The sequence below is a fragment of the Bacteriovorax sp. Seq25_V genome, assembly GCF_000447795.1.
Lineage (GTDB): Bacteria > Bdellovibrionota > Bacteriovoracia > Bacteriovoracales > Bacteriovoracaceae > Halobacteriovorax_A.
The window spans coordinates 115,344-230,686 of record NZ_AUNI01000014.1 but is presented as its reverse complement, the minus strand read 5'-3'; the positions used below and the strand labels follow the sequence as shown (position 1 = coordinate 230,686).

Below are 115,343 nucleotides of genomic sequence, written 5' to 3'. Positions count from 1 at the left end.
TCAGTTTGAGTGATTGTCATCGCTTTTATTCATCTGTACAATTAAGTCATGAAAAAGTTCAAGTTATATACCATTTGGGTACTATGCTTATCATTTGCTTGGTTTACAGCAACGGTATTTATTGATTTCTTCGCTGTGCCTGAAGTGTTTAAGCAAGTCTCTTCTCGAAATGAAGCCGCGGCCCTTGGGATCTCTATTTTTACAAAGTTTAATTATATTGAATTAGTCGTCGCCATGCTGATGATCCTCTCTTCATTCTTTTTAGCTTTTAAAGAAAAATTTAAAAAGACCCTTATGATTCTTTGTACAGTTCTAATTTTATTTCCTGGGGCATATGCTCTTAAGCTTTCACCAGAGATAAAAAAATATAATCGATTAAAGGTAGAGGATCCGTACAGCGAAGTTATACAGGCCGAACTAGATTTTTATCATCACATCTATGTGAAAGCTGATTCAGTAAAGTTAATTTTATTACTTGCAGTGATTATCTATTCAAATGTCATTTTAATTAGAAAGGAAGATATATGATTTTAGTAACAGGTGGAGCAGGCTTTATTGGAAGTGTGCTTGTTGGAGAATTGAATAAACTTGGTCATAAGAATATTGTTATTGTTGATCGTTTAAGAGACACAACAAAATGGCGTAATCTTAGAAATCTAAAGTACGCAGAGTATATTCACGCTGATGACCTTTTTCTCCCTGAGTATGCTGATATTCTCGATAACCTCTCTTGTATCTATCACATTGGTGCGTGTTCTGCGACGACACAAATGGATATGGATTATTTAATGAGAAATAATGTTCTCTATTCAAAAAATCTTTTTAATCTTGCAACTGAATTACAGATTCCATTTATCTATGCTTCTTCAGCCGCTACTTATGGGGCCGGAGAGTTTGGATACAATGATGATCATGAATCAATTCCAAAATACAAACCATTAAATCCTTATGGTTATTCAAAACAACTTTTTGATGAGTGGGTCCTTGACCAAGAAAACACACCTGCACACTGGTTTGGACTTAAGTTCTTTAACGTATATGGACCAAATGAATATCACAAAGAAGAAATGAGAAGTTTAGTTCACAAGGCCCATGGACAAATTCTTGAAACAGGAAAAGTGAAACTCTTTAAGTCCCATAAAGAAGGTTTTAAAGACGGAGAGCAGTTAAGAGACTTTATCTATGTGAAAGATGTTGTACGTGCGATTATCGAACTTGGTAAGCCAAGCTCAGCTAAGGGGAGTGGTATTTACAATCTTGGAGCAGGAAAAGCTCGCAGCTTCTATGATCTTATGGTCGCCACATTTAAGGCCATGGGGAAAGAGGTTAATGTTGAATTCATTGATATGCCAATGAGTATTCGCAATCAGTATCAGTATTTTACTGAAGCAAATATGGAAAAGTTTTTTAAGCTTTTACCTGACTTTAAATTTTCAACTCTCGAGGAGGGTGTGACTGATTATGTGACTTCGTACCTTCAAAAAGAAGACCCAAACTATAATGGCTAAGTTTCAGGGTGGCCTTGGCGAGATGATCAAGGCCCTATCTCTTCTTTCTAAAGATGAGAGAGACAAACTACTAAAGAATCTCGCTTTGAAAGATCAGGCCCTGGCCGACATTATTAAATCACAACTAAATTCCCTTGAAGATCTTCGCTATATTTCGCCAAAAATGTTGGTAGAGTTCTTAAGAGCGGTTGATCTTAAAAAGCTTGGTCACGCTCTCAAGCTTTACCCAGAGGATGTTCGCAATCACCTTTATATGCGTGTTTCCGACTCTATGGGCCAAGAGATGAAAGAGGCCTGTGAGCAAGAGAAAATCCCAAAGAGTCAGGCCCAGGAAGAGCATGGACTAATCATGGAGGTCTTTCGACGCATGATTGATGAGGGGAAAATCATTATCAGTAAGGATGATAAGCTCGTCTAAGTATCTATCTAATTATTAGATCAATCCTATGTCAATAATATTATTTCACAGTTGTCTCCTTGGGCGTATAACGTATTTAGGAGGTAAATATGAAAGCACTAATTAAAATCATCTTAATGTTAATTTTAGTTCAGCCTTTCGCATTTGCGTCATTTGATTGCTACGATTCATTTGTTCAAAGTAATAGCATTATTGATAACAAATCCTTCGAACTCAGTGACGTTGATATGAACGCTGACTTTGAAAACTCACCAGAACTTCTTATGAAAGAAGCAATTGTGAAAGTAATCTCAGGGGTAAACGCTTGCCAAGATCTTGCCGCAGATATTTCAATGGCGAAATCTGACGATGTTGTAAGTGTTAAATGCCAAGAGATCGTTCCAGGGAAATCACACTCTCGTGTATGTTTCGCGGAATCTCCAATTGGTTACTTCTTCTTGAAGTCTGACATGCTTGGTAATTTAGATTTAAATTACAATCGCTGGGACTAAGTGGGGGAGGACTGATATGAAAAAACTAATTCTTATTCTTTCGCTAATTTTTGGAATGAATTCATTTGGACTTAGTTTATTCTCTAATGATCAGGCCTATTATCTTGCCGAAATTCTATATTCGGCAAGATATGACTACGACCATGGAATGAAGATTAACCTTAAAGAGAAAGACTACGTTAGAGAATCTAAATCTTCTGCAGCTTGTGAAAGTCTTAATATTGTTAAAGGTATTGAAATCCTTGACCTCTTTGAGCAAGGCGTAGAAAATCATCTTGCTAACTATGGGGATGAAGAATTTAACTTTGATGCAGCCCTTGAATCTATTGCTTCTGAGCTACCACTACAAAGTAATGTTATGAAATGTATGGGCCCAGCTGGAGAAATGAAGTTCTACTCTCTTGATAACGAGTTCATCGTTTCCTTTAAAATCCTATAGTTTTTCTTTATTGACTTCAGTCAGTAGGTTATAGTTAGTGAATGAAGTTTATCATCCTGCTATTCCTATTCTCTGCCAATTTATTTGCAACTAAGCAAAATGATACTCCCATCATTATTAAACTCGCGGTTACAAATAGTATTTTATCTAGCTATAACAAAATTCTCGAGGGAAAGAGTTGGAGTGAGTTGAAAACGTATACTCATCCTTCTATGAATAGAGGTGTTGTCGAAATCTTACTTTTGCATAAGGCCTTTGAAGTTTCAGGATTGAATATAAAATTTGATTTTGTAATCGTCCCAAACCATACACGTTCGATAAAATACTCTAAACAGATTAATATACTAATGCCAACTGAAACAGTCTGGCTGTCTTCTGTCGAAGAGGAGGACTTTTATATCTCTACACCGATAATTTCTGATGGTGAGTATGAAAAAGGTGTTTATGTTTTGAAAGAGAAACTGAGTCTATATAAAATAGAAAATCTATCAGACCTAAAAAAATTGACAGCAATTTCATCTCTTGATTGGACTGTCGACTGGAGAACTCTTCAGTTAATGGATGTAAATAAACAATCCACTTCTCACTTTGAGTCAATGATGTATATGCTTAAACACGGAAGAGCAGACTTTCTTTTGTTGGAGTTTACATCGAATGACGATCTCTCACGAGAGGAGTATGGAGTTGCTATTGCACCTGTTTCTAATATTAAGATAGGGCTTAAGGGCTCAAGGCATTTCATCGTGAATAAGAAACATAAAGAGAGTGAATTTATCTATAATGCTTTAGAGCGTGGGCTCAAAGTTCTTCGAGATAAAGGTGAAATTGCTAAGGCTTTACGGGAGTCAGGTTTTCAAAATAAGAAAACTACTAATTGGATTAAGATAAATTAATGCTATATAAACTGCTCCACTTAAATGGGGAAAGATTTGGAACTTTATAAATCATTCTATACGGTTAGGAGCTGATATTTCTAGCTGCGTAAAAAATTGTTCATAAATACAGATTTTGAAAAGATTCAAAAGAAAGTTATCCCCATTTAACTGTAGCAGTTAAAAGTGACACCGGTAGGCGTTTCGCGTCTACCTTATGTGGTCATTTCTGCACCGCTTCCTATTAATTATATTTAATTTCTCCCTTTTTAGGTCCAAAAACTTGGCACGAGCATTGCTCTATACTCCAGCAAGAGGGAAGGGCAGGAAGCTTATCACTCGAGAACAGGATGTTCTATAGGATGCAAGAAGCAAAAACTTAACAATGCCCAGGAGGAAATATGAACCAATTAGATCTTAACCATTTTAAAATTCTTTTCGAAGCGCTTAAAGGTCAACTACTAACAAAGGTATCATCGGTGGCAGAGAATGGACTAGAGAATTTAAACTCTGGTGACCTCGTTGACCAGATCAACAATGAAAGAGATGCAAAATTAAACTTAAAATTACAAGGAAGGGATCAGTTATTCTTAAAGAAGATTGATCACGCTCTTGAGAAAATCGAGAATGGAACTTTCGGAGAGTGCGAGGATTGTGGCACTAATATTGGAACAAAGAGGTTAATGGCAAGACCTATTGCTACTCACTGTATTAACTGTAAAGAGGAAATGGAAAGGGCAGAAGGTCACTTATTATATTCTAAGAAATCGAAAACTAATGGTAGAGAGATTGTTAACTCGACTACTATTTCATTTGCAACAAATGATTCTGCAGATAATGACAATAGAGTTGTAAATATCACAAGTTTTGGTCGTGACTTTGAAGAAAAGAGTATGACTTCTTAATATTATGAAAACTTTAAAGCTATAAAGAGACTCTTTTTAAAGGAGTCTCTTTTTTAGTTTTAAGCAGCTTCTAGTGCTTTTGCCTCAATTGCTTTTTCTTTTACTCTCTGGAGCATACGCTTATAGAAATATGTTGAACTTATCAAGTTTTCAATAATCATTTCTTTGTCCGCAATTTTACTTATCGCTTCAAAGGCGCTGTCGAGATGCTCAGGGTCTTCATTTGTATGCACTTCAATAAATTTACATGCCCTTTTACCATGTGTTTCAATGATCTTTGCAATATGATTCTTATCAATTAAAGCAGCAAGACCCTCTAAAGCTAATATCCAGCCAAAGCATGCGTGTGACTTATTAATAGCGCAATAATAGTACTGGGCACGGTAAAGCATTGCTGTCTCTTCAAATTCTTGATAGTCAGAAATATTTCCATTCAATCTTTTCAAATCACCTAGGGCCAGGTTTTCATGCCCTTGCTCTTCGGTGGCATGATCACTCCACCTTTGACTCTCGTCATTATTTTGTGATTTTGAAGATATATACTTCAGAGTTTTTTCAGAATGAGATGTAAAAAAATAAGTTTGTGCAAGCCAGCTTAGGTAGACTTGTTTGTCTAGGAGATTAATCTCTTTGAACTCTTCAGATAGTTCATTGATACAATTTTTAAAAACTAATTCTAAGTCTTGATTTCTCACGAATGTCTCCCATGGCTAGTTAGAACAATTGAACTTTATCTTAAAGATTTTCCTAGAATAATATTGTGAACTAGTTTATGAATTTCCAAAAAACTCAATGTAATTTAGACTAGTTATAATTCTATTTAGTCTTTGTTGTTGCCAACTTTCAAAGGAAACGTCTATAGTTCGGCTAGGAAATAGCAATGGAAGTACTAAATATAAATTATGTATGCATGATTAACACTCTTAAGTCTCTCGGACTTAGTGTCGATCTCCTATTTGAAGGAACAACTATTACTTATGAGCAAGCAGCTAAAACAAATGCGCGCTCAAGTTGGAGTGACTATAATATTGCTCTACAAAATGTTTTTCGCATTATCGGTGATGATTATTCGCTAATTTCAAAGTTTGCCGTTAACTCAAGAGAGTATAGCACCCTTCAGGGACTTTTCTCAGGCATTGTTTCTTATCGCTTCTTATATTGGTGCCAAGCTAACTTTATTGGAAATTATCTTTTTAAAAATATTAAATATACCTATGCAAATGACTCTATAGGAAACGTTGTCCTCACGATGAAAGTTTGTGGGAATGCACCGACCTTAGGTTTTTTTGATGTATATGCTGAAGTATTTAAAATTTTTCCAACACAATTAGGAGGAGGGGACTCCTTAGTGCAAACAGAAATGTTATCAGAGAGCGAAGTCAGATACATAATCACTCCTCCAACTAGTTTGAAGTTAAGCTCTATCTTTAAATCATTTTTAAAGCTTCCTTTTGGATTCATAAGAGCAACTAAGTTACTTTCACATACCTATTCAGAACTTCTTCTTATCGAGGAACAAAAAGCAGAGCTTGAGAGACTATATGACATTCAAGCTAATTTAAATGAAGAAGTGAAGCTGAAGAACTCACAACTTGAAGAACAAAAAGAGAAGGTCACAGTTCTTTTAAAAGTTCTTTCTCATGATATTAGTAATCCTCTACTTGTTATCGATGGTCGCGTAAATCAAATTATGCGAAGAAAAAATCTAAATGTTGAACAAGTTTTATCTAGTCTAGAAAAGATTTCTAATTCATCAAAACGAATTTCTAATATGATTGAAGAAACACGTATTTTCATCTCTAGTGAAAATTCTGAAGTAAAATTAGAGAATGTTTCTCTGAATCAAGCGATTAAGTACTCTGTGGAGCAGATGAATTTAATTGCTGTAGAAAAAGGTGTAAATCTTAAATATGTAGAACAACCTGATTTTGATATTTTTGTTAAGGCCTCTAATGAGTTTCTATCCGCTTCTGTTTTAAATAACTTCATTTCAAATGCGATAAAGTTCACACCTGTCGGAGGAGAGGTTAGATTATCACTTAATACTCTCAATGATAATAAAGTTGCTGTTTTTGAGATTCAAGATACAGGTGTTGGGATGAGTGAGGAATGTCTTGCGGAAGTTAAAAAGTCTGGAAAACTTTCAACAACTCCTGGCACAGAAGGAGAGAAGGGGACTGGCTATGGTCTCTCTATTGCGAGTAACTTCTTGAGCCGCTTTAATGCTGAGTATGATGTCTTTTCTGAATTGAATAAAGGAACGACATTTAGACTGTCGTTCCCGATTGTCTCTACAAGAATTAAGCGACAAGCTTTTCTTTAGCATCTATATCTAATGTAAGGCCAGTATAGTCACTTCTATTTTTCCACAGTCTTTCGACCATGTGATTTACTATTTGATCTTGTTTTATCAGAATACAAGTCTTTGGATAGTAGAGAATGTCACATTCGTAGCCTTTGTAGTTGATTTGGGAAAATGCTACTTGAGCTCCCGCTTCCTGTCCTGTTTTTGATGCTCCATTTTTAATAATTGTAGGGCCAATTAAAGCATCTGAGTGAAAGTAAGGTGCAAGTGAAAAAGAAATTTGAAAAAGAACTCGAGATAAATTCGTTTTCCTAAAGTCTGGATGTACTGTTAAGCTTTCACATGTTGTATATTTTAAGTAATTCAATTCTCTCATCTTGTTGAAAAAATCTTTTGGGTAGTCTTTAAAATAACTATGATCTTGATTCGATTCGAAAGCAGAATTGAAATTTGTGTAAAGGTGTATGGCCGCAATTTTCTCATCGTCAGTGATTACAGAAATATACTCTTGTCTGAAAAAATCATCGCCACAAAATTTATCTCCTAAAACATCTGACCATTGGGATTTCCAAAATTCGTAGATCTGATTGTAGAGTTCAATTTCTTTGGGGTCAGTAGGTTTACTTTTTATAAGCGAGTAGTGCATCGTCATATTTCCTCCTATAGAGCTTGGGAATAAATATAAATGTAATTTTAAATAATGCTTAATCTCAAAGGATTACAGCTATGTAGTGTTCATATATTTATTGAAAATGGGCAAAGTTTATTGGCAGGGAATATGGGATAAAAAAACCCCTCTCTTACGAGAGGGGCTCCTAGAACATTTTATTAGCGTATTGAAAAAACCAGGAAGATGCCCTAGGAAAACCTATAAAGCAAGACTAGATAATTCAGCAATTAACTCTTGAGATCTCTTCACGAAAAGCTCTCTTTGTTCTGCCCCTAGACCCTCAGAAGAGATATTGGCAAGATCTTCTACGTGAAGACAGATTTTCTTTGCCAGTCCTTCATTCTTTGCGTCTCCAGATAGTTTTAAAGCGTTTTGAACCAGTGGGTTTTGTGGGTTAATAACAAGAGTTCTCTTAACTGGGAAGCTCATTCCTTGTCCCATCGACTTTGTCATTTGTCCAAATCTCTTCATCGATTCGTCTACTTTAATATAGGCGGCAGTTGTAGAATTTTTGATCTTTGCGATCTCAATTCCCTTTGGTGCCATACTATCTTGGTCATCAAGCTTAATATCAAGGAACTTCGAGAACATCTCTTTTACCTTGATATCGTCTTCAGTTGTATTATCACTTCCAAGAATATTTTCAATTTCTGAGTCAACACTTGTAAATTTTACGAGCTCTGAGTCACCGATTTTATGTGACTCTGCATGCTGGATAAAGTGTGGATCGATGTGATCATCAGTTTCTACGGCCTTAATTCCAGCTTCTTTTAAGTTATTTAAAAGAGTTACGTCCGCTTTGTCCTTTTCAAAGTAGAGAACTTTATTCTTCATTTTTTCTTTGTAGTCAGCTGGGATCGACTCTTCGTATTCTCCAAAAGTTACAAAGCTTCCTTCATTTGTCTTGAAAAGAACTCTCTCTCTCATTTGTTCGTCAAATTTATTATCGCTCACGCAACCATACTTAACGAATAGTCCGATATCGTTCCAGATTGATTCGTATTTTTCTCTATCTTTCTTTGCTAGTTTCTTAAGGGCCTCAGCAACTTTTTTCACAATATAGTTAGAGATCTTGCTGATATTTGGATCCCCTTGAAGAGATGACCTTGAAACGTTTAATGGAATATCAACTGAGTCGATAGCTCCTTTAAGAAGTCCTAAGAAGTCTGGGATGATATTTTTAACGTTATCAGAAACAAAAACTTGGCGACAGTAAAGTCTTATGTTCTTATCTGTAAACGGTTTTGTAGGATTGAATTTTGGGAAGAATAAAACACCATCTAGTGTGAATGGGTGATCTACTTTTAAGTGAATCCAAAATAATGGTTCACCTTCCATTGGGTATAGTTTTCGATAGAAGTTTTTGTAGTCTTCATCTGTTAGCTCAGACGGGTCACGTTTCCAAATTGGTTTTGTCTCATTAATTAGTTCTGGAGAAGCTGCGACTTCTGGTGCATCTGTATCAACTGTTCCATCTTCTTTCTTTGGCTTAACTTTTTCGTTTACATCAACAAGTGTGATTGCGTATGGCATGAAATCACAGTGGTTAGAAAGTGTTTCTTTTAATTTCCATTTATTTAAGAAATCAAGTGACTCTTCATTAATGTGAAGTGTAATTGTTGTACCTACTTCAGTTTGAGTACCGTCTTCAAAGCTATATTCTGTGTCACCTTCACAAGTCCACTTAACAGGCTTTGCACCTTCTGTCATCGATAGAGAATCAACTTCAACTTTGCTTGCAACCATGAAAGCAGAGTAGAAACCTAGACCAAATTTTCCGATGATCTCGTTATTTTTTTCTCCCCCAGCTTCTTCGAGTTTTTTTACGAACTCTGCAGCACCTGAGAAAGCAAGTTGAGCGATATACTTTTCAACCTCAGCTTCAGTCATCCCGATTCCGTTATCGATAACCTGTACAGTCTTAGCGTCTTTATTTACACGTACCTGAATTTGTCCATCTTGAAGCTCTGCGCCAGTCGTTCTGGCCATTGTTGCTCTCTTTGTGATTGCGTCACTCGCGTTAGCAATAAGTTCTCTTAGGAAAATATCGTGCTCTGAGTAAAGCCACTTCTTAATGATTGGAAAAATATCTTTCGTAGATACCGAAATTTCACCTTTTCTTGTTGTCATGATTACCTAACTCCTTGAAATTTTTTACTTAAATAAATCTACTATCAATATGGTATAGATTTTTCAAACGTCAAGGTTTGGACGCTTTTCATTTTTGCTTTTTTTATCTTTAGTGATATAAGGCCTTATAATCAGACATAGTGAAGGATAGTAATGAACAAGATCGAAAATCGTGAAGATATCATTTTGATTACAACTGGTGGGACAATTGATAAGTCTTATGATGAATCAGATGGATCACTTACAAATAAAGAATCAATTCTTAATAAAGAAATTCTAAGTTACCTTCGACTTCCTTATACTAAAGTTCACGTTTTCAATATCATTAATAAAGATTCTCTTCATTTTACGGATTATGATCGCAATATTCTTGTTAAGACACTAAGCGTCCAACTTGAAAAGAAGTGTCCAATTATCGTTCTTCATGGAACGGATACCATGGCAAAAAGTGCAGAGTACTGTCTTCGAACTTTAGGGGAAGTGGGATCGGCCATTGTTTTCACTGGGGCCATGAAGCCAATGGGATTCACTGATAGTGATGCTTTTCAAAATGTGACAGAAGCACTAATTGCCAGTAAGATACTTTCACCGGGAATTTATATTTCATTCCACAATAGGATTTTCTCTGTTCCTGGTGTACGTAAAAATCTTCAAAGAAGAACTTTCGAAGAATACTAGCAGGTAGGTTTGCCCATGGAAGGTAAGAAGTTTTCTGATTTTTTCTATCAGTCGGTAGAGTTGTTTAAAAATAACTTTAAAATGATTTTCCCAGTCATTCTCATTTTAGTTCTCATTGATCTCTACTCTATGATGACCGTAGGTTATCAGAGTGATGCCCATAATATTGTGAGCACTATTGCTGAAGCATTTATTGAAGTTATTCTTACTGTTTATCTGATTAATATATTTTTAAGTAAGTTAACAACGATTCCGTTCTCTTTAGCTAAGTGCTTCTGGGATATTCCTACATATTTATTTTACGAATTGGCATTCGGAATATGTGCGCTTTTAGGAGCTCTTCTTTTTATAGTCCCTGGTATTTTGGTTTACGTCTTTTATGCGATGGTGCCAGTTGTGGCCATCGCTTTTGATCATTATGAAAAGGATGATGAAGGTGTTTTTGCTTTGACGAAGCGTTCGGTGATGTCCAATAAGGGAGCATATATCGCAATTTTAGTTGTTGGTATTTTCCTTGGAGTCGTAGGACAGGCAACAGAGAAGATATTTTTGATCAGTGGAAACAATTACGCTGTCGCTGGAGCATTCTCACTGCTAACAGCTATTTTTATCTGTATTTACACAGGGATTATTATTTCTTTCCTTGCAGATTCGATTAAAGGAAACACTCAAATAGAAACTGATCTTGTTGAAGAGTAACTTTCGCTAGAGCGCAGTTTTCCAAAATAATATCCTGGTGATAATTTTCACAGTACTCAAGGAGTCGTGCCATTGAACCCCCATGAGTGGAGATGGCAATAGACTTATGTTCTGTTGAGGCTACAATTTCTTTTATCGTTTGAACGATGCGATCTCGATGTTCTTCCTTACTCTCTCCATTAGGAAACTTTAAATTTTCACCACGAGCAAGCCAGGCATCAAGGTTAAATGTTTGTGGGAGTTCATCCTTTGCAAGTCCCTCATAATCTCCAATATTAACTTCTCGAAGACCAGGATGGAGAGTCATAGGGATTAGTTCTCCAAGAGCAAGCTCTGCTGTACTTTTGGCCCTTATAAGGTCACTAGAAAATATATGATCAATTTTTATCTTTTCGAATTTCATGGCAAGCTTCTTTGCCTGCGATATACCTGTATCATTAAGCGCAATATCGCTGTGCCCTTGTAGCCTGCCGGCCTTGTTCCAATCTGTTTGACCATGTCTAAATACATATAATTCAATCATAAAAATCTCCGATACAGTGAATACTTTAACATAAAGAGGGGAGGTAATCATGTTTTATATGTTCTTTGGAAAAGAGATGCGCGAACATCACTTCGATTATCTTAACTACGACCCATCTAAGAAAAGATTGGATCCTACAATCAGAAAAGGGGAGACAAAGACTCAAGATAAACCTCTGCCTGCTGATGAAGTTTTTTGTATTGATATCTGCTCTCGTAAACTGGTGACATGCCAAAGTCGTGATAATTTATCGGATGTTTTTCGACGTATGCAAAAACACGAATTACGTCATTTACCTGTTCTTGAAGGGGATAGGTTCATTGGGATTATCTCTTTAAAAGATATTCTTCCACATATCGATAAGCCTTTTCTTGAAAAACTCGTCGTTGGCGATTACATCTCTAAAATTGTTATTTGCTGTGATGAGGAAACACCGGTGCGTTATATCGCACATGTTCTATGTGAAGAACATGTCAGTGCACTGCCCGTTGTTGACTCAGAATTAAAACTAACCGGAATTATTAGTTATGTTGATGTATTAAAATCATTGATTTGATGAAGAATATTGGCATCGGAAATTTGATATTCTTTTAGGGGTGCTCGATAAGTGTTTGATTTTATATCAATCCTCTTGTCGAAGAGGTAGGAAGTGCCGGTCCTCTGTTACAATGTAAATACTTGAAGCCATTGTCCCGAAGAGACAGGTGGAGAAGATTGAAATGGTAAAAAAGAATAAAATAATCACATTAATGATCGCTATCCTTCTTGGATTTTCAAGTTGTATGTCACCTCAAAATCCTCGTTCAACTCGTTCGACTGCATCGACTGGAGAGGCCAAGAATGGTGATAAAACAAATCCTGGAGATGGGGCCACGACCGATACTGATGGTGATATTTCCGACGGTGAATCTAGTGCTGTTTCAATTGTTGAACTAACTCAAATTGTAGATCCAAACTCTGGAACTTTTAGAAAGAAAGTATCAATTCCAAAAGACTTTGAAGGTTATCTCTATCTTTCAGGTCTTAATATTTCGTCGCTTAATAAAGACGATAAAATTATTTCTGTTAAATTTTCATTTGGAAGAGAGAAGAGTGAAATAATTGTTCCTGCTGTTATTGGACGAGTGCCAGGAGGTCTTCAAAATGGAACAAATATCGACGTAATTATTCTCGATATGGATAGTAAGCCTTTTAAGAATTTAAGACTTCTTTATGATCTATTTGATTATAACGACTATGGTGAAGAGAATCCTTTAACTGCTACAGATCCAACAACTGATCCAACTAATGCTGGTCTTTATTGTCGAGGATTAAATATCGAAGATGACCCAACATTTGAATGGTCTCAGGCCAATAGTTCTTGCGATGCTGCCGGTGAAACTTGTCTCTATGCTTATGCAAAAATTGCAGATTCGACATTAGGCCAATCTGTACTTCAAGACGGTACACCTGTTTTAGTTCAAAATATTCCTACTTATGAAATGTATGATGTACTTGGCGCCGGTTATACTGGTGATACAAGTGAGTATACTTTGAAAAAATGTATGCCTGATTCAGGATTAGAGTCTGATACTGAAGCAGCACTTGGCCGTCAGGTTGTTCCTTGGGGGATTTCAGGTCTTACTGATTTTGGTGGGACAAATTACTTATACATGGGGCCTTATCAAACTTTTGGAACTGAAAGCACATGGGAAATCTCAAGTGATGCGATATTCTCTCCAATAACAGTAGCCGATGATGTTCCAACTGGAATTTTCCAATACTCTTTTACTGGAGGGGCGACAACTGGGTTTAAATCATTCTTATTTCCACGTGCAGGGAAGATTAATTACTCTCAATCTGGGGTTCAGTATTACGGAGCTACTTATCCATTTAATTCAAAATCACTTTTAACTCTACCTACTGCTGGAGACACTAAGTGGATGGACGGTTGTAATATTAGAGCTAAAAACTTCGACTCCTATTCAAAAGAGACAATCTCTAGTTGTAATGTTACAGCTACGATTGAGATTGTTACTTATAATGACGGGATCGAAGAAGTTTTAGCAACTTCTAAAGATGTAAAGATTCAACTATTAAAAGCTGGGCTGGGAGTTTCTCAAGGGCTAGAGTTTAATGCAATGAAAACTTGTACAGATAATCGTTCTTGTGGAACAGGTGAGTGTTGCTTTAATAGTAGATGTTTTTCAAAAGATATCGTTGCTCAATGTAAGGACGATAGTCTCTCAACAGGAAATCTTGGTACAGGGCTAACTTGTTCTTCTGATTTTGAGTGTTCTTCGCTTTGCTGTAGATCTGGAGTTTGTGCGGATCACTTTCCAGATGATTTAAATGCTGTTCTTTGTTCAAAAGTTCCAAGTCAAACTTGCGTGAGTAAAGAATTCTGTCGTGTGGAAAATGTTCGTGAGTGTTATATCATTAAGACAAAAGATGCGAATGGAAATGACTCATGTGAAAAGCGTTGTTACTCAGTTCCAAAAAATGGTGATTGTGTAAATGGTTTCTGTGCGGCGCCAACATCTTCGAGTGATCCTGTATTTGATTTAACTGATCCAAATCGTTGTGATGATGCGTACGATTCGCCACCTGTGACTTTATAAGAAAATAAGTTATTATAGGTTCATGTTATCGTTATTAATTCTTACAAGTATGACTTATGCAGGGGAGATGTTATTCTCTCCTTCTGAGCTTAGGATCGTTTCAAAACTTAAGTCCGAAGAGTATTTAATCGAAAAAAGAAGTGAAGCATTGCGTATGCAGGCAACTGAGTTCTTTAAGATCATTATCAATAATGAGAGGATGCACGTGAAATTGAAGCATCAGTCCTCAGATCGAGATTTCTACGACGCTCTTGATAATCGCCAATTGGATAAAAGTGCGCTAGAGTTATTTTCAAAATAAATAAGGAGTATTCTATGTTTAATAAAGATTGTTTTCTTGATCATATTGCAGTTGCGGTTGAAAACTTGGATGTTGCAGAAAAGGTATATCAGGATCTAGGTCTAACTTTTGATAAGAGAGAGACTGTACTTGATCAACAAGTTGAAACATCATTTGCACATATTGATGAAAATGCACATATTGAATTATTAATGCCAATTGATAAAAAAGGTCCAATTCAAGCATTTCTTGAGAAGAAAGGTCCAGGTATTCATCATATGTGTTACCGTGTCCCGGACGTTGTAAAAAAATCAGAAGAATTAACAGCATTAGGCTACAAACTTCTTTATGAAACTCCGAGAAGTGGAGCAAATAATTGTCTTGTAAATTTCATTCATCCAAAATCAACGGGTGGAGTTTTAATCGAAATTTCACAGAAGATGTAATTTAGGAGTTTGTCGTGCAACAAATATATATGCCAAATTTATCTAAGGTTAATAAGATTCTTCTTATTATTCTTGGTGTTTCTTTTGTTCTAAATTCTATTGCTATCAATGTGCTTCACGTTCCACTTGTAAATTTTCTGGGACTAAGCTTTGCAAGCTTCTCATCTGGATTTATCTTTCAAATTATCACATATCCATTTGCGAATGTTGGTTTGATGGAAGTTGTCTTCTCTGGGCTATTGCTTTGGTTTCTTGGAAGTGAGCTTGAAGGAATTTGGGGAGAGAGAAAGTACTTGGCCTATTTGCTCATGACTGTTATTTTCTCAGGACTTGCTTATTTAGTTTTTAGTGTTGCTCTTGGTGGCGCAGTGACTGGATTTCCATTTCATGGAATGAATGTTTTAAGTTCCGCAATGTGTGTGTCTTACGCAGTTTTATTTCCAGATAGAGTTTTTCAATTCTTTATGCTTATCCCAATTAAGGCCAAGTACTTTTGTATGATCCTGGCCGGAATGAGCTTATATTCTGGGTTATTTACTCCGAGTGGAGCAATGGCCTTTGGTAATCTTTTCGCTATGGGCTTTGGCCTTGTCTTCTTCAAGATCGAGCACCTCGACCTTTTTAAGAAGATAATCTCTAAGGGGAGAGCAACGAAAGCACCAAAGGGGAAGGCTAACTTGAGAATTGTTGAGGATGAAGAAAAGAAGCCACCGAGGTATTTTCAATAGGTTAGGTTGCTTTTTTTGCTTTTTAGCGCCAGACTCTTTACACTATGAATTAACACGTGCTATAAATCTTTGTTAATTCAATATAAATTTTAGTTTTTTAATATATAAAGGATGTGCCATGAGATTAGCTAGAGCTTTAGAAGAAAAATTATTAGACCTAAGACTTAGAGATAAACTTATCGCTGAAGGTAAAGTAACTAAAGCACAAGTTGAAGAGTACCTAAACTCTCTAACTGACGATGAAGATAACTCAGAAATGACTGAGATCGCTCAAAGACAAAGAAACTAATTCTTTAAATACCAAGGCCACTTTCTGTGGCCTTATTTTTTTCCAAACCTTAATTTTAAACTCTCATTCAAGTCTCTTAAAAATGTCTGGCATGCCATCGACATGGTTTTACCTTTTACTGTTGAAAGATTGATTTCATTATAAAGAGGCTGAGATTTTCCATTGAAAATGATGAGGTCTTTTTCAAGTCCTTTCTCGCGGACAATGTGCATAGGCAGCACTCCAACTCCTAGCCCTTGAACAATAAAGCGAGAAACCCCTTGGACATCCATGAGTGAAACCCTTTTATTGGGTTCAATAGATTTTTCAAAATGAAAGTTAAACCATTGCTTCACGATCGTTGCATCTTCAAGATAGGTGATATAATCGAGATCTTTTAATTGTTTATATTTCGAACTTTCATTCAAGTTATTTTCTTTTGCATATTCTTTACTTGCACACAGAACTAAATTTTCGCGGGCGAGATTAATGGTCTCAATTTGATCAGGAAAGGCAAAGGAGTCGGTAATTGCAAAATCAAGTGAACCATCAAGGAGTCCTGCCAGCTGCCTTTGGGCGTGGTCGTAGTTGATGTGAAAATAAACATCGTGATTGGCCTTGGCCCAAGTGCTGAGTAGTGGAAGAATAATATTATTTCCAAATTCAATTGGCATCCCAAAAGATATTTTACCTTTGATACTTCTTTGTGAGCGATTGACTTCACTAAGTGAGTTTTCAAGCTGGTAAAGAATTGGGGAGATTTGAGAGTAGAGAGCCTTGGCCTCACTTGTGGGAATAAGCTTTTTTGCTAGCCTGTCAAAGAGTTTAGCATTGAGTGTGAGTTCGATCTGCTTAATGTGCTGACTAACCCCTGGTTGGGTCAAAAATAGCTCTTTCGCAGCTTCTGACATGCTTCCTAAGCGGTAAACGCTCTCAAATATTCGAAGCCCGGATAATGTGATTTGATCGATTAACATAATTTCAACACCTTATGTGTATTATATCACATCCATAAGTAATACTTATTAATATCTATTATATAATATAATTTTTACTGATGAAATAAATTATGTATAAACCACACATCAAATAATTAAACAGTGGGTTTTATATGAAGAATGCAGTTTTAACAATTTTAGCTCTTTTAGTACTAGCAAATGTAAAAGCAGATTTCGTGGTTGAAGGTCGTTTATCTGATGATTTAAATATCTCTGGTGAGATCACTAAAAAAATCCTTACTTCAAATAAAGAAGTTATTAAATTAGTAAATGAATATATTGAGGCAGAAAGCTGTAAGAATGGAAAATTCGAAGTAGTTGAAGTTGCTGAAGGAATTTTTGAACTTAAAGCAATTGTTGATTGTGACCAGTTCTATGATTCAACAAAAGAAGTAACTCATTGTCCAGAAAACTTCATGCCTGTATGTGGAGAAATCGCTACTGATGGTTTTGATGCTAAGTCTCTTCCACAACTAGTAACTTTTCCAAATGGTTGTGAACTTTACAGAGCAAAAGCTGCTTTCGTAAATCAAGGTATGTGTAAAATCTAATTCTTTATTCCCAAAATAAAGTGTTGTGTCTTTGAAATTGTGTGGAAAGGGCCTAGAGAAATCTAGGCCTTTTTTTTGCTATTGAGCGAATGATTGAACAGCACCAAAGCAGTTATCTTGTTTTTGAAATTTTGTAAAAAACTCACCACAGTCTTGACCTGACAGAGTTGTTTCAGCTCCTCCAAGACAGTTGGCGTGATCAAAGAATCTTTTCCAGTCATCACCTTCTGTTGGATATGCTTTAGATAAATAAGAGAATGCTCTTGCTCCTGCTATTGGTCTTTGTTGTAGTTTCGTTAAAGGAATTCCACTTATTTCAGAGAATTTCTTTTCATACTCTTTATAAAAAGTTTCACCATATCGTTTGTAGTCATTTAGAGTTAACCAACTAGGAGCACTGTTCCCGTGGAGAAGTCCCACGGCAGTTGGAAATTTTCCAGATACAATATTATCTTTCTCCCAAATATTAAGAATTGAAGCATGAGCAGTTTGTGAAACAAAATCCCTGTTTAGGTATGAGTCACCAAAATCTCTGAGGACAACTCTTCCTGTTGGTTTTTTATTTTCATCGAGTTCGATCATAAAGTTTTGTGAGTGAGGAGAGTCGTAATAAACTCCTGTAAGAGCTGAAAACTCTGCCATTGCCTTCGCTAACGGTCTTACGTAATTATCTTCCCAAAACTTTACAACATCTGTACTTCCATTAAGCTGTGCAAGTAACTTTCCTTCTGTTTCGTGAAGTGCAGAAAAGCCTGGAAGGTAGTAGTGCTTTCCAGTAGGGACATCATTTAAATTTCTAACGATTAAACCCTGATCGAGGGATTCAATTCCAAGCCCTAGAGGTTCATCTTGAATAACGAGACTTTTTGTATCCATCTTAGAAAGTGTATCCTTAACCCAATCTGAAATCTTTCTAATTTGGTTAGCATCATCCCAAGTTTGTTTCTTATCGTTCCAGTACCCACCAGTATTATTTGTTGATACTTTTACAGAAAAAGCTGAGCCATTTTCTGGGTTGAATGCAATCATTGATCTCGAGGCCGTTAGGTAACCTTTAAGATAGCTATGAACTGTTGAGTCCAATCCTGCTTCATCAAGCATCTTCTTTACTTCCAAGTGCCACTTGGTATCCTCAGGATTGATAAGCCATCTCACATATGCCTCACCATTTTTTTCGAATATAAGCGAGTCCTTAATATCTTGAGAAAGATCAGAGGCAAACTCAGAAGAGAGTAGGTCCAGTGGAATCTCATAGTGGTTTAGATCAAAAATTTGATTTGATCTAACGGCAACACCATTGGCCTTAGTTTCCCAAGTAACGAGTTGTTCAACTGCGTAAGGGGTTTGACCAGCTGAGGTTAGCTTTCTTATGATATTATTAGAACACGATGATAGAAGTAGTGTTGTAATTAAAAGTGGCGTAAGAAATTTCATTAGCTCTCCGAATAATAGATATTGAAAATCTTCTCGGAAAGATCAGCTGAAATTTTACAAATTATTGTACGACAAATTTAGTATAGAATAACTCTTTGATAATTACCTTGCTAAGGTAGCTATTAATACGAGACTTTACACGATTTTCAAAAATCAGTTTTCCTGAAATTGAGTTCAGCTCATCTGGCTCCATTGCGGAGGCAACTTCAATGATGATGTCGTTTATTTTTGCCTTGTTCTCTTCAAGTATCGCGGAGTCATTTTTATCGAAGATCACGAGGTGAATTTCAGCATCAAGGAAACGCAGTCTTGTCGTATTAGAGGGAAGGTTTACAATAATTTTATCGAGCTTGAAGGATTCAGGTAAGAAGTTATTCTTTGTTTCTTCCTTCAGTCTTGAAAGTTCTACCTCATCTTTTGGAAGAGGGCGTTTATAAATCATTTCCGTATAAACAAACACACCTGCTGTCGCTATTGAAGTGATCAGTGTTAAAAGAAGTATAATTTTATCAAGTGATTTGTTACCAGTCATATTAGTATTTTAGAGTGTGACTTAATTAGTTACAAGCGGGAAGAGGCTGCTCTTAAGCATTTTCTCAATTTTTTGTCTTTTGCCAATACATCTTTCATTTACAATACAGCTTGAAAAAGAGTCGAGTAGGATTTCTTTTTCATAAAATTCGATATGAAATGGCTTTTTAAAATACTTGTAGTGGATATAACCAGCAATTGATTCAACAAAATCTCTTAGAGGAGAGCTACTCGCGTAAAGATTAACAAAGTTAGTTCGCTCTAAAAGTTGATAGAATTCGTATACTTTGTCGAAGTTAATTGTCCTACTTGATTGTCCATAGAAAGAGATGAACTTAATTTCTGAAAGATACTTTTGCCACTTCGAAGAGATGATTCCATTATTAATTATCCAACTTTCACTGATAAAACTATCTTTTTGAAAACTCTCAATTGTTTCAAAGTTCTGAGGAAAGAATCTCTCGTCTGTTGAGATAATCAGTGCAATTGTTTGGGCCAAAACAAATTGAATTGTATCAGTTTTTAAATTTCCATGTCCAAGGTATGGCTCCATTGTGATATCAGATTTTGTTTTATTGAGAGCCGAGTATTCTCTATGCTTATACCAGTCATTTATGCCAAGAGAGTTAATTCTAGAGTCGATGAAGACCAAGAATTTCTTGTTTTTTAATTGGTGAACAAATTGAGATACTCCAAGTTTATCTACTATGATGAACTTTTCGACTTTCAACTCAAGAAAGCGTTTCAAATCGAGAGGAAGACCATTAAAAATTCTCTCGATCTCGTAAGCTTCAGTGCGTATTTGCCTGGAAGATAGAATATCTTCTTTTATTCCATTCTCTTGCCTCCACGAAGCGATGAAGCTTTCAACAGAGTTCTTCGCATCAATAATGAGCTTCTTCTCAGTAAAGTAATTTGCAGTTAATACTGGTGAGTTCTTATATGATTTATCTGTATAGAGTGCACAAGAAGAAAGAATGAAAAAAATAAGAAGTAAAAATTTCATTTCCTTAGTCTACATTGAATCGGAAGGAAGGTATAGCCCTCTCTTAAGTATTTAAGAGAGGGATCATTTAAATTAGATACTAAGTGGAGTGTATGGTAGGTCAAGATCTGTAGCAACTTGCTCGTAAACAAGTCCACCTTTATAGATGTTGATACCTTTTTTGAATGGCTCATCCATTTTTGCTGCTTCTTCAACACCAAACTTAGCGATCATTCTTGCATACTTTAAAGTAACGTTTGTAAGGGCATAAGTTGAAGTTCTTGCAACAGCACCTGGCATGTTAGCTACACAATAGTGAACAACACCATCAACTAGGAAAGTTGGATCTTCGTGAGTTGTTGGCTTACAAGTTTCAATACATCCACCTTGGTCAACAGCGATATCAACTACAACTGAACCATTTTCCATTTTAGAGATCATTTCTCTTGTTACTAGTTTTGGAGCTTTTGCACCTGGAACCAGTACGGCACCAACAACAAGGTCAGAAGTTACAACTGAGTTTTCAATATTTTCAATATTTGAGAATAGAGTCGTGATTCTGTTATCAAATAGGTCGTCTAGTTCTGCAAGTCTCTTTGTTGAAAGGTCGATCGCTGTTACATCAGCTCCCATTCCCATTGCCATTTTAATTGCATTTGTACCTGCAACACCACAACCGATAACAGTTACTTTTGCTCTTCTTGTACCAGGTACACCACCTAGAAGAACACCTTTTCCTCCGTGATCTAATTGTAGATAGCTTGCACCAATTTGAGTTGCCATTCTACCTGCTACCTCAGACATTGGAGTTAGAAGTGGAAGTGATCCATCTGGTAATTGAATTGTTTCATATGCAATACAAGTAGCACCTGATTCCATTAGACCTTTTGTTTGTGGAAGATCAGCTGCAAGGTGAAGATATGTGTAAAGAATATGGTGAGGTTTTAATTGAGCGATCTCTCTTGGTTGTGGCTCTTTAACCTTGATGATCATTGTTGCCGTTTCGAAAACAGCTTCAAGGCTTGGAAGAATTTTTGCTCCAGCTTGAATATATTGCTCATCTGAAATACCAATCCCAGATCCTGCGTTTGTTTCAACATATACTTCGTGACCATCGTGAACCAATTGTCTAACTCCACCTGGAACTAAACCAACACGATTTTCATTGTTCTTGATTTCCTTAGGAACACCAATTTTCATAACATTCTCCTGCAAATTTTGTGAAATTGAGGACAATATAATCATTTTAATTCTACTTTAAAAGCAAAAAGTTAAAAATATATGTGCATTGTGTCAAAAGCTGGTTGGCAGTTAGAAATCCCACTTTCCTTGCACAGTTTTTCAAGCTGAAAGTGCTCGAGACCATGGCCCATATGGATCAAATAGGAGCTCTTTGGCCCAATGGCCTTGATATACTCGAGACTTTTATCAAGTGTTAGGTGAGTCTTGTGCTCACCAATTTTTACGCAGTCAATGAAAAGGTGTTCGAGCTTTTTTGCTTTAAGGTATTTTATCACACTGTCGGGGATAGCATTACAGTCTATTAAGATGGCCAGTTTGTCATGATAAAGTCCAAGTGTTTGACCATGACCGTGAGGCAACAAGAAGAATGTATAGGAGTCATTTTCAATTGTAATTTCTTTTTCAAATACTTTTATTTCTTGAAGTTCTAGTCTTGGAACTCCACCACCTAAAACCGGTCTTTTTTCGTTGAAAAAATCTTTTTGAAAAATATAAGGAAATCTTCCCTCCATTTGAATCATACAATCACGATGAGTATATACTGGGATCGATTTCGGAGGAGGACCAAAGCAAAATGGACGAAGGTCATCAATACCATGAAGATGATCGGCGTGATCATGGGTAATGATACAATAATCAACATGATTGATATTTGCTCTTAATGCTTGAGTTCTAAGGTCGGGTGTCGTGTCAATCACAACTTTATTTCCGTTCTTTGTTTCGAGATAGAAACTCGTGCGAAGCCTCTTATTTTTTTCTTCCTTCGAAAGACAAACTTCGCAGTTACAACCAACCATCGGTATACCGGTGCTGGTACCTGATCCTAAAATTGTTAGCTTTGCATTTGTAGTAGTCATAAACTTATTATACTCCATTTTTATTTATAGAAGGATCAAATACGTAATCACTTGAATTTAAGCTCCCAGACAGTATAATTATTAGCAAACATGGGAGTTTTTAAATGTTAAAAAAATATAGTCTAGCGGCACTAGTTGGTGCTAATTTACTTTTCTCTGGCTGTTCTCTTCAGCAATCAGAAAATCATACACACCATACAAATAAGAACCTTGCAGATGTAGATCTTAATCTTAAAATTAATAAGAAGGTTTTATCTAATGGTTTAACTATTCTACACCTTGAGAATAAGAAACTACCAATTGTTTCTGTCTATACTTTCTTTGATGTTGGAGGAAAGTCTGAAACTCCAGGAGTTACTGGGTCAACACACTTTCTTGAGCACATGATGTTTAAGAAAACTAAGAATTTTCCAGCAGAACATTTCTCAAAAGTAATTGAAAATAATGGTGGAAACTCAAATGCCTATACTACTTTTGACAATACTGTTTACTACGAAAATATCCCGGTAGATTCTTTAGATGAGATTTTACATCTTGAGGCTGAGCGTTTGTCTAATTTAGAACTTGAAGAAGAACCATTTGAAAAAGAGCGTCAAGTAGTTCTTGAAGAGCGTAAGATGCGTTATGAAAATAAGGCCGGTGGACAACTCTTTTTAAGAATGATGAAAGAAATTTTCGTAGGGACTCCATATGGAGGTTCAGTTATTGGAGATGCCTCAGATGTAAAGAACCTATCCCGTGAAAAGATGCTTGAGTTCTATCATAAGTTCTATCGTCCAAATAATGCGGTTCTTGTTGTTGTTGGTGATGTTGAAGCTGATAAACTTTTTAAAATGGTAGAAGAAAAGTATGGTGCAATTCCTCGTGGTGAGGGCCTTGAAGAATTACAAAAAGAATTCTCAAGCCCTGAAAGATTTAAGCATCGTGCGAAACTACCTAAAACTGTAAGTCTTCATGGAGAGAGTGTAACTCCAATGTTTATGATGGCATTCCCATCTTTAAAGGCCGGGGAAGAAGATGGCTATGCTCTAGATATACTTTCCAAAATAATTGGTTCTGGAGACAGCTCATACCTATCTAAAGAATTTGTGATCAGTAAGAAGCCGAAGTTATCTTCTATTTCTGCTGCAAATTATAGTCTTAAAGAATCTGGTGTTTTTTATATCGGTGGAAGCCTACTTGATAAGGTTAGCCTAAATAGCTTTAAAAATAGCTTAATGAGAGAAGTAAGACATATCTGTGATAAAGCTGTTACTGAAAGATCTGTTCAAAAAACTAAGAATAATATTCTTATCGAACTATACAGTGGCCTTGAGACGAATGATGGGCTTGCGGGATTTATAGGGAATCAGCAATTTTATTACGGCGATTATAATGGTTATAAAAGAGAGCTTGAAATTTATAGCTCTCTAACAGCTGACAAGGTGAAAGAGACTTGTAAGAAATATATCGATGGGAATAAATCATTATTTATCTCAGTGTGGAAAAAACACAGAAAGTAACTAAAGGAATTTAAATGAAAAAAATATTTTTACTATTACTACTATCAAAATTTGCTTTCGCTTCTGATATTCAGGATCAAATTCACAAATATAAGTGGGATAATATTGATGTAACACTCTTAAAAGATGATCGTTTTCCAACTTATGACATTACTTTTTATTTTGCTGATGGTGCACTTTCTGACGGAACAAAGAAAGGTTTAACATCTTTAATGTTTAATCTTATGGATGCTGGAACAAATAGATTTTCTAAACAAGAGATCGTCGATAATCTCGAATACTATGGTGTCTCAACGTCTGCACGCGTTGTTCATGAGTATTCTACTTTTTCGATTTCTGGCTTAACGAAAGATCTCGTGCCTACGATTAAAAAAGTGTGTCATCTTTTTAATGACTCGACATTTCCTGAAGCTGAAATCAATAAGGCCAAGAAAAGTATTCTTACAGGTATGAAGAACGTAACTAATAATCACGGAGCCCTTGCTGGCCTGGCCTTTAGAGAAATTAGTCTTGCGGGAACACCGTTTGTTTATCCTGTAGAAGGAAAAATGAAGACGATATCTAAACTTCATCGAAATGATTTTAGAAACAAACTTACTTACTTTAATAAAGAAGTTAAAAAGAAAATTTATATTACTGGTCCAGAAACTACACTTAATATAAAAAATATTATTTTGAATGAGTGTGGATGGAATAATGAGGCGAAATTTGTACGTGAAGTTAATTATGAGTCACCAAAGAAAAAGGGAACAATTCATTTAGTAACTGTTCCAAAAGCAAATCAAGCTCAAGTGGTATTTGGTAAGTTTCTTGGACGTGGAGAGTTTGAAGAGTTTGAAAAATTAAGTGTCTCAAGTGACCTTCTTGGTGGTGGTTTTACATCTCTTTTGATGAATGAATTAAGAGTGAAGAGAGGCCTTACATATACTGTAAGTGCTTTTGCTGGTGGGCAAAAAGATTATGGACGTTCTCTCATTAGAACATTTACTAAGGAAGAGACTGCTACTGAACTGATTAAAGTGGTGAACGATTTACTAACTAATCTAGATATTACTGACGCTGAAGTTACGCGTGTAAAAAATAGTATGAAGGGAGCTTATCCCTTTCAATTTGAAAGCAGTTCACGTTTTCTGTCTGAAATCCTTTTTCTTGATCACTTAGGTAGTGGTTATAATCGCCTTTTTAATTTTAATAAGAATATTGACCCTATATCGGCACAAGATGTTAAGGACACAATTTCAAAAGTTTTCCCTGTTGGAGAGATGGATATCTTAGTTCTGGGTGAGAAGAAGCTCTTAAAGGACCTTAAAAAGCTTGGGACTGTTAAAGTTCATGATTATAAAGATTTTCTCTAAGTATTAAAATTTTAATGGAAATAACAAAGACATGCTAAATGCATGTCTTTTTTTTATTCTGTAATAACAGTGTGCCCCGTCATATTAACTACGGCACCTGGTCTAATAATCAACGCTTTTGCGGAGATTTTGCCCTCGACTTTTGCAGATGGAAAAATGCGAAGCGTCCCAGAAGCATTGATATCGCCTGTAACTGTTCCATAAATATCAATATTGATTCCTGTCACAGTCCCTATAACTTTTCCATGAGGCTCAATTGAGAGGGTGTGGTTTGTTTTGAGTGTGAGATCACCTTCAACTGTAGAGCTGAGGTGAACTTCTCCCGAGAGAATTAATTCTCCTCTGATAACTGAATCTTTACCGAGGAAGCAAAATGTTTGTTCATTGATATTCATTAGTTTGCAACCTCTTTGTATTGTTGTTGATGAATCAGGTCTCCAATTCTGTTGAAGATAACAATTTTAAAAATAAGAGTACTTCGATCCATTTTCTTAAAGATTGCTTCAACTGGTCTAAATCTTGAAGTTGCAAATGATTCACCCTCGTTATATTTGAGAGAAAAATTATCTAGCTCTTCCTGTGCTGTTGGGTATTTCTGATAAGTATTTCCATCTGTTGTAAATATGTGAATGTAACCAGAAAGCTTTGATCCATCTTGAGTTACGTTAACAATATTGAAGCGAAAGAAAACTTTATCATTATTCACTTCAACTTTAATATCTTGAATATTCACTTTCGCTGGACTCGTTAGGTCTTGTTGTCCTGCCACTGGAGAAATTAGAAACTGACCAGCTAGGGGAGTATCTGAAACCCCTTGAGCAAGTTTCTTTGTTAATTGTTTATTAAGAATAGTAAGCTCTTGTCCTTTTTCAGCAAGAAGACTATTTTCCGTTCTTAGGGATTTAATTATCTCAGGTTCTTTAGAGCGGATAAAATGTTCAACATTCTTTGTGTAAAAGAAAGATGCGATAACAACTGCTATCGCAAAGAAAGTTAAGATTGTCGGAGCGTAAACGAAGAACTTGTATACTTTTGGTGTTACTTGCTTGAAGTAAGGAATAGTATTTTCTTCGTAGACAATAAATGAAATCTTGTCGTCTTTAATGGCCTGGTCTTTTTGTGACATTATTTAACTCTTAGTTCTTAGTGTGGTTACTTTGATCTTGAGTCAAATTCAAGGCCTTTGTAAAAATTTGTTTTGGATCTTCAGATTCAAAGAATCTTTTTGAAGGTTCAAAAGCAACTTCATTAGGTGCGAAATCGTTAACTTTACTCCATCTCTCTGCAACAATTTTCCAGTTATAGTACTGGTCTTTTTTTAGGTAGAGAATTTTCTTTCCAATATCTTGAATTGTATTTGAAGTATAATCTTGGATGAAAGTCGCAATTGCATAGTCGTTTGTTTGAAGAATTGATAGCTCTTTCATTTTTATTGTTGGAGTTCCTGGATTTGCGAAAACAGCTCTCTTGTAGTTTTTGTAGTTACTATAAGTTCCCCTCGTCGGATCTTTGAACTGACTTGGCGAATAGTGTGAAATATAGCGATCAAAATCTTCTGTTGTCCATGCATCTAGCCAGTCAGAAACTGCTGTTTCAAGTTTTTGCTTTTCAGCTAGCCAAGTCTGCTTTGAAAGGTAGTGAAGATCGTGAACAACAACGATATTTGTCTTATCTAGTTCGATATAGTTTGAAATCTTAATTAAGTTTTGATTGTGAGCAACTATACAGCCACGCGAGTCTAGGCCCTTGTCGATTCTTGTTTCGTCATTTGTACTGTGTAACCAAATACCGCCACCAGTTTTTCCATCATAAACATCAATTGGGTTAGGGTAGTTCATAACGAAAGCACCTACTCCGTAGATCTCTCCTTGTGTTCCATTTCTTTGGAGAAGTTCTTGGTGAGTTAAAAACTCAGTGAAGTGGTAGATTCCTTCTGGAGTTCGGTGATCACCTTGAAAGCTTTTATCCCCAGCTTTCTTTCCTGTCGCCATTTGGTATTTTTGTAAAAGATGAGGTAGTCCATCTTTATTCTCATAAAGGTAGAGTGAATGTGTCGACTTTTCAGCAATTAGGACGTGGTGTGAAAAATGTGTCCCAAGTCGCAATAAAGGTTTTGGATAATATTCCTCGGCCCTTGAGCTAAGTGTTAGTAATGTCAGTGATATTGTTGTTAAAAGTTTCATATTAAATCCCTAATTATTAGTCCAATCCTATTTTAGACTATTTTCTCATAACTCTTCAAGGGAAGAAATTAATTATATAGACACGATTTCCCATACTTGGCTGTTTTTCTGAGTTAATGTATCATTATAGCTGACAGGAGAGGACATAATGAATGTTGTCATGGTTGACGCACAGCAAGTTTTGAAGGAGTACGAATTATCGTACGAGCTGACTTGCGTCGATAATATTGAGGCCTTGCTTGCCTTGAACCCCGATAATATTGATGTTTTAATTCTTACTGAAGGCCATGGAGATAATCTCGACGACCTTGAAGATTTTATTGCCCACAATATTTGGAAAGTATTTATTCACGAAGATCATTATAAAGACTTTCCAGTAGAAGCTTGGTCAAAAGATACATTTGTAAAGAGTTATTCTAAAGTAGAAGAACTCGTCAATATGAAGAGTGCTAGCGAGAGTACAGCTTTAATCAATCGAAATGTTTTATTAGGTGAAAAAGTAAATTTTAATACTGCTGAAAACAAGAGACTTCAAGAAGCAGTTGATAGAGTTTTTGGATCAGAGGAATTGGCCATGAGTGACGATGAAAATGATGGATTAAAAATCAACGTTCCATCTGGAGATGGAGATATTGATCTTGGCACTGAGCCTTCATTGAATATAAGTATAGAGCTTCAAGACGATGATACACCAAACGAAAGTCAACCAGCAGCGGCTGCAGACGATTCAGGTCTTGATTTCGGAGAGCTCGATGCAGCTTCACTGTCTTTAAGTTCAGACGGGGATACTATTGAAAATGCCGCAGCAGAGGCGTCAAGCGCAGGTGATCTCGATCTCGAAGATGTTTCCAACTCTGGATTTGATTTTGTAAAAGATGCTTCAGAAATTGAGAATATCTCAATTGAGGAAGACGTTACCACAGAGCCTGCACAAACTCAGTCCCAGGAAGAGGACTCTTTAGAAGCATCTTCTGATGACCTCGATAACCTTGATGATCTGGAGGAACTCGACGATCTCGATGGTGATTTAGGTGACCTCGGTGAGCTCGATGATCTGGATGATCTTGATGATCTTGATGATCTTGGAGATATGTCTCTTGATGCTGATAATGAATTAGATGATCTCGATGATGAGACAGGTGATGATATTGGGGAGTCGACAGAGAAGACAATTCTTCAGTCGCTGGATTCTCTAAATCTATCTGAAGATATTCCTGAAGAAGATATTATGGGAGAACTTGATGATGAAGACCTTGGGGAGGAATCATTAGGAAGAATTGGAACGGATACTTTTAATCATTCAATCAATACACTACTTGGAGTAAAGAGACCTGAGCCATTGGCCTCTGATGATAGCTCAACAGGTGAGTATGATGTCAGTGAGCTAATAGGAAGCTCAGACTCAGATAAAACAGTCATTACTGAGAAGCAATCGCCTGCACGTGTTCGCGTTGAAGATGAAAATGTGCAAGCATCTTTGTCATCGTTGAACTCTTCAGATCTTTTAGATTTAAGAGTGACGATTCATGAATTAAAAGATGATCGTAAAAACTTACTTGATGAAATCCATTCACTTGAGGAAGAGAAAGATAATTTAACTAGAACGAATCTTTCATTGAAATCCGATATTGATGAATTAAGAATTGAAGTTTCAATCCTTAAGAAAAGACATCTTGGAGAGCTTGAAGAACTTAAGCATCAAAACCAACTTCTTTTACAAAAACGTGAAGTATTAGAAGCAAAGAACAAGAGCCTTCAAAGAGAAATTGAAAGACTTGGAAATAAAGTTAGAATCGACTTTAATCAAATTAAACAGCGTGAAAAAGAGCTTGAAAGTCAACTTGAGTTGGCGACGATGGATGCTGATTCTAAAGTGAAGAGTAGGGATCTCAAGATTCTTGAGCTTAAGAGAAAAATTGATGCTTTAGAATTTAATATGGAGAATATCACGATTCGAGAGAGACAATCGATGAATGATAGAACAGCTTTGGAAGATAAACTTAACAAGGTTGTTGGAACACTTCGCAATTCACTAAATTTCTTAGAAGAAGAAATAGATATCGATGATCTGACAAAAGATATCGATGTATAATAGGTAGCCTGTGACAAATATTACAGTTCATTACGAGAAAGTACTTGAATTTATCTGCAAACTTGAAGATGTAGATGATCTCGCTCATTTGTTTGAGTACCTCGATAACTTTTGGCAAACTCAATTTGGAACGACTCCTGTTCTAATATATTCTCGTAATAAAAAGAAAAAATCACAGCTTAGAGACTACTGGAATAAAGGCAAGGAAGAGATCTTCTACGATAAAGGAGAACTTTCTCTTTTTTCTTCTCTTGTGCTGGCCGCAAAGGATGAAGAAGGATTTATCTTTCAAAAAGAAGGTGAAAACCTTTATTATGTTTTAAACTGTGGAGAGTTTAAAGGACAAGACTTCTTTGTCTGTTTTAAAATCTCTGAAGAGATTACCGCCCACATCATTAATTATCTAATTCAGTTTTTAAAGACGACACTAACAAAGATTAGCCGTTATAAAGAAGCAGATACCTTAAAGTCACTTGTCCACATTGATGATGTTACAGGTCTTTATAATCAGCGTAAATTTGTACTCGATATCGACTCTTCGATTGAAGAGTATGATAAATTTATGAAGCCATTCTCAGTGATTTTTATAGATATCGATCACTTTAAGCAAGTAAACGATGGCCATGGACACTTGGTAGGGACGCAACTGTTAAAAGATGTCTCTAGAATTATCAAAGACACGGTTCGTGATGAAGATCTTTGTTACCGCTATGGGGGAGATGAGTTTGTTCTTATTATTCCTCTTTCCACTTATAAAGAAGCTAAAATTGTTGGGGCCCGTGTTTTAAAAAATATCAAAGAAGAAACTTTCTTTGTTAACGATGGGATAAATGGCTCGTGCGAATTTAAGCTTAGTGTTTCTGTAGGTATTGCAAGTTTTCCTCACGATGCCAAGACTAAAACAGATATCGTTAATATGGCCGACAAGATGATGTACAAAGCCAAGCAATCTGGTCGTGGTAAAGTCTGTCACGCAGGTGAGTTATTTTCTGATGAAGAGCTTACTCAATGAAGTATCTGGTTATCTCTGATTTACATTTAGGTAAAGGAAAGTTTCTCCAAAACGGTCAATTCAATATTCTTGAAGATTTTTTTGAGGATGATCGTCTTTATGAGTTTTGTGATTACTTTTCCAGCGATAAGTATTTTTTAGAGCCAGTGACTCTTGTTTTAAATGGGGATATTTTAAACCTCATTCAAATTGATACCAAAGGTGTTTTCACTCATATTGTTACAGAAGATATGACCGTCGAACAAATTAATACTGTGGCCATTGGTCATCCTCGGTTCTTTAAGGGTCTTAAGAAATTTCTCAAGGCACCAAATAAAGAAGTAATCTTTGTTATTGGAAATCATGATTCAGGAATGGCATTTGAAGGCGCGCAAAAACGCTTTTCTGAGCTTGTTGATGGTGATGTTCACTTTTGTCATACATTTAAAAGACATGGAATTCACATCGAACATGGTCATCGTTTTGAGGCCATAAATACTGTTCCAATGAGTCACTTTTTTCTACGTGGACCACAAGGAAAGCAAATTCTAAATTTCCCCTGGGGATCATTATTTTGTATCAATGTTCTTCCAAAGCTAAAAAAAGAAAGACCATATATTGATAAAGTAAGACCTATGACCTCTTATATAAAGTGGTGTCTTTTTCACGATACAGCATTCTTCTGGAAAATTCTTACGACATGTGTGAATTATGTTTTAACGACTTATGGTGATTACTATACAAAACAAAATAAGAACTTTAAGACCTCATTAAAAATCTTAAAACAAATCACAATTTATCCTCGTTATGAAAAGATGGCCCGTCGTATATTGAAACGAGACTCTACAATTCATACTGTTGTCATGGGACATACCCACTTACAAGAATGGAGACGTTTTCCTGAAGGTAAGTATTACTTCAATACAGGTACTTGGAATACAATCCCTTCAATCGATGCGGGAATGCACCAGGATACAAAACATCTGACCTATTGTGCGATTGATGTACATCCAGATTCTAATGCCCTTGTCTATGCATCTGTGAATGAATGGAAGGGCCAGTGGAAGCCATTTGTTGAAGATATTGGGACTAATTAGACCGAAATATTTTTTATTCTTACACCGTTAAAATATTTTGTTATTAAGAAGTCTTGATTTTAAGTTGAGAAGCTATTTTTGTGATTCTATTGCGGAAATATGAGCTAAGTAGTTAAAAAAAAACGACGTCCTTGAAAAATCCTTTTCCCTGAACGCCGACTGTGTTCTCTGTGTCTCTGCTTAAATTAATCATAAGGTATGTTTCGAAAATATAAAAGAATAATTTTCTTACAGCTGCTATCAGTCCGTTGAGACAATTTGTCGGATACTCAAAAAAGTGAGTATTTAAAGGGTGTGCAAAAATCGCTCAACTATTAAAAAAAATTATTTTTTTTTCACAAAGTAAGAAAACTTACCGCTGAGAGCGTTCTCAATAAATGAAACGTATTTAAAAAGGAGGCTTCTGTCCTGCTTTTTCACTCTTGAGATCTCTTTACTTGTCGCCATAAGTGAACTTTTAACATCATCAACCATTTTAGACTCAACAAAATTGGCAAAAATTGACTTTGGCACAACTAGAGATCTGTATCTCATGATTGTTCCACCTTCAAAACTTTCAAAGGTAGCATCGCCTTCAACTTTCTCTGTATTGCTGGACTTTATCATCCACCAATTTACTTTGTATTGTGAGAGGTCTTTAGAGGCCTCTAGGTCGTGTCCGTGTCTATACTTGCTGTTGCTTAGTGGCCAAGGCAGCTTGAGCTCATAGTCCACAATTACGCGGGTAGGAGACTCTTCAGATATAACCTCTGACTTGATAAGGTTTGGAATATAATTGCGCTGATGATCTAGAGCGTAGAAGATGGCCACTGACTCGAGTGCTGTTGCAGGAATATAAGAATAGAATGTGATTTCTGGCCAAACAAGACCTTTTATTTCTTTCTTTTTAATAATCATTTCACCACTTTTGATTTGAGAAAGCTCTGATTGATTAAGTAATGAACTAATTTTAATGTTTTCTGCGGAGTGCGTTAAAAAGGAAAAAAGAAGAAGTGTGATAATATATTTTGGCATTTAGCAGTTCCTAATAATTTGAGTTTGGCATTTTTATATATTAATTTCACTCATTTTACTAACTGATTTTGATTCGTTTACAACGGGTGCTTTTTATATTAATTTCCTTCACATACAAGGTGAAATCGATGAAAAAATATGAATCAATTAGAATTTTTAAGAATCCTATTCTGGAGGCCATGACTCATGTGCATCCAATAGTTCCACTATTACTTTGGACTCCCGTAACAGGTTACTGGTTGTATATGTCTCACGTTAATTACGGTTTAACTGGACTTGAGTTTCTTTTAACTTTCGTTACTGGGATTGTAATTTGGACATTGACTGAATATGTTCTTCACCGCTTTGTTTTTCACATGCCAACAATTGGTCCTTTAACTGAAAGATTTGTTTTTCTTTTCCACGGTCTTCACCATGACGACCCAAATGATCCGACAAGACTTGTGATGCCACCTGTTCCAGCAATTTTAATTGTTGGTCTACTTTACTACTTCTTTGGAATGTTTACTCCTGAAAGATATCACCAAAGTTTCATGGCCTTCTTCATTGTTGGTTACCTTTGTTATGATTATATTCACTATGCCACTCATCATTTTAAAATGACTGGCAGGGTAGGGCGCTACTTAAAGAAGTATCACTTACAACATCATTTTAGACATGAGAAAGCTAAGTATGGTGTAAGTTCTCCTCTTTGGGATTATATTTTTAGAACAGTCTCTGGAGAAAAAGAGGCCGGTTACTAAATGAAGAAGTACTTGTTGCTAGTTCTTATTTCATCTCTCTGTTTTGCTAAGGGAGAGTATGAAGATCTTAAGGAAAGTATCAAATTACTTTATCAAGGCTCTTATATGCAGTTTGGAGAAGTGAATAATGCTTTTTATTTACTTCCAGCTGTGGCGACTACAGCTTATTCTTTTGAGCATGATCAGAGATTAAGTGATAATCAACGTGCAAAAAAATTAAGAAAAATTTATGATGTCACAGGAGATCTTGGTATTGCCTTTAACTTTCCAATTGTTCCAATTAGTATCTACTATATTGGAAAATCTCAAGAGAGTGTAAGTGGAACTAAGACAGTTCAATTTGCTAAAGAATACCTGGCCACAATGTACCTTACACTTCTTGAAACTGGACTAATTAGCTATATTCCAAGTCATGAAAGACCATATAAAGAAGAACAAAGCTTTTGGGAAACTGCTTTTCGAGGAAAGAACTCTTTTCCAAGTGGTCATATCGTCCCTTACAGTACATTATTTTTTAAAACACTTCAGTTTTACGGTCCATACTGGGCAACGATTCCTGCAGTACTAACGTACTTTGCTTCCATGCAAAGAGTTCGAGAAGGAAGACACTACATTTCTGATGTTGTTGGAGCATTTTGGCTGTCGGCCTTTGCCAGTGAAGGCGTAAGAGCAGCAGGCAAGCATAAGCACAATCACCCGTTCTATAAATTTATCTTCGAAAGGGAAGCAAAATTCTCGGTTATTAACTACCGTGGTGTAATTGGTCCTGCAATTTCTTTTAATTTCTAGTCATTTTATTTATGCCAAAGAATGATTCTCCGATACGTAGTTATTAAAAACTGCTAGGATTATCGTGAAATATAAGAAGGCTATATTCAATTATATATTACCACTTGTTTTAATTTCGTTGATTGTAAGTATCTCAACATCAACTATTAAGCTTGTTCATGAGAGTTCAACCTATCAGTTAAGAACGAGTACTATTTCGAAGCTCGAATCAACAATTGCGGCGTTAGATATCTGGGTAAAGAAGTCATACTTTCAAGCTCAATCCATTGCTAGTTCTGAGTATATTTACGAAATTGTTGCTAATCCTAAAGCATTGATTAAAAGCAAGATTTCTAGAGCTACGATAGGTGAGTATCTTCTTGATGTCATAGTGCTAAATGACAATGGAGAAATCATTTTCTCTTCGGATGAAAACGCACTTGGACAAGAATTATATGCATCTTCCATTGATTTTTGGAATAATGCTCGATCAACAAAAACACCATTCTTGCAAAAACCATTTATCAATACTATTGATGTTGGTGGTAGCTATAAACAGATGTTTATTGCAGCTCCGATTTATGATGAAACATCAACATTTAGTGGACTAGTTGTACTCGTTTACGATCCTACTCGTGTGTTACGAGAAATCTTTGATTATGCAAAAATGGGTGAGAGTGGAGAGGTTTATGCATTTGATGGAAGTGGCCTCATCTTAAATGATTCTCGATTTGATGATCACCTCAGAGATATTAAGTTAATTGGCATGAACGAATCATCTGGTTTGAAACTTCGTCTATTTGATCCTGGAAAAAATTTAATTGAAGAACAAAATCGTGAATTTAAAAAAACAGAATTTACACTTATGGTGAGAAGTGCTCTTAATTTTGGTAATGGAGAAAACTTTGAGGGGTATCGAGATTATAGAGGAGTTCCTGTTGTTGGAGCTTGGAGGTGGCTTGATCGTTATGGGATTGGGATTGCTGCTGAAGTAGATGTTGATGAGGCCTATCGAGGTAAGAACCTCTTGAATGAAAATTTTACGAAGATATTTTTACTGCTAGGTGTTTTTATTTTGCTCTATATTTTCTACAATTATGAAGAAAGTAAACTTAGAGAAAGTATCGAAGCAACGAATAAATTATTGAAGCAAAAGAATCTTGAAATTGAACAGTTCTTTAAAACAGTGAGTAAACACGTACTTATTTCAAAAACTGATACTCGCGGGGTAATTACTTATGCGAATGAAAATTTTGAGAAAGCAAGTAAGTTTAAAGAAAGTGAACTAATTGGAAAAAATCATAATATTGTCCGCTCTGATTTCCATGGGAAAGATTTTTTTAAAGAGATGTGGGACACCCTAAAGTCCAAGAAAGTTTGGCATGGAATTATTATGAATAAGGCAAAGGATGAAAGTCACTACTGGGTTGATACTACAATCACCCCAATTCTTGATGATCATGGGAAAATAAAAGAATTTATCTCTGTAAGAACTGATGTCACTAATACAAAAGAGATTGAGCAAGCTTTAAAGAAAGCAAAGAGAGATGCTGAGAGGCTAGCAAAAATGCGCTCAAACTTCATTGCCAACGTGTCACATGAGCTTCGAACACCTTTGAATGCCATTATTGGTTTTCTCAATATAATTAAAGAAGGAGTCAAAGAACCACAGATTCTTGAACAGGTCCAAACCGTATGTGATGCAAGTGAAAACCTTTTAGAAATTATTAATGATATTCTCGACTTTTCTCGAATTGAAGAAGGAGAAGTTAAAGTTGTTCAGATTAAAACAGATCTTGAACATATGATCCAAGATATCTATAGACTTTATAAGATTAAAGAGACTGAATACGTAAAGCTTATCTTAACTACCAACCTTCAGCATCGAACAGTTCTTTTTGACCGTGTAAAACTAAGACAAATTATATCTAATATTGTTGGTAATGCTTTTAAGTTTACTCCAAGGGGTACAGTAGAGATTAAAATTGATCAGACGATTCAGGATGCTTACTACTGTGACTTGGAAATTACTATATCCGATACAGGAAGGGGGATTCCTGAGGACAAACTTTTCACTATATTCAATCCATTTAAGCAAGTTGAAGATGAAGACGTGATGACAGAGTCGGGAGTAGGTCTTGGACTTGCGATCGTTGATAGCTATACTAAAATTCTTGGTGGAAGTATTGTGCTCGACTCGAGAGTCGAGCATGGGACAACTTTTAAACTTAAGTTTAAAAATGTAAAACTTAGTGCAGATGAAGATATAAAGGTGGTCGAAGAATTTGATATCTCTATCGTGAAAGGTAAGAAGGCCTTAGTTGTCGACGATAATATGATAAACTTAAAGATGATGAGAGCAACACTAGAAAAAGTCGGTATTGATGTTGTCCTTGAACAAAATCCTCTCAATACAGAAAAGCTGATATCTGATAATCAGTTTGATATTATCTTTATGGATCAACTTATGCCACAGATGAATGGGACTGAAGTCGTGACCGAGCTTCGTAAAGAGTTTGATAAACTTCCTCCTGTAATATCTTTATCGGCATCTACAACTATAGAAGACTTAAAGATCTTTCATGAAAAATTTGATGAAGTTCTCTCGAAACCCTTGAAGAGAAAAGACCTAGAGTATGTATTGAAGAGACTTTTTAAGAAGTCATAACCACTTGCGTGCTTCGTAATCTTCCTGTGTCATCTTCACTGTGTTTTCAAGGTCAAATTTAATGACTTGATTTGTTGTTTCCAAATAACGTTTCGGTGAACAGATCCAGTTTTCTTGTACAAGCTCATGAACTTTATCCGAAGTCAGTCTTGAGGCGACAGGAAAAATCGTCAAAATTCTACCAACGATTCTTAGCAAAGGGTGTGGAATAGGAATAAAGAATAATCTCTTCATCCCCATATTCTTATTAATCGCATTGATAAGCTCGACAAATGTAATACTTCTTGGATGAGAGATGAAGTAACTACCAGAGCCTTTTTCAATGGTAAGATATTTTATGGCATCAACTAGATCAAAGACATTAATAAAGCTATATTTTTTATTCTTAAAGTTAATCCCTGGTCCAATAACGAAGCGAGACTTAACCATTTTGAAAATATCTAGAACAGCTGTATCCCTTGGACCAATCACCATTGGCGGCATTATGATTGTATATGTCCATCCTGAAAGCTCTTTGAGATGATATTCGCTTTCAAGCTTCGAGCGTCCATAGCTTGATACAGGTCTCTTATCATGCTCTTCGCATTTTTCTTCTCCTGTTGATGGCCCAGCTGCAGCGAGGGAAGAGATATATGTGAAATGTAGGTGAGCATATTTCTTATGAAGTTGGTTTATAAGGTTATTCGTAGTTTTAGTGTTATGGATAAAGAAGTCATCTGGGTTCACAGAGTGAACAACTCCGGCCGTGTGAATAACAGCATCTAGATTTTCGGGTAGAACATCAATCCATTCAAGAGTGTTTGTCGCATCGAGATTTCCTACTACAATATGACCTTGGGTTTGAAATTCTGCCGCTTTCTTAGGATTTCTAACGAGAGAGTATACTTCATGACCTTCTGATGTCAGAAGATCTGTGAGGTGGGAGCCTACAAAACCTGTGGCCCCAGTAACGAGAATCTTCACTAAAGATCCTTTTCAAAAATTCTGTATGTACGATATGGTTTTGCGCCCATGCGGATAAGTGGCTTGTTCATGTTGAGGTTGTCCTCAAGAATCCAACTCATTTCGATATCTTTATATTGCTTATAAGATTTAATATTTTCGTGGCAACGGTGATAAAGAATTGTTTCAAGTCCAAGCTTTCTAAATTCTTTCTTTACTCCCATTGTAATTACTCTAACTCCTGTCATGTATTTCTTAGCATTGATTACTTTAAAAATACCTGTTGGTAGCAGTTTTCCATTAGGGATCTTATGCAGAACTTGATTGAAGTCTGGAAGAGCGACGATGAAACCTGCTGCAACTCCATCAACTAGAGAGAAGAGGATCAGCTTTTCATCTGCTACTGTTTTAAGGTCCATCGCCATGGCCATGAACTCTTCACGAGTCATTGGAATAAATCCCCAGTTCTTTTCCCAAGCATCATTATAAATTTCAAACATCAGTTCAGCTTCCTGTGCCCAATTTTTCTTTGAAATTGTTCTGTAAGTAATCTTATTCTTACTCTCTGCTCGATCAGCGATCTTTGTGATGATCTCTGGCATTTGGAATTGGCTGTCGATATGGTATGCAAGAAGGTCTTTAACTTTTGAGAATCCTAGTGCTTCAATATGCTTTTCATAGAAGCTTGGGTTATATGGCATCATTAATACTGGACGTTCATTATTACCACGAACTAGATTTCCACTTTCATAATTTGTTGATGGATTAAATGGTCCTTGCATTTTGGAAAGTCCCTGGGACTTTAACCACTCGCTCGATGCCTTAAAAAGAGAATTGAAAACTTCACTATCATCGATGGCTTCAAAGAATCCATAGTGACCAGTTTCATCTTGATGGAATTCAAGATAGTTCTTGTTAACTATGGCCATAATACGACCAACATCAACACCGTCCTTGATAGCGATCCAGAAACTAACATCCGCTGTTTGATAGAACGGATGTTTTGCAGAGAACATTTTATTGGATTCCATTTTTAAAAGTGGAACCCAATTCTTGTCTTCTTTGTAGAGAGTAAAAGGGAGGTCGATAAACCTTTTCTTGTGTTGCTTATTATTTAATACGTCAACTTTCTCTACAATGATCGTCATTTATTCTCCAATATGTGATGGGATATCAAATTCCTTCTTCGCAAGGGCGAAAATATCAAGAACTTTAGTAAGTTCTTCAATACTATGAGATGCCATATAACTTGTTCTAATAAGCGCTTCACCCTTTGGTACCGCAGGTGGAATAACAGGAGTTGCAAATACCCCGTTATCAGCTAGGAACTTCGTTACGATCATGGCCTTCACGTCATCGCCAATGAATATTGGTAGTATAGGTGTTTGTGAATTATATGTATAGAAACCAATTTCTTTAAATCCATTTCTCATGAATTCAACGTTTCTCCATAGTCTTTGGTGAATTGTGTCATCACTATTGATTACGTCAAGACACGCGCTTACTGTCGCAACTGCAGAAGGTGGCATTGAAGCAGAGAACATAAATGATCTTGCCATGTGCTTGATGTAGTCAATCGCTTCCGCAGAACCCGAAAGAACTCCACCAATTGAAGCAAAAGATTTTGAGAAAGTTCCCATGTTAAGATCAACTTTATCAGTTACACCAAAGTGGTGCATTGTTCCTCTACCTTTTTCTCCCATCACACCGATACCGTGAGCATCGTCGACGTAGATATAAGCACCATATTTTTCAGCAAGAGCAACCATCTCTGGAAGTTTTGCGATATCACCAGTCATTGAGAAAACACCGTCAGCAACGATGAATACTTTTTTGAATCTATTAATATTTGAAATAAGAGCTTCTTCTAGAGACTCCATATCATTATGCTTATATTTAAACGTTGGTCCAAGAGCTAATCTTGAAGCATCGATAATTGAAGCGTGGTTTTCTGAGTCAAAAAGCATACAGTCTTTAGGTCCACATACTGCCGATAGAGCACCTAGGTTTGTTTGCATCCCTGTCGAGAAACAGATCGCTTTTTCATGCCCTAAGTATTTTGCAAGTTTTTCTTCGAGTTCTTCGTGGATATTAAGGTTACCATTAAGAAATCTTGATCCAGTACAACCTGTTCCAAATTTCTCGATTGCCTTAATAGCTGCTTCTTTAACATGTGGGTGGTGAGTTAGACCTAGGTAGTTATTTGAACCGATCATGATCTGATCTTTACCACCAATCTTAACGACTGTACCTTCTGAGTCTTCAATTGCTCTAAAAAACGGATAAAGATCCTTTTCTTTAAGCATGTTTGCAGTATCTAATATTTTACTTCCAGCACCACTAAATTCTAAAGTCATGTAACCACTCGATTTTATTATGTTAATATTTGCTATTTGGGCAGATTGTTAAAATTACTCATTTGACAGGAAGTAGTCAACAATTTAAAGAGGCATTGAAACATTTATCTAGTGAATTATGATCAATAAAAATCTCTTTTTTGTTCTCCTTGTTATAGGCCTCTTTGGTCGATGGATTGTCGTGCCTTCTTTAAAGCGCTTGGAGGCGGGCAAGGCAGTTAATAAAATTAACAGTGGTCTTGGAACTGGTCTTGAGTGTATGAAACTTGAGACATGTACTGCCTTAGATCTTTCAAATCCAATTTTTTTAGAAAGTTCTCGTGTCAATGAAACGCGTGCATATCTCAAAAAACATTTTGAAAGTCTTTATTCTTATGATGGTTTTAATACTTTTCATCTACTTGGCCAACTTTCAAAGGTAAGTAAAAACGAAGATGAAGAGAAATTGTTTTTAAAGAGTCTTTCAAGTAAAAATCTTCATGCCTTTGGACTTGGGCTCTATCATTGTAATTCAAGAGATTGTCGCGACTACGTCGTAGCCTATGAAGCTTCGCTTAAAGAGATTTTAAGTGAAAGAACATTTCTTCTTTTAAAAATTAAATCAGATGATTCTTGGGAGTTAAAGAATAGGTATCTCGATAGATTACTTGAGATTATCGAAAAGGAGCAAGAGTATTCCTTGGCCGTTAGTTTAATTGAATTTATTCCCAATCATCCAAGGCTTCGAAAGTTTTTAGAGAAGTACTACCTTTATCTTATTGGGCAAAAAAATATTGATAGGGCAGCAGTTCATCTCTCTCGTTATAATCCAGGTTGGCACGATAGGACCTATAAAGAGATTTTAAATTCCGGTCTTCTCGCGCATATTGATGCTTATATCACAACGATGAAAATTGATTGCCCAAGCCGTTTAAATGATATTTACTCTGGGATTGAAAAGCTTTCTAAGCAGTCCCAAGCACTCGCTAAAGAAGAAGCGTATTACCTTTTAAACGCAACAGACTCTCTTGCTAAGAAGCTAAACCTTGATCCATTAAAATTTGTAAGTGATTCAAAATGTCACAGGCCTTTTGAAGAAATCTAACCTTGTTTCGCGGCAGCTGCTTTCTTTCTTAATTCTTCTCCACGGGCTTCAGTGTTAATAGAAAGGAAAAGGTCCTCTTCAATCTTTTTTGGGAGGTCTACAAATGAGATACCAATTTTTAATCCAGCAACTATATTTCCACTTCCATCTTTAAATTCGCTATCCCAAGTTCCCGCAATTTTTGCTTCTGGGATGGTGTAGTTCACACCTGCTAGTCTAAGAACGCATCCTTGAAATATTTGTTCTTTTGGGAAGCGCTCTTTCATTTCAGTTGGGACGATGAAGCTCGTTCCACCTGCAGAGATGTCGAGAGCATCAAAAACTTCATTATCAATTTTAAATTGAATTTTAATAAAGCGATTTGCCATAAGACGATAGTTGGAACGTTGTTGAGACTTGAAAATGTCGCGATCGATAATAGCTGTATAATAGTCTTTTTCTTTATCAAACTTTAGAATTGAAGTTGTAAAAATATAGAGTGAGCCAAATGTAATTTTTAAAAGAATCTCTGAATCCTTGTTCTTTGAACCAGTAATCTTAGCCAGTAGGCTTGCTTTAAATCCTAGATCAAGACGCATCGATACTTCGTCGAATCCTAATATTTCGAATTCTTCTACCGCGTCCTTGTCTTGACCTTTTTGCCAAATCGCAGCAACTTGCTTATCTTTAACGGCTTTTGAGAGAAAGCTTTTCACTTCCTCCTGATCAATCTGCGTGAAATAGTACTTTTTATTAGCATCACTCATAAATAATCCTTCAATTAATATGATATACCATTTTTTTTTAGTATCAAGTTGTGACAAATTTGCTCAAATTATGTATAAATCCGGCATACTGAGGAGATAAAATGAAAAATGAAGCACCATTAATAAAATATCTAAAAGATTATCAAGCGCCGCATTATTTAATTGAGAAAATCTATCTAGAATTTTCTCTTGCTGATGAGGATACGCTTGTTAAATCAACAATGGATGTAAAGGTTAAGAATGCGGGAGAGAAACTGGTTCTTGATGGTGAAGAATTAATTTTTATTAGTGCAAAAATTAATGGAGAAGAACTAGCAAAAGATAGCTTAGTCTTTACTAATGAAACACTGACTATTTCCAATCTACCAACAACTGACTTTGTACTTGAGATTCAAAATAGAGTTAACCCAAAAGCTAACACGGCTTTGGATGGCCTATATAAGTCAAGTGGAATTTTTTGTACTCAAAACGAACCAGAAGGTTTTAGACGTATTACTTATTTCATTGATCGACCAGATAACCTTTCAGTTTATACAACTAAAATCATTGCAGATAAAAAACAATGTCCTATTCTTCTTTCAAATGGAAATCTTATTGAGAGTGGAGAACTAGATAATGGAAAGCACTTCGCAGTATGGAATGATCCATTCCCGAAACCTGCTTATCTCTATGCATTGGTTGCGGGGGATCTTGGCCTGGTTCAAGATTCGTTCACGACTATGTCTGGAAGAGTGATTGATCTTAGAATTTATGTCGATAAGGGAAATGAGAGTAAATGTCACCACGCAATGGAGAGTTTAAAGAAATCGATGAAGTGGGATGAAGACCGTTTTGGTTTAGAATATGATCTTGATATTTACATGGTTGTTGCAGTCGATTCATTCAATATGGGTGCGATGGAGAATAAAGGTCTAAACATCTTTAACTCTGCTTATGTTCTTGCTGATAAAGAAACAGCAACAGATGACAATTTCTACGGGATAGAGTCGGTAATTGGACATGAATACTTCCATAACTGGACAGGAAATAGAGTAACCTGTCGTGACTGGTTCCAGTTAACACTTAAAGAAGGTCTAACCGTATTTAGAGACCAAGAGTTCTCGGCAGATCTAAACTCGAGAGCCGTTTGTCGTATAAATGATGTTAATGGACTACGTGGATTCCAATTCGCGGAAGATGCTGGGCCTACTGCACACCCTATTAAACCAAAATCTTATATTGAGATGAATAACTTCTATACAAGTACAATTTATGAAAAAGGTTCGGAAGTCATTCGTATGATATATACAATCCTTGGTCCTGAAGGATTTAGAAAGGGGATGGATAAGTATTTTGAACTTTTTGATGGAAGTGCTGTGACAACAGAAGACTTTGTACACGCAATGAGTGTGGCAAATGGAAATTATGACTTTTCACAATTCAAACTATGGTATGACCAGGCCGGAACTCCAAAACTGGATGTTAACTTTTCTCATGATATTTCCACTGGAGAGTTTAAAATATCAGTGAAGCAGTCATGTGAAAAAGTAGGTGGTGAAACGATTGAGAAAAAACCATTTCATATGCCAATCAAGCTTGGGCTTGTTAAAGCGAATGGAGAAGATCATTTCTTAACACTTAAAGATCGTGCAGATCAAAGAGATATCAGTAGAGGGATTGTTCACCTTAAAAATGAAGTAGAAGAGTTTATTTTTACAGAGGTGGCCGAAAAGGTCGTACCATCATTTAATAGAGATTTTTCTGCTCCTGTTAAGATCAAGTCAAATACGACAAAAGAAGATTTAGCTTTCTTGATGTCAAATGATTCAAATGAATTTAATCGTTATGAATCATTTATGACTTATGCAAAAGAACTTCTGCAAGAGATGGTGAAGACAGGCTCTACTAACGTTGAAGAAAAATTTGCGTTAGCGTTTGGTAAAATTATTACGGATGATAAAATTGATGATGACTTTAAGTCTCTCTGTTTAACTCTACCAAGCATAAGTGATCTTGTACAAGATCAAGAAATTCATGCTTATACGGAATCAAAGAAAGCAATCGATGCAATGACTAAGAACCTCGCTCTTCGATATGAAGATGAATTTATTAAAATTTATAATTCAATTGTAAGTAATGAAGGGGAGTTTAAGGTTGATGCTAAATCGATGGGGCAAAGAAAGCTTAAAAATCTTTGTCTAACTTATCTTGGTGAATCTTCTAAGGCAAATGAATTTGCTTCGAAGCAATTCAAGGCTGCAACGAATATGACAGACTTACTAGGAGCTTTAAAAGTTATTGTACACAATAATTTAGCTTCTAAAGCAGAATGTCTTGAGTCATTTTATAGCAGATTTAAAGACCAGACTCTTGTTATGCAAAAGTGGCTTGGCGTTCAAGCTGGAAGCGAAGATGATTCAACTTATGAAACAGTACTTAAGCTTCTTGAAAGTGATGTTTATGATAAGACAGTTCCTAATCTTGTAAGGGCACTTGTTGGTACTTTTGCAGGTAATAAAGCTCAGTTTAATCATGAAAGTGGAAGAGGGATTAAGTTTGTTGCTTCTCAAATTAAGGAAGTTGATAAAATTAACCCTCAGGTTGCTTCTAGACTAGCAAGTGCATTTAAAGGCCTTAAGAAGATGCCAGTCGATCTTCAGAAAGTTGCTAGAGCTGAACTTGAAACAATCATTGCTATCGACGGATTATCTAAAAACGTTTACGAGATTGTCTCTAAGACATTAGCTTAGTCGTTAAAGTGGGCACAGAGAGTGCCCTTTTTTATTTGCTAAATTTCATATAGAAAGTAGTACCAACTCCTGGAGTTGACTCATAGTCGATAGTTGCGTGACATAGTTCAATACTCTTTTTAACTAATGTCATACCTATCCCATGTCCTTTAGTATCTTTCGATGAATTAAGCCTCTTGAACGCAAGAAAAATGTCTCCTTTGTTTTCTTCAGTAAATCCAAGACCATTGTCACTATATATAATTGTGACACCATCATTATATGATTCTCTTATATCAACGGTGATATCAAGTGGTCTGTTTGGTGTTTTATACTTAATAGAGTTGGAGATAAGGTTTTTGAAAATAATATCAAAAGCCACTTGAGGAGCATTTATTAGAGCATTGCCATTTATATTAAAGTTAACGACACTCTTAGAGAATTGACCTTTTACCTCGTCATATATTGTTTGGATATGCTTCTTAGATGTAATTGAATCATCTGTTTCACAAGTGTAGTCAAGCTTGACGTAGTTAAGTAAGGTGTTGAGAGTTTCGTTTATATCGTGAGCAGATCTTTTTATAATATTTAGAACTTCAACTTTCTCTTCGTCTGTTGCAAGTTCTTTTTCAAGATAATCAACGAGTCCAATAATAGAGTTTAATGGATTTTTGAGATCGTGACTTATTCCACTTGTAAAGAGATCGAGAATTTCAACTTTCTTCTTCAATAATTCGGCATCATGCATGAGTGTTATTTGTCTCTTGGCGCCATTTATTTGTTTTGTAAAAACTGTTTGAAGTGTTCGATTATTAATATCTAATTTATCAATAAAAGTAATATGGTCGAGTTTATTAAATGTTTTGGAGAACTCGTATTCAAGGCGACCAGAAGTGATAATCACAGGAGTATTAATTGAGTTAAGTTTATTGAGCATTCGATAGTCGAGGCTCTCCTCATTTAGATAGTAATCAGACATAATAAGATCATATCTGTTTTGATCGAGATAGCCCTTTGCATCTGATATCGATTCAGCAATCGAGAGCTCGATCTCTGGGTAGGCATCTAATAAGATACTTCTCAGGTGGAGCTGATCTATTTTGTCATCCTCAATTAGTAGCACGTTCATTTCTCTTCTCATTTGTCTGAAGGGTTGTTATGATTAAACTAATATTATTTTAATATGGATGTCTAATATGTACAATCTCCCAGATTTCATGCCCCATGGTTTTTGTTACCTTTGGAGGAAGGATATACTAGCATTACATGCATTATCAGATTCCCTGATATTCATTGCTTATATGTTAATTCCTTTGGCCATTCAAAATTTCATAGCAAAGAGAAGAGATTTGTCAAATATTCTCATCTTCCGTTTATTTCAGCTATTTATCATTTTTTGTGGTCTTACCCATTTTCTAGAGGTTATTTCCATTTGGCTCCCCATATATTTCACGACTGGACTCATAAAAATGGCAACAGCAATTATCTCCCTTGCCACGGTCGTGTATGCCTCGAGAATGCTTAAAAGACTTGGGGATGTTAAAGACTTTAATGTTTTGGCAATTGAAGATGAACACGAGCTTTCGACGATTTTAAATGAAATTGTAGATGGTTATATGATTTGTGACAGCAGTTTGAACAGAATTAAGTATATGCACCTCTCTGATAAATTTAAAACCATTCTTGGTCCTATTCCTGCTGATGCTGGCACTGATCTATTTAAGGATAAATTCGATATCAATGGGCAAGACTTCATAAATGATAACGTTTATAATGTTAATGAAGAATTTATCAAAGTCACTATAGTTCATCGAAAATCAGACCAGATTTGTATCTTTAAAATTGTGACAGAAGCTAAAAGGTTACAGGATGCCCATGATCAAAATGAGGCAATGATTAATCTTGTTTTAAATAAAGTACCTGCGCTCATTTCTATTGTTTCAAAAAACTTAAAGTATTTACTGGTAAATAAGCCATATGAGAGTACGTGGGGGAAAAGTGTCGAGCAAATGATTGGCCACTCTATTAAGGAGGTTCTTCCTCCTTCTTTATTTGAAAATATTCTTCCTTATATCAATCGGGCATTGGCCGGAGAGGCGGTTAATTTTGAAACTAGTTTAGAGACTGAAAATGGCCCCGTTACATTTAATGTTTCTTATCTTCCTTATATCTTGCATGGCAAAGTTGAAGGCTTCTTTACTATGGTTACTGATAATACAGAACGATCCAAACAGGAGAGAATTCTTGTAGAAAAAAATCAAGAACTAGAAGCGTTAACTAAAGATCTTGAGGAGTTTATATATTTTATTTCTCATGATTTGCAAGCCCCAATTAGGCATATATCGAGTTTTACAAATCTCTTGTTAAAGGATTTAGAAGTACCAGATGAAAGGCAAAAGTATGTTGAGATCATCAATTCAAGTTGTCAACGAGCTAGGGAACTAGTTGAAGGGATTTTGAAAGTCGCAAACTTGAAGAAAGAAAAGTTTATCGAAACACCTCTTGATAAATTATTTTATACATTCATTAACACAGTAAAAATGGAAAACCCCCTGATCTCATTTAATTTCAATGTTCCGTCAGAGAAAAACGTACGATGCATTCCTTTTCAGATGTCACTTGTTTTTGAAAATTTTGTGAGTAATTCAATTCGTGCTCTTAATAATTCTAATAAGGAGTTGAAGTATATTAATATAAACTATTATGAAACTCCGAGTGAACATATTATTTATGTTGAGGATAGTGGAGATGGAGTCTCTCAAGATATACAAGACAAAATTTTCGGGATATTTAAAAGTTATTCAAAAGAGAAGTCGACTGGTGTTGGGCTTGCTATTGTAGAGCGTGTTGCTGAATTACATGATTCTCGTTACGGCTTCTTTAATAATAATGATGGAGGAGCCAGCTTTTGGATCGCAATCAAGAAGTAAGAATTTATAACTTTATTGAAGATGATGAGTTCGATCAGCTCCTTTTTAAAAAGGCGATAGAAAATATTCATATAAAAAAAGATATAAAAATAGAATATGTTGCGCATATGACAACCGAGGCCCTTCTACAGTATGGAAGTTTTGAGAATAGTAGAAGTGTTTTTATTTTTGATATTAGTATCGCTGGTTCCACTTCTTATAATTTCTTGGTCGAGAATTTGATGGTTTTAAAAGAATTTCCTGTTTTTATTTTAACTTCAAGTGATAATCCTGCTGATAAGAAGCGGTATTTAGAATTAGGAGTCGTTACAGAATTTTTCTTGAAGCCATTCTTTGTTCATGATCTGGAGCAAATTATCCTTCGAATTTGGGAGCTTGCGGAGGCAGACGAATAAAAAAAGGCCAGCTATGCTGGCCAATCTCTTAACTTAAAGCAGGATTGATTTACCATCAGACTTAAGATCTTTACAAGCATTCGCAATTCTCTTTGCCATTGCTTCCTCTGCTTTTTTCATCCATGCTCTTGGATCATAGAATTTCTTATTTCCGACTTCGCCATCAATTTTTAACATGCTGTCGTAATTTTTAAACATATAGTCTACAACTTCTCTTGAATAAGCATATTGAGTATCTGTATCGATATTCATTTTGATTACACCATAGTTAAGAGTTTCGTGAATCTCACTAAGTTCACTTCCTGATCCTCCATGGAATACGAGTAGATGTTGATAACCACCACCAATCTCTTTTGCTACGGCTTCTTGACCTTTTTTAAGAATTTCTGGTCTAAGTTTTACATTTCCTGGTTTATATACACCATGTACGTTGCCAAAAGTAGCCGCATACATATATTTACCAATCGGATTTAAAACTTTTGCAACTTCAACCATCTCTTCTGGTGATGTGTAAAGTTTGTCGGCCGGCGCTCCTTCGTTGTTAACACCATCTTCTTCTCCGCCAACAACACCTGTTTCGATTTCAAGAATGATTTGCGATTTTGCACATCTTTCAAGAAGCATTTTACTCATTTTTATATTTTCAGATGTTTCTAAAACTGAACCATCAAACATATGTGAGTTGAATAGGTTAGGAAGTCCTTTTTCTCTTCTTTTCTCAGTCTCTTCAATTAGTGGGATAAGGAAGCTGTCTACTTTTTCTGGGTGACAGTGATCAGTGTGTAGTGCTACACAGATGTCGTAATGCTTTGCCATTGTGTGTACGTGTTCTGCGATAGAAATTGCTCCAAGAACTTCACTTTTTAGAGAACCAGATGCAAATGAACCTCCACCTGTTGAAACTTGGATGATTCCATCTGACTTCATATCTGCGAAAGCTTTAAGAGCAGCATTGGCAGTTGATGTTGATGTCACATTAATCGCTGGGTAAGCGTAACCCTCTTTTTGGGCCTTTTCTAGCATTTGGCAATACTGTTCGTAATTAGCTACTGGCATTCTGACTCCTTATTTGATGTATTTTAATTCTCTTAGCTTTTCTAATTCAGATCGAAAATCATTTTCATCTTTCACTGCAAAAAAGAAATAACCATTCCCTTTGCTGTCAACAAGTGAAAATGTTTTGTCTTTATTCTTTATATATTTTTGAAATTTTCGTTTATCTTTTTTCTCAAGGAAAGAATCTATCTTTTTGAAAGAGTTCTTATTTCTTGAGATTAATACTAGAGAGTGAGATTCTTTTTTGTATTTGGTGATATTTTTTAAAAACTCACTTGAGATTCGTCGATGTCCATAAATACTATTCGAATGGAAGTTCTCTCTTAAGATATTTCTTAATTTGGGTGGAGAAATATCCTTCAACTCTGAAACTAAAGCAAGTTGTTTGAAGTATGAGGCATAGGCCATATTGATAAATGGTATTTCTTTTTCAATTTTTAAAGTAACTTTTTTGAAGAATTGCTCATCAATTGCCTTCTTCTGATTAAGGTATTCCTTAACTAGTGGAAACATTGCCCTTGCTATTGGTTCAATAACAGGGTCGTTATACCATGGGGTCTGGTCAGTTATGCCACTAAGCTTTTCATAGACGTAGCCATTACCAATTGCTGTCGCTAGAGCTTCATTTAGATTTGCCTTTAAGATTTTAATATATTTTGAACTTGTCCCATCGATCCACTTGTTCCAAAGATCAATTGTTTCAGTTGTTTGTTCGCTATAAATCGAGTGGGCCATTTCATGGATAATGACTCCAAAACGATCATGAAGATCAGTCCCTTCTGTCAATACTCCAACAGATTCGACGATACCAATTGATTGTGCCGTGGTATGTCCGTCTTTTCCTGGTATTGGGTGCAGACCAACATAGAACTTTTGAGTGTCTGGCCACGAAGAGCCGTAGAATGTTTTCAATGTATGGAAGAATTCATCGAGGTTTATTTCTTCAGAAAATTTATCGAATGAACGTCTCACGTTCAATAAGGGAGACATTGAATTATTCCATATTTCTTTTTTATAAAATGGTTCAATTTTTCTTAATATATCAAAGAATCTCTTCTCAATCTGAAGAGGGAGAATGCCAATTGCCCTTTCATAAAAGTCATTAAGGTCAATTGCTTGAATGCTTCTTATCGTATAGAGATCCATTAAATTCTGTGAGTAGTTATTACCAATCTCTAGGGGATAGCTCTTTTCTAAAAAGTAGATGGCCTCTTGGAGGTCTTTTAGCTCCTCTTGATCGATCGCTTCAAAAAAATTCTTTTCTTTGGCGACGTTGTAAAGCTTAAGAGACTCATGGGTGCTCCCTCCAACCGTCAGGGCAAATTTAAAAAGTCCGTGAGGATAAGAGATTTTATATTCGATATTTTTTGCAAGAATACTAAATGAAAGCACGAGGGGGATCAAAAACTTCAACTAAAACTCCAATGTTCAGATGGCTTAGTTTACTCCTCGTGCATTTTTTTGACAACAATAGTTAGAGGCTTTTTCCTAAGTGTCGCGTTAGTCGCAAGCTTGGAAATAGGCACCCGCTTCCTGTGTTGAAAACCTCAGTGTCCACTTGTTAACAATGCTTACTGTCATTTGAATAACTTCTCCATTTGTCATTTTGAACTCAAGAGTTGTTCCAACTAATACCCAGTCCATTGTTGATTCATAACGGTCTGAATAATTATCTAGTTGAACTTCTCGTGTTAACTTTCCATTCGCTTGAAAGTTTAGTTTCTCGACAGCTGGCTCTGCGTCGCATGTGTTATTTTGATCGCAAAGCTTAGCATTTATCTCCCTACACCAGGCACCAGAGAGGAGTGCTTGTCCTTCAGCTGACATTTGACCAGAAATACCAATATATTTATTTTGTTGCGCAGTATTGTTGTCACTGTCGCTTCCACATGAAGTCACTAAAAATAATGCAGCAAGCAATAATGTCAATCTCTTCATCTCTTCTCCTTGTCTTATGATTGCTGCAGCAGTACTTCATTTTTTCTATTTTGGCAACTGAGGTCACATTTATTACTCATGTTCAAAAACTATCTGGCCTGAAATGTTCTAAATTACTTCTCAATCTGTGTAGAGTGTGTAAATATGCCCCTTCAAAATTGAATATAAACTAATGATTATATTGAGGTATTTATGGCAGAAATCGTTAAGCCTAAGAATGTTTATTCGATAAAGTCTACGGACAAGAAAGTATTAAAGAAGTGGTATGAACTTCTTATTCTTGGAAGACTACTTGATGACAGGGCACCTAATTACTTAAAGCAGGCCATTGGTTGGTCTTATCACGCTCCATGTGCAGGGCATGATGCAATTCAGTTAGCTATTGGACAAATTTTTGATCGTGAAACTGATCATCTTTTTCCATACTATAGAGATATGATGACTGCAGTATCTGCAGGTCTTACTGCTGAAGAAGTTATCTTAAACGGGATTTCTAAGGCAACAGATCTTGCTTCTGGTGGACGTCACATGTCTAATCACTTTGCAAAGCCTGAGTGGAATATTCACAACGTATCAAGCTGTACAGGGAACCACCCATTACATGCAGTTGGTGTTGCTCGTGCAATGAATCGCTACAACCACAAAGGTGTAGCGATCTCTTCTCAAGGTGAGTCTTCAGTTTCTGAAGGCTATGTATATGAAGCAATTAACGGTGCTTCTCGTGAGAAACTTCCTGCAATTTTTGTTTTCCAAGATAACGGCTATGGTATCTCGGTTCCAAAATGTGATCAAACAGCTAACGAATTTGTTGCAAACAACTTCACTGGATTTTTAAATCTTCACATCATCCATTGTGATGGGAAAGATATGTTCGATTCAATGAACGCAATGACTGAAGCGAAGAAAATTGCTTTAGAAAAGAGTGAGCCAGTTATCGTTCACGCACGTTGTGTAAGGATTCATTCGCACTCGAACTCTGATAAGCATGAGCTTTATAGAGATGAGGAAGAAAGAGCAGAAGCAGCAGCTCAAGATCCTATCGCAGCATTTAGAAAACTTTTAATTAAAAACAAAATTTTTACAGCTAAAGAACTTGATGCAATCGATGCAAAGAAAAAAGAAGAAATGCTAGAAGGACATAAGCTTGCAATGAAAGCTCCAAATCCAGATCCAGCATCTATTTATGACTTCTTATATGCACCAGCGTACGAGTCAACAAAATACCCAGAAGGTCTTCATAATGAAACTGGAGAGGAAATTAAGTTCATTGATGCTCTCAATGAAACTTTAAAAGCTGAATTTAGACATAACCCAGATACTTTTATTTGGGGACAAGATATGGCCAACAAAGACAAGGGTGGTATCTTCAACGTATCTAAAGGTATGCAACAAGAATTTGGAAAAGAGAGAGTATTTAACGGGCCAATCGCTGAAGATTATATCTTAGGTACGGCAAATGGATTCTCTCGTTTCAGAAAAGATATTAGAGTTGTTGTTGAGGGTGCTGAGTTTGCAGATTACTTCTGGCCGGCAATGGAGCAATATCTTGAGTGTTCACATGACTACTGGAGATCAAATGGTGCTTTCGCTCCAAATGTTACAATCAGACTAGCTTCCGGGGGATATATTGGAGGAGGTCTATACCACTCTCAAAACCTAGAAGGTAACCTTGCGGGTATTCCTGGTGTTAGAATTGTGTGTCCTGCATTTGCAGACGATGCTGCTGGTCTTCTTAGAACATCAATGAGATCTGAAGGGCCAACTTTATATCTTGAGCCAAAATCTCTTTATAATGCAAAACAAGCAATGTCAGTTGTTCCTGATGATTTTGAAGTTCCATTTGGAAAAGCAAAAGTTAGAAGAGAAGGTTCTGACTTAACAATTATTACTTATGGAAATACTGTTCACCACTCACTTGAAGCAGCTGAAAAACTTCAAGCTGAAACAGGTGCAAGTGTTGAGGTTGTTGACTTAAGATCACTTGTTCCTCTTGATGAAGAAGCAATCTTAAAATCAATTGCTAAAACAAATAAGTGTCTAGTTGTTCACGAAGATAAAGTATTTGGTGGATTTGGTGGAGAGATTGTTGCTCTTATTAATGAAAAAGGTTTCGAGCACCTTGATGCTCCTGTGAAGAGAGTAGGTTCTACATATACTCCTGTTGGATTTAACAGAATTCTTGAAAGAGCAATTCTTCCAAACACAGACCTTGTGTTAAATGCCATGAGGGATATTTTAAATTACTAGAAAATAAAAGAGGCCAGTTAACTGGCCTTTTTTTTTACTTACTTGTTAGCGTAAACACTCCATCCCACTCTGGTGGAGGTGGCAATTTCTTATAGTCCTCACAGCGCTTGATATAAATTTCTGAAGGATTTGTTTTAACACCTTTAAGATCCGGAAAGCGTTGATATTCAAGTTCTAAAGTATAAGTGAAAATTGCGATGGCCTTATCCCATTGTTGTGACTTATAACTTTCAATCCCTTCTTTAAATTTTTCTGCTAGCTCTTCTAGGAATGCTTCGCTTTCGCCCTTTAATCCGAGTAGGTCATAAGTAGTAACAGGTACCGATTTTCCAACAACTCGAATAGTATCAAGTTCTCTAAAAATAAACTCATCACCAGCAAGGTCAACTGTGTCTTTTGCTACTTGAGTAAAAATTCCATACTGTTTTGCTGATTCTTCAAGGCGAGCAGCAAGGTTTACAGAATCGCCCATCATTGTATAGTTCATTCGTGAAGCTGAACCCATATTTCCTGTTACAATTTCCCCTGAATTAAGCCCAATTCTCATTCTCATATCGTGAACAATCTTTGGCCATTTATCACCTTCGGCGGTCCATTTATCACGTAATTTTAATAAGGCCATCTGCATACGATGAGCAACAATACATGCTCGGCGGGCGTGATCTTCAAGTGGCATTGGCGCACCAAAGAAGGCGATAATAGCGTCACCTTCATACTTATCCAGTGTTCCTTTCTCTTCCAGGAGAATATCTGTCATGACCGTGAGGTATTCATTTAAAAGCTCTACAAGCTGAGTAGGTGAAAGTTTTTCTGAGAAGGTTGAAAATCCCTGAATATCTGTAAAAAAAGCTGTTCTGATCCCACTGTCTCCTCCAAGTTTTGGAGGTTCTCCTGTTGAATACATTTCATCAATAAGTTCTGGCGAGATATAGTTTCCAAAAGCATTTTTTAAGAAGGCCTTGTCTTGGTTTGCCATATAGAAATGCACGAATGTATTCCATGAGTAACAACCGATAACAGCCAGAAAGCAGAAAAATAGTCTGTTTTCGTAACCCTTTGGGATGAGATAATATGTATCCCAGTAGTAAACTGAGCCTAGAATAACTACAACAGTAAAAATATCTAATACCGGGTTTTCTCGAAGTTGGATTAATAGTAATAATAAAACAGAGATGAGAAGTAGGGCCCATGAGTACTTAACTGACTCAGAGAATGGTTGTAGGAAGTTTCCATCAAGAAGCATTTTTGTGAAGTTCATGTGGAAATAGACTCCTGGTAGCATTGGGTCTATAGGGGTATGTCGTAGATCGTAGGCACCAAAAGCAGAAGCTCCAACGAAGACAATTTTATTCTTAAACATTTCATGCATTTCTTGATCATCATCAGCCTTTGAGATGATGTCATAAATTGAAGCGCGTGGGAATTTTTGAATACCTCCACTCCAGCGCATCTTTGTTTCTCCAATTTCATTGAGATATACTTTTCCTTTCTCTGTTTCAATGTACGGCTCATCAAGTGTTAAAAGATTCAAAGATGTGCCTTTTACTCCATTTTCAGCGGCACCTTCTTCAAGTTCTCCTGTTGTATGTTGATAAACACTTAGGCCATATGAAGGAACGTAAATTTCTTTGTAAATATTTGCTAATGCACGGTAATGTCTCATAATACCGTCTTTATCAGCACGAGCTTCAATAAAACCTAATGAAGGTTCAGCATCTATGAGTTTCCTAATTGGATAAACGGAAGTTGAAACAGTCGTAGGTAAAAGTTCATAGGCCTCTCCGCCAGTTTTACTTGTAAAGCTGAAGCCATAAAGATCTTCTGGTGTTGTTTCAAAATTTTCAGAACCTGCAAGATCGAGGTTGTATGGGAGTATAACTCTATTGTTTGGAATTTCATGAAAACTTTCGATTGCTCTCGCTAGCTCATCGTCAGGATTAAAACCGTTACATGTCTTACTTTCCTCAGAGAAGAAAACATCGAAGGCGATAATTTTTGCTCCATAGAGCTTAAGCTTTTCAATTAAAGTCGCCCAGTTACTTCTGTCGATTGGCCATGATCCTAGATTCCTAATGGAGTAGTCGTCAATATCTGCTAAAACCATGCGATCGTCTTTAACAGTCTCGTCAATTGTTTGTTTCATTCTAAGGTCAAAAAATCGATCTTCAAAGAACGTGGTATAGAGAAAAACTTCTTTGAGGCTACTCTGTTCAGGAATACTACGATAGATCATCGAGAGATAAACACTCACAACGGAGAACATGACGATAATGAATATCCCCAAATACTTTACTAATCGCTTCATATTGCCTCTTTAAATTTTCTTATAAGCTCAAGTTTAAACTTAATGTTGTCTCATTTTTTGAGTAATTACTTGTTTCAAGATCTGAACTATTCTTTGTGTAGATGTGCTCGAGATCAACGCTGAAGAACTTCCTTACCTGACGTGAGAGTTTCATGTTAGCTGAAAGAGTTGTCTCAACTCCACGGACCTCGTCCTTTGTTGTGTCTTCGTATGTTTGCCAAGTGTTAGATAGACCAAGGCTAAGATTTGTTTTAGAGAAAAAGTTTGGCTTGATATAATCAAATCTTAGTGTGTTTGAGGAAACGTTGTTAGATTCTGCATTTATATACTTTATTTCATTGTGCAGAAAGAGTATTACGTAGAGGGCCTTGTTGTGTATTAGAATCTGATCGATTGAGAAAGAGACGGAGTCGTTGTGAAGAGATTCGCTATATGAGCGAAAGTATTTATTTTTAATTTTAAATGTTGTTTCACCTTTTTGAAAATATTTAAATCTTTCACCAACTGTGAAACTTGTTGTTCGGTTGTTAAAGATAACACTCTTTTGCGCTAGTCTATCCTCAGCTTGATACTCATAAGATACATCAAGGAGTAGGGAAGCCGGAGCAGAGAATGCTTTGTGTTCATAACTCGTTCTTAGTTTGGGATTGATGTTATAGCCGTCACTTGCATAAACACTGGCACTATCACGATCTGTATGAGACGTTTTAGTTAAGTCTAGAGATGGTCTGATGATAAATCTTCTTTTAAAATCAAAAGCGGTAGAAATTCCAAGTACACTTTCGATGATGAATGTATCTTTACTCGTTGATATATTTTCAGGAAGATCATTAGTTAATGTAAAATTACTGTCATATGTAAAACTTTGTGTAAAAGAATATTGAGGCTTACTATCTGGGCGAGGGCGACCGTTTCTCATAAGTGCTGGATCAAGTCCAAATTCTTTTTGAATTTCAACAATTCTTCTTTCGATGTCTCTTGCTGTTTCATTTTTTGGGATAGTTTTAAGCGCAATTTCCATTTGAGGAAGAATATATTTTTCTACGTATGTTGCTGTGTCAGCTTTCATTCTTGCCATTTGTAGTAAGCTTTCAGCTAATTGAAAACGTCCTACTTGTTGCATCTCCAGCTCCGCTTTAGGGTCTTTTAAGATTTCTTCGAAGAACTTTTTAGCATTCTTATGATCATCAAGAAGTTGAGAGATGTGACCAATATAGTAATTCGACTGAGCTCTGTTATAGTCACCTTTTGCTGATCTAAAAAAAGCCTTACGTGAAAGTTGAAGTTCATTTTCAGCGTAGAGTGCTTGACCAAGCTCATACCAAAGATCATTAGCATTATTCCCCTCTGAAACAGCGAGCTTGTAATTCGCAATCGCCATTGGAAAATTTTGTAGACGAGAATAACTTAGACCTAGAAGATAGAACTTTGTTGACAAAAATTTCTTGTCTGTACTTTTTATCGATTCGAGTGATGAGATTACTTTCTCATATTCACCATCTTTAAGTGATTTATAAACATTTGATAAGTCAGCACTATAAGCGTTCAAATTGGCCAGTAAAAGACCTGCAAAAAATAATCCCTTCAACGTAACATTCCTCTGTTCGATCAGATTAAAAAATCGATAATAGTTATTTTAATTTTAAGCTGTTACGGGATTTTTGACAATTGTGAAACATTGTCCGGGCAAGCTGGCCCGGACATGATTTTTATTCTGCTGAAAAAATTACTTTAGTTCTAGTACTTGATGATTGTTGTTGGTCAATTGTGTTTTCGACTTTCTCGAGTGAATCTTCTGTCAGTTGATCAGGGTCAATTTCTCCAATCTCTGGACCATCAAGAGGTATATCAAGAGGCTTGATATCACAGTTTTCGCATGTACCAATAACTGGTGGAGGAGGAGCAAGTGGAAGTGCTTCTGGTGCTGGTTCGTTACTTGCTGGCAATCGACTTGGTTCACCATCTGTTAATTTCTGTTCAACAGGTACCCAGTTTAAGTTATTATCAATCACAAAGTAATCATTCTTATATTCACCAGTTCTATCATCGAAACTACCCATTGCAACAGGTATAATTGCTTCTTTTGTCATTGGGTCAATGGCCGCGTTCTTTGGTGGAGCGATATAGGCAACAACACTCGTATTAACTAGACCACCATCTTTGAATTTAGCATTCGTAACAGCAGATGCTTTTGGCGTCGTTGTTGTTTGTACTTTTTCTTTGTTGATGTCCGACTTAATTGCTCCAGCAGTTTTTGGATCAACTTTAGCAATTTCTTTTAAAACTTCACTTTTAGAAGCTCCTTGAAATGAAGCACTATTAACTCCAGGAGGAATTATACTCCTCTTAGAAATTGGTTTTGCGGACTTTGGTTTATCTGAAGATTTTGCATCAAAAATTGAGCCATCATTTTTTTCAAGGGCCTTTAGCTGTTGTAGATTAATTTTTACAGGAGCAACTGGCTTAGAATCAATTCCTGGCATAACTCCTGAAAAATTACCACGCGTAACCATAACAGATGTTGAATCAGATACAATTTTTTCAAGTCGATCTTGATTGATAATCTTTGATCTAAGATTGTTGATTGCACCCATGGCAACAGCACCTTCAAATGTAATAAGTGATGTATTCATATTTTCTGGATTGTAGTTAACCTGGAAGTCTGTACCACGCACACCCATGGCCGCAGTTCTTGTCTTGATAAAAAGTTTGGATTTGCTCTTATCCATTTCCATGTAGTTCTTTGTTACTTGTGATCTTAATTGGCCTTTAAGGAGAGTAATAACTCCGGCCTTATCTTTTGGAAATTTTGCAACTTCCATTTGGGATGCTGGGCCTAGGCTCATAACAGATTTATCTATGAAAAGCAGTTTAACGAAGCTTCGCTCCTTAGTTTGAATTTGTGCGCCTTCATTGACCCAGTCGCCTTTTTTAAGTTCCTTATTATCTGAAAGGTTAAGGACTTTCCCTTTAGCAATCATGATCTTAGCAACTCCATCAGCGGCACTAACAGATGCGCAAAATAGAAGACAGAGAGAAAGTGTGTAAGCTTTTAATAATATTGATTTCATGTCGTATCCAGGTCTTAAAATAAACTCTTTGGCTATTCGACATTATAACTTTTTTCTTTAGACTCTATTCAAGTACCTAAAATTACATTTTAGATGAAAAGTGGCCCAAATTTATTTGGCAAGAAATCGTGCTAGTACTTCAGTTGGACGCCCGATAACAGCAGTATTTTCAGTTACAAAAATTGGACGTTCAAGTAATACTGGATTGGTGATGATAAATTCAAAAATCTCTTTATTGGAGAGAGTATTGAAGTCTGTTTCGGGAAATTCCTTAAGACGTATCATTCCATCAAGTGGTGATGAAATTTTGAGTTTTTTAAAAATAGATTCAAGCTCTTGGAGACTCATAGACTCTTTTAAATATTCTTTTATCGAGTATGAGATGCCACTTTCATTTAGAAGATCGATGGCCGTACGGCTTTTTGAACATCTTGGGTTATGGTAAAGAATATTATCCATTTGTTCCTCTGTAGAGTTAAAAGAAAGTCATCCCAATGATAAACATAAGTTGAAATGTTTTAATATCTTGTTTTGCATCTCTTTGTTCGAGAATATTAATTTCTTTTGAATCAGTTGTATCAACAAGAGAAACTTTATATGACTCATAGGCGCTCACACTTACTTCGAAGAAACATGGGTGTTCAGTTTTATAAGTAAGATCTTCCTCGATACCAATACTAAGAGAAAATCCTACCGATTCATATGAGATTTTATGATTCTCCCTAAGTTCTGCATCAATACTAAACTTATCGAGATTCACGGACTGGATCATCCAGGATGGTCCGAGTTTGAAGTAGGCGTACCATGGAGTGAGATTTAATGTGTTAAAGTAACTTTGAACTTTCTGTGGGAAATGAAAAGTTTTAGATCGCACTTTAACAAAAGGAGTTATATCTACTGAGCGAATACTTCCTCGTCCTTCAATTGTTTCACCTTTTGAAGAGAAGCTAAGTTGCGCCTCTTTACCAAGCGTAATGCGTGATTCAAAACCTGTTTCTACTTTCGTCCATGTATATGAAAAAGAAGTGTGAACACCAAATGATTTTGTCTCTTCACGTTCTTCGTACTCTGGAGCATCATCATCTAGTTTATTAAATTTTGATTCAGCAAAAATAAAACCACCCTTTAGAGCGAAGTCATTTTCATAGGCGAGTACTTTGTGGGCACCAACAAGAAGAGCAAGAATGATAAGTAGGTTAGAGATCAATCTGTACATTTAACCCTACCTGTTTCGGTGCAATTTGTGGGATCACACGAACCTTACCTTCATAGTACCAAAGTAGAGTTGAAGGGTTGATTGCATGTCCAATAATCTTTCCTAGAAGATTACCTGTATTTAATAAATAAAGAGAGAGCTTCTCAATTCCTAGTCCAAGTACGGCACCGAGAACTGGAGTCTGGTAAAGGTCTTGAACGCTTGCTGGCTCAGTATAAATCTCGACTGTAAATTCAAAGAGGGAGCTAGAAATAAAGGACATCGTCAGTGCCTCTGAGCGAGAGTATCCTCGTGCTCGATAAAATAGAAATAGCTGAGAACCTGAAATTGGATGAACAAACCAATTCCAAAATGGTTCATCCTGGTCAAAAACGACCTTTCCAAAATTCTTACGATACTTTGCAAGTGATCCGTTTTCTCTTACTGTAGAAAACTGTGTTAATGGGTATAGTAACCAAGTTACCCCATAAACACCGGCAATATTATTTATATTTTCTTCACGAGTATGAGAACGATCAACATACGTGTAGTAATACTCAGTATTACGCTTAGAGATCTCTTCTTGGGCCTGAGTCTCTGAGGCTGTTGGCCCGATTTGTACCTCGCTAGCGTGTACAAAACATGTCAGAAGCTGTATAAATATAGCGATAATTACGGTTGTTTTAGTTTTCATTAGAATTTCTTTAATTTTGACCATACTTATCATGCTCGCTATACAAAGTTAATAACTAAGGACCATTTTTTATGGATAAAAATACACTTGAACAATATAAGAACCTCTTTGCTGATCACGTAAAGAATCTACAAAATCAAATTACTGAAAAGATGCGTGAAATAGATAACTCTCTTAATCTTCAAGAAGATTTGTGGCAACGTGTCGATAGTGCGGGAAGCCCTGGTGGCGGTGGAATCACACGTGCTTTTACTGGGGAAATCTTCGAAAATGCTGGAGTTAATACTTCAGAGGTCTTTGGGGCCATTAGCCCTGAGTTCGCAAAGCAAATTGGAGCGACAAAGAATGAAATGTGGGCAACTGGAATCTCTCTGATTATTCACCCTCGAAATCCTCGTGTTCCTACTGTTCATGCAAATTTCCGCATGATTTGTGCCGGGGATAAGTTCTGGTTTGGTGGCGGTGCAGATCTAACTCCATTTTATCCTCATGAAGAAGACTTCTCTTATTTTCACAAGGTTTGGAAAGACGCTTGCACTCCATATGGACACTATGAGCAATGGAAAAAGACTTGTGATGAGTATTTTGTTAACAAGCATAGAAATAATGAGATGAGGGGAGTTGGAGGAATATTCTACGATCATTTTAACTCAGGCGATATTGATGCCGATTTTAAGATGTTTACTGAGATTTCAAATCACTTTATCAATTCATATTTCCCAATTGTTGAAAAGCGCGTAGATGAAGCTTTTACAGAAGAGGATGAAAACTTCCAACTTCACCGTCGCGGACGTTATGTGGAGTTCAATCTTTTGCATGATAGAGGGACGCATTTTGGTCTGAAATCAAATGGAAGAACAGATTCTATTTTGATTTCGCTTCCTGCGAGATGTAAATTTACTTATTGTTTTGAACCAGAAAAGGGAAGTGTACATGAGAAAATGAATCAGTACTACTTCCCAAGAGAGTGGTAATTTAAAAACTAACAAATAGTGATGTATAGGCAAGGTTAATATTCTGTTTCTTGTCTACGTATGAGAATATATTGAATTCACGATTTGTTCTCACATGCACATAGCCCGTTCTTACAGAAACTTGTTTATTGTAAAATTGGTGTGTGTAATAGCTATGGTAAGATTCTCCAGAAATTCCACCAAGTGCGATTGGGTCATCACTATAAAGATCGTTTGGAATAGGGACGCCAGTTGTCTTCCAGAATTCTCCGCCAATGAAAGAATTCTCAAAGTTATATTTTAATCCATATATTGTTCTGGTTCCTTCTGCTTCTCCTTTTTTGATAAACTGGCCGACTGTGAATTGAGTGCCTGCCGGAGTAGTGCCTCCTGTTCCATCACTAAGTACTTCCGCCTTAATGTTTGAAAGTGGATTTGCCCATGACTTCATGTAAGAAAAGTAGAAATCAAATTTTGTCTGAAAAATAGCATTGAAGTCCTGATAGTAAGAGATAATCTTCATGCGTGAAAGTTTTTTCCCGTCGGCATAAACGCGGTAGATATTTCTATCAATTGTATTTGGAAGAAGTTGTAATTGTGCCGTTCGTTCAACAAAGGAGCCAAGCTCGAGGTAAGAGTATTGAAAGATTGTATTAGCAGAATCAAAGAAACTATTTTTCTTATTAAAATCAATCTCAAGCATTTGCGTAAACCCTTCATGGCCTTTAGCTGCAGTTGAAGGATTATTCGAGCTTAGCGAGAGTCCTTGATAAGGGGCTGATGGCTCCGTGAATGTTGCAGGTACGTAGATACTCCTTGAGATTATACTCCAATCACTAGAAGCCATTGGGTTATACGTAAGTGAGACTCCATCTAGAGGAAAATTAAAGGACGTTAGTGGATAAGTTCCAAGTCTCCCCCTTCCAAGTTTGTGGTGCTCTGGTGGACCAAATGTTGTTGGCAATCGTCCTGCTGAGAAAACTAATTTATTGGCAATTTTCCAATCGAAATAAGCGGTTCTTAAATAAGGTTTTGATCCATTCGTAGGTGTTAATGTGTCGTTATTTGTATCAATACCACTTTGAAGATTGTCGTTGAAGGTATGAGATATTTGTAATGAAGTATACACCTGGAAGTCATTATTAAGATCACCTTTCATCTTTAAGCGAACATTATTTTTGAATATCTTTGCGTGATAAGCCTTATTACTCACCTCTGAGTTATCGTTATTTAGATAACCTCCAAACATTTGTAACTCAAGACCCAAGTCAATTTTCTTTTGGAGCATATGGATTTCAACATCCGTTAGGCGTTCGTCAATTTCATTCATTGTTGTCGCACATACAGACGATGCCACCAAAAGGCATAAAATAATATTAATTGCTTTCATTTGTTTCCCCAATAACGTTTCCTGAACCATGATTTAGTGAATCAAAATAAATATTTAATACCGATTCGCATGTGATTTCTTTACACTGAGCCAGTAAGGCCTGACTAAAAGTATTGCTACAGTTAGTAGAGTCCTTAATGAGAGAAAGGAATGTTTTCTTTATAATCAAAGTATTCTCTAGAGAGCAGCTGCTCTGGATTTTTGATACAAAGAAATTAAAGTCTGCAGCGTAGATATTTGTCGCAAGTATAAGTGTCATAATAATTTTCATTTAGAAAGAATCTCAATTAAATTTGAGTCTGTAAATAAAGTGATAGAAGATTTTGAAAAGAGTGGGAGGGTGGATCATTTTCCCACTCTAAGAAGATTTTATTCTGATTTGAATTTTGACTTGATAAGTTTAGCGATTAATTCCTCTCGATTTGAATCGATTCCTAAAGTGTTCAACAGGCTCTCCACTTCTTCGATATAGCTTTCGATGTGACCAAGCTCTTGTAATAGTTCCTTGCAGTTTTGAATAATCACGATTACCTCGTTGTTTGAGTTGTCGAACATTTGTATTGTCTCATGAACTACTTTCGGCGGCAATAGAGAATTTTTAATACTTAAAGCGAAATATTTTCCGCTAATTGATTTAAATCATATAGTTAGAGATTATTGATGCATGATGTTAAAGATAAAAATACTAATGATGGCCTTGAGTATGAATGTATTTGCAGCTACTCAAAATTTTTCAACCTTAAGCCTAGAAGAAAAGTATGATCACTTTGTCTCTCTTGGTGTACCAGCGACTCCGCTTGAAGATACATTCAATTATTATGATAATAATTTGGATTTATTCTCTAACCAGCGTTACGTTTCGATAATTGATTATTCGCAGAATTCAAGAAATAAGAGATTCTACATCATGGATATGGAAACGGGTGAGCTACAAAGAGAATACGTAGCTCATGGTTCAGGAAGAAATAGGTTAGGTTTCCCTGTTGCTGATATTAACCACGATGGGATGCTGGATCGTTGTATGCACTCTAAATTTTCCCGTAAATTGAGGCTAGTAAAGCATAGAAGATGGGGGATGACTCGTCCTGGATTTATTAGAGTTGATGGGACTTATCACTCATCTAAGTTTGCATACGGAGAGTATAAGAGAACAAAGGCTGCAAATGCTCTTCTTTTGAATGGTCTTGAAGCGAGTTCATCTGATGTCAGAAGAAATGCTGTTGTCATTCATGAAGCTTCTTATGTTTATGATAAACCAGTTAGACAAGGAAGGACCCTTGGTTGTCCAGCGGTTGCTCAAGGTGTTGTTAAACGTTTTATCAATAAGTTAAAGGGTGGAAGTCTTCTTTACTCATACGTTCCACAATGTAAGTAAAATCATCAAGTTTTTCTAAACCCTATAGGCCCAAGTGCCGATAGGGTTCTAATGAAGTTCCTTAAATTTTATCTATTTATACTCTTAAATTTCTCAGTACTTGCTGGTCAGGTTATGACTATTACTTCCGATCGTTCTGTGATTGTGAGGTATATCGATGGAAATGAGCAATATCTCAATGAAGGAGATACCATTGAGATACTTGACCCAGAGAATTGGAAGAGACATATACGTATTATTAAAACGAGCAACCCCTTGGCCAAGAGAGGGGCCGCGATTTTAGGAAACAATCGCTACAATGAGCTTGTTTCACAAGGGTACTTGAAGCGAAAATCTCTTGCCGCAATTGAAGAAAATATCTTAGTGGTTAATGCTCCAATTGAAATAGAACTAGCGAATAAGAAAAAAGTAATTCTTCAGCCTGGAGACACCTTAAAGCTTGGGGCTAAGGATGGATGGAAGAGAAAGATTAGCGTTTTATCTTCTGCAAGTGGTGTTAAGGGAGATGCTGCTATTGGTGATCAGACACTAAATGGGTATATAAGTGATAAGGTTGTAAAAAAACAAGTCGCACCAAGTTCTGCTACAATACTACAAAATGAAGATGCTCTTGATTTACTTTTTAAACGCTTTTCTTTCCCTAAGGATAAAGAAAATGAGATAGAAGATGAATCTTCTGATGAAGCTTTCTATACAAATACAGAGTGTCCGAAATCTGAAAAAACTTTTAAATTAAGAAAATCAACTTCTATTATTAGTGTTCCTGGGAAGTATGACACTATTCCAGAGGGAACAGTTGTTAAAACGTCAATATCTGAAAATGGTGTTTGTCGTTTTAGTGTTGTGGGTTTACCACAAGGATCTAGACTTGCAATCTCTGATTTTCCTACCTTAGCTGCAACATATCCATCAAATATGGGAATAGATAATCTTGATGAAGTGGAAGATCCTAACTCTATTTTAAACCTAGAGAAAGGACTTGTTTTTAAACTTCCAGATGGTGCAAAGGTAAGGGCAGTTGGTAGAAGAACTGGGAAATCATATAGCTTTGATGCAAATGATAGAATTGAAATTGTTGGTAAGCATACTAATGGTAGCTATATCGTTAAAAGAAATGGTGAACGCTTTGAGTATCGTCTTGATGCAAATGCACTAGATGAGCTCAATAATGCCGGAGCTTTGAGTATTAACTTTAATGATACAGCGGGAAATATTATGAGTAATAATTCATTTAATACAGCTGTCGAGTATGATGAGGTTGATTGTCAGCTCAATAATTCGAATGAAGTTGATGACACATATGCTGATGATGAAGACTATGAAAGTTGCCGTGATAAGACGATTAAAACAAATAAAGGACCACTAAAGCCTAATGACTATCTTTCAAATATTTTAGATTTTAAAACAGGAGTTGGTGATGTTGATAGTGCTCTTATTGATACTTATACTGAGTGTATTAGTAAAAGTATGCTTTCTGGAACTGCGAATAATGCTGCCCCCTCATGCAAGAAAGACAGTCATGGGAACGTTATTCCACAAAAAATAAGAGAACGTGTTAAAAATAGCAAAGGCCAATTTTACAGTCGACTTGCTGATAAAAGACCTCGTGCCTGTGCGAATAGAAAAACGTCAGAGTACCTTGCGAAGAGCTTCTTAAGTGCTGCTAGTTGCTTAGGCGTTGATCCCAAAGAGTTCTTTCCAATAATTAATCATGAATCACATTTTCAACCAACCGCGGTAAGTCCGACATTTGCAACTGGAATTGGTCAGATTATTCCAAAGACTTACAATGACTTCTACCAGGCCTTTAGGGAGAGTAAGAGTTATATTGATCGCAATCACTCCTTGGCAAGAAAAATTCAAAGACTTAATGAGTCAGTTGCATATGAAAATTATGAAAAAAATGATCGGCCAGTAAGAAGACTAACTGCTTATATGCTTGCACATCTCCAGGATAAGGTTAAGAGCAACGATCCAAATTGCGCTGGATTAAAACGTATGTATAATGATCCATATAAGGGAAAAACTCACGCTGATGTCGTAAAACAGGAAAATATTCGTCTCTGTGCTCCAAGTAATCCAAGTGAAGACTTTTTTATTTCAATGATTATGTATCAACAAAATAAGAAGTATTCGACATACATGTTGAATGAAATAAATAAAGTATCTAAGAAGAAAATGTCAAAAGATAAAGTTCGTGAGTTTTCAAAAATACTTAGTCGTTGGATGTACAATGGTGGGGAAAAAGGTATTTATACAGTGTTTGAGTTGTTCGCTAAAGACTTAAGTCATAATCGTGTTGAAGAGCTGGGGAGAAATGGTCGGATTACAGGAAAGAAGTTAGTTAACAAATCCCTCGCAGATCTTTCTACAGACGAGTTTAAAAATTATTTTAGTCACTACCTAAAGTATCGTTATAATAGTAAGAGTACTTCACGTAAGAATGAAGTTGCCTCTTATGTTCCTGGAACAGGTGGTACCGGAGGTATCGATGGTGATCTTGCTGTCACAGAAGGAAGAGGGAAGCGCGAATGTGGAAACTAATTAAGATAGTACTTTTTTGTAGCTTCTTCTCAAGTGCGAGTGCTTCATTTCAAGATGAATTGAAGCATTTTATGTCAACTTTCTCTGAGAAACCAACGAAAAATGGCCTACAGGAATTTCATTTAAAGTTAAAAGAAATCAATTCCAGTAATGACTATTCAATAGATAGTATCACCTTGGAAAAGGCATTGGAGGATCTTACTTACATCGATGCGTCTAATAAAATCGCCTGTGAAGTTTATCAGAATAATTTATTTGTTAGTTTTGGAGTGAGAAAAAATAAAATAAATGATTTACCTGGTATGGTAAGGCTTGCTCACAAAATATCAGAAAAACTTTGTGAGAAAGCAAAGTAGGAGAGTTCTCTCCTACCACTCTGGTGCAATATAAACATCGATGTCTGGATTGTATTCATCTCTTAGAATTGCTTTCATTGCTTCAAGTGTTCCAGTCGTTGAACTTGGGCAGGTTCCACAAGCTCCCTGATACTTGATTAGAAGTACATTGTCCTCATAAGAAAGGGTTTGAACATCTCCACCATCACCTTGTAGACCTGGTCTTATTGTTCGATCAAGAATTTCTTCAATAGCAAGTAATTCAGGAGAAAGATTCTTTCTTCTATCTACTTCTGGATCGTATTCTTCATACGAAGAATTATGCATTGGCATGAATGTGTTAATCGTTTCCATAATTTTGGGTTCGATTTCATCCCATGATTCATAATTAAATTTTGTAATTGTAATTACGTTCTCAAAGAAATGTAATTGGTCAACACCCCTTACCGTAAAAAGATTTACAGCAAGTTCGTTATTGCCACACTCCATTGGAGTGCGGTAAGTCGATGAGCCGTTATCTTTCACTGGTTTATCAAGAATAAACTTCAGTGCATTTGGATTTGGAGTTGGTTGAATAAAAATATCAAGATCACTCATATAAATTCCTGGTAATTCTTCTCTTAGAGAAGTTCTTTTGCCTTTAATAATGCTTGGATAAATACATCTACATCTTCAAAAGTATTGTAAACACTAAAAGATGCACGTGTTGTTGCAGGTACTCCCATTCGCTTCATTAGTGGTTGAGTACAGTGATGACCTGTTCTTACTGCTACTCCTTGACGGTCAAGTAATGTTCCGATGTCATGAGGGTGAGCTCCTGCCATTGAAAAAGCAAGTACTGACGCTTTCTTTTTTGCAGTTCCTATAATTTTAATTCCATCAATTTTTAATATTTCTTCTGTTGCATAATCAAGAAGCATCTTTTCATGGGCATAGATTGATTCAAGCTTTAAAGACTCAATATAGTCGATAGCATATTTAAGAGCGATTCCCCCTGCAATGTGCGGAGTACCTGCTTCAAACTTATGCGGAAGCTCATTGTATGTTGTTCCATCAAATGAAACCACATCGATCATATCTCCACCACCTTGGTATGGAGGCATTTTATTTAGAAGCTCTTCTTTTCCATATAGAACACCAATTCCTGTTGGTCCAAACATCTTATGAGAAGAAAAAGCTAAGAAGTCACAATCAAGTAATTGAACATCTATTGGTTCGTGTGAAATTGATTGAGCTGCATCAACGACAAAAATTGATCCAATTTTATGGGCCATGTCGATCATTTCTTTGATCGGATTGATTGTTCCAAGAGAATTTGAAATATGACAGATCGATACAATCTTTGTTTTCTCTGAGAGCATTTTCTCATATTCTTCAAGAAGTATCTCTCCTTGATCATTGATTGGAATTTCCCTTACTGTTGCACCAACTCTTTGAGCAGCAATTTGCCAAGGAACGATATTTGAATGGTGCTCCATTGTTGAAACAAGGATCTCATCACCCTTTGTTAAAAAATCACTGACATATGACTGTGCGACTAAATTTAAAGACTCAGTAGTTCCTTTAGTAAAGAGCACTTCGTGAGCATGTCTTGCATTGATGAAGTTTTGAATCCTGCTTCTTGTTTCTTCGTACTTGATTGTTCCACTTTCACTCAGGTAGTGAACACCACGGTGAATATTTGCCGCTTCGTGAGAGTAGTGGTTGTTTACTGCATTAATAACAGGAAGGCACTTCAGAGTACTTGCTGCATTATCTAGATAGATTAGCGGTTTTCCATGAACTAGAATTTCCAGTTCAGGAAAATCATTTCTTACTCTTTTAACGTCTATGCTCATACTTCTTCCATGTGTTTGAATGTATCTTTTTCAAATGATTCAAATAGAACTTCTGATAAGAATTTTTCAATTTGATCATTGCCTATTTTTGAGATTGCATCAGCGCAGAAAGCGTGGATGAGTAGCTTTTGTACTCGATCACGAGAAAGTCCACGTGACATTAGATAGAAAGCTTCTTCGTCACTCATTTGACCAACAGTCGCACCGTGGGCACATTTAACGTCATCTGCATAAACTTCAAGTTGTGGTCTAGTGTCAGCATGTGCCTTTTTAGATAGAAGCAGATTCTTATTTAATTGTTCTGAGTTAACTTTTTGGGCATCTCTACAAATAAGAACTTTTCCGGTGAATACTCCACGAGAAGAATCGTCAAGGATTCCTTTGAAAAGTTGAGAGCTTTCTGTATGAGCTTCAATATGTTCAATTAGTGAGAAATTATCACAGTGTTGTGCACCACGAAGTGCGTAAAGTCCATCAACTGAAGCTGTCGCTCCTGTTCCTTTTAGTCTTACATCGATATTATTTCTTGATTTCTTTGCACCCGTAGTAAATGTGAATGAGTTAAAGCTTGAATCTTTGGCCATCTCTGCATTAACACTTGAAAAGTGAAATGCACTATTTCCTTCTGTTTGTACCTTTGTGTGTGTTGTAATCGCACCGTCTTCTAATTTGAAGTTTGTTACTGAAAGGTTGTTGTATTTTAAACCGTCACGTCCCTTAAATATTTCTACGAAATTTGAATTTGAAAATCTCTCGCATGTGATGTGAACTCTGGGTGTAGCAAAAGAATTTTCAAAATTACTAAGGTGAACAATACTTACTACATCATCGAGAATCACGTTCTTAGGAACAGTAATGTTTAAAATCTTTGTCGTCGCAGCGCCGTTTAACATTGCAAAAGTATCTTTTTCATCATCTATGCAATCTTTTGAATCAATATCATTTGCACTTGTGTTTTCGATGATTAAATCTTCTGGGAAGAAAGACTCTTCTTGGTTGTAGACTCCATTAACAAAAACAATCTGATACTTTCCAGCAACTTTTACATTCTCAAGCTCACCTGGTTGATTACAAATTTCAAACTTTGACGGTAGAACATCAGAAAGCTTTGTGTATAGCCAGTCCTCTTGCTTTGTTGTCGGTAGGCCTCTTTTCTTAAATAGTTCTAGTGCTTCAATTTGAAGTGTCGAACCTGCAACTGCTTGGAGGTCTTCGATATATTGTTTTGAAGTTTCTTCAATATTCATTTTAGTCTCGATTTCTTATTGTTTAATTAACCAGTCGTAACCTTTTTCTTCTAGCTCAAGAGCTAGCTCTTTGCCTCCTGACTTAATAATTTGTCCTTGGTATAAAACGTGAACATGGTCTGGGACAATATAGTCAAGAAGTCTTTGATAGTGAGTTACGAGAACAACAGCATTGAATCTTGACTTAAGTGCATTAACACCTTTTGATACAATTTTAAGAGCGTCGATATCTAGACCAGAATCTGTTTCATCAAGCAGGGCCAGTCTTGGATTTAATACTGCCATTTGAAGAATTTCATTCTTTTTCTTTTCTCCTCCAGAAAAACCTGTGTTAACTGGACGTGATAGAAATTCCTCTCTCATTTCTAGAAGTTCTAGTTTTGGTGCAAGAAACTCTCTGAATGCTTTCTCATCCATCTCTCCAGCACCTTGAGATTTTGATACTTCATTGAATGCTTCATGAAGGAAGTTAAAGTTCGTTACACCTGGAATCTCGATAGGGTATTGAAAGCCAAGAAAGATTCCATTTTTTGCTCTTTCATCGGCTTCAAGGTCAAGAAGGTTAGTGAGCTTTCCATTGATATTATAGTTAACTTCTCCCGATATAACTTCAAATGATGGATGTCCTGCAATTACTTTGGAAAGAGTACTCTTTCCTGAACCGTTTGGTCCCATGATCGCGTGAACTTCTCCAGCTTTGATTTCTAAGTTAATTCCTTTTAAAATTTCTTTTTCTACACCATTTTCGTCTGAGACTTTTGCATGTAGGTTTTTAACTTCAATTAAATTTGCCATTTTATTTGCCCTTATTATCCAATAGAATTTTCTAATTTCATTTCAATTAATTTTACAGCTTCAACAGAGAACTCAAGTGGAAGTTCTTTGAAAACATCACTGCAAAATCCATTTACGATCATCGAGATACATTTCTCCATGTCCATTCCACGCTGCTGCAGGTAGAAAAGTTGGTCCGCACTAATTTTCGAAGTTGAAGCCTCGTGCTCGACTACAGCTGTATTGTTTTTTACATCAATATACGGAAATGTATTTGCTGAGCATGTACTTCCAACTAGCATCGAATCACACTGAGAATAGTTTCTAGCACCTGTTGCTGATGGCATGATCTTTACTTGTCCACGGTAGTTATTTTCAGATTGGTCAGCAGAGATCCCTTTTGAGATAATTGTTGATTTTGTGTTCTTTCCAATATGGATCATTTTTGTTCCAGTATCGGCCTGCATCTTGTTATTTGTAAGCGCTACTGAGTAGAAAGCTCCTTGTGAGTTTTCACCTTTTAGAATACAGCTTGGATATTTCCACGTAATAGCAGAGCCAGCTTCAACTTGTGTCCACGAAATTTTTGAGTTTCTTCCTTCACACATTCCACGTTTCGTAACGAAGTTATAAATTCCGCCTTTTCCTTCTTTGTCTCCCGCGTACCAGTTTTGCACAGTCGAGTACTTGATTTCAGCGTCATCAAGCGCAACAAGCTCAACAATGGCCGCATGAAGTTGGTTCTCATCTCTTTGTGGAGCTGTACAACCTTCAAGATAATTAACGTAACTTCCTTCGTCTGCGATGATAAGTGTTCTTTCAAACTGACCCGTATCTTTCGCATTAATTCTAAAGTATGTTGAAAGGTCTAGTGGACAAGTTACACCCTTAGGAATGTAAACGAATGATCCATCAGAAAAAACTGCTGAGTTAAGTGCAGCATAGAAGTTGTCTGCAACAGGAACAACAGTTCCAAGATATTTTTTAACTAGATCTGGATATTCTTTTACTGCTTCTGAAATAGAGCAAAAGATTACTCCAACTTTTGCGAGATCTTCTTTGTAAGTCGTCGCTACAGATACGGAGTCAAATACTGCATCTACCGCAACTCCTGTGATTCTCTTTTGTTCCCCAAGAGGTATCCCGAGTTTTTCAAATGTCGCTAAGAGGTCCGGATCAATTTCATCAAGACTCTTTGGTGTTTCTTTCTTTTTTGGAGCGGCATAATAGTAGAGGTCATTGAAGTCTATTTCAGGGATCTCTAATTTTGCCCAATTTGGAGGAGTCATCGTCTTCCAAAGTGCAAACGCCTTAAGACGATACTCTAATAACCATTCAGGCTCTTCTTTCTTTGCAGAAATAAGTCTGATGACGTCTTCATTGAGACCTTTTGGAAACTCTTCAGTTTCAATATCAGTATAGAAACCATACTTATATTCACTGCTTGGAAATTCAGTTTCGCTCATTGTGGTGTTCTCCATTATCTTCTAGTAATTCTCTAAGTGTTAAATTTTCAAGAAAACTATTTACGTGTGCATTGAGTTTTTCTACAGGTCCAATGATGTTACAAGTACTATACAAGTCACAAAGTCCCTTCTTGCCCTGGCAAAAATGCTGAACATCTTTACCCTCAATGATATTTTCAATTTGCTTATATGTTAGATTTGAAAGATCAACTTTCAATTCATACCCACCCTTAATTCCCTTAACTGAGCTTAAAATATCGTGTGCGTTGAGTGATTGCATTACTTTTGCAACCGTATCAAATGGTGTTTTAAAGTGATCACAAATCTCACGAGCAGTTGTAAGTTTTGTTTCGTTGCAATTTTGCCTCTGGTCCATAAATTTAAGGGCCATTAGCGCATACTCAACTTTTTTATTCACTTTTAACAAGCGCGTTCTCCTTCAGAGTGGATATAAGCAAATTTTCGTAAATACAGTAGTTTAGATGCTTATACATTAAAATAGGTTAAAAATAAACCTATTTTATCATAAAGCTCCAATCTTACTTTGTCTGATCTTCCTACTTACGTCTATTCAGTAGGTTATAGCTTAGGAGAGAAAATACATTTTGAAGCAACATTCTTCTTTGCCTTGATTTTTGCCTGACAGGCGCGCTTAATCTTATTTAGTAACTTAGTACCATAGGCCAACTTCGGATTTTGCGCCTTGGCGATCGTTAGCGAAAGTGCAACGAGGGGAGTCGCATAAGAGCTGCCTTTTTGCTTGAGGTCACCTTCTTTCTCGCCACCCCATACATAGATTCCTGTACCAAAATAAGCTGTCGTTATATTTTCGCCGTAGGCACTTTGAATTTTTCCACTGTAATCAACATTGGCAACAGAGATGACTCCCTTATTGTTTGTTGGTACTTCTGGATCAAGAATGTGATCTCTTCCTGAATTATTTGAACTGGCCGAAAGTAGAAGAATATCTTCTTCAACTGCACGATCAATCGCATCTTGTAGATACTTGAAAGACTTTTCATAATCATTATCGATAAATTTAAAAAATGATCGATAGGCATTAGAAACGCCTAAAGACATCGAAATAACAGAGGCCCCTCTAATTCTTGCATAATCAATTGCATCAGCAAGTTTTTTTATATAGAGTTCATCGAAGTTAAGTCTATGCATGGTAATATTAATCGGAATGACCGAAATCTTATTTTGAATATTATAATGATTAACGATGGCATCAATAGTTGAAACGATTCCATTTTCATGACCCGATAAAATGGGTGCGGATGTTCTTCCATGTCCAACCTCAAAATCCATTCCATAGTAATCATCAATATAACCATTGTGATCATCATCGATACCGTTATTAGGAATTTCAAGGTCGTTTGTCTTGATGGTATCAAAGGCCTCTGGGTGAACATAATCTCCAATAATCGCGATGCTGGCCTGATGGTTAATCTTCTCCTTAGAGAGAAAACTAAAGTCATCAATAATCTTCTTATTCCCATCGATTATGGCCTGCATGTTATAAGGAGTTGCAAAGGTAGTTAGGCAAGCTATTGATAATATTGATTTTTTAATCATTCTCTTTGACCTTGGATAAAATTTTCAAAATATTATCATAAAAACTTACGACACTGACGCGATGTGTAAAGATTTCAAGAAATAACATTGATGATTAAAAATGATGTACTTTCCCTCCATTAAATGGAGGTTCCTTTGAAACTTATTTTACCACTTCTACTGATAAGCTCTTCTTACGCAGGAGTTACAAAGAAAACAATTATGGATGAAACCTACAAGAATCGTAATTGTAAAAAAACGAATAGCTGTGATCTTAAAAAATTCAATATCCTTGTTAAGGATTATATTACAACTTTTGGTTCAGATAAGATGTACGGAACGAGTGCTCATATTGCTTATGAAACAGATCGTGTGAGTGATCTTGAATCATATGGTGTTGTTCAATTTATTAAGGGGTGCTCATATACACGCTATAAAAACCAGGATGGCTCTTTTACTAATCTTAAAAATATTTCACGTGAGTTCTATGGGAGCTATCAGAAATTTGATCATCCAGAGTGGGTGATTGATTCAATTGATGTAGACCCTCTTTACAATAGCTTTGATGCGACTAAGAATCGTCATGGATATTATCGCTGGAATGATAATAAAAAATCATTCTCTAAAAATGGTGAGCACTACTATTTTAATGAAGCACCAAGCTATCCTAGACTATATGTTTCGGATTACCCGGCATTAGCATCTGCAGATAAGGACTATGCAAAGAATGTTAGTCTTGCCTTTAAGACATGCATCTATAAGACATCAGATATTCCGATTGTTTCTTCTCCAGAAGATATAGATTTTGCGAAGCCAATTCATTGTTTTGATTGGACGAGTTCATATATATATGACTTTGATAAAAAGGCGTATAATAGAACTGATAAAATTGATTCATTCTGCCAGTAGGAGGGAATATGAGCTTATCACAAAAAAATTGTATTCCATGTAAAGGTGGAGTACCTCCTTTGCGTAAGGAGGATAAGTACAAACTTCTCACTGAACTTAATCCCGAGTGGAAGCTCATTGATGATGATAAGAAAATTTTCTTAGAGATAAAATTTAAAGATTTTAAATCACCAATGGAGCTTGCAAATCAAATTGCAATGCTTGCAGATGAGCAGTGGCATCATCCCGATTTAGAGATTTCATATGGCCGATTGGCCATCAAAATGTGGACGCACAAAATTGATGACCTTGTTGAAAGTGATTTTATCTTTGCGAGTAAAGTCGATAAATTAATAAATGAATTCAGCATCAGGTCTTAACTTGACGCTACCATTTTGAAATGCTTTATCCAAAGACTTGGCAGAGTTATAAGTTCCAAAATCAAAATCAAGAATCTCTCTAAAGACATCACTAACAACGCGTGTACAATTTGTTGTTTGAATATAGTCTTGTCCATCCTTTGTGATAACTTTTGTTACAATTGACTCGTCAGGAGAAACAAAGAATCTCTCGCCATCAATTTCTCTTATTTCAGCCTTAATTTTAAACCTATTTTTTGAATCAACCATCTTGAATCCTCCAGAGACAACTTCTACTTTTTCTAGTGCTCCGTACATATCAAATGGTGGGAAGTTGTTCCTTTCAATGGACTTAAAATACTTCTCAATTCTCTCTTGGAAGAGCGCAATTTTGTTTCTATCAAAGAGATAAACTCTTCCCTTTGAGCCTGTTGGGCGATTGATGGACGATGAAACTGTCGTGCTGGCAATATTATTTACGCTATAAAACTTATTCCCAATTCTAACCTCGATATGTCCTGTTTTTCCAATATCTCTAAAAAGGATCTCGACTGTATTACTAATATAGTTTTTATAAGTACCACTTCTTCCACTTTTAAATTTGTATACAGGAATACCTTCTTTATCATCAATCTTGGTGAAGATACTTTCAAGCTCAGGAAGTTTGGTATAACGGAAACTATTCGCTCTCTGTGATGAGTTCTTAATGAAATCATCATATGATTTCGAAAGATTAATATTATAAGCAAATTTAGCTATAGCTATCCTAATTTTTTCAAGATCTTCTTTAGTTACCTCTGATACATCTCGATCTTTAATTAGACTCATCACTTCGTTAATATATTCTTGTTGAGAAGTTTTTATCTTTTGAAGTTCTTCAGATGACAAGTCTTTTGTAATTGGATTATTCTCCCAGTTTAAAAGAGGGAGTAAGAGACGGTTCTCTGGTGCGGCTCCAGTTCTGGCGCCTCCTTGAATTTTAATTTGTTTTGATATTTCATCACCGAGTGCGAGATGGAAAATTTCAAAGTCGTCGATTAAGTCGCTGCTCACTTGTGCTCTTTCTAAAGTTTGGCGAGCACCTGCTAATGAAGCCTGTTCAACCTCTGTCCAGTCATTATATCTTTCAAGGTTACCACTTGTTTCAAATTCTTCGGCAAGTTCTCTAAGAGAGCTGAACATATCGTTATATCTCTTATGAAACTGTCTTAATTCAAATCCCATCAGTCCTTCTCCATATGGGGAATTATTTCGAAATGATGGAGCATAGATAGATTTGGTCCCATTGGCCAAAAAGTCGGTCTCTCCAGCCGCGATATCATTTTCGTAAACAAGCATCTTTGCACGTATTGTTTCATCAATTGGACCAAGAGAATGGTGAACAAGATTAGAGGCCGGAGTTGCCTTATTGTCTTTTAAGAAACGATCATAACTTTTTTCCAAAGTTTTTAGCTGAGCCTTCTCATATTCAAAAATTGTATAGCCCGTCATTCCTTTGAGGTCAGCTTGTGACTTGGTGACAAGATGGGCCTGAAAAGACGAGGCCCCAAAACGTTCAACGTAGAAATCAAGAAACTCTCTAAAATCTCCAAGATTTTCAAAGACCATTCCATTACCTTCAATTGTTCCATGGGGCTCAATGAAAAGTCCCTCAGGTAATCTTGGATCAGCAGAGGATAATCTTGTTAGAATATGGTCGATATCTGTTGCTTCTTTTTGCGCCTTGATAGCTGCCTTCTTTCTTTCTTCAAAAGACATCTGTAACCATTTTTGTTCGCTTATAGCTGTCACTCGATAATCATTTACGATATTTGGATTTTCTGAAATCTTAAGTTCGAACTCTAAACCAAATGTGAGAGGAAAGTTTTCATCTCCTCCAAAATATTTTGGCCTATATAGTTCTTTTTGAAGATATGCTTTCTTTGAGCTTTTTTGTCTAATATAGAGATTGATGAGATTCTTATTATCATCTGAGATAATTTCTGACTCAGTAATCTCTTTAATAAATTTCTCGCGTTCTTGAAGATATGGAATCTGACTTGCTTGATCTCTTAATATTTCACGATCTGCTAATCTTAAGGAGTTTGACTCCAGTTTATCTAGTGCTAACTCAAGCTTGGACTTTCCAATACTATTAAGAAATGATCCTATTGATTTGAAACAACTGGAGACGCTAAAACTCGCAGGAGCCCTTTGCGATCTAGTTCCATAGTTGAAGGTCGAACAGCTTGAAATTACAAATAAAGTCAAAATTAGTGAGATTCTCATAGTGATTTTATCGGTTATTTACTGGAAATTATTTAACTTTTTTACATAAGTTGTTGGAATTTAATATTTCGCCTAAAATAGAATAATGAAGCAAAAGTCTATTCTAGTCATTGATGATGAAGTGTTACTTCTCGATTTAGTTGAGGAGTGCTTAGTTGATGACTTTCAAATTATTGTCAAGGCCAATACTGTTGATATGGCAAAGGATGCTCTTTTCGAAAGACAATTTGATTGTGTCTTAATCGACATAGATATCTCTGGTTCTAATGGGGCAGAAATTGTCAAAATGATGAAAGAATACAATCCTGGGGACAATGCTGAAACACCAGTTATTATTATGAGTGGTCTTATTAATGAGGATTTTAAAGAAAAATTTAGAGATAAATTCGCTGGTATTCTTGCAAAGCCATTCAAGCCAGGTGATCTTCAAGCGCAAGTTCTGGTCGCAGTTGGAAGTTCAAAACGATCGAAATCAAATTCAGATTTAAATCTTATTTCTGATGAACCAGAGACTCCGGCCCATAAGGAGCGTGAAAATCCACTTCCTGAAGGTGATGAGGTACGTAAGGTAGAAATAGAATTTAATAACGAAAAAGTTTTTCTCGATGTTTTCAATCCTGCCGTCACAGCTCCATTTAAGATTCAAGACCTTGATCGCAAAGTTACAAAGTTTCTCGATAAGGTTCAACGAAATCCAAAGCTCTCAGAACTTTTTAAAAAGCTTAAGGCGACGAAAGATGATCCTTATCTGATGACCCATATTGGTTTACTTATTAATATATCAACAGGGATCGCTACGCAAATGGACTGGGGGAGTGAACAGACACTTGAAAAGTTTATCTATGCTTCATATCTTCATGATATTTCCCTTGGAGATAGTTCAAAACTTGCTCAATATAAAACAAAGGCAGAATTTGAAAGTGATGATTCTCTTTCACAAGATGCAAAGAAACTTGTTAATCTTCATCCTCTGGCAAGTAAGACACTCATTGAGCATAAGAATGATATTCCACAAGATGTTCACACGATAATAGAACAACATCACGAGATGCCTGATGGTAGTGGTTTTCCTGCTGGAATTGATAATAAACGCATCACACCACTGGCCTCAATTTTTATCGTTTCGCACCTATTAGCAGACTATATAATTGAAAATGAAAAATGGAAGGTTGAAAATTTTGTCAAAAAGTATCGAAGTAAAATGAAAGGACCGCATTTTAGAAAGGCCCTTAAATGTGTCGAAGGTATAAAATAATTAATGGACTCGGTAAAATACTTACCTTATAGCCTTGGTTTAATCCTTGTTATCTATGAGCTTGTTAAACCAATTCATAAGACGACTTTGAAAGAAAGTTTGTCTCATTATGTTACAAACTTATCATTATATTTTTTGACAAAGATTATTTTAATTTTTCTAGTTCCTGTAATTATTGGAGTCTTTGAAATTTATGAAATAGGGCTTTTACAATTGTTTCGTTTACACTCAATAATCGAGACAATTATAAGTCTACTTCTTCTTGATTTTTTTGTTTGGCTGCAGCACTATCTCACGCATGAAATAAATTTTCTATGGCGTCTTCATCGAGTTCATCACAGCGATACTTTATTGGATTGTTCATCGGCGATTCGATTTCATCCAATCGAACTTATTTTATCTCTTTTTTATAAAGTAAGTCTTTGTATATTACTTGGCATCAGTTTGAAGAACTACTTCCTCTTTGAAACTATTCTTGTAACATTTGCAATCTTTGGACATTCCAATTCCAAATTAAATCAAAATTTAAGTAAATTTTTAGGTCTTGTATTTATCACTCCAGAGCTTCACCAGATTCATCATAGTAATAAGAATAAAGAAATGAATTCAAATTTTGGAACAATTTTTAATATCTGGGATCGTTTATTTGGAAAATTTTTAGAGACAAAAGATATTGAAAACAATTTTAAGTTGGGGTTGAATGGAGTCGAAAGGAAAAAGGCGCAAAGCCTTTCCTTTCTGTTTACTTATCCATTCAAGTAGCTATGCAGCTCTTTGTTCATAGTGTGATTGAGTCATCTCGTTCCACCATAGGTAACTTAGTTGATAATCTTCATAGTATCTCACTAGCGAGAATATAACACAGTCAATTGCTTCTTCATTAGACAACCATGGAGCTTGCTCTTTTTGCAAACTAATAAGTAAGTCGAAATCTTGTTGTGGTGATTTTGAATCAAGTAAGTAGGCTACTCTATCTAAAATAGCTTTATTCATTTTAACCTCCTGCTTCCTGCTAAGGCTTATCGGTAATTCTTCATTTTCGTTTATAGAAAGCTTTGGTATTATAACTGAAAATGGCATTTATTGGAGATAAAGTTTGGATAGTACTGATAAAAAAATTATATATGGTTCCCTTGCTGACTATAAAATAGCTGAGTCCGCGTGTCGGGAAATGGCTAAAATCGGTGTTACTGTTGATATCGAAACAGATGAGTCAGGTATGCACCATCTTTATGTGACTGATGAAAAAGACCTCCCTGTAGCCGTTGATCATTTTAGAGTTTTAATTGGAGTAAAAAAACCAATTGAAATTGATCCTGAATGGGAAAAAATCCAGAAGCTTCCAATGGGGAATTTTACTTTTTCAATTCTTATCGTTTGTATTCTTATTTACTTTTTTGGCTACTTTATGGAGTACGCTGATGTCTATAATATGCTTATGTTTGGTCCTCCACAAAAAGAACTGACATTTGTCTTAATTGAGGCCGGTCAGCTATGGAGACTTATGACTCCTGCACTAATTCACTTTGGTTTTATGCATATTCTCTTTAATCTCATGTGGTGGAAGGACCTTGGAAATATTCTGGAAAATACTAAGGGCCCTTTCTTTCTTTTGCTTTTTTTGGTCTCAAGTTCCGCTTTCTCAAATTTTTTTCAGGCCTTCTTTGCAGGACCTAACTTTGGTGGTCTCTCTGGTGTTGTTTATGCGCTACTTGGATATCTATGGATTTATTCAAGAGTGAATAAAGAGAGTGAATTTTCACTTCCAAAAAGGGATGTTGTTCTAATGATTGGTTGGTTCTTTCTTTGCTTATTCGATGTCTTCTCATTTTCTGCTGCAAACTGGGCACACGGTGCAGGGCTTGTCTTTGGTATGGGAACAGGGCTGGTATTGGGACTAAAAGATCGTAATTAATTGAAATTTATTAGGTAAAAAGCTATCTTGTAGGAAATACATAGTTATATTTAGGCTCTTTTCGTTTCATTTCAATAGTGATATTTCTCCAAGCAATTAAAAGAATTACTTAGGGGACATAAATGAAAAATTTATTGAAATTGATTTTTACAGTGGCTTTAATCTCTTCTGCTTCTTTTGCAGATCAGTGTAGAGATGAAGTTGAAACTCAAGCACAGTATATTCTTGCTGATGATCTTGGAGTTAGCATTGAAGAAGTTACAAATGAGTATCAAATGACTTCAACAAAAACTCAAGAGCTTCAAGATGGTGTTGAGAAGTATGAATTCTTATTCAATACATACTCTGGTGTTTTCAAGTACTACGTAGATGTTGATGCAAAGTGTGATGTTGTTGCGTACGAACAAACAACACTTTAAAATATATATAAGGCCTCTCTAAGAGGCCTTTTTTATTTCTTTAAATCTATTTTCTTATACTCACCAGGTTTTAAATTTCCAATTTTTAAATGATCAATTGCTGCTCTAATAAGTCTTAGCGTGGGATGATTTATTGCTGCTGTCATTCTTCTCACTTGGCGATTCCTGCCTTCGGTGATTTTGATTTCAAGCCAGCATGTTGGAATATTTGCACGCTCCCTAATTGGGGGATCACGAGGTTCAACGTTGAGTTCTTTTAGAATTCGAACTTTGCAAGGTCTGGTTTTCTTTCCTTGAATTAGCACACCTTTTCTAAGTTTTTCCAGAGAGCTTTCACTTGGAATATTTTCAACCTGGACGTGGTATGTTTTTTCTTTGTTATAGTTTGGTGAGGCCATCTCATCGATAAGCTTTCCATCATTAGTTAGAAGAAGAAGGCCTTCGCTATCTTTGTCGAGTCTTCCTGCTGCGTATACTCCTGCTGGTAAGTTATAGTCACCGAGGCAAAGCTCATTTTCATTTTGTTTTGTAAACTGGCAAAGAACATTGAATGGCTTATTAAAAAGTATATATTGTAGATTGTTGTCATTTGCTTTTTGACCAAGAGAATCCAATGAAAAAGGTGCATCACATTTAATTGAAATTTCTTGATTAGATATTTTATCAAAGAAACTTAGCTCTTTACAATGAAGGAGTTGTCCATTTGTTGCATAATTCGTGTTCTTAATATCATCACCGTAGAGAGTATCTCCAAGGATTGGAAAACCTTCGGTCGCGCTTTGGATACGGATCTGGTGCATACGACCTGTGATTAAGTTAAATTCAACAATACTTAAGCTCTGTTTACTTTGAATAAGTTTGTATTCAAGAATGGCCTTCTGTCCACCTGAGCGAACAACTACCATTTTTTCAATTCGACCAACTTTCTCTTTTTTTAGAAAGTGATGTAATTCTCCTACGCTATGCTTTGGCTTTCCAAGGCAAATTGCCTGGTACTTCTTTGTGCCTAGATGCTTTGAGAAAATATCACTGAGTATAGGATTTGCACGTTTTGATTTTGCAAAGATGACGATACCTGAGGTGTCAACATCAAGGCGATGATGAAGAGCAAGGTAGGGATCTTCATTGATTTTATCTCTTTGCTTGATAAATGATTTTAGTGCATCAAAGAGATTTGAACGTGATTTATCGACTGTACTATGAACTGGCCAGCCCGCTTTCTTGTTAACTGCGATATAATCTTCGCTTTCAAAGAGAATATCATTGATGTCTAGTCTGATTTGTAAATTTTTTCTTTTCATAAATTTTGTTTTTACTTTCATTTCAAGTATAATGAATAGGTGCATTTATACAAATATATTCTGATATTTTTAAGTTTTTCAGTCATGGCCGTTGAAGGTGTGACCTGTGGTTTGTCTACAGGGTATCCACCGTATCAATACGTTGAAAACGGAGTACCCCATGGTATTGATGCTGAGATTATTAAATTATACAACCTTAAGTTTGATACAGATATTGGGATTACTCAAAATAACTGGGATGCATTGGTTAGTTCATTCTACTTTCGAGGTGAGCCGGTTTGTCTTATGGGAATGGAGATAACGGAAAAGAGAGATCAGCGCTTCGCTTTTTCTGAAGTTCTCTATTATCGTGAATCTGTTCTTTTTGTTCTAAGTTCTTCAAAAATTTCTTCATTTACTGACTTGAAAGACAAAGTAATAAGTGGAGATAAGGACTCGAGGCTAGACAACTTTTTAAAGGCCCATGAAGAATTTGATATTCGATTAAAGTACTTTCAAACTAAAGAAAAAGCTTTTCAAAATTTGATTTCAGGAAAAGTTTCCGGTGTTATTGCTCCCTTGCGTGTAGGAAAATACTTATTGAAGAATAAGTCTTCCTACTCCATTATTCGTGCGGGAGAGACAATGAAGAGTCCCGTTGCTGTAGCCTTCAAAAAGGGAGACAAGCGAATCGAAGAAATGAATAGAAATATTAAAACTCTCATCACAGACGAGAGCTTCAAAAAAATTATTAATCCTTAATTACATTCTATTTGGACATTCAATACCAAGAAGCGCCAGACCTTGCTTCATCACAGAGGCCGTTGCTTTTGAAAGGGCCAATCTTGCTTTCTTTGTCTCTGGTTCAGCACTACTGATTGGACAATCCGCATAGAAGCTATTGTAAACTTTTCCAAGTTCAAAAAGGTAAGTTGTTACAACATTTGTCTTATTTTGTTCGTGTGACTTAAATGCAATATCGTTAAAGAAGCTAAGTTTTTGCATCAGAGTGAATTCAGTCTCTGCTTGTAGAGTAGAGTAGTCGACACTGTCAACTTCGTTATATCCTTGCTTGGCAAGAAGTGAGTTAATACGAGCATAAACGTACTGAAGGTAAGGACCTGTATCACCGTCGAGTTTTAACCACTCGTTCATATCAAATACGATTTTACGGTTATTATCCATCTTCACCATTCCATACTTGATGGCACCACTTGCAATTTGCTTTGCCGTTGTTTCTATTTCTTCTTGGCTCCACTCACCAGTATACTTATCAAGGTAGTTTGTCTTGATCGAAGTTTGCATATTACTAATAAGATCACTTAGGGCAACGATATTTCCTTTACGTGAACTCATTGCTCCATCAGTTAATTCAACCATCTCATATGGAAGGTGGTAGCAGTCTTTTGCTTGGTCAAATCCAATATGCTCAAGCACCTTGAAAACTTGCTTGAAGTGGAATGCCTGACGTGAGTCGACGATATAAATATTTTTAATAACTTTAAATTCTTCAAACTTCTTAATCGCAAGTGCAACGTCTTTAGTTGCATAAAGCCCAGTTCCATCTCTCTTAATAAGAATGCAAAAGCCAAGCTTATCTTCTTCGAGATTCATTCCAATTGCGCCGTCGTCTTTAACAAATAGACCTTTCTCATAATATTCTTGGCACAGTTTTAGTGAAGGTGCATCCATCTCTGACTCAAAGAACCAGCGATCAAACTTAACATCGGCCCAATCATAAGTTTTTTGCATGAGATCAAGCGACCACTGTCTTGTTTCAGTCCATAGGTCGAAAAACTCACCACTACCTGCGTGAAGCTGCTTCAAAATCTCTGTCAGTTGCGCACGGTTCTCGTCTTCTTTTTCCGTACCAAGTTGATCTTCAAGCATAAGGTTTGCCGTCGAGTACATACGGCCAAGCCATTCACCTTTTCCGGTCTCAGGAATTGCTTCTTTGTTATGATATTTCAAATACCAAAGACATTTTGCAACGTGAGTTCCCGAGTCTCCAGGGTAAGTAACAGGAACGACATCTTGGTTACAATACTGCTTAATATGAACAAGCGCGTTTCCAAGACAAAGATTTCTCATATGTCCTACGTGTAGCTCTTTATGTGTATTTGGCTGAGAGTATTCGATCATCGTTTTTGGTCGATCATTTGTAAGTGTGCGCGTGAAAAATTCCCCTGAATTGATGTCACTTAGTAGGTATTCCCCAAATGCTTTTGCTGTTAGCTTGAAGTTTACATATGGACCTTGAAGAATCACTTCACTTACAAATTCTGAAGTTTCAATTTTCTCTTTCAATTCGACAGCAATCTTAACCGGCGCATTCTTTAAGTCTTTTGAAAGAAGAAAACATGGAAAAGCGAAGTGACCCATTTTTAAATTTGGTGGTTCTGTGATGCTATTGTAAATTGAAAGCTCATCGACCTGATACTCCGGGTGAGTTTGCTTCACAGCATTCACGATAAGGTTTTTAAGTTCATTTAAAATTTTATTGTGCATCACAGTCATTTTTATTCCGCTTTGTTAAAAAGAGATTATCTGAGCTATAATATTAGAAAAAGCATCAATTGTTGAGTAAAAACATGATTTTCCTACTATTTAGCTTCTTCACTTTTGGCGATGAATTTGAGTATTACAAGCGTAATATTGAAGAGGTTCAACTAAACCAAAAATATCGTCGCGGAGAGTACCTCGTTTACGACTGTGAGTATAAGCACTTTGCCTGTATAAATAGGGATTCTCTAGTGAATTGTAAGTTACCAAGCTGCCTGAATATCAGAAAATATAGCAATCAGCCCGAGTGCTTTCAGGCCCAAGAAGCTGGAATGCAAAAATCAAGAACTGATCGTTATTGTAAGCCAATAGACAACTAAAGGTGATGGCCTACGCAATCACCTTTGACATTAGAATATGTGGTCCCACATCTGGAATTTCAAAAATTTCTCCAAATGATTCAAAACCAAGTTTCTCATAGAATGGTCGTGCTTCTACTCGTGCATTACACCATACAAGATTACAGAAATTCTGCTTAATAATTGGAAAAGCAACTTTTAAAAGTTCTCTACTGAATCCCTTTCTTTGGAATTCTTCAAGTGTTGCCATTCCACGGAGTTGAAAGTGATTCTCACCCTCGAATAATGGATTTTTTTCATAATAAAGTGACGCTACTGATACAAGACGTCCTTCAACAAAAGCACCTAGGTGTATCGTCTGTTCGTCGTCATCTCCTTCGAAGATGCACGTCTCAAATTCACGTCCAGGTCTTAAGATTTTATGTCTTATTGGGTACGTATCTCTCGCACTGATTTGTTTAACTTCCAAGTTTGTTCTCCCGTGTTCCTAGTTTTTAACAGAGTGGTTACAAAAAGTCATTTATTAACTGCGAACTGACACTTAGGGGAGATATTCACAATCTCTGAACTGCCCCACAGCAATGGTGTTATATATTTTGGAAACGGGGATGCCGTAAGGGGCTTCTCGTACTTAAACTGAACAGTAAACAACAGTGACGGTTAACTTGTTAAAATTGAGGAGCAAAGAACCTAGGTCAACACCATTGGAAGGGGGCAGTTTATCAGAGCTGAGTAGAGACTCTAAAGAGATTTTTCATGGCAAGTTCGCCGATTGTTTCACTAAAAATCTCAAAAACTGAATCAGGTATCTTTGAGGCCTTTCCTTTCCAGTGGGAATTTGCGTAGAAGTAGCAGCCTTTTGGGGTTTGAGTGACTTCGATTGTTCCAAGTAGGCCCTTGAGAAATCCTTTATCAAAAGAGAATTGGTACTTACCAGGTTTGGTAATGCGTTCAATTTTGAAATGAAGTGACATTGGGAAGGGCATGAGGCTAGAGTCGAGAAAGAGATAAATTTCTCCTTTTTTGTCTGAATATCCTGAAAGTTTCACGATATCGAGGTACTCATGGAACTTCTCGTAGCGTGAGAGTTTTTTTAGTGCAGAGCTGCACTTGTTCGGATGGATGCCGTGAATTTGATAATCAAGACTTTGAATTCCCTTGTCTGAATTTACTACTGCTTTGCGATATATCTTCCCGTCTTGAATAATTTTTCCAATTTTTTCATCGATACTTTGAAGGTCCTTTGCATAAAGGATTTGAGTAAAAATTAGGGTAATAAAAAGTTGTATAATTTTAGTAAGATAACGCATTGTCTCTTTTCAGTACTCGGGACCATGCCCTATGCTTAGTTGTAAAATGATTTTACCACGACTATCTAGACAGGGGAAATAAACAATGGGACGCATTGAGTCAGTTAAGAGAAAAGGAAAGGCTACTGACGCTGTTATTGAAAGTAAGGACCAGAGATGGCACTGCCGAAACCGTATTACCCTGGTTTTTGGAAGTAATGATATTGAAGAGTTGGAAACATATACGTATGAAGAACACAGCGTAAAGTTTCAAACTGTAAAATTCCACCAGGCAAAAAGTAAGGCCATCGAAGAAATTCTAGATAACTGTATTGATGAATATTATAGAGGTCACGTTACTGAGATTCACACATTTCTAAGTGAAGATCAGAAAATGGTGACAATTGAAGATAATGGAATTGGTTTTCCACTGGATAAAATTCCACAAGTTTACTCTGAATTCAGGACAGGATCGAAGTTCAAAGACGAAGAGACCGATGAGAAAGGCTTTCTTCATCGAACACTTGGGCAAAATGGTCTTGGTGCTGCGGCAACATGTTTAACGGCCGATGAGTTCAAAGTAACAGTTAAGCACTATAATTCCAAGAAAGAGCAAACAGTTACTTTCATTGATGGTGCTCTTCAAGCGAAGAAGACAAAGGCAAAAGTTTTTGAGGGACATTCTGGCGTTAAAGTTTCAGTAGTTCTTTCAAAAGAAGTTTATAAAGACAATAAAATTGATATTGATCTTTTAAGAAAGAGAATTATTGACCTTGCGTACAATAACCCAGGTCTTGCGTTCTATTTTAATGGTGAGAAGTACCATTATACAAAGGGTCTTTACGAGCTTGCTCAAAGAGTTGATGAGAAGAACGCGCAACACTTTGGTGATGATGTTATTGTTTATGAAACAGAGAATTCGAAAGGTAAAAAAGTAAAAGGGAAAATTGATATTTCACTTTCTTTTACAATAGATAAATCGAGTGAGGAAAGAGAGAGATTTATTTCTTTTGTTAACTCGACACCTACTTATGATGGTGGTTTTCACCATGATAAAATTAAGCGTGTTTTTATCAATTCAATCAAAGATAAGTTAGAGAGACAGGCGAAAAAAGATAAAATTAAGCTTGTTGATAACGATATTCTGACAGGGATTACATTTGTTCTTGGTATTACGATGCCAAATCCACGTTTTGAATCTCAAACGAAGAGAAAGCTCGTACGTGATGCTCAGTTAGAAAAAGTTATTGATGACTTTATGACAAAGCATGTAGATAAATTTATCAGAAAGAATAAAGATTATCTTGATATTATTATTGAAAGAGCAAAATCTCGTCATAAGTATCAAGACTTGAAAGACGCGGCTTCGAAGGCGCGTAAGCAAAAGAAACAAAGAGTTGAAAAACTTCTTGATGCCAACGAGAGAAAGAGGAGAGATCTTTGTACATTATTTATCTGTGAAGGGGATTCGGCTATTGGTGGTCTTCGTTCTTCGAGAAATAAGCTGTATCAAGGTGGTATCGCTCTTCGTGGGAAGCCGATGAATGTTGCTCAGGCAACAATTAAAGATATTCTTGCTAATCAAGAATTCTTAGACATTATGTCTTCAGTTGGCCTTGTGCTTGGACAAGAGGCAGATCCTAAACAGATGCGTTTTGCAAATATTGTATTTCTTGCTGACTCTGATGTTGACGGTGGTCACATTAATACACTTTTAACTAACTTCTTTTTTCAATTTTGGCCTGAGCTTTACACGATGGGTGCAATTCAGATTGCAAAGGCACCTCTTTTTGAAGTTGTGACAGATAAGAAGACTCACTATTTTGAAAGTGATGTTGAGTTAGAGAAGTTTAAAGAGTCTACCGCCGAAAAAATTAAAGAGATCTATAGAAACAAGGGACTTGGTGAAATGTCTCCAGAGGCGTGGAAGTGGGTTCTTAGTAAAGAAAAGTATACTAAGATTGAAATCGAAAGCTCTTCTAAAGCTAAGCAGATGTTAAATATTTGTTTTGGAAAGGATGCAAGTCTTCGTAAAGAACTTCTCATGGATATTAATGAAGGTGAGGCAACATCAGTAACACGTGGGAAGACAAATGAAGAGACTTCTGCTCACGGTGATTACAATTCTGGCTCAGATAAGCCAAAGAAGACAACTTCTTCCGCAATTAAAGCGCCGGCTAAGAAAGCAACATCAAAGAAGGCCCCTGCAAAAAAGGCTCCTGCGAGTAAAGCTACAACAAAGAAAGTTGCAAAGAAAGTAAAAGAGACAAAGCCTTCTAAGTCTGCAAAGAATAAGAAGGGAGTTCTTGCTGACATGGTAAATTACGTAGATTAGTTTTTAGGAAAATAAAAAATGAAAAATGAAACATATCTTCACTCTTTAGAATCAATTTCTCTTTCAGATATCGTGAGAGAGGAATATAGAACGTATCAAATCTATACACTGATGGATCGTGCGATTCCATATCTACAGGATGGTTTAAAGCCAGGTCAGAGAAGAATTCTTTACACTCTTTGGAAAAATCAATCAAAGGGGTTAATGAAAGTTTCCTCTGCTACCGGTCTTGTTCTAACTCTTCACCCTCACGGACCAGCTTCTGTTGAGTCGGCAATTGTTAATATGGCACAGGATTACACTTTTTCTAATAACTATCCTTTAATTGATAAGAAAGGATACTTTGGGGAGAGAATGGAAACTCAAGCTGCTGCTTCAAGGTATATTGAATGTAAGCTTGGTAAGGTTTCTGATATTTTACTTTTCGATGATATGAACCAAGTCGAAATGATTCCTAATTATGATGAAAGGACAATGGAGCCAGTTGCTCTTCTTCCAAAGCTTCCACTGATGCTTCTGAATGGGGCAGAGGGGATTGGGACAGGTTTCTCTTCAACAATTCCAAGTTTTAATCACAAAGATATCGTTAAATCGATGATCTCTTATGTTGAAACAGGGAAAGCGAAGAAACTTAAGCCTTTTGTTCATGACTATTCTCTTCCTATCGAAGTTGATAAGTCGGGAAGACTTATATTTGAAATGGGATTTGAGAAAATTGATGGAAGTATCGTTATCACTGAAGTTCCTCGTGGATATGATTCGACAAAGATTTATAAGCACTTAAACAAGTTTATTGAGGATGGATACTTAAAAGACTTCATTGACTCGAGTGTTGATAATAAAATTAGTATTGAACTTCTTTTCAAAAAAGGTGAAACGCCAACTCTTGAAGAGGTCAAAAAAACAATTGGAACAACATCTACTCAGGTTCCAAATTATACTCTTATTAGTGAGAGAGGGGTTAGGATCTTTGATTACGCGGAGTCAATTATCGAAATCTTCACTCAACAACGTCTTGAAGTTGTAAAAAGAAGATATGAGCTTCTTTGTGAGGAACTTACAAATAAGATAACTCAGAATAATGAGATTATTAAATTCATTAAAAATAAAGAATACGAAGTTGCGACTAAGTCGAAAAACAGAAAGTCTTTTGTTGAATACCTTCAAAAGAAAAAATATGTTTATGCTGACTACCTTGCAGATATGCCAATCTATCGTATGACTAAAGAAGAAGTTGAAAAAAGACAGCTTCTAATCAAAGAAGATACTGCTAAGCTTAAAGAGTATACAAAAATTGCTCAGAGTAAGAAGCTTATTGAGAAAAAACTTATCGAAGAACTTGAAGATGTTAGTGAAAAGCTAACGGCTTGGAGAGCTGCAAAAGATAAGGAAAGAGAAAAGCTCATTAAGAAGATTGAAAAAGAGCAAGAAAAGCTTGGTAAGAAAAAAGCCCAAAAGGCTCTCAAGAAAAAGAAATGATGCATTGACAATAAAACTATTTATCTACGATAATGAATAGGTAAATAGTTTTTAATGTCGCTGGAGCTTAAATGAGTAAGGTTTTAAACGTTATCGTTGTTGACGATGAGCATGCGGTTGAAATGTTGTTCAAAGCTTTTTTTGAATCTGAAATCGAAAATGCCGATTTAAAAATTACTTATTTTGATTTGGCGACAAAGTGTCTCTCTTCTCTCGCGAAAAATTCAGAAGTCGATTTAATTTTATCTGACATTAATATGCCGGAGATGAATGGATTTGAATTTTTAGATGAGTTAAGGGAAAAATATTCTCATGTCCCTGTGTATATGATGAGTGCATATGGCAGTGATGATTATATATCAAAAGCGTTGGACAAAGGTGCTAGAGGCTTCTTTGTGAAACCATTCGACTTTGATGAGATAAAAAAATTGGTAGAGAATATCAGTCAGATATAAAAAAAATTGCCTCTGTAATTTTTTTTTGTAAACAAATGATTTTCCTGCTAACCTATTAATATAAAAAGGTTCTTATTAGTTTCATGGAGGAAAATAATGAGCTTGACCAAAGCGGATATTGTAGAGAGAGTTTATAAAGAAGCAGGTTTTTCTAAAAAAGAAGCTGCCGACCTTGTAGACCTAGTATTTAAGGTAATTAAAGACACGTTAGCTCGTGGAGAGAAAGTTAAAATCTCAGGATTTGGTAACTTTTCAATTCGTGACAAATCAACTCGTGTTGGGCGTAATCCACAAACTGGTGAAGCGATGGAAATCTCTGCAAGAAGAGTATTAACATTTAAACCTTCACAAGTATTAAAAGAAGACGTTACTAATCGTTTTGGTCACAGAATTAGCGATGATGGTAAGGAAGATACTTCACTAAGTGTAAGTGATGGTATTCCAAAAGCATTAAGCTCTTTCATGAACAATATTGATGAAAGTTTAGACTTGGATGATTAATAAATGCAATCAGAAATAAGAATTCCTAATAAATCACTATTCAAGCTAGATGAAGTTTGCTCAATAACTGGTGTGAAGCCATATGTTTTGAGATTTTGGGAAACTGAATTCGAAGAGATATCTCCGATGGTTTCATCAACTGGTCAAAAATTATTTGAGCATAAAGACATCGAATCTATTTTGATGGTGAAGGAATTGTTATTTAATCAAAAGTTAACGATTGAGCAGGCAAAAAATAGTCTGAAAGATTCATTAAGTCATATCGTTACACACCTTGAGACTGACGATCAACTTCAGGCACAAGATCTATCAAGACCACAACTAAAAATGGAACTTGATGGACGCGACCTTAAGAAATTGGTTGATGCAAAAGATGCTATGTCTAAAATTCTTTTAAGAGCAAAGACGATCAAGGGTAAGCATAATTGGGCGTAGATCCGTATTTATGTGACCTTCAATGATATTTTCAGACCCATTAATTTGGGTCTTTATTTTTTCTAAGTAACTTGCATAAGTTTTTCTCAGGTTCTTACTCTCATATTTATTAAAAAATTTCTCGATACCAATTAGGGATTGATTTAGTTCCTCTGCACATTGCTTCGTAAAGCGAGGCCATGGATTTACTTCATTCTCGTGCTCACTTAAAACTTCATCTGTTAACTCACATAGATCGTCTAAGATCTGAAAGGCAACTCCCATGTGATAACCAAGACGGTGCAGGTCTTTTAGCTTCTTCGTGTCTTTGAAGCCTTCCTGGGCCAAAATTGGAGCAACTAGACACACTTGAATTAGTCTTGCTGTCTTTAATTTATGAGTTAATACGAGGTCATTAAAACTTTCAGTCATGACGCCAGAGAGATCAAGTGCCTGACCTAGAATGAGGCCTTTTGGTCCAAGTGCCCACGATGCATAACGAAGTACTGCTCCAAGATTGTGACCTTGAATGCGTGATAGAATTCCATAACTGGCATTTAGTAGGCCATCTCCACTTAGAAGTGCTTGCCACTGGCCAAACTGCTTGTGTGTTGATGGACGTCCACGTCTCATGTCATCGTCATCCATACAGGGCATATCATCGTGGATGAGTGTATAGGTGTGGTGAACTTCAGTGAATGAAGCAATAAGAGCGCTATTATTATTAAACTCACCAAAGAAGTCATTACTTACTGACCAAACCATAAGTGGACGAAAAAGTTTTCCAGCTGGGAAGAGTGAGTAAATATAGGGATCACTAAAAAAATTGTCGTAGATTTCTTTATTGATATGTTGTTTAAGATTCTTATTTAGTTGTTCTGTTGGCATACAAACTTTTCTTATAGAATGACGAAATTGTCAATTACTTAAGAAATTCTGTACTTGGTTTTGCCACCTGTCCACCAATTTTAATCTTGTAGAAACCTTGTTCGTCTTGCTTAGATGAATCGAGAAAGAGGTTAAGAATCGAAAAGCTTTCAATAAAAGATGCTGAGAATTTTACCGTTGCAATGAGGTCTAATTTGGAGCGCGTCATATTATATTGGTTTAACTCGACATCACCTTTGATGTCAGCTCTGATAGGAGATAGTTCATTTCCAAGAATTAACTCAACGATATTAAGTTGATTCTTCTTTTTCATTGTGGCCTTTAGTGAAAGTGGACCAATATTAATAACAGGTAATTCAAAGCCCTGTAGAAATTGTGCAGGGACAGAAAAGTTTTGTGACTTAATTTGTAGATCAAGGTCACTTAATTGATTTTTAGAAATATCGATATTTGAGTTAAGGGTAAAGTCTCCACCGAGTTTAAATTCACCAAGCAGAGGATTAAGAGTCTGCGACTTTAATTTATCGGCATTAATTTTCAAGTAATGAGTACCAATCCCATGGACTGATAGTAGATTGATAGTACTGAACTGATCTCTTACCACTGTTTTCATTCCAAGACCTAGTGGAGAAAAACTTGGTAAACTAACAGAAGTAGAAATATTTTTTAAAACTAGCGGCGTACTAGATTTTAAACAAAACGCTGATATTTCAAAATTTTTAAAACTTAGTCCAGGAAGAAGGTAACTTACATTTGCCGAGTCATACTTCATTGGACATTTGTTATTTCTTTTAACATTAGTTTCAAGTAGCGAAAGAATTTTTTGATCAAGAGAGAAATTGAAAGTGAAGCCTAGGAAAAGCGCTCCAAGAGAAACAAGAGTTAGAAGAATAACTTTTTTTGCTCCTACATTATAGATTTCTGATTTTTGATCTTGCATGCTACTTATGTTCATTGGTATTACCTAGCTTGTTTTGAAAAAAGTGTAATATTAAATGATCCAAGTAAGAGTGATTTGGACTCATTTTTGGTGATTTCTATATCAGTGATATTTGCTTTCAGTCTCACTTGCGTTTCAAGAATAATATTTGAGAAGTCTGCAGCTGTCAGGTCTTTAAACTTGATTGAGGCTTCGATCTTCTTAACTGTTCCACCTTCTGCAGCGATACTGAAGTTATCAACGATAATATTCGTCTTATTCATTTTCTTTGATTCAATAATTTTTTCAATTGCATCAACGAGTGACTTCTTGTCTTCGATAACTTCTTTGGCAATCAAGCTATTTTCTAAACTTGATAGGGTAGATGTTTTCTCTTTGATTGAAACAATCTTGTCGTAAACATCTTTTCGCTTTTCTAAGTCAGATGCCGTGGTAAATCTAAAAACTATACTGACGATGATTATTGCAATTGGACTTAGAATAAATATAAGAGATGTTATTTGATTAATTGCTAGTTGCTCTTTCTCTGAAAAAGATCTTAGAAGTTCAGACGTCTTATGGAAGAAATCTTGGCCCCTCATTGCTGAGATTTGGCCATTTATTGCTTCATCAATTTTTTGAAAAACACTACTCTTCATATTTCTAATTACCTGAGTTAAAACTAATTTCTAGGTTAAGTGGATCAGCACTTTCTTTTATATTCAATCCGTCAAAATTTAAAGTCTTGATAAGTTCTTTGACTTGCATGATATCTCGTTGAGTATCACCCTTAAATTTTGCAATATTTGTATTATCTTTTGACGTAAAGCTAATCAGAGAAACTTTTTCATTTCTCTTAATTCCTGCACTCAATTTCGCGAGAGGAATTATTGCATTTGATGTATTAGTCGCTTGAAGAATTTTCAAGTCAGCTGCTACGACTTTTTCTTTTGTTGAAAGATATTTTGAAACAGTCTCTGGTTTTTTTAGAAAAGACTTTTGAAGCTTCACTGGAACATCTAATTCAGGATCTTTAATAGTTTTTCTAACGCTTGCATTGTAGTCTGATTTACTTTTCTCTAGGAATAAAAATGTTTCGAGATTCACACCAAGAGATATTACCAGAGCAACAAGAGCAATTCTGTAAAAGTTAAAAGCACTGTCTTCAAGAGTTACACCATTGAGAAGTCCCGAAGCGTAGTTCTTTGTCAGGAAGCTGACTGGGACTGTTTTGAATTTTTGCGACTGGGCCATTAGGTAAGGGAGAGTCAGTGACAATCCTTCCCTTGGATTTACTTGCGACTCGAGAGAAGTAATTTTCAAAACTTCAACGGGAGTTTCTAGTCTTTCAGTAAGGAACGTATCAATATTTTTGATATTTGAAGTTCCTCCACAAATATAAACTTTTTCAATGCTAAAGCCTGTCTTAATTCTGTATCCAAGTAACCATCTTTGTAATTGTTGAATAAGGGGAGAGCATGCTTGTTTCATGATAATTGCGAACTCTCTTTGATCTGCTGATACTTGATCAAGTTGACCATCAGTTAAGAAGAAAGCATTTTCATGTTTATAGATACGAGACTCGTCTGCACTAATGTCATAAGTGCTAGCTATTACTTCATCAAAAGTAGAACCTGCAATTGATGAGATATGGTTTGAGAGAAGCTTGTCATTAAATGCAAGATAGGCTTTCGTTGTGTTATGTCCAATGTCGATAATACAAACATGACCACCAAACTTACGATCTTCAATATAACTTTGAAAGACACTAAGTTCACTCGTTAGAACTGAAGGAATCGTGTGATTCATCTTCATTGCAGAGTGAAGGTCCTTGAATGTTTCATCTTCTGTAATTTGAACAACACTTGAGAAATTACCATTGGTATTTTTGTAAAACGTATTTGTGTAATGAGCTTCATTCGCAGGGAATGGAAGATCCTCATCAAGTTGGAATGGGATCATCAACTCTGCTTTCTTTTTATTTTGAACAGGTAGATCCATATATCTTGTAGTTAAAAAATTATTAGAAAGCTGATAGATTATCTTTCCTGTAAATTTAGTTTGTTCAAGATATTGTTTGATTATTTGTTGCTGATATTCTAAGTCAGTTGTTTCGGTGTCAGAGGGGTCTCTGATGTCTGCGAGAAGAACTTCATCATAACTTTCAATTTTAAAGTTCTTGCGTTGAAATTTACCTTCAATGAATTTTACGCTATAGCTTCCGCTATCAATAATTAAATTACTCATGATAAAATTTTACCAAAAACATCTGACTTTTGGTGACTTTTTTTTAAGGAATTAATTACCTGATTATATTTGTCGAATTTCTACGATTCTAGGTTCAAGAAGATAGATCTTCGCTGGTTTAGTTTCTTTCCCATCATTCTCATTAGAATTAGATTGAGAATTTCCATTATCGCCATCTTCTCCATTTAGATCAGAATTGTTTTCTTGGCCATTTCTCGAAGTATTTGATTTTGGTTTAGTTTCTTTTGGAGGTTCTGGTTTTACTGGAAGGTCAATAAAAGCCTCGAGAGTGTAGCTCGTTCTTCCAATTGCTCCTTTAGATATAACTTTAAATAATTTTGCAGCAACACCAAGAGTGATTCTTGCTTTTTTGAACTCGGCAATTCTCTTGTCATATGAAGAGGCGTCTAGAACACCTAGCTCTTCTGTAATATATTTTTTAAACTCTGGTTCATCTTGAAAATCTTTCGCTTTCTGACCTTGTTCATCGTCACCATTTTTTCTTTTGAAAAATGTTTCAACTTGAAAATTTGTAATAGCAGGGAAGAGTACTCTAAGCTGATTTTCAGTAATTTCGTTGATATTAATAACTGAAACCTGATGAACGCTCATTTTGTCTTTTAAGAGGTTAACTATTTCATCGTCCCAGCCTTGTAGCATATACATTTCATCGAGAGTTTCTAATGGAGCGTGCTTAGCTTTTATTCCTGCTAGCTCATAGTTCTTTTCAATATCAGCTTTCTCTGGCTCGTCGTAATCTTTTGGATTATTAACATAGTACTTAAGTTCTTTTATAAGGAGTTCTACATTTAAGTTTGAATACTTTAGTGCAAATTCTTCATCTGTTTCATTCTTGTCTTTTACTAGTTTTTCGAGTGTTTCAAAAAAAGTTTTTTCCATGAACTGAAATGGCTTAAGATTTGATGTTTCGTTATTGTCATCACGATCATTGTTATCTTGTCCTTGATTTTGATTTGAATTAGCTTCTTTAATAACTTTAAGTGTATTTGGATTTAAAAAGCCAGTAATAGGTTGAATTTCAACATTCATCTCACCATTTATGAGGTTGTTCTTCTCAAATTCGGCAACGGCATTCTTTTGAATGATATTAGCTCTCTTATCGAGTGGGATAGGATAGAAAAATGGTTGGGTTACAACTTTCTCGGCCATGCTAGGTGAGACAGTCTTTTTCATTGATTCATTGTCTTCAAGTGTATTCCATGCGACACGGTAGATTTTTAGTTTCGCTAGAGCGAATTTGATTCCTGCTTCAGCATTAAGTCTGGCTTGATAACGGTCAACTTGATTTTCTACTCGAATTTTATTCAACTTAGTCTCAAAGGTAAACTCAACGAGGATAAAAGTTAATATAGCAACAGCTGTCGTTACCATGATAATGGCCATTCCACTTTCATTTGAGGTGATTTTTCTTAACTTACTCATCATCACCATCTCCTGAACCACCAATTATTCCACCAGAAGAATCACCATTTCCACCAACTTGACCACCTGTAGGGCCATTGTTTTGAAACTTATACTTTTCTTCAAGGGCTTTTCTTGTATCAACTTTTGGCCATATTGGTCTAAATGTCCTCTCGCCCTCATAGACCTCACCACTTTCTGATTGGTAGGCGAGAGTGATTTTAATTAGGCGGGGAGTTTGTGGTGAAACAGTTAGTTCTTTGATTGTATCAACATATTTTTCACGTTTTTCATCGTAGAAAGAAAATTTGAGTTCTTTTATATTTTCAAGTAAAGGTTGGGCCTTCACCTTGTCCCATTCAAGCTCATCATTGAAGATATTCTCAGTGATTGTTGAACGCATAAGCACTAGTGGTGCATCCTTATTAACTGGGTCTTTAGCATTCTCGACACTGTACTTAATCCATGTGAATTTACTTTGCTTAGAGTCTCTAATGAGACGTCGTCCAGCCGAAGAAAAGAAAACTAAGCTCTTGGTATCGTCACTTACAACTTTAGGCACAGGGTTTCCACTTTCAGAGAGTCCGACATATTGTTCAAGACTGTCATAACGAGACTTCTTTTCATCATAAACTGAATTTTGATCGTCTTCAGACTGGTCTTGACCTGGAGGAGCTTTCTTAAAGGCCTTTGTGTAAAGTGCCGTATCTTCTTTCTGTGTCGACTCGTAATAAAGAGGAGAGTATATGTAAACCAGATCAGTTTCAATTCTTGCAAGGGCCATTTCTAGCTGCATCTTGTCCCTATCTTCGGCAATGATCTTATCCTTAGTCGTTGTCGAGTTTTCAATGACTGAATATATAGAAACCATCAAGAGCGAGAGAATCGTTATGGCAATTAGAACTTCAAGTAGTGTAAAACCTGCTTGGTTATTAATCTTAGGCGATTTCATATTGTCTCCAATATAATTTCGGCCTTGTCATTAAGTAACCATGTCGACATTACCATTTCTTGTCCACTTACTTCGTTGATAACTTTAACTTGAACTTGCCAAAGTACTGTTTCGAGATTTTTTGCAACATTATCAAAGATCTTTTTTTCAATTGCACTTTCAGCACTATCATCTTCGTTTGAAGATTCTTCATTGCCTTTGATTTTGTCGAGATCGGGAACCTTAAATTTCTTATAAGTAATCTCGTACTTAAATCCTTCATCTTTTTCGAATTTACCTTGAGTTGCCTTCAATGTAAGTGCATCTGTGAGCTCTGGCGGTGCAACGATGATCTCATTAACTTTTGCTTGAACTAATTCTTTAAGCTTGAGCTCAGCTCTCATTGAAGAAGAGTCTGTAACGTTATAACCCTGGGAGGCCATAAAAGAGACGATGAATACACCAAAAATAGCAAGAGCAATCATTACTTCAATGAGTGTGAATCCTGATTTATTTCTTACTTTTCTAACCATTCTTTGTATAATCCATCAGCAAGTTCGAGTGTCTTTTCATTCACGATATCAAAATTTGTTTCATCGAGCTTGTAATAGTTTCGATCAATCACTTGACCAAAAGACTTTATTTCGACTGTTGCAATTTCTGTATCTGTTGCAAAGATTATTATAGCAGAGTCTTTCTCTCCTGTCGGATAAAAATAGATTGGTGCAGTAGAATTTTTTATAAGGTTTTTTGAAAGACTTGTGCCTATCGCAACAAATTTTACACCAACAGGAAGACTGAATTCATCGGAATCAAAGTCAGAAACAGTGGAGAATGACTTATCTTCTTCCTTCTTCTTTTCTTTCTTGTCATCATCCCGAATTTCATCATCTGGATTTTCTTTTGGGGCCTCAAGAACGAGATTAGCATCATCTGCATACTCGAGCTTGATTTTTTGCTCTTCAGTGTCGAGTTCAACACTTAAGCGAATGAATTGGTTTTTTAGGGAGGCTTCGTCACTAGCGAATCTTACGATTCGCTCGACTTTATTTAGCATTTCATCGAGATTTTGGCGGCTAGAGAAACTTGTCCCTGCCACCATCATTAGGACGATAGTAACAAGGGCCAGTGCAACTAGTATTTCAAGTAATGTAAAACCAGATTGTTCGTGACCCTTAATCATTATTGTTGCTTTGGTTTCCTTAGGTGAATATCTGCATCTTTTCCTTCTCCACCTTCAACGTTATCTTGTCCGTAAGAGATGATATCTAGATCTTTCCCGTCAGAAATAAGAATATATTCGTTATCCCATGGGTCCATTGGGATTGAATCTCCATCGATGAAACCTTCTGGTGGGTAGTTCTTACATTCTCTTCCTGTCGTTGGTTTAGTGATAAGGGCATCAAGAGTTTGCTCTGTAGTAGGGTAGAATCCACATTTTCTTCTAAACTCTTTAAGTTGAGCTTCGAAACCTTTCATTTGAATATTTACAGATTTTACTTGGCCTTCATAAAGCATATCGAAAACTTTACCAGCAATAAATGTACCCATTAAACTGATAAGAGTTAGAGCGATTAGAATTTCAATAAGAGTCATCCCCTTATTATTCTTTAGTACTTCAGTCTTGAAAGTAGAGTTTTTAATTTTCATTTTCATCATTAAAGATTTTAACGACATCTTTTCTCCTTTATTTTTTAAAATTATTTAACTGAGTTGAGTTCCATCATCGGTACAACTACCGACATAACAATAAATGCAACTGCGCCACCCATTCCGACCATCATTATAGGCTCTAAAATAGAGGTAAGTCCATTAAGTTTAGATTCTACCTGGTCTTCATAGTTCTCAGCAATAATGTTAAGCATTGGTTCTAATTCACCTGACTTTTCCCCTAGACTAATCATGTGAGTCACCATAACTGGAAATAGTTTACTCTCTGCTAGGGGGCCTGCGAGTGAAGAACCTTCTGAAACATTTGTGCGCGATCTTTCAATCGCCTTTTGCATATGAACGTTACTTATCAGGTTTTTTACAATATTCATTGCCATAAGAATAGGAACACCTGAATTGAGTAGTGTTCCAAGTGTCGAGCAGAAACGACTCACATTTACCATCGTCACAAGTCCACCAACGACAGGAATTTTTAGAACAATACTATCGTAAACAGCTCTGCCTTTTTTTGTGGCAATATATTTCTTTAGTAGATATATACCTGCAAAAATTCCGAGAATAATCGCCCACCAGTATGATTTGATAAATGACGATAGCCATATACAAATTTGAGTTGGCAGTGGAAGTTCTTTTTTTAGTGTGACAAAGATTTTAGTAATTTTTGGAATAACGAGCACAAGAATAATACTCATAACCGTTGCTCCAACACAAAGCATGATGATTGGATACATCATCGCTCCACGTACTTTATTTTTTAGTTTTACTTGTGCTTCAGTAAATTCTGCAAGACGAAGAAGAACGATATCAAGCGTTCCTGAGGATTCTCCGGCCTCAACCATGTTGACGTAGATTGTATCAAAAACTTTTGGGTAATCGGACAATGCTTTTGCAAGAGAACTACCTTCATTAACTTTTTGACGAACTTCAGAAAGAATTACTCTCAATTTTGGATTTTCACATTGTTCAATAAGAGCATTAAATGACTCCACAATCTGAATTCTTGCTTTAATGAGAGTCGCAAGCTGTCTTGTCATAAGTGATAGGTCATTAATACTTACAGCAGCACCAAAAGAAATATTCTTTTGGGCCTTCGGCTCAGATTTTTGCTCCTTAATATCAGTAAGCATAATTCCAAGAGCTCTAACTTTACTCTTTGCTAGATTGATATTCTCAGCGTTAACGGAACCCTTAGTTTCGGCCCCCGTTCTATCTATACCTTTGTAACTATATAATGCCATACTTATTCTTCTTCTTCATTTTCTTCTTCAACGTTGATAGCTCTTACCATCTCGTCGACAGAAGTAATTCCCATCAAAACTTTCTCAATTGCATCTTGTCTAAGAGTTTTCATCCCATATTTTTGGGCGGCTTTCTTAACTTTCCCTGCATCCGCTTTGTTAATGATTAAAGTTCTAATCTCATCATTAATCATCAGAAGCTCGCAAACAACTGTTACTCCATCATAACCTTTATAGTCACACTTTGGACAGCCATGAGACTCATAGAGTTCCGCATTCTTTGGCATTGAATCAATACCAAGAACTTCAAGATCGTACTTAGTTACTTTCTTAGGAGTTTTACACTCTTTGCAAAGCGTTCTAATAAGACGTTGAGCAAGAACTCCAGCGAGTGAAGAAGCAATCATGAACGGTTGAACATCCATATCAATCAATCTATTAGGTACAGATGAAGCGTCGTTCGTGTGAATTGTAGAAAGAACAAAGTGACCAGTTAAAGATGCTTGAAGTGCCATCTCTGCTGTTTCTTGGTCTCTGGTTTCCCCAACCATGATAACATCAGGGTTCTGCCTTAAAATTGCTCTTAGTGCTTTTGCAAAAGAGAGATCAATCTTGTGATTTACTTGAATTTGTGAAATTCCTGGAATTTCGTATTCAACTGGATCTTCAACAGTGATGATCATTCTATCTGGCGTATTAATACGATCTAGCATCGCGAATAGAGTAGTTGTCTTCCCATGACCTGTTGGACCCGAGACGTAAACAACTCCGTGCTTTCTCGAAGAAAGGTCGTCGAGGTCAGTAAGTACTTGTCCGTGGAAGCCAAGGTTTTCAAGGCGTAAGATATTATTGTTTTTTTCAAGAACCCTCATTACGATTCTTTCGCCGTTTCCAACTGGAACAGTTGAAAGTCTGATATCAATATCTTTTCCTGCGATTTTAATTGGTATACGACCATCTTGCGGTAAACGTTTTTCCGCAATATCAAGTTTTGCCATAACTTTAATTCTTGAAGCAACTGCAGAATGTGTTTTCAATGGTTGTCTAAGAATTTCAGTCATAACTCGATTGATACGAAAACGGTAAACAGATTCTTTCTCATATGGCTCGATGTGAATATCTGTCGCGCGCTCTTTTACGGCACGAAAAATAATTGAGTTAACAAAACGAATTACGGGAGCTTCATCCGCTCCAGCATCTAAAATATCGATTGGCCCATCAAGATCAAGATTATCTTCAAAGTTATCCTCTAAACTTTGAACCATGTTCTTGTTGGCACGTTCATAAACTCTATTGATTGCATCGTTTACTTTTAGAGGGGAGCTTACGATAACATTGATATCTTTTTTAAATATTTCCCTAAGGTCATTGATAGCATCAAAATTGAAAGGATCTGTCATAATAACAGTGATATTCTTTTCTGTTTCAATGATTGGGATTAACTCGTGATTTTTAGCATAGTTGATAGGGATATTGTGAATGATATCAACATCAATAGCATCAACATCAATTTCCTGAATATATGGGATATCGATTTGATGGCAAATAACTTTGACAATATCATGAGGATGAATATAGTTCTTCTTTAGAAGGATTTCCCCAATTAAAAGTCCAGACTCTCTTTGAATTTGTAGAGCTTCATTAAGCTGCTCTTCTGAAAGAGATGTGTGCTTTAGTAGAAGCTGGCCAATTTTTTCTTTTTGGCCTTCGACTTTTTGAAGCATATTTTCTGTTAGTTTCAATTTATTCTCCTAAATGAGTTATTTCTTAACAGAAGATTGCTTCGTTTTGATCTTCTGAGTTAATTGCTTGTAGTCTGGAATATCGTTTGATGATTCCAGAATTGCACCATTTTCATTTTGAATACTTTCTTGATTTTGCTTTTTGAAGTATTCAGCATCTTCTTTATTGTAAAGAGGACCATTTTCTTGGTTCTTAGCTTTTTCGTAAATACCTTTAGCTGTTGTTCCAAATGGATCTTCTCCTGCATGAACATCTTTAAGGTGAGCAGCTCTTCTGTTGAGCTCATCTTTAACTGTTCCTGCAACATCTTTCTCGTAGTTTGAAAGAATTTTAGGAGTTAAGAAAAATAGCATATTAACTTTTTCAACTTGATTAGTTTTATTCTTAAATAGCCAACCAAGAACTGGGATATCTCCAAGTAGAGGAACTTTACTTTCTGATTCAGAAGTTTTGTCTCTCATTAAACCACCCATTGCGATAGTATCTCTATCTCTAACTGTAACAGTTGTTACAGTACTTCTTGTATTCGTTCCAACACCTTCAGATGCAACACCTGATGGTAGCTGTCTATTTGAGAAATCATCAATCTTTTGATCGATTTTCATTTTAATATAACGTGTAACCTTATTGATCTGTGGTGTGATCTTTAAAGTTAAAGCAACTTTTTGTTGTTTGATTGATGTTGTAGAAGTTCCGTTTGTTGCATTTGATCTTTCAGGAACTGGAACAGTTTCACCAACTTCAAAAATACCTTCAGTATTGTCTTGAACAAGTAACTGTGGAGTTGCTAGTACGTTTGAGTTTCCGTTGTTAGCTACCGCTGAAATAAGAGCGTTAACAGATTTTACTGTAACTTCTTGTCCACCAACTGTTGTAGTTACTTTGCTACCGATACCACCACCAGCAAATAGACCACCTAAGCTTTGCCATTGACCACCAAGAAGGTTAAGAAGGTTTGTTCCTGATTCTCCACCAACAAAACCAGCTCTATCAGCATTTCCTGTACCATAGGCACCGATAATACTTACACCAACATTTCTTGATTTAGAAATATTTGTCTCCATGATAAGACCTTCAACAAATACTTGTTCTTTTTTTACATCTAGTTTTGTAATAACTTTCTCAAGCGTTAGCCAGTCAGTAGGAGAGGCTGTAACAACAAGGGCGTTGTTTGATTTGTCTGCAGTTACTCTAACTTCAGCATTAAATAGTGAGTTGTTCCCATCGTCAGCTGCTGTTCTAGAGAAACGACTTGTTCTTGCTGTTGTTGTTTTTGTAGAGCTCGACACAAGAGTTGAAAGAGTTTTTGAAAGCTCTTCTGCATCACCATGGAAGAGGTAATAAACATGTACTTGCTCATTGTTTGCAGCAACTAGTTTTACGTCTAGTTTTTCAATGAGGTCTCTTAGTCTTTTGGCGCCATCATTATTTGCCATCGCGATAATTGAGTTTGTTCTCGGTTCCGCTGTAATCTTAGAAATTATTTCGTTTTGCTTATTGGTCGCATTAAATTTCTTTGATGTGTCTTTCTTTAGAATCGTATCAAGAAGTTTTGCAATTTCTGTCGCAGAAGTATTCTTAACTTGGATAATTTGAAGTGTTTCTTCATGCCCTGGGACGTCAATAAACTTAATCAGTCTCATTAGACGATTGATATTTTCCCCTGTGTCTTGCACGATGATTGTATTTGTTTGTTTTATTTCGATAATTCTTCCGTAACGAGACATGAATGGTCTAAAACTTCTTGAAACTTCAGTAGAATCAATATTTTTTAGAGCAATAATTTTCATCATGTAGTTTTCTGTTTCTGGAACAAAATTACCTGTATAGATCTTTGTTGGAACGTATCTAATGTCTCTAGCTTGAACAATCTTATAAAAGGCACCACTCTTAACCATTGTAAGACCATTCATATTTAATGCTGATAGGAATGCTTTCCATGCATCACCAACTGTAATTGGAGTAGGTGCTGAGATTGAAATCTTTCCTTTTAAATCTTTATCGATAATAAGATTAAGACCAGTAAGCTTTTGCATGTGCTTAGTTAGGTCTTGAAGAGAAGTATTAGGGAAGTCAAAGCTTGTAATAACTTCTGGTCCAAAAGCAGTTTCTGGATTCAGGTTTACGTAGCTCGTATCAGTCTTTGGTAAATCTTTTGCCTCTCTCCCAAAAACATCAGTTCCAGTTGGTGCCTCATCAAGAAGTTTTGAAACAGGTGCTTCACTTTTATCAAATTTCGTTGGAGATTTGAATTGATTAAACTGACCATACGTAGGGCCCGTGATTAATCCGATAGTTGAAAGACTTAAGAGTGTTTTTTTCATACGTTAACCAATCCTTGGTAATTATTCTACAAAGTTGTAATTTAAGTTAGTGTCCATTCCATTACGTTTTACAGTGATCTCATAGTTGTCATTCTCTTTTAGTTTCCCAAACATTGACATGAGTTCATTTACGTTATTAATTTTCTTTCCGTTGATACCTGTAACGATATCCCCATCCATAATATTTAGGTTTGCAAAAATACTTCCAGGAACGATCTCTGTCATCTTGTATGATAGGGTACCGTCAGCATTTTTGATTTGAATCGCACGGGCCTGAGTTAAGACATCCCCGATATTTGAAAGAAGCTTATCTCTAAGTCCTTTCTTGATCGTGAAATTATTTCCATCAACTGCGATTTCTTTTTTAGCTGCTTCATCAAGTAGTTTCTTTCCTTTACTCGCTGGAATGACATTAACTTTCTTTTTCGCGATTTTCTTTTCAGCTGGATCAACATTTTCTAAGAATTCACATTGACCACTTCTTAGGTTTTTAAAAACCATTTTAAGACGATCAATTTTACCAATTTCAGCGAATGTTCCAATCTTATCGCCCTCTCTGTAGCTAAATACCTTTCCACGCTCGGAAACAGAAGCTACTGACTTAACAGAGTCCTGAAGAACGATTGTATTAAGTAGCTTCATTGGGAGAGAAGTTTTCTTGTCTGCAACTTTACATACTTTTATTTCTGGCTTTTTCTCTTTAACAACTTTTACTTTTTCAAATTCACTTTCTCTGACGTTGAAAATATTGTTAACCTTGATAACACTGACATCTTTTCTTGGGCTGTAGCTGGCCACCTGATCTCTATTTGTCGCGAGTTTTGAACTAGGCTTTTCACTCCCTGTCCAAAGGGCGATTGTTTTTCCAATCGTATAAAAAGAAACAAATGTTAGCACCACTAAAAATGATTGATGAATAAACGGTTGATTCGTTTTACCGACAAGAGTAGGGATCACCTGCTCAGGTAAAACATCTGTAATATTTAATTTATCTGTAAATGTTTTTGCTTTTGAAGACAGTGAAGTACGATCAAATCGATCCTCATAATCAACTTCGTCATCATCGTTTTGTACAATCTCTTTCTTTGAGAAAAGTCCCTTCATTTTTGCCATAAGTGGAACTTTTGGCTTTGTTGGAACTTCGAACTCTATTGTACCGTCAGCGACTTCATATTCGTCGTCATCTTCGTATTCGTCGTCATCGTCATCGTCAGAGCTACTCTCTGCGGATAAGTTTTCGTTTTCTCTTTCAAGAATATCTTCGATTGACTCGTCGCCATCTTCTTCTATTTCAGACTGTGGAGGCTTTGGCATTTGAGTGAACTCAACCTCTTCGTCGTGCTCGTCTTCATATTCCTCGGCATCTTCGAGTTCTATTGACTCTTCGTCTTCATCATCTTCGTATTCATACTCTTCATCATCTTCGTCGAGTTCATCTTCCGAATCGATGTCTTCGTAATCAAGTTCGTCATCTTCCTTCTTGGAAAACTTGTCCTTAAACTTTGAAAAGAGTCCTTTCTTTTTCTGTGTCATAGTAAAACTTTTGTTAAAAAAAATAATGCCTTACTATATTTTAGGCAATAAGTCGGAAACCTTCAACTAAGTAATGACATGGTAATTTTGTCTACTATTATTGATGTATTTGGTCAGTTATTTTAAATCTTCTTTTTTTGCATAATCTCGTGCTAGAATATTTTAAAATATTTCAAGCATAAAAGGATATAAAATGTCAGAGTCAAAAACTATGATGAATTCAGTTGTTGGTAGTCTTTTCTACGGTGAAGTAGATGAGAACTCAATTTTCCCATTCCCACACTTTTCTTCAGAGCAACAAGAGTTTGCAAAAGAAATGGTGAACGCAGTTTCAAAATACTGTGAAGATTCTATCGATGGCGAAAAGATGGACCATGAGTCAAAAATCCCAGACGAAGTTGTACAAGGGCTTGCGGAACTTGGGCTTTGCGGTATGGCCGTAGAAGAAGAGTTTGGTGGTCTTCAATTAGATTACTCATTATATAGTAGAGTATTTGCTGAAGTTGCCTCTTTTGATGGATCTGTTGCTACAATGCTAGGGGCTCACCAATCAATTGGCTACCGTGCTCTTATTAATGAAGGAACGCCAGAGCAAAAAGCAAAGTGGTTACCTGCACTAGCTTCAGGTGAGAAATTAGCTTCTTTTTGTTTAACTGAGCCAGGTTCTGGATCTGATGCTTATTCAATTAAAACAAAAGCTGTTGATAATGGTGATGGGACTTATACATTAAATGGTCAAAAGCTTTGGATTACAAATGCTGGAACTGCAGAGTTCTACTCAGTTTTTGCTAAAACAGATCACGAAGTTGATGGTGAGATCAAAGAGAGAATCTCTTGTTTTATCGTAGAAAAATCAATGGAAGGTGTATCTTTTGGTGAAAAAGAGAACAAGATGGGAATTAGAGCGAGTGAGACTCGTGCCGTATACTTTGATAAAGTAATTGTTCCAAAAGAAAATATTATTGGTGAGCTTGGAAAAGGTTTCAAGATTGCGATGAACGTTCTTAATTCGGGACGTCTTTCTCTAGGTGCTGGTTGTGTTGGTGGAATGAAGTCAATTCTAAAACTAGCGACTGAACATGCTAAAGGTAGAAAGCAATTTGATAAGCCAATTGCTGAGTTTGGAATGATTCAAGAAAAACTTGCTGAGATGGCAGCGAGATGTTACGCGACTGAATCTATCGTATACATGACAACAGGTAATATGTGCAAAGGTCTTAATGACTACTTCTTAGAAACTGCTGTTTGTAAAATTTACGGTTCTGAATCACTATGGAAAGTGGTTGATACGGGTCTTCAAATTGCAGCTGGTAATGGTTACATGAAAGAGTACCCATATGAAAGAATTATGAGAGACTCAAGAATTAACCTAATTTTTGAAGGAACAAATGAGATTCTTAGATGCTTCCTTGCTCTCTCTGGAGTGAGAGGTCCATCTGATGCACTTAAAGAGCTTGGAAAAGTTTCTGATATCTCAAGCGCACTTCAAGATCCAATTAAGTCACTTGGTGTTCTTACAAATTTCGCAAAGAATAGAGTTTCAAAAATGATCGGACAAAGATCAATTACGAAGGCTCACCCTGAACTAGAAGAGTATGCAGGTTACTTCAACTCAATGCTTGGTGGTTTTGCAATTCAGGTTGAGAATGCTCTAATTAAATATGGTAAGAAAATTATTGATCATGAACTTCCACAAAAAAGACTAGCTAATATGGTTATTGATCTTTATGTAATGATCGCTGTAATTTCAAGAACAACTTCGATTCTTAATAATGATAAAATTGACCAAGCAAAGAAAGACTATGTTCTAAGCTTAGCAAAAATTACATTGAAAGAGTCTCGTCAAAACTTCATTAACAACCTTAAAGGTATGACTAGTAATGAAGATAAAACTATCACAACAGCTTCTAAGCACGTTTGTGATAATGATGGTTACGGTCTCGATATTATCGAGTACTAATGAAAGCTTCAGCTCTTGTCGTTTTAATTTTATTAACTGCCTGCTCCGGAAATGTAAAAAAACCGGAGCCAGTTGTTAATTCCGATAAGATCTTAAAGTCTTTTGTAGATGTATCCTTTGGGCCAACCAGCCCATCTGCATCTTTTGTTGATGTCACTGAAGAGGTAGGGCTCAGTAGTTTTTCTTCTGTTCGAAACTATGCTTATGATTTGAACGCTGATGGAATGCAAGACCTTATTATTCTCCCGGAACAATACTCAACTCCAGTTTTTCTTGAGAGGACGGCTAAGGGTTTCAGTGTTTCAAAGTCCATTTTCTTTGATCGTCCTGTAAAAGCGTCTTTTTTAATTATTGATGATTTTAATCGCGATGGAATACCGGATATTCTTGTAGGTGTACATAACCAGAAGACTGAGCTTACTAAAACTCCATTACAAGTTTATATCGGGCAAAAACGTCGCGGAAATTTGATCTTTAAGTATCATGAGCTTTATAAGTTTGTGAAGAATATGCCAGTGACTTCGGTATCCCTATTCGATTATGATTATGATGGTGTACTCGATATTTATGTTGGAAACTGGTATGACCTCTCAAAAGGGGATAACTATGCTAAGCCCTTACCTGATGAACTATTCACTTATAAAAATTCTAAAATTACAAATGTCTCAGGTGCACTTGAAGATGAAAGACTAAAAAAAGATGGAGAGTATATCAACGCTGCTCCTACTTTTGGTGTTTCACATTGTGACCTTAATGGGGATGGTCTGCTTGATATCCTTGTTACAAACTCGTCGGGGTATCCGAATAAGCTTTGGTTAGGGAGATTTGAAAAAGGCATATACACTTTTGAAGATGTGGGGATGGAAAGTGGATTCGCCGGAGATATTGAAGGGCGTTTAATTCCTAAAGGAAATGGTAATTCTACATTTTCGGTTTGCACTGACTATAATAACGATGGAATCATGGACATCGCTCTTGGTGAAGTTTCCCACTCCTATGATAATGAAAATCGCGACCGCTCTAGTATCTTAACTGGTGAGGGGCTAGGTCGAATTCCTACTTTCATTAGAACCGACTATACAAGTGATGCAGGGGATACGAACTGGGATCAAGGTGATCAACGTGGAGTTTGGTTTGATTACAATAATGATGGTCTCCAAGATCTACTTGTTGAGAATACGGGCTTTCCAACAAAGTCGAGACTTGTGTTATTTCATCAACACAATGATCATTCATTTCAAGATTTGGCCAAGCCACTTGGAATCGATATCGTAAATCCGTCTGGAGTTATTGTTTTTGATTATAATAATGATGGAAAAGACGATATCTTGGTATCTCAAGTCTCAACGAGAAATTCTAAAATTAAAAAGAGAATGTACCTTTTCAAAAATAACACTCAAGATGAAAATAATTCAATCAAAGTTGCTCTTCAGGGAAAAAAGGCCAATATCTCCGGAATTGGTGCTAAGGTTATCGTGACAGCAAAGACGGGAGAGGTTCAATCACGATATTTTCAGCCAAGTTATGGTCCATTCCCATCTCAGAACTCACATTACTTATTATTTGGCCTAGGCAAATCTCAAGTTCAAAAAATTGAAGTTATATGGCCAACAATGAATGGCAAAGAGTTATTGAGAAAAACTTATAAAGAACCATTTGATTTTAAATTTGATAGTATTTTGTTGAAAGAATAATAAAGGGGTCTTGATGACCCCTTTGCTTTTTATAGATTTGCTTTTACTAGTCCGATAAGCTCTGTGACCTGCTCATCAGTTGCTTTTCCTTCGATTTTGTAGATTAGTTCACCTTTCTTGTTGAATAGAAGAACATTGCTCGAATCATCTTGTAGATTCCACTCTTTAACTAGTGCTTTATTAAAGTCTTTTACATAAATTGTATCAGGGTATTCTTTTTGCTTTCCTTCAAGAACTGACTCGAGAATAAAGTTTGGCTTCCAAGTTGCGCCCATATTAATTACAGCAAGTGACTGGTAGTTGTCACGAGAGAATTGTTCTTTCTTAAGGGCCTGACCTACGTGCTCGTTCATATCTTTTTCATCTGGATCTACATAGAAAAGTACATGAACCTTGTTCACAAGCTCTGTGCTCGACCAGTCTTGACCAGTGATTCTTCCTCCTTGGTCTCCAGAAAGCTTAATTTCTTTAAGCATTGTTTGTGAAAATGATAGTTGCGCTACTAGCACAGCTAGAAGTAGTTTTAGTTTCATAATGTCTCCTTATTTAACTCTAAAAGCCTTATTAAATAGTACACGGATATTCTTGTTGAAGACAGAATCAAATTTTTTAATTTCATCCACAATCTCTTCTTTGATATTATAGTTGTAGCTTGTGAGCTTTTCTACAATGCTACCACTCATATTATGTTCAATAACATTTGGAATCTTTCTACTAATCATCGAAGAAAGCTTCTGAACTCTTTCTCGCTCTAACTCAAGATGGTTATAGTTTTTGTATGAATCATAATTTTTATCATTTGAAAGCTGGCTCTTTATCTTTTGTTCTTCTTGTTCATCAAGAAATCCTTCGATTAATTCTTCAAAACCTTTGAGCTCTTCTTTCATTTTTGGAGTAAGGTTAAGTTTTGTTTTCTTGTTCATGATTCACCTGATAGCTGTTTTAATACTTTTTCAAGAAACATACCTTCTTTTGCCAGAGATTTAATAAACCTCTGTGGCAATATACTCATTCTATATTCTTCAAGGCGTGATTGAACCTCTTGGTTTTGTATCTGTGAGCAGATAACTTCAATTTTATCTAGAATTTTTTGTTCTTTATTAGTTACTCGTTTACTCTCTATCTTGAAGTAATTTGGTATCCTTTCAACGCTTTTTAAGAGAGGAAAGAAAGTATTCACTTCTAAATGAGGTGTGATGAGATAGTAAGGATATGGAAATTTTGGCGAAATATTCATATCGTTTAAAACAAGTTCTAGGACTGTTGTTACTTCAATGAGTCGTTCTGCACTTAAATTTGAAAGATCCGTATAGCAAGGGGTATTACCAACTTTAAATTTTGTAAATAAAGCACGTAGCTCACTCATATCGAGAGTTGTAATTTTAATTTCTTCTAAAATTGGTATTTTCAAACTTTTCTCACATCTATTTTCTTTTTATTCATTATACCAAATTTCGTTATTGTTGGTAGCGCTAAAGTTTATTAGAATAGTCTTATGGAAGAATATAATTATATTGATATGCCTGATGAGTACACTCGGTTACTTCGTGTTGATATGTCGACTACAAGTCGTTTTCATACAGGTCTTCAAAGTTACATTTTGGAACATCCTTCTCTAATGGGGATTGTGAATCGTCTACTAAGTAACGGTGAAGAAGTAGATGTTCATGCTCATATGAAGAAGCTTGGTTGGCATGGTGTTAGGGATAGAATTCTTTCATTCTATATGGGAATCGTTTATAAGAGTGCACATATCGAAAAAGTAGATTTTACTTTAGTTGATGATATTTTAGAGTTTGAACAGAACTTTCGCTTTGCAACGGTTTCGGGTTATTCTCGTCTCGTGCTTTTTGGAATGTATATGAAACTCGATTGTGCAGATCAAGGGGTGAATGATATTACTAAGCATCCTCTTTATCCAAATGAAATCACGATGAAGTACTTAAAGAATATGACTGAGAAAGTAATTAACGTAGATTACATTATTATTCTTATTCATCACCTTGTGAGTTTTCTTGGAGAAGATAAGCTTAGCGCTTATATCGAGCAGAATTTTTCTTACGAGTCGATTTATATTAATTTAAGTGAAGAACAAAAAGAAATTATGGCAAAAAATTTCCTGACTTATGGAGCCAGTATTGGCGAGACGGAACTTTTCACCATGAAAATAGTCTAGGAGTAGAATTTGAATCCAGTATGGAAAATGCTTGAAGATTTAGCAACGAAGAAAGGAATTACGGAGATCGTTATCAATGGGCCAAAGTCTATCTTTGTTGAACGAGCAGGTGAGTTTATTGGGCTCAATGCTTCTTTTTCAAGAAATGATATCTCTACCTTTATCAAAGAAGTCGCTGATTACAACCGTAAAGAATGCGATGGTGATAATCCAATTCTAGATGGTAATTTACCTGATGGATCTCGTATTAATATAGTTCTCGAACCTTTTTGTACAAACTTCTGTGCAATTACGATTAGGAAATACACTGCGGCAAATTTAACTCTCGATGACCATTCACAGTCTTTTGGAATTTCTGAGCAATGGGTACCGTTTTTCAAGTCAATAATTGCTTCTCGCATGAATGTTATTGTTTCTGGAGGAACAGGTGTTGGGAAAACAACATTTATGAATATGCTTGTTCGTGAGATTTCTCCAGACCAAAGAATCATCACGATTGAAGACTCATTAGAGTTAAGTGTTTCACAAATTAATAATGTTCGACTTGAAGCAGGGAAGAGGCTTGAGTCTACAGGTGAAACTATTTCTACAAGAGAACTTGTAAAGAATACATTACGTATGCGTCCTGATCGCATTATTATTGGCGAGGTTAGAGGAGGTGAAGTATTTGATCTTTTACAGGCCATGAATACTGGTCATGAAGGTTCAATGACTTCTGTTCACGCAAACTCTTCAGTCGAGGCGCTTTCTCGTCTTGAAACTTTATATCTTATGGCCGGTTTTGATCTCCCTTATCACGTGGTCAGAAGACAGATGTCCCAGGCCATCGACTTTATCATTCAACTCGGTAAGGGCCCAGGTGGTAAAAGAGTTGTAAAACAAGTACTCGAGGTTAATTCAATGGAGGGAAATACAGTATTAACTTCTTCAATTCTTGAGACTATTGAAGGTGAACTTGTTTCAACAGGTGTGGTGCCATCACAGATAAATAAACTCAGCGAGGCCGGATTAATTAAACGAGACTATTTTAATACATAATAAAATTAGATACTTATGTAGGCTAAATTTTATTCGATTATTCTTTTTATTTGTTAGTCGTTTGTTTTTCTGATACTTAGTGCCCTACAACTTAGGGGACTATAATGAATTTTCGTAACAGACTAACTCTTTTAATGATTCTTCCTGCTTTTGTATTAACAAGCTGTGGAAGTAGTTCTGATGATGCAAGACCATCGGTTGCTGAATCAGTAAAAAAACAGGATGAATTCTCTTTTTCTTCAAATCCTTTACAATATAAGAACACGCATTTTGATTGTGGTGACACAACTCAATTTGATGCGCTTTTTAATATCTATTCGTATGAGAATAGTGGCATCGTTTTGAATGATAAAGTTTCTCTCGAAGCTCTTTATGACGGGTCGCCAGTTGTAAAAAGAGCTGACTCTAAATTCATAAACTCGACAATTTATGGTCGTGAAATGAGTGATACTTACAAGCTTGTTTTTAATGATGATAATCAAATTATTGGTGGAACAAATGTATCTGGTGGAGTTAGTGGTGGACCACTAAAGATTTGTGGAAACCAATTAATTGAGAGGGAATCTGTTCAGCATATTGCGGCGGACATCCTAACATCTCTTGACTTAAGCTTCCACGCTCTTGAGCTTACTGGAAAAGCAAATAAGGTTCTACCAATTACTGTTTTCACTCATCCAATTGTTAGCACTACTTATGAGTACTATCATGAAAGTAGTGATGACATGGTTTACTCTGAAAAATCTGTTATGACGGATAATGCCTTTTATTATAATAGCGGTTTATATTTTATTCCTCATAGTAAGGAATTTAAAAATTACCTAGGAGATAAGCACGTTGATTACTGGGAAATTCCATTTGTAGCCTCTCACGAATATGGACACCATATCTTTGCTTCATTTTTTCCTGAGTCTCAAGGCCAGTTAAACCTTAAGGCAACATTGAAGCATACATGTTTTGAAGGTCACAAAGAGTTAAACCGTGTCCTTAAGAATACGTCAGGATCATCTCAGGAAGCTTTCTCTCAACGTCAGGTTACAACTCAAGATGTTCTATCGTCTTTTAATGAAGGTTTTGCCGATCTTTTCGCATACTTTACACTTGATAAAGCAAAAGCAAGCCTCGATGGAATTTTCGGTTTTGATGATGAAAGAGAAGTTGATAGTTTATTCTTTGCTAACTTCAAGGTTAAGGCCTTCTCTAAAGAGGTCGCAGAGGTTTTCTTTTCAACTTATGATTATTCTCAAAGTAGTACGCTTGGAACATTCCAAGATACTCACACAATCGGAGCAATCGCAGCCGCAAGAATTAATCTTATTCTTGAAAAGGCACAACTTACTAACGTGATGAAGCTCAATGTGATCCTTGACTGGTTAGAGCTTATGAATGCTGAGTTTGACGCTAAAGTTGGACTTGAAGTAGAAGAATATATGTTTGAAGGTTTAAACGCTTTCAAGACTGTCTTTTTGAGACAAGTTGGACAGGAGCAATTAACAGCTGAGCAACTTAAAGACTTCCAAGAAGCATTTCCATATTACGCAGAAAAATTCTAAGATAAACGAGGCCTGAAATTCAGGCCTTTTTTATTTAACTTGTTGTAATTCCAGCCGATAAGGTTTTAAATCGGAGGAATTATGCCAATAGCCCTAATAGTGTTTTTTGCACTAGTTGTTCTTACTATTTTTACTACTATTTTTATCTACAATATTCTTGTTACCAAGACGGC

At 36.1% G+C, this 115,343-nt stretch carries 114 protein-coding genes (2 of these 114 cut by a window edge); 54 read left to right on the top strand and 60 right to left on the bottom strand.

Translation table 11 applies throughout. The features are described from left to right. The 8 genes from M900_RS07330 to M900_RS07295 form a co-directional block, all read left to right on the top strand. Positions 1-13, top strand: the 3' portion of a protein-coding gene (locus M900_RS07330) for an HD domain-containing protein (protein ID WP_021274029.1). 1,271 nt of this gene lie to the left of the window's left edge; 13 of the gene's 1,284 nt are visible here — the last part of the coding sequence; the start codon falls outside the window, past its left edge; the stop codon is at positions 11-13. 35 nt (positions 14-48) lie between these two features. Further along, positions 49-528, top strand: coding sequence for a DUF4149 domain-containing protein (locus M900_RS07325; RefSeq protein WP_021274208.1), 480 nt, complete (start codon positions 49-51; stop codon positions 526-528). Further along, positions 525-1,508: an ADP-glyceromanno-heptose 6-epimerase gene (gene rfaD, locus M900_RS07320; RefSeq protein ID WP_021274143.1), complete on the top strand. Its 984-nt coding sequence runs from the start codon at positions 525-527 to the stop codon at positions 1,506-1,508. Before M900_RS07325 ends, rfaD begins: the two co-directional genes overlap by 4 nt. Beyond that, positions 1,501-1,926: a FliG C-terminal domain-containing protein gene (locus M900_RS07315; protein ID WP_021274050.1), complete on the top strand. Its 426-nt coding sequence runs from the start codon at positions 1,501-1,503 to the stop codon at positions 1,924-1,926. The genes rfaD and M900_RS07315 overlap by 8 nt, the downstream gene beginning before the upstream one ends. A gap of 89 nt (positions 1,927-2,015) precedes the next feature. Further along, positions 2,016-2,417, top strand: coding sequence for a hypothetical protein (locus tag M900_RS07310; protein WP_021274187.1), 402 nt, complete (start codon positions 2,016-2,018; stop codon positions 2,415-2,417). A gap of 16 nt (positions 2,418-2,433) precedes the next feature. Then, positions 2,434-2,856 carry a hypothetical protein gene (locus tag M900_RS07305; RefSeq protein ID WP_021274255.1) on the top strand — a complete coding sequence of 141 codons (423 nt, stop codon included), beginning with the start codon at positions 2,434-2,436 and terminating at the stop codon, positions 2,854-2,856. A 41-nt stretch (positions 2,857-2,897) separates the two neighbouring features. Continuing rightward, entirely contained in the window at positions 2,898-3,749 is an 852-nt protein-coding gene (locus tag M900_RS07300; protein ID WP_021274006.1) for a hypothetical protein, read from the top strand. Between the two features lie 380 nt (positions 3,750-4,129). Then, positions 4,130-4,633 (top strand): TraR/DksA C4-type zinc finger protein, encoded by a 504-nt coding sequence (locus M900_RS07295; RefSeq protein ID WP_021274122.1) that lies wholly within the window; start codon positions 4,130-4,132, stop codon positions 4,631-4,633. A 59-nt stretch (positions 4,634-4,692) separates the two neighbouring features. On the opposite strand, the gene M900_RS07290 is transcribed toward M900_RS07295, so the two are convergent. Next, on the bottom strand, positions 4,693-5,328 hold the full coding sequence (locus tag M900_RS07290) for an iron-containing redox enzyme family protein (protein ID WP_021274110.1): 636 nt from the start codon (positions 5,326-5,328) through the stop codon (positions 4,693-4,695). Positions 5,329-5,513: 185 nt separating this feature from the next. Here M900_RS07290 and M900_RS07285 point away from each other — a divergent pair, with 185 nt between their 5' ends. Next, positions 5,514-6,956 carry a HAMP domain-containing sensor histidine kinase gene (locus M900_RS07285; protein ID WP_021274186.1) on the top strand — a complete coding sequence of 481 codons (1,443 nt, stop codon included), beginning with the start codon at positions 5,514-5,516 and terminating at the stop codon, positions 6,954-6,956. Here the strand turns inward: M900_RS07285 and M900_RS07280 are convergent. Next, on the bottom strand, positions 6,934-7,590 hold the full coding sequence (locus M900_RS07280) for a hypothetical protein (protein ID WP_034731811.1): 657 nt from the start codon (positions 7,588-7,590) through the stop codon (positions 6,934-6,936). The genes M900_RS07285 and M900_RS07280 overlap by 23 nt on opposite strands. A 216-nt stretch (positions 7,591-7,806) precedes the next feature. Further along, positions 7,807-9,738: a molecular chaperone HtpG gene (gene htpG / locus M900_RS07275; RefSeq protein ID WP_021274284.1), complete on the bottom strand. Its 1,932-nt coding sequence runs from the start codon at positions 9,736-9,738 to the stop codon at positions 7,807-7,809. 153 nt (positions 9,739-9,891) lie between these two features. Here htpG and M900_RS07270 point away from each other — a divergent pair, with 153 nt between their 5' ends. Then, a complete protein-coding gene (locus M900_RS07270; RefSeq protein ID WP_021274033.1) occupies positions 9,892-10,416 on the top strand; it encodes an asparaginase domain-containing protein in 525 nt (174 codons plus the stop codon). Between the two features lie 15 nt (positions 10,417-10,431). Further along, complete coding sequence (locus M900_RS07265; protein ID WP_021274082.1) at positions 10,432-11,115, top strand: hypothetical protein; 684 nt, start codon at positions 10,432-10,434, stop codon at positions 11,113-11,115. On the opposite strand, the gene M900_RS07260 is transcribed toward M900_RS07265, so the two are convergent. Further along, positions 11,072-11,638, bottom strand: a complete 567-nt coding sequence (locus M900_RS07260; RefSeq protein ID WP_021274127.1) for a histidine phosphatase family protein — start codon at positions 11,636-11,638, stop codon at positions 11,072-11,074. The two genes, M900_RS07265 and M900_RS07260, sit on opposite strands and share 44 nt — an antisense overlap. 49 nt (positions 11,639-11,687) lie before the next feature. On the opposite strand from M900_RS07260, the gene M900_RS07255 reads away from it, so the two are divergent. From M900_RS07255 to M900_RS17690, 6 genes are all read left to right on the top strand, one after another. After that, positions 11,688-12,194, top strand: coding sequence for an HPP family protein (locus M900_RS07255; protein ID WP_021274305.1), 507 nt, complete (start codon positions 11,688-11,690; stop codon positions 12,192-12,194). A gap of 163 nt (positions 12,195-12,357) precedes the next feature. Then, positions 12,358-14,238 carry a hypothetical protein gene (locus M900_RS07250; RefSeq protein WP_021274196.1) on the top strand — a complete coding sequence of 627 codons (1,881 nt, stop codon included), beginning with the start codon at positions 12,358-12,360 and terminating at the stop codon, positions 14,236-14,238. A 22-nt stretch (positions 14,239-14,260) separates the two neighbouring features. After that, a complete protein-coding gene (locus tag M900_RS07245; RefSeq protein WP_157680584.1) occupies positions 14,261-14,539 on the top strand; it encodes a hypothetical protein in 279 nt (92 codons plus the stop codon). Between the two features lie 14 nt (positions 14,540-14,553). After that, positions 14,554-14,964 (top strand): methylmalonyl-CoA epimerase, encoded by a 411-nt coding sequence (mce, locus tag M900_RS07240; RefSeq protein ID WP_021274069.1) that lies wholly within the window; start codon positions 14,554-14,556, stop codon positions 14,962-14,964. A gap of 14 nt (positions 14,965-14,978) precedes the next feature. Continuing rightward, a complete protein-coding gene (locus M900_RS07235) occupies positions 14,979-15,692 on the top strand; it encodes a rhomboid family intramembrane serine protease (RefSeq protein WP_021274171.1) in 714 nt (237 codons plus the stop codon). Positions 15,693-15,810: 118 nt separating this feature from the next. After that, complete coding sequence (locus M900_RS17690; protein ID WP_021274108.1) at positions 15,811-15,981, top strand: hypothetical protein; 171 nt, start codon at positions 15,811-15,813, stop codon at positions 15,979-15,981. A 32-nt stretch (positions 15,982-16,013) separates the two neighbouring features. Here M900_RS17690 and M900_RS07230 read toward each other — a convergent pair whose 3' ends face one another. Further along, complete coding sequence (locus tag M900_RS07230; protein ID WP_021274025.1) at positions 16,014-16,937, bottom strand: LysR family transcriptional regulator; 924 nt, start codon at positions 16,935-16,937, stop codon at positions 16,014-16,016. A gap of 134 nt (positions 16,938-17,071) precedes the next feature. Here M900_RS07230 and M900_RS07225 point away from each other — a divergent pair, with 134 nt between their 5' ends. Then, positions 17,072-17,509 carry a Kazal-type serine protease inhibitor gene (locus M900_RS07225; protein ID WP_021274057.1) on the top strand — a complete coding sequence of 146 codons (438 nt, stop codon included), beginning with the start codon at positions 17,072-17,074 and terminating at the stop codon, positions 17,507-17,509. 78 nt (positions 17,510-17,587) lie between these two features. On the opposite strand, the gene M900_RS07220 is transcribed toward M900_RS07225, so the two are convergent. From M900_RS07220 to M900_RS07200, 5 genes are all read right to left on the bottom strand, one after another. Next, positions 17,588-18,943 (bottom strand): putative lipoprotein, encoded by a 1,356-nt coding sequence (locus M900_RS07220; protein ID WP_021274292.1) that lies wholly within the window; start codon positions 18,941-18,943, stop codon positions 17,588-17,590. A 61-nt stretch (positions 18,944-19,004) separates the two neighbouring features. Continuing rightward, positions 19,005-19,475, bottom strand: a complete 471-nt coding sequence (fliL, locus tag M900_RS07215; protein ID WP_021274226.1) for a flagellar basal body-associated protein FliL — start codon at positions 19,473-19,475, stop codon at positions 19,005-19,007. Positions 19,476-19,496: 21 nt separating this feature from the next. Continuing rightward, positions 19,497-20,480, bottom strand: coding sequence for a hypothetical protein (locus M900_RS07210; protein WP_021274160.1), 984 nt, complete (start codon positions 20,478-20,480; stop codon positions 19,497-19,499). Positions 20,481-20,552: 72 nt separating this feature from the next. Continuing rightward, complete coding sequence (gene ald, locus M900_RS07205; RefSeq protein WP_021274104.1) at positions 20,553-21,659, bottom strand: alanine dehydrogenase; 1,107 nt, start codon at positions 21,657-21,659, stop codon at positions 20,553-20,555. 71 nt (positions 21,660-21,730) lie between these two features. Next, positions 21,731-22,558, bottom strand: a complete 828-nt coding sequence (locus tag M900_RS07200; protein WP_021274017.1) for an MBL fold metallo-hydrolase — start codon at positions 22,556-22,558, stop codon at positions 21,731-21,733. Between the two features lie 104 nt (positions 22,559-22,662). Here M900_RS07200 and M900_RS07195 point away from each other — a divergent pair, with 104 nt between their 5' ends. Continuing rightward, a complete protein-coding gene (locus tag M900_RS07195; RefSeq protein WP_021274272.1) occupies positions 22,663-24,060 on the top strand; it encodes a pitrilysin family protein in 1,398 nt (465 codons plus the stop codon). 14 nt (positions 24,061-24,074) lie between these two features. Continuing rightward, entirely contained in the window at positions 24,075-25,415 is a 1,341-nt protein-coding gene (locus M900_RS07190; RefSeq protein WP_021274211.1) for a pitrilysin family protein, read from the top strand. Positions 25,416-25,468: 53 nt separating this feature from the next. Here the strand turns inward: M900_RS07190 and M900_RS07185 are convergent, their stop codons facing one another. From M900_RS07185 to M900_RS07175, 3 genes are read right to left on the bottom strand one after another with little or no spacing between them, the layout of a single operon-like run. Then, positions 25,469-25,810, bottom strand: coding sequence for a polymer-forming cytoskeletal protein (locus M900_RS07185; protein ID WP_021274113.1), 342 nt, complete (start codon positions 25,808-25,810; stop codon positions 25,469-25,471). Beyond that, entirely contained in the window at positions 25,810-26,541 is a 732-nt protein-coding gene (locus M900_RS07180; protein ID WP_021274177.1) for a hypothetical protein, read from the bottom strand. Before M900_RS07180 ends, M900_RS07185 begins: the two co-directional genes overlap by 1 nt. Before the next feature lie 10 nt (positions 26,542-26,551). Further along, positions 26,552-27,598, bottom strand: a complete 1,047-nt coding sequence (locus tag M900_RS07175; RefSeq protein WP_021274083.1) for a L,D-transpeptidase family protein — start codon at positions 27,596-27,598, stop codon at positions 26,552-26,554. Between the two features lie 148 nt (positions 27,599-27,746). On the opposite strand from M900_RS07175, the gene M900_RS07170 reads away from it, so the two are divergent. From M900_RS07170 to M900_RS07160, 3 genes are read left to right on the top strand one after another with little or no spacing between them, the layout of a single operon-like run. Further along, positions 27,747-29,690, top strand: a complete 1,944-nt coding sequence (locus tag M900_RS07170; protein ID WP_021274135.1) for a hypothetical protein — start codon at positions 27,747-27,749, stop codon at positions 29,688-29,690. Positions 29,691-29,700: 10 nt separating this feature from the next. Next, positions 29,701-30,702, top strand: coding sequence for a GGDEF domain-containing protein (locus M900_RS17095; protein WP_021274146.1), 1,002 nt, complete (start codon positions 29,701-29,703; stop codon positions 30,700-30,702). Continuing rightward, positions 30,699-31,778, top strand: coding sequence for a metallophosphoesterase (locus M900_RS07160; RefSeq protein WP_021274274.1), 1,080 nt, complete (start codon positions 30,699-30,701; stop codon positions 31,776-31,778). Before M900_RS17095 ends, M900_RS07160 begins: the two co-directional genes overlap by 4 nt. Positions 31,779-32,102: 324 nt before the next feature. On the opposite strand, the gene M900_RS07155 is transcribed toward M900_RS07160, so the two are convergent. Further along, positions 32,103-32,792, bottom strand: a complete 690-nt coding sequence (locus M900_RS07155; protein ID WP_021274072.1) for a hypothetical protein — start codon at positions 32,790-32,792, stop codon at positions 32,103-32,105. Positions 32,793-32,920: 128 nt separating this feature from the next. On the opposite strand from M900_RS07155, the gene M900_RS07150 reads away from it, so the two are divergent. The 3 genes from M900_RS07150 (at position 32,921) to M900_RS07140 (ending at position 36,971) form a co-directional block, all read left to right on the top strand. Continuing rightward, entirely contained in the window at positions 32,921-33,535 is a 615-nt protein-coding gene (locus M900_RS07150; RefSeq protein ID WP_021274134.1) for a sterol desaturase family protein, read from the top strand. Next, complete coding sequence (locus M900_RS07145) at positions 33,536-34,324, top strand: phosphatase PAP2 family protein (protein ID WP_021274228.1); 789 nt, start codon at positions 33,536-33,538, stop codon at positions 34,322-34,324. A gap of 64 nt (positions 34,325-34,388) precedes the next feature. Further along, on the top strand, positions 34,389-36,971 hold the full coding sequence (locus M900_RS07140; RefSeq protein ID WP_021274089.1) for a hybrid sensor histidine kinase/response regulator: 2,583 nt from the start codon (positions 34,389-34,391) through the stop codon (positions 36,969-36,971). Here the strand turns inward: M900_RS07140 and M900_RS07135 are convergent. From M900_RS07135 to M900_RS07125, 3 genes are read right to left on the bottom strand one after another with little or no spacing between them, the layout of a single operon-like run. After that, positions 36,966-37,934, bottom strand: a complete 969-nt coding sequence (locus tag M900_RS07135) for an NAD-dependent epimerase/dehydratase family protein (RefSeq protein WP_021274287.1) — start codon at positions 37,932-37,934, stop codon at positions 36,966-36,968. The genes M900_RS07140 and M900_RS07135 overlap by 6 nt on opposite strands. After that, entirely contained in the window at positions 37,934-39,061 is a 1,128-nt protein-coding gene (locus tag M900_RS07130) for a hypothetical protein (protein ID WP_021274163.1), read from the bottom strand. Before M900_RS07130 ends, M900_RS07135 begins: the two co-directional genes overlap by 1 nt. Beyond that, positions 39,062-40,270 carry a pyridoxal phosphate-dependent aminotransferase family protein gene (locus M900_RS07125; RefSeq protein ID WP_021274030.1) on the bottom strand — a complete coding sequence of 403 codons (1,209 nt, stop codon included), beginning with the start codon at positions 40,268-40,270 and terminating at the stop codon, positions 39,062-39,064. A 118-nt stretch (positions 40,271-40,388) separates the two neighbouring features. On the opposite strand from M900_RS07125, the gene M900_RS07120 reads away from it, so the two are divergent. Beyond that, entirely contained in the window at positions 40,389-41,354 is a 966-nt protein-coding gene (locus M900_RS07120; protein WP_021274014.1) for a hypothetical protein, read from the top strand. Here M900_RS07120 and M900_RS07115 read toward each other — a convergent pair. Next, complete coding sequence (locus M900_RS07115) at positions 41,351-42,100, bottom strand: PilZ domain-containing protein (RefSeq protein WP_021274047.1); 750 nt, start codon at positions 42,098-42,100, stop codon at positions 41,351-41,353. The two genes, M900_RS07120 and M900_RS07115, sit on opposite strands and share 4 nt — an antisense overlap. Before the next feature lie 101 nt (positions 42,101-42,201). On the opposite strand from M900_RS07115, the gene pepN reads away from it, so the two are divergent. Continuing rightward, positions 42,202-44,829, top strand: coding sequence for an aminopeptidase N (gene pepN / locus M900_RS07110; protein ID WP_021274150.1), 2,628 nt, complete (start codon positions 42,202-42,204; stop codon positions 44,827-44,829). A 31-nt stretch (positions 44,830-44,860) separates the two neighbouring features. On the opposite strand, the gene M900_RS07105 is transcribed toward pepN, so the two are convergent. Next, entirely contained in the window at positions 44,861-45,937 is a 1,077-nt protein-coding gene (locus M900_RS07105; RefSeq protein ID WP_034731798.1) for a hybrid sensor histidine kinase/response regulator, read from the bottom strand. Positions 45,938-46,277: 340 nt separating this feature from the next. Between M900_RS07105 and M900_RS07100 the strand changes: the two genes are divergently transcribed. Next, on the top strand, positions 46,278-47,738 hold the full coding sequence (locus M900_RS07100) for a PAS domain-containing sensor histidine kinase (protein WP_021274243.1): 1,461 nt from the start codon (positions 46,278-46,280) through the stop codon (positions 47,736-47,738). Further along, positions 47,717-48,133, top strand: coding sequence for a response regulator (locus tag M900_RS07095; RefSeq protein ID WP_021274065.1), 417 nt, complete (start codon positions 47,717-47,719; stop codon positions 48,131-48,133). The genes M900_RS07100 and M900_RS07095 overlap by 22 nt, the downstream gene beginning before the upstream one ends. Positions 48,134-48,166: 33 nt before the next feature. Here M900_RS07095 and fbaA read toward each other — a convergent pair whose 3' ends face one another. From fbaA to M900_RS07080, 3 genes are all read right to left on the bottom strand, one after another. Next, entirely contained in the window at positions 48,167-49,189 is a 1,023-nt protein-coding gene (gene fbaA / locus M900_RS07090; protein ID WP_021274156.1) for a class II fructose-bisphosphate aldolase, read from the bottom strand. Positions 49,190-49,198: 9 nt separating this feature from the next. Further along, positions 49,199-50,602 carry a hypothetical protein gene (locus tag M900_RS07085; protein ID WP_021274036.1) on the bottom strand — a complete coding sequence of 468 codons (1,404 nt, stop codon included), beginning with the start codon at positions 50,600-50,602 and terminating at the stop codon, positions 49,199-49,201. A gap of 87 nt (positions 50,603-50,689) precedes the next feature. Next, entirely contained in the window at positions 50,690-51,127 is a 438-nt protein-coding gene (locus M900_RS07080) for a hypothetical protein (protein WP_021274124.1), read from the bottom strand. A gap of 192 nt (positions 51,128-51,319) precedes the next feature. Here M900_RS07080 and M900_RS07075 point away from each other — a divergent pair, with 192 nt between their 5' ends. After that, positions 51,320-53,374: a thiamine pyrophosphate-dependent enzyme gene (locus tag M900_RS07075; RefSeq protein ID WP_021274142.1), complete on the top strand. Its 2,055-nt coding sequence runs from the start codon at positions 51,320-51,322 to the stop codon at positions 53,372-53,374. A 34-nt stretch (positions 53,375-53,408) separates the two neighbouring features. Here the strand turns inward: M900_RS07075 and M900_RS17090 are convergent, their stop codons facing one another. From M900_RS17090 to M900_RS07045, 6 genes are all read right to left on the bottom strand, one after another. After that, the gene (locus M900_RS17090; RefSeq protein WP_021274031.1) at positions 53,409-55,679 is read right to left on the bottom strand and encodes an adenylate/guanylate cyclase domain-containing protein; all 2,271 of its coding nucleotides are present in this window, start codon (positions 55,677-55,679) and stop codon (positions 53,409-53,411) included. Positions 55,680-55,698: 19 nt separating this feature from the next. After that, positions 55,699-57,267, bottom strand: coding sequence for a tetratricopeptide repeat protein (locus tag M900_RS07065; RefSeq protein ID WP_021274291.1), 1,569 nt, complete (start codon positions 57,265-57,267; stop codon positions 55,699-55,701). Between the two features lie 121 nt (positions 57,268-57,388). Beyond that, the gene (locus M900_RS07060) at positions 57,389-58,750 is read right to left on the bottom strand and encodes a FecR domain-containing protein (RefSeq protein ID WP_021274209.1); all 1,362 of its coding nucleotides are present in this window, start codon (positions 58,748-58,750) and stop codon (positions 57,389-57,391) included. Between the two features lie 111 nt (positions 58,751-58,861). Next, positions 58,862-59,209 (bottom strand): ArsC/Spx/MgsR family protein, encoded by a 348-nt coding sequence (locus tag M900_RS07055; RefSeq protein WP_021274098.1) that lies wholly within the window; start codon positions 59,207-59,209, stop codon positions 58,862-58,864. Positions 59,210-59,225: 16 nt separating this feature from the next. Beyond that, positions 59,226-59,966: a hypothetical protein gene (locus tag M900_RS07050; protein ID WP_021274077.1), complete on the bottom strand. Its 741-nt coding sequence runs from the start codon at positions 59,964-59,966 to the stop codon at positions 59,226-59,228. Next, the gene (locus M900_RS07045; RefSeq protein ID WP_157680582.1) at positions 59,947-60,639 is read right to left on the bottom strand and encodes a DUF3943 domain-containing protein; all 693 of its coding nucleotides are present in this window, start codon (positions 60,637-60,639) and stop codon (positions 59,947-59,949) included. The genes M900_RS07050 and M900_RS07045 overlap by 20 nt, the downstream gene beginning before the upstream one ends. Before the next feature lie 71 nt (positions 60,640-60,710). On the opposite strand from M900_RS07045, the gene hemF reads away from it, so the two are divergent. After that, on the top strand, positions 60,711-61,613 hold the full coding sequence (gene hemF / locus M900_RS07040; protein WP_021274202.1) for an oxygen-dependent coproporphyrinogen oxidase: 903 nt from the start codon (positions 60,711-60,713) through the stop codon (positions 61,611-61,613). A 1-nt stretch (position 61,614) separates the two neighbouring features. Here the strand turns inward: hemF and M900_RS07035 are convergent, their stop codons facing one another. From M900_RS07035 to M900_RS07025, 3 genes are all read right to left on the bottom strand, one after another. Continuing rightward, a complete protein-coding gene (locus M900_RS07035; protein WP_034731795.1) occupies positions 61,615-62,982 on the bottom strand; it encodes a DUF3373 family protein in 1,368 nt (455 codons plus the stop codon). After that, positions 62,969-63,253, bottom strand: a complete 285-nt coding sequence (locus tag M900_RS07030) for a hypothetical protein (RefSeq protein WP_021274221.1) — start codon at positions 63,251-63,253, stop codon at positions 62,969-62,971. The genes M900_RS07035 and M900_RS07030 overlap by 14 nt, the downstream gene beginning before the upstream one ends. Positions 63,254-63,351: 98 nt before the next feature. Next, positions 63,352-63,537: a hypothetical protein gene (locus M900_RS07025; RefSeq protein WP_021274262.1), complete on the bottom strand. Its 186-nt coding sequence runs from the start codon at positions 63,535-63,537 to the stop codon at positions 63,352-63,354. Positions 63,538-63,646: 109 nt separating this feature from the next. On the opposite strand from M900_RS07025, the gene M900_RS07020 reads away from it, so the two are divergent. Genes M900_RS07020 through M900_RS07010 form a run of 3 tightly spaced genes read left to right on the top strand, consistent with a single transcriptional unit; the run spans position 63,647 to position 67,257 of the window. Continuing rightward, positions 63,647-64,357: a murein L,D-transpeptidase catalytic domain-containing protein gene (locus M900_RS07020; protein ID WP_021274021.1), complete on the top strand. Its 711-nt coding sequence runs from the start codon at positions 63,647-63,649 to the stop codon at positions 64,355-64,357. A 51-nt stretch (positions 64,358-64,408) separates the two neighbouring features. Then, on the top strand, positions 64,409-66,901 hold the full coding sequence (locus M900_RS07015) for a transglycosylase SLT domain-containing protein (protein ID WP_021274028.1): 2,493 nt from the start codon (positions 64,409-64,411) through the stop codon (positions 66,899-66,901). Continuing rightward, complete coding sequence (locus M900_RS07010) at positions 66,889-67,257, top strand: hypothetical protein (RefSeq protein WP_021274131.1); 369 nt, start codon at positions 66,889-66,891, stop codon at positions 67,255-67,257. The genes M900_RS07015 and M900_RS07010 overlap by 13 nt, the downstream gene beginning before the upstream one ends. Positions 67,258-67,269: 12 nt before the next feature. Here M900_RS07010 and M900_RS07005 read toward each other — a convergent pair whose 3' ends face one another. The 7 genes from M900_RS07005 to M900_RS06975 all read right to left on the bottom strand — a co-directional run bounded on the left by M900_RS07005 (position 67,270) and on the right by M900_RS06975 (position 74,139). Then, positions 67,270-67,833 carry a NifU family protein gene (locus M900_RS07005; RefSeq protein WP_021274233.1) on the bottom strand — a complete coding sequence of 188 codons (564 nt, stop codon included), beginning with the start codon at positions 67,831-67,833 and terminating at the stop codon, positions 67,270-67,272. Between the two features lie 23 nt (positions 67,834-67,856). Continuing rightward, positions 67,857-69,074 carry an aminotransferase class V-fold PLP-dependent enzyme gene (locus M900_RS07000; RefSeq protein ID WP_021274016.1) on the bottom strand — a complete coding sequence of 406 codons (1,218 nt, stop codon included), beginning with the start codon at positions 69,072-69,074 and terminating at the stop codon, positions 67,857-67,859. After that, the gene (sufD, locus tag M900_RS06995) at positions 69,071-70,321 is read right to left on the bottom strand and encodes a Fe-S cluster assembly protein SufD (RefSeq protein ID WP_021274101.1); all 1,251 of its coding nucleotides are present in this window, start codon (positions 70,319-70,321) and stop codon (positions 69,071-69,073) included. The genes M900_RS07000 and sufD overlap by 4 nt, the downstream gene beginning before the upstream one ends. Positions 70,322-70,336: 15 nt before the next feature. Beyond that, the gene (gene sufC, locus M900_RS06990) at positions 70,337-71,116 is read right to left on the bottom strand and encodes a Fe-S cluster assembly ATPase SufC (protein WP_021274193.1); all 780 of its coding nucleotides are present in this window, start codon (positions 71,114-71,116) and stop codon (positions 70,337-70,339) included. 14 nt (positions 71,117-71,130) lie between these two features. Next, positions 71,131-72,561, bottom strand: coding sequence for a Fe-S cluster assembly protein SufB (sufB, locus tag M900_RS06985; RefSeq protein ID WP_021274081.1), 1,431 nt, complete (start codon positions 72,559-72,561; stop codon positions 71,131-71,133). After that, positions 72,548-72,979 carry an Rrf2 family transcriptional regulator gene (locus tag M900_RS06980; protein ID WP_232422285.1) on the bottom strand — a complete coding sequence of 144 codons (432 nt, stop codon included), beginning with the start codon at positions 72,977-72,979 and terminating at the stop codon, positions 72,548-72,550. The genes sufB and M900_RS06980 overlap by 14 nt, the downstream gene beginning before the upstream one ends. Before the next feature lie 161 nt (positions 72,980-73,140). Further along, on the bottom strand, positions 73,141-74,139 hold the full coding sequence (locus M900_RS06975; protein ID WP_034731789.1) for a S8 family serine peptidase: 999 nt from the start codon (positions 74,137-74,139) through the stop codon (positions 73,141-73,143). A 135-nt stretch (positions 74,140-74,274) separates the two neighbouring features. Here M900_RS06975 and M900_RS06970 point away from each other — a divergent pair, with 135 nt between their 5' ends. Next, the gene (locus M900_RS06970) at positions 74,275-75,027 is read left to right on the top strand and encodes a hypothetical protein (protein ID WP_021274032.1); all 753 of its coding nucleotides are present in this window, start codon (positions 74,275-74,277) and stop codon (positions 75,025-75,027) included. A gap of 8 nt (positions 75,028-75,035) precedes the next feature. After that, positions 75,036-75,386 carry a 4a-hydroxytetrahydrobiopterin dehydratase gene (locus M900_RS06965; protein WP_021274207.1) on the top strand — a complete coding sequence of 117 codons (351 nt, stop codon included), beginning with the start codon at positions 75,036-75,038 and terminating at the stop codon, positions 75,384-75,386. On the opposite strand, the gene M900_RS06960 is transcribed toward M900_RS06965, so the two are convergent. Then, the gene (locus M900_RS06960; RefSeq protein WP_021274018.1) at positions 75,357-77,633 is read right to left on the bottom strand and encodes a hypothetical protein; all 2,277 of its coding nucleotides are present in this window, start codon (positions 77,631-77,633) and stop codon (positions 75,357-75,359) included. The two genes, M900_RS06965 and M900_RS06960, sit on opposite strands and share 30 nt — an antisense overlap. 85 nt (positions 77,634-77,718) lie before the next feature. Here M900_RS06960 and M900_RS06955 point away from each other — a divergent pair, with 85 nt between their 5' ends. Further along, entirely contained in the window at positions 77,719-78,888 is a 1,170-nt protein-coding gene (locus M900_RS06955) for a response regulator (protein WP_021274294.1), read from the top strand. 3 nt (positions 78,889-78,891) lie between these two features. After that, a complete protein-coding gene (locus tag M900_RS06950) occupies positions 78,892-79,650 on the top strand; it encodes a sterol desaturase family protein (RefSeq protein WP_021274085.1) in 759 nt (252 codons plus the stop codon). On the opposite strand, the gene M900_RS06945 is transcribed toward M900_RS06950, so the two are convergent. After that, entirely contained in the window at positions 79,651-79,881 is a 231-nt protein-coding gene (locus tag M900_RS06945; RefSeq protein WP_021274301.1) for a hypothetical protein, read from the bottom strand. A gap of 103 nt (positions 79,882-79,984) precedes the next feature. On the opposite strand from M900_RS06945, the gene M900_RS17085 reads away from it, so the two are divergent. Continuing rightward, on the top strand, positions 79,985-80,803 hold the full coding sequence (locus M900_RS17085) for a rhomboid family intramembrane serine protease (protein WP_021274172.1): 819 nt from the start codon (positions 79,985-79,987) through the stop codon (positions 80,801-80,803). A gap of 122 nt (positions 80,804-80,925) precedes the next feature. Further along, entirely contained in the window at positions 80,926-81,222 is a 297-nt protein-coding gene (locus M900_RS06935; RefSeq protein WP_021274149.1) for a hypothetical protein, read from the top strand. Positions 81,223-81,254: 32 nt separating this feature from the next. On the opposite strand, the gene M900_RS17565 is transcribed toward M900_RS06935, so the two are convergent. Further along, entirely contained in the window at positions 81,255-82,523 is a 1,269-nt protein-coding gene (locus M900_RS17565) for a pseudouridine synthase (RefSeq protein WP_198295962.1), read from the bottom strand. 39 nt (positions 82,524-82,562) lie between these two features. Here M900_RS17565 and M900_RS06925 point away from each other — a divergent pair, with 39 nt between their 5' ends. Next, complete coding sequence (locus M900_RS06925) at positions 82,563-83,264, top strand: ABC transporter substrate-binding protein (RefSeq protein WP_157680578.1); 702 nt, start codon at positions 82,563-82,565, stop codon at positions 83,262-83,264. Here the strand turns inward: M900_RS06925 and argS are convergent, their stop codons facing one another. Then, positions 83,265-85,019, bottom strand: a complete 1,755-nt coding sequence (argS, locus tag M900_RS06920) for an arginine--tRNA ligase (RefSeq protein ID WP_021274046.1) — start codon at positions 85,017-85,019, stop codon at positions 83,265-83,267. A 74-nt stretch (positions 85,020-85,093) separates the two neighbouring features. On the opposite strand from argS, the gene M900_RS06915 reads away from it, so the two are divergent. Continuing rightward, positions 85,094-85,384, top strand: a complete 291-nt coding sequence (locus M900_RS06915; protein WP_021274132.1) for a hypothetical protein — start codon at positions 85,094-85,096, stop codon at positions 85,382-85,384. A gap of 10 nt (positions 85,385-85,394) precedes the next feature. On the opposite strand, the gene M900_RS06910 is transcribed toward M900_RS06915, so the two are convergent. Both M900_RS06910 and M900_RS06905 read right to left on the bottom strand, forming a co-directional pair. After that, positions 85,395-85,832, bottom strand: a complete 438-nt coding sequence (locus M900_RS06910) for a GNAT family N-acetyltransferase (RefSeq protein WP_021274073.1) — start codon at positions 85,830-85,832, stop codon at positions 85,395-85,397. Between the two features lie 253 nt (positions 85,833-86,085). Beyond that, positions 86,086-86,673 (bottom strand): hypothetical protein, encoded by a 588-nt coding sequence (locus M900_RS06905; RefSeq protein ID WP_021274237.1) that lies wholly within the window; start codon positions 86,671-86,673, stop codon positions 86,086-86,088. An 85-nt stretch (positions 86,674-86,758) separates the two neighbouring features. Here M900_RS06905 and M900_RS06900 point away from each other — a divergent pair, with 85 nt between their 5' ends. The 5 genes from M900_RS06900 to M900_RS17080 all read left to right on the top strand — a co-directional run bounded on the left by M900_RS06900 (position 86,759) and on the right by M900_RS17080 (position 91,857). Next, on the top strand, positions 86,759-88,987 hold the full coding sequence (locus M900_RS06900) for a toprim domain-containing protein (protein ID WP_021274097.1): 2,229 nt from the start codon (positions 86,759-86,761) through the stop codon (positions 88,985-88,987). 18 nt (positions 88,988-89,005) lie between these two features. Beyond that, on the top strand, positions 89,006-90,466 hold the full coding sequence (locus M900_RS06895; protein ID WP_021274299.1) for a DNA gyrase subunit A: 1,461 nt from the start codon (positions 89,006-89,008) through the stop codon (positions 90,464-90,466). 71 nt (positions 90,467-90,537) lie between these two features. After that, positions 90,538-90,921 (top strand): response regulator, encoded by a 384-nt coding sequence (locus M900_RS06890; protein WP_021274236.1) that lies wholly within the window; start codon positions 90,538-90,540, stop codon positions 90,919-90,921. A 102-nt stretch (positions 90,922-91,023) separates the two neighbouring features. Further along, on the top strand, positions 91,024-91,422 hold the full coding sequence (locus M900_RS17915; RefSeq protein WP_084703531.1) for an integration host factor subunit alpha: 399 nt from the start codon (positions 91,024-91,026) through the stop codon (positions 91,420-91,422). Positions 91,423-91,425: 3 nt separating this feature from the next. Next, positions 91,426-91,857 (top strand): MerR family transcriptional regulator, encoded by a 432-nt coding sequence (locus M900_RS17080; RefSeq protein WP_021274220.1) that lies wholly within the window; start codon positions 91,426-91,428, stop codon positions 91,855-91,857. Here M900_RS17080 and M900_RS17075 read toward each other — a convergent pair. From M900_RS17075 to M900_RS17070, 13 genes are all read right to left on the bottom strand, one after another. Beyond that, complete coding sequence (locus M900_RS17075) at positions 91,816-92,724, bottom strand: polyprenyl synthetase family protein (protein WP_021274283.1); 909 nt, start codon at positions 92,722-92,724, stop codon at positions 91,816-91,818. The two genes, M900_RS17080 and M900_RS17075, sit on opposite strands and share 42 nt — an antisense overlap. A 34-nt stretch (positions 92,725-92,758) precedes the next feature. After that, a complete protein-coding gene (locus M900_RS06870) occupies positions 92,759-93,679 on the bottom strand; it encodes a hypothetical protein (protein WP_157680576.1) in 921 nt (306 codons plus the stop codon). Positions 93,680-93,684: 5 nt separating this feature from the next. Beyond that, a complete protein-coding gene (locus M900_RS06865) occupies positions 93,685-94,302 on the bottom strand; it encodes a hypothetical protein (RefSeq protein ID WP_021274070.1) in 618 nt (205 codons plus the stop codon). A 4-nt stretch (positions 94,303-94,306) separates the two neighbouring features. Further along, on the bottom strand, positions 94,307-95,890 hold the full coding sequence (pilM, locus tag M900_RS06860; protein ID WP_021274099.1) for a pilus assembly protein PilM: 1,584 nt from the start codon (positions 95,888-95,890) through the stop codon (positions 94,307-94,309). 63 nt (positions 95,891-95,953) lie between these two features. Beyond that, the gene (locus M900_RS06855; RefSeq protein ID WP_157680574.1) at positions 95,954-97,333 is read right to left on the bottom strand and encodes a hypothetical protein; all 1,380 of its coding nucleotides are present in this window, start codon (positions 97,331-97,333) and stop codon (positions 95,954-95,956) included. Then, positions 97,326-98,264 (bottom strand): type II secretion system protein J, encoded by a 939-nt coding sequence (locus tag M900_RS06850; RefSeq protein WP_021274084.1) that lies wholly within the window; start codon positions 98,262-98,264, stop codon positions 97,326-97,328. The genes M900_RS06855 and M900_RS06850 overlap by 8 nt, the downstream gene beginning before the upstream one ends. Further along, positions 98,261-98,776: a type II secretion system protein J gene (locus M900_RS06845; protein WP_021274148.1), complete on the bottom strand. Its 516-nt coding sequence runs from the start codon at positions 98,774-98,776 to the stop codon at positions 98,261-98,263. The genes M900_RS06850 and M900_RS06845 overlap by 4 nt, the downstream gene beginning before the upstream one ends. Continuing rightward, positions 98,761-99,426 (bottom strand): Tfp pilus assembly protein FimT/FimU, encoded by a 666-nt coding sequence (locus M900_RS06840; protein WP_021274058.1) that lies wholly within the window; start codon positions 99,424-99,426, stop codon positions 98,761-98,763. Before M900_RS06840 ends, M900_RS06845 begins: the two co-directional genes overlap by 16 nt. Further along, on the bottom strand, positions 99,426-99,920 hold the full coding sequence (gene gspG / locus M900_RS06835) for a type II secretion system major pseudopilin GspG (RefSeq protein WP_021274288.1): 495 nt from the start codon (positions 99,918-99,920) through the stop codon (positions 99,426-99,428). Before gspG ends, M900_RS06840 begins: the two co-directional genes overlap by 1 nt. 23 nt (positions 99,921-99,943) lie before the next feature. Further along, complete coding sequence (gene gspF, locus M900_RS06830) at positions 99,944-101,152, bottom strand: type II secretion system inner membrane protein GspF (protein WP_021274285.1); 1,209 nt, start codon at positions 101,150-101,152, stop codon at positions 99,944-99,946. Positions 101,153-101,154: 2 nt separating this feature from the next. After that, positions 101,155-102,894, bottom strand: coding sequence for a GspE/PulE family protein (locus tag M900_RS06825; protein ID WP_021274225.1), 1,740 nt, complete (start codon positions 102,892-102,894; stop codon positions 101,155-101,157). Between the two features lie 18 nt (positions 102,895-102,912). Further along, entirely contained in the window at positions 102,913-105,219 is a 2,307-nt protein-coding gene (gene gspD / locus M900_RS06820; RefSeq protein ID WP_021274154.1) for a type II secretion system secretin GspD, read from the bottom strand. A gap of 21 nt (positions 105,220-105,240) precedes the next feature. Further along, on the bottom strand, positions 105,241-106,752 hold the full coding sequence (locus M900_RS17070; protein ID WP_021274106.1) for a PDZ domain-containing protein: 1,512 nt from the start codon (positions 106,750-106,752) through the stop codon (positions 105,241-105,243). 193 nt (positions 106,753-106,945) lie between these two features. Between M900_RS17070 and M900_RS06810 the strand changes: the two genes are divergently transcribed. Continuing rightward, positions 106,946-108,712, top strand: coding sequence for an acyl-CoA dehydrogenase family protein (locus M900_RS06810; protein WP_021274013.1), 1,767 nt, complete (start codon positions 106,946-106,948; stop codon positions 108,710-108,712). Next, a complete protein-coding gene (locus M900_RS06805) occupies positions 108,712-110,406 on the top strand; it encodes a CRTAC1 family protein (RefSeq protein ID WP_021274298.1) in 1,695 nt (564 codons plus the stop codon). The genes M900_RS06810 and M900_RS06805 overlap by 1 nt, the downstream gene beginning before the upstream one ends. A gap of 29 nt (positions 110,407-110,435) precedes the next feature. Here M900_RS06805 and M900_RS06800 read toward each other — a convergent pair whose 3' ends face one another. Genes M900_RS06800 through M900_RS06790 form a run of 3 tightly spaced genes read right to left on the bottom strand, consistent with a single transcriptional unit; the run spans position 110,436 to position 111,817 of the window. Continuing rightward, the gene (locus tag M900_RS06800) at positions 110,436-110,939 is read right to left on the bottom strand and encodes a YtfJ family protein (protein ID WP_021274044.1); all 504 of its coding nucleotides are present in this window, start codon (positions 110,937-110,939) and stop codon (positions 110,436-110,438) included. 9 nt (positions 110,940-110,948) lie between these two features. Beyond that, entirely contained in the window at positions 110,949-111,329 is a 381-nt protein-coding gene (locus M900_RS06795; protein ID WP_021274067.1) for a hypothetical protein, read from the bottom strand. Further along, positions 111,326-111,817, bottom strand: a complete 492-nt coding sequence (locus M900_RS06790) for a hypothetical protein (RefSeq protein ID WP_021274139.1) — start codon at positions 111,815-111,817, stop codon at positions 111,326-111,328. The genes M900_RS06795 and M900_RS06790 overlap by 4 nt, the downstream gene beginning before the upstream one ends. Positions 111,818-111,901: 84 nt before the next feature. Between M900_RS06790 and M900_RS06785 the strand changes: the two genes are divergently transcribed. The 4 genes from M900_RS06785 to M900_RS06770 all read left to right on the top strand — a co-directional run. Further along, positions 111,902-112,582: a hypothetical protein gene (locus M900_RS06785; protein ID WP_021274224.1), complete on the top strand. Its 681-nt coding sequence runs from the start codon at positions 111,902-111,904 to the stop codon at positions 112,580-112,582. A 9-nt stretch (positions 112,583-112,591) separates the two neighbouring features. Next, positions 112,592-113,620 (top strand): CpaF family protein, encoded by a 1,029-nt coding sequence (locus M900_RS06780; protein ID WP_021274295.1) that lies wholly within the window; start codon positions 112,592-112,594, stop codon positions 113,618-113,620. A gap of 104 nt (positions 113,621-113,724) precedes the next feature. Next, a complete protein-coding gene (locus M900_RS06775; protein WP_021274086.1) occupies positions 113,725-115,170 on the top strand; it encodes a hypothetical protein in 1,446 nt (481 codons plus the stop codon). A gap of 81 nt (positions 115,171-115,251) precedes the next feature. Then, on the top strand, positions 115,252-115,343 hold the 5' portion of the coding sequence (locus tag M900_RS06770; protein ID WP_021274180.1) for a LemA family protein. Its footprint extends 466 nt past the window's final position; 92 of the gene's 558 nt are visible here — the first part of the coding sequence; the start codon lies at positions 115,252-115,254; the stop codon falls past the right edge of the window.

Excerpts from the sequence above, each read along its gene's own strand:
- gspD (WP_021274154.1), bottom strand. The coding sequence starts at position 105,219 with ATGAAAAAAACACTCTTAAGTCTTTCAACTATCGGATTAATCACGGGC.
- M900_RS06965 (WP_021274207.1), top strand. The coding sequence starts at position 75,036 with ATGAGCTTATCACAAAAAAATTGTATTCCATGTAAAGGTGGAGTACCT.
- M900_RS07025 (WP_021274262.1), bottom strand. The coding sequence starts at position 63,537 with ATGTTCGACAACTCAAACAACGAGGTAATCGTGATTATTCAAAACTGC.
- M900_RS07000 (WP_021274016.1), bottom strand. The coding sequence starts at position 69,074 with ATGAGCATAGACGTTAAAAGAGTAAGAAATGATTTTCCTGAACTGGAA.
- M900_RS06915 (WP_021274132.1), top strand. The coding sequence starts at position 85,094 with ATGATTTTCCTACTATTTAGCTTCTTCACTTTTGGCGATGAATTTGAG.
- M900_RS07045 (WP_157680582.1), bottom strand. The coding sequence starts at position 60,639 with ATGAAAACTAAAACAACCGTAATTATCGCTATATTTATACAGCTTCTG.
- M900_RS17080 (WP_021274220.1), top strand. The coding sequence starts at position 91,426 with ATGCAATCAGAAATAAGAATTCCTAATAAATCACTATTCAAGCTAGAT.
- M900_RS07245 (WP_157680584.1), top strand. The coding sequence starts at position 14,261 with ATGTTATCGTTATTAATTCTTACAAGTATGACTTATGCAGGGGAGATG.
- M900_RS07175 (WP_021274083.1), bottom strand. The coding sequence starts at position 27,598 with ATGAAACTTTTAACAACAATATCACTGACATTACTAACACTTAGCTCA.
- M900_RS07285 (WP_021274186.1), top strand. The coding sequence starts at position 5,514 with ATGGAAGTACTAAATATAAATTATGTATGCATGATTAACACTCTTAAG.
- M900_RS07005 (WP_021274233.1), bottom strand. The coding sequence starts at position 67,833 with ATGAGTGATCTTGATATTTTTATTCAACCAACTCCAAATCCAAATGCA.
- M900_RS06960 (WP_021274018.1), bottom strand. The coding sequence starts at position 77,633 with ATGAGAATCTCACTAATTTTGACTTTATTTGTAATTTCAAGCTGTTCG.
- M900_RS06945 (WP_021274301.1), bottom strand. The coding sequence starts at position 79,881 with ATGAATAAAGCTATTTTAGATAGAGTAGCCTACTTACTTGATTCAAAA.
- M900_RS07120 (WP_021274014.1), top strand. The coding sequence starts at position 40,389 with ATGATCAATAAAAATCTCTTTTTTGTTCTCCTTGTTATAGGCCTCTTT.
- M900_RS17565 (WP_198295962.1), bottom strand. The coding sequence starts at position 82,523 with ATGAAAAGAAAAAATTTACAAATCAGACTAGACATCAATGATATTCTC.
- M900_RS07115 (WP_021274047.1), bottom strand. The coding sequence starts at position 42,100 with ATGAGTGATGCTAATAAAAAGTACTATTTCACGCAGATTGATCAGGAG.
- argS (WP_021274046.1), bottom strand. The coding sequence starts at position 85,019 with ATGACTGTGATGCACAATAAAATTTTAAATGAACTTAAAAACCTTATC.
- M900_RS06850 (WP_021274084.1), bottom strand. The coding sequence starts at position 98,264 with ATGAAATCGCCTAAGATTAATAACCAAGCAGGTTTTACACTACTTGAA.
- M900_RS07185 (WP_021274113.1), bottom strand. The coding sequence starts at position 25,810 with ATGAATATCAATGAACAAACATTTTGCTTCCTCGGTAAAGATTCAGTT.
- M900_RS07035 (WP_034731795.1), bottom strand. The coding sequence starts at position 62,982 with ATGAAAGCAATTAATATTATTTTATGCCTTTTGGTGGCATCGTCTGTA.
- M900_RS07160 (WP_021274274.1), top strand. The coding sequence starts at position 30,699 with ATGAAGTATCTGGTTATCTCTGATTTACATTTAGGTAAAGGAAAGTTT.
- ald (WP_021274104.1), bottom strand. The coding sequence starts at position 21,659 with ATGAAAATTGGTGTTCCTAAGGAAATCAAGAACAATGAAAATCGTGTT.
- fbaA (WP_021274156.1), bottom strand. The coding sequence starts at position 49,189 with ATGCCAGTAGCTAATTACGAACAGTATTGCCAAATGCTAGAAAAGGCC.
- M900_RS06950 (WP_021274085.1), top strand. The coding sequence starts at position 78,892 with ATGGACTCGGTAAAATACTTACCTTATAGCCTTGGTTTAATCCTTGTT.
- M900_RS07265 (WP_021274082.1), top strand. The coding sequence starts at position 10,432 with ATGGAAGGTAAGAAGTTTTCTGATTTTTTCTATCAGTCGGTAGAGTTG.
- gspF (WP_021274285.1), bottom strand. The coding sequence starts at position 101,152 with ATGGCATTATATAGTTACAAAGGTATAGATAGAACGGGGGCCGAAACT.
- M900_RS06865 (WP_021274070.1), bottom strand. The coding sequence starts at position 94,302 with ATGAAGAGTAGTGTTTTTCAAAAAATTGATGAAGCAATAAATGGCCAA.
- M900_RS07150 (WP_021274134.1), top strand. The coding sequence starts at position 32,921 with ATGAAAAAATATGAATCAATTAGAATTTTTAAGAATCCTATTCTGGAG.
- M900_RS07050 (WP_021274077.1), bottom strand. The coding sequence starts at position 59,966 with ATGTACAGATTGATCTCTAACCTACTTATCATTCTTGCTCTTCTTGTT.
- M900_RS06800 (WP_021274044.1), bottom strand. The coding sequence starts at position 110,939 with ATGAAACTAAAACTACTTCTAGCTGTGCTAGTAGCGCAACTATCATTT.
- rfaD (WP_021274143.1), top strand. The coding sequence starts at position 525 with ATGATTTTAGTAACAGGTGGAGCAGGCTTTATTGGAAGTGTGCTTGTT.
- M900_RS07100 (WP_021274243.1), top strand. The coding sequence starts at position 46,278 with ATGGCAACAGCAATTATCTCCCTTGCCACGGTCGTGTATGCCTCGAGA.
- M900_RS07200 (WP_021274017.1), bottom strand. The coding sequence starts at position 22,558 with ATGACTACTACAAATGCAAAGCTAACAATTTTAGGATCAGGTACCAGC.
- M900_RS06975 (WP_034731789.1), bottom strand. The coding sequence starts at position 74,139 with ATGATTAAAAAATCAATATTATCAATAGCTTGCCTAACTACCTTTGCA.
- M900_RS07060 (WP_021274209.1), bottom strand. The coding sequence starts at position 58,750 with ATGAAATCAATATTATTAAAAGCTTACACACTTTCTCTCTGTCTTCTA.
- M900_RS06840 (WP_021274058.1), bottom strand. The coding sequence starts at position 99,426 with ATGATTAAGGGTCACGAACAATCTGGTTTTACATTACTTGAAATACTA.
- M900_RS07255 (WP_021274305.1), top strand. The coding sequence starts at position 11,688 with ATGTTTTATATGTTCTTTGGAAAAGAGATGCGCGAACATCACTTCGAT.
- M900_RS06805 (WP_021274298.1), top strand. The coding sequence starts at position 108,712 with ATGAAAGCTTCAGCTCTTGTCGTTTTAATTTTATTAACTGCCTGCTCC.
- M900_RS07210 (WP_021274160.1), bottom strand. The coding sequence starts at position 20,480 with ATGAAATTTTTACTTCTTATTTTTTTCATTCTTTCTTCTTGTGCACTC.
- M900_RS07225 (WP_021274057.1), top strand. The coding sequence starts at position 17,072 with ATGAAGAATGCAGTTTTAACAATTTTAGCTCTTTTAGTACTAGCAAAT.
- M900_RS07170 (WP_021274135.1), top strand. The coding sequence starts at position 27,747 with ATGAATGTTGTCATGGTTGACGCACAGCAAGTTTTGAAGGAGTACGAA.
- M900_RS07260 (WP_021274127.1), bottom strand. The coding sequence starts at position 11,638 with ATGATTGAATTATATGTATTTAGACATGGTCAAACAGATTGGAACAAG.
- M900_RS07220 (WP_021274292.1), bottom strand. The coding sequence starts at position 18,943 with ATGAAATTTCTTACGCCACTTTTAATTACAACACTACTTCTATCATCG.
- M900_RS07300 (WP_021274006.1), top strand. The coding sequence starts at position 2,898 with ATGAAGTTTATCATCCTGCTATTCCTATTCTCTGCCAATTTATTTGCA.
- M900_RS07030 (WP_021274221.1), bottom strand. The coding sequence starts at position 63,253 with ATGAAAATTATTATGACACTTATACTTGCGACAAATATCTACGCTGCA.
- M900_RS17090 (WP_021274031.1), bottom strand. The coding sequence starts at position 55,679 with ATGAAGCGATTAGTAAAGTATTTGGGGATATTCATTATCGTCATGTTC.
- M900_RS07190 (WP_021274211.1), top strand. The coding sequence starts at position 24,075 with ATGAAAAAAATATTTTTACTATTACTACTATCAAAATTTGCTTTCGCT.
- M900_RS06890 (WP_021274236.1), top strand. The coding sequence starts at position 90,538 with ATGAGTAAGGTTTTAAACGTTATCGTTGTTGACGATGAGCATGCGGTT.
- sufC (WP_021274193.1), bottom strand. The coding sequence starts at position 71,116 with ATGGCAAATTTAATTGAAGTTAAAAACCTACATGCAAAAGTCTCAGAC.
- M900_RS07075 (WP_021274142.1), top strand. The coding sequence starts at position 51,320 with ATGGCAGAAATCGTTAAGCCTAAGAATGTTTATTCGATAAAGTCTACG.
- M900_RS07155 (WP_021274072.1), bottom strand. The coding sequence starts at position 32,792 with ATGCCAAAATATATTATCACACTTCTTCTTTTTTCCTTTTTAACGCAC.
- hemF (WP_021274202.1), top strand. The coding sequence starts at position 60,711 with ATGGATAAAAATACACTTGAACAATATAAGAACCTCTTTGCTGATCAC.
- M900_RS17070 (WP_021274106.1), bottom strand. The coding sequence starts at position 106,752 with ATGACACAGAAAAAGAAAGGACTCTTTTCAAAGTTTAAGGACAAGTTT.
- M900_RS07015 (WP_021274028.1), top strand. The coding sequence starts at position 64,409 with ATGAAGTTCCTTAAATTTTATCTATTTATACTCTTAAATTTCTCAGTA.
- M900_RS06845 (WP_021274148.1), bottom strand. The coding sequence starts at position 98,776 with ATGGTTAGAAAAGTAAGAAATAAATCAGGATTCACACTCATTGAAGTA.
- M900_RS07230 (WP_021274025.1), bottom strand. The coding sequence starts at position 16,937 with ATGTTAATCGATCAAATCACATTATCCGGGCTTCGAATATTTGAGAGC.
- M900_RS07105 (WP_034731798.1), bottom strand. The coding sequence starts at position 45,937 with ATGAACGTGCTACTAATTGAGGATGACAAAATAGATCAGCTCCACCTG.
- M900_RS06870 (WP_157680576.1), bottom strand. The coding sequence starts at position 93,679 with ATGAACATAAGTAGCATGCAAGATCAAAAATCAGAAATCTATAATGTA.
- M900_RS07280 (WP_034731811.1), bottom strand. The coding sequence starts at position 7,590 with ATGACGATGCACTACTCGCTTATAAAAAGTAAACCTACTGACCCCAAA.
- M900_RS06795 (WP_021274067.1), bottom strand. The coding sequence starts at position 111,329 with ATGAACAAGAAAACAAAACTTAACCTTACTCCAAAAATGAAAGAAGAG.
- M900_RS17690 (WP_021274108.1), top strand. The coding sequence starts at position 15,811 with ATGAGATTAGCTAGAGCTTTAGAAGAAAAATTATTAGACCTAAGACTT.
- mce (WP_021274069.1), top strand. The coding sequence starts at position 14,554 with ATGTTTAATAAAGATTGTTTTCTTGATCATATTGCAGTTGCGGTTGAA.
- M900_RS06855 (WP_157680574.1), bottom strand. The coding sequence starts at position 97,333 with ATGAGTAAGTTAAGAAAAATCACCTCAAATGAAAGTGGAATGGCCATT.
- M900_RS07195 (WP_021274272.1), top strand. The coding sequence starts at position 22,663 with ATGTTAAAAAAATATAGTCTAGCGGCACTAGTTGGTGCTAATTTACTT.
- M900_RS06895 (WP_021274299.1), top strand. The coding sequence starts at position 89,006 with ATGAAAAATGAAACATATCTTCACTCTTTAGAATCAATTTCTCTTTCA.
- M900_RS06935 (WP_021274149.1), top strand. The coding sequence starts at position 80,926 with ATGAAAAATTTATTGAAATTGATTTTTACAGTGGCTTTAATCTCTTCT.
- fliL (WP_021274226.1), bottom strand. The coding sequence starts at position 19,475 with ATGACTGGTAACAAATCACTTGATAAAATTATACTTCTTTTAACACTG.
- M900_RS07310 (WP_021274187.1), top strand. The coding sequence starts at position 2,016 with ATGAAAGCACTAATTAAAATCATCTTAATGTTAATTTTAGTTCAGCCT.
- M900_RS06905 (WP_021274237.1), bottom strand. The coding sequence starts at position 86,673 with ATGCGTTATCTTACTAAAATTATACAACTTTTTATTACCCTAATTTTT.
- M900_RS07305 (WP_021274255.1), top strand. The coding sequence starts at position 2,434 with ATGAAAAAACTAATTCTTATTCTTTCGCTAATTTTTGGAATGAATTCA.
- M900_RS07010 (WP_021274131.1), top strand. The coding sequence starts at position 66,889 with ATGTGGAAACTAATTAAGATAGTACTTTTTTGTAGCTTCTTCTCAAGT.
- M900_RS07125 (WP_021274030.1), bottom strand. The coding sequence starts at position 40,270 with ATGACTTTAGAATTTAGTGGTGCTGGAAGTAAAATATTAGATACTGCA.
- M900_RS07250 (WP_021274196.1), top strand. The coding sequence starts at position 12,358 with ATGGTAAAAAAGAATAAAATAATCACATTAATGATCGCTATCCTTCTT.
- M900_RS06785 (WP_021274224.1), top strand. The coding sequence starts at position 111,902 with ATGGAAGAATATAATTATATTGATATGCCTGATGAGTACACTCGGTTA.
- M900_RS06900 (WP_021274097.1), top strand. The coding sequence starts at position 86,759 with ATGGGACGCATTGAGTCAGTTAAGAGAAAAGGAAAGGCTACTGACGCT.
- pilM (WP_021274099.1), bottom strand. The coding sequence starts at position 95,890 with ATGAGTAATTTAATTATTGATAGCGGAAGCTATAGCGTAAAATTCATT.
- pepN (WP_021274150.1), top strand. The coding sequence starts at position 42,202 with ATGAAAAATGAAGCACCATTAATAAAATATCTAAAAGATTATCAAGCG.
- M900_RS07325 (WP_021274208.1), top strand. The coding sequence starts at position 49 with ATGAAAAAGTTCAAGTTATATACCATTTGGGTACTATGCTTATCATTT.
- M900_RS07315 (WP_021274050.1), top strand. The coding sequence starts at position 1,501 with ATGGCTAAGTTTCAGGGTGGCCTTGGCGAGATGATCAAGGCCCTATCT.
- M900_RS07295 (WP_021274122.1), top strand. The coding sequence starts at position 4,130 with ATGAACCAATTAGATCTTAACCATTTTAAAATTCTTTTCGAAGCGCTT.
- sufB (WP_021274081.1), bottom strand. The coding sequence starts at position 72,561 with ATGAGCGAAACTGAATTTCCAAGCAGTGAATATAAGTATGGTTTCTAT.
- htpG (WP_021274284.1), bottom strand. The coding sequence starts at position 9,738 with ATGACAACAAGAAAAGGTGAAATTTCGGTATCTACGAAAGATATTTTT.
- M900_RS07180 (WP_021274177.1), bottom strand. The coding sequence starts at position 26,541 with ATGTCACAAAAAGACCAGGCCATTAAAGACGACAAGATTTCATTTATT.
- M900_RS07130 (WP_021274163.1), bottom strand. The coding sequence starts at position 39,061 with ATGACGATCATTGTAGAGAAAGTTGACGTATTAAATAATAAGCAACAC.
- M900_RS07145 (WP_021274228.1), top strand. The coding sequence starts at position 33,536 with ATGAAGAAGTACTTGTTGCTAGTTCTTATTTCATCTCTCTGTTTTGCT.
- M900_RS07055 (WP_021274098.1), bottom strand. The coding sequence starts at position 59,209 with ATGGATAATATTCTTTACCATAACCCAAGATGTTCAAAAAGCCGTACG.
- M900_RS06955 (WP_021274294.1), top strand. The coding sequence starts at position 77,719 with ATGAAGCAAAAGTCTATTCTAGTCATTGATGATGAAGTGTTACTTCTC.
- M900_RS17075 (WP_021274283.1), bottom strand. The coding sequence starts at position 92,724 with ATGCCAACAGAACAACTAAATAAGAATCTTAAACAACATATCAATAAA.
- M900_RS06810 (WP_021274013.1), top strand. The coding sequence starts at position 106,946 with ATGTCAGAGTCAAAAACTATGATGAATTCAGTTGTTGGTAGTCTTTTC.
- M900_RS06775 (WP_021274086.1), top strand. The coding sequence starts at position 113,725 with ATGAATTTTCGTAACAGACTAACTCTTTTAATGATTCTTCCTGCTTTT.
- sufD (WP_021274101.1), bottom strand. The coding sequence starts at position 70,321 with ATGAATATTGAAGAAACTTCAAAACAATATATCGAAGACCTCCAAGCA.
- gspG (WP_021274288.1), bottom strand. The coding sequence starts at position 99,920 with ATGTCGTTAAAATCTTTAATGATGAAAATGAAAATTAAAAACTCTACT.
- M900_RS07080 (WP_021274124.1), bottom strand. The coding sequence starts at position 51,127 with ATGAAGAGATTGACATTATTGCTTGCTGCATTATTTTTAGTGACTTCA.
- M900_RS07270 (WP_021274033.1), top strand. The coding sequence starts at position 9,892 with ATGAACAAGATCGAAAATCGTGAAGATATCATTTTGATTACAACTGGT.
- M900_RS07020 (WP_021274021.1), top strand. The coding sequence starts at position 63,647 with ATGATGTTAAAGATAAAAATACTAATGATGGCCTTGAGTATGAATGTA.